This is a genomic window from Pseudomonas sp. FSL L8-0168 (assembly GCF_037976155.1).
Taxonomy (GTDB): Bacteria; Pseudomonadota; Gammaproteobacteria; order Pseudomonadales; family Pseudomonadaceae; genus Aquipseudomonas; species Aquipseudomonas paracarnis.
On the sequence record NZ_CP150262.1, the window covers coordinates 3,976,035 to 4,091,377 of the forward strand.

Sequence of the window (115,343 nt, forward strand, 5' to 3'; positions counted from 1 at the left end):
ATAACGCGGTGTGGGCCTTGAGCCTGTTCGGTGCCAGTTTTATCGGCGCGCGCTTGCTGTTTGGCAATTTGATCAACCGCATTGGTGGTTTTCGCGTCGCAATCGCCTGCCTGTCGGTGGAAGTACTGGGCCTGCTGTTGCTGTGGCTGGCGCCGGATGCCCAACTGGCGTTGGCGGGTGCGGCGTTGAGCGGTTTCGGTTTTTCCCTGGTGTTCCCGGCGTTGGGAGTGGAGGCCGTCAACCTGGTGCCGGCCTCCAGCCGTGGCTCGGCGGTGGGCGCCTATTCGCTGTTTATCGACTTGTCCCTGGGCATCACCGGGCCGCTGGCGGGCGCCGTGGCGGCCGGGTTTGGCTTTGCCTCGATCTTCCTGTTCGCCGCCCTCGCCGCTTTCGCCGGTTTGCTGCTGAGCGTCTACCTGTACCGCCAGGCGCCCAAGGCCCGCGAAACACGCGACGCCTAGAAGTCGACCTTGCCGCGCCCGGCCTTGATGCTGCCGCGCTTGGTCTTGGACTCCAGGCGGCGTTTCTTCGAGCCCAGGGTAGGCTTGGTCGGACGGCGTTTTTTCTCGACCTTGGTGGCGCTCTGGATCAACTCCACCAGGCGCTCCAGCGCATCGGCGCGGTTCTGCTCCTGGGTGCGATATTGCTGGGCCTTGAGCACCAGCACGCCTTCGCTGGTGATCCGGCTGTCACGCAGTGCCAGCAAGCGTTCCTTGTAGAACTCCGGCAACGAAGACGCCGGAATATCAAACCGCAGGTGCACCGCACTCGACACTTTATTGACGTTCTGCCCACCGGCACCCTGGGCGCGAATGGCGGTCAGCTCAATCTCGGCATCGGGCAGCTGTACGTTGTTGGAAATCACCAGCATGTAACACGGTCCTCCGGAAGAAGCCCTAGGATACGCGAATGCACCTTGGCCATCCCCTCAAACAACAAACCCGGCACAAGGCCGGGTCTGCTTAACAACATTGACGCTTACTTCACCGCGGGGACCGCCATATCCATGGACTGCTGCGCCCGCTTGTTCTTGACCCAGTAACAAACACCCATGAACGCCACCCACACCGGGATCGCGTACACCGAGCGGTCAATGCCCGGAATCATCAGCATGGTGCCCAGAATAAACACCACAAAGGCCACGCAGATGATGTTGCCATACGGGTACCACAACGCCTTGAACAGCGGCACCTGGCCAATGCGGTTCATGTGCTGGCGGAACTTGAAGTGGGAGAAGCTGATCATCGCCCAGTTGATCACCAACGTGGCCACCACCAGCGACATCAGCAGTTCCAGCGCGTCATGGGGCATCAGGTAGTTCATCAGCACCGCCACCAGAGTGATCGCCGCCGAGGCCAGGATCGAACGCACCGGCACGCCGCGCTTGTCGATTTTTGCCAGGGCCTTGGGCGCGTCGCCCTGCTCGGCCATGCCCAAGAGCATGCGACTGTTGCAGTAGGTGCCGCTGTTGTACACCGACAGCGCGGCCGTCAGCACCACAAAGTTGAGGATATGCGCGGCGGTGTTACTGCCCAGCATCGAGAACACCTGCACGAACGGGCTGCCGCTGTAGGCATCGCCGGAGGCGTTGAGGGTCGCCAGCAGGCTGTCCCACGGGGTGAGCGACAGCAGCACCACCAGGGCACCGATGTAGAAAATCAGGATGCGGTAGATCACCTGATTGATCGCCTTGGGGATCACGGTGCGTGGTTGATCGGCTTCAGCGGCGGTAAAACCGAGCATTTCCAAGCCGCCGAAGGAGAACATGATGATCGCCATGGCCATCACCAAACCGCCGACGCCATGGGGGAAGAAACCACCATGCTCCCACAGGTTGCTGACCGAGGCTTGCGGGCCGCCGCTGCCGCTGACCAGCAGGTAGCTGCCCAGGGCAATCATGCCGACGATCGCCACCACCTTGATGATGGCGAACCAGAACTCGGCTTCACCGAAGACTTTGACGTTGGCCAGGTTAATCGCGTTGATCAGCACGAAAAACGCCGCAGCAGAGACCCAGGTCGGGATCTCCGGCCACCAGTAGTGCACGTACTTGCCGACGGCCGTCAACTCCGACATACCCACCAGAATGTACAGAATCCAGCAGTTCCAGCCCGAGAGGAAGCCGGCGAAACCGCCCCAGTACTTGTGGGCAAAGTGGCTGAAGGAGCCGGCGACCGGCTCCTCGACAATCATTTCGCCAAGCTGGCGCATGATCATGAAGGCGATAAAGCCGCAGATGGCATAGCCCAGGATCATCGAAGGGCCGGCGGATTTGAGCACCCCGGCCGAGCCCAGGAACAGGCCGGTGCCGATGGCGCCACCGAGGGCGATCAACTGGATATGCCGGTTTTTCAGGCCGCGTTTCAGCTCGCCTGAAGAAGAATGGGGTCCACTCATGAAAAGGGTCTCACGCAAGGTTTGAAGAGTTGAATGCAGGTTGCTGCCTTGAATTACCGACTCAAGCAGCGCCGCTCAAACCCCAGCGCAGGCACCAGGAGTACAGCGTCTTTCTAATGGTCATGCGTCACCTGTTTGTTTTTATCTGTGACGAAATCGAACCCGTCCGGCTCGTGGCCAGGCGGAGTGATCAGGGGGATCAAACCCTGAGGTCTTGGCCTTTTGCGTGGGTACGCAAGGGGGGGTCACAGTAAAACGCGGCGCATTGTACACCGCTCGACAGCTTCGGCACGCACCGGGAAAGTGCACGGGCGATTCTGTCAGCTAATGCTTACATCGGCGCGCCCCCCAACAAAGCCAGGGCAGTTGCGTAAATCTATCGTTACACCCCGGAAAATCCGCGTTACAGCCAGACTTTGGCAACCCTCAACGGAATTCTGTCGGTAAGCAATGCCTGAAGAATCGCTTCAGCCAATTCACTGTTTTGCCTGAATAAAAAAATCTGCCGAAAAACAGAAGAAAAAATCCAAATGAAACCGTGTCAATAAATTTTTTGCATTTCGAAACACTCTCTTCTAGGTTCTTTGCACTTGCCCGCGAAGCCCGTGGGTGAGCCGTTCTCAATCAACGTCCTCTAGGAGATACACCATGCAAGCACTGGAAAACGACCTGGAAACCGAACTGCAACTCGACGATTGGTTTGAAGCGCCGACCCATGAGGCCGCCGTTGAAATGATGCAAGCCGATGCCGTTGTGCCTTTTGGCACCGCGATGTGGCCTTTCTAATACCCGGCAGGCATCCGGCAGGCGCTGTGCACGGCGCCTGCCCCCTTACCCAAGGCACAGAAGGACACCCGTCATGGACAAGGCCCGCGCCGTCGAACATTTTCTCTACTACCTGGCACACCACCCCGCCCTCAACGGCCTGAACCGCCCCACCGTGTTGCTGGGCCACACCGAGCGCTATGACGCCATCGCCCAGGCGATTACCCACGGCAGCGCCGCCCGCTTCAACTTTCAACTGCAACGCCTGGACCTGGCGCCCAGCGACACCCTGTCCCAGGCCATTCAAAGCTGCGACCTGTACCTGTTTCTCTATGATTCCTCCACGCTGCCCAACCCACGCGCCGAAGGCCCGGACTTTATCCGTGCCCTGCAAGGCGTGATGGCCGAGCACTGGAAAAAATCCCTGCTGTTCAAGGATTACGGCGACTATTTCTACGACACCTTCAGCGTCGAGCCCCAACGCATCGCCGACCTCAACGCCACACTGATCCGGCGCATGGCCCAGGCCAACGTGCTGAGCTTTACCGACAAACACGGTTCGCGCCTGGAAGCGCCGATGAGCAGCATCAAGAAGTGGACCAATATCAACGGCGTCGGCAACCACGACCTGGCGCCCGGCGAAATCGCCACCCACAGCGAAGCCATCAACGGCCAGGTGCGGTTTGTCGGCACCTTCCTCAGTACCATCCCCTTTGCACGCAAATACGGCGTGCTGCAATTGCCGCTGGAGCTATGGATCGAGAACTCCACCGTTTGCAGCGTGGCCAGCGAAGTGCCAGGGCTGGCAGATGACTTCAACAAGTACCTGAATGCCAACCCGTCCAACCGTCGTGTGGAGGAGTTGGGGATTGGCACCAATGAAGGGGTCAAGGACCTGTATGCGCGCAATGCCGGGTTTGAAGAGCGTCACTGCGGGTTGCACTTGGGCTTGGGTGGCGGGCAGAAAGGCAGTCATCACCTGGACCTGATCTTTGCCAGTGGGGTGCTGGCGCTGGATGACAAGCCGGTGTTTGATGGCGCCTTTGCCTTTTAAAAAATCATAGACGTGTAGAGATCCCGGTGGGAGCTGGCTTGCCTGCGATAGCGGTGTGTCAGTCACCTTTTTACTCACTGACCCACCGCTATCGCGGGCAAGCCCGGCTCCCACAGTTGATTGCATTTCAAATGTAGATCGCAAAAAAAAAACGCCAACCCTAGGGTTGGCGTTTTTATGCGGCGCTTAACGTATCACTGCGGCTTCTTGCGACCAAAACCAGGACGCTGGCCGGAACCGGCCGGTGCGCCACGGCGCTTGCCCGAAGGCTCGTCCGCGACCAGTTTCGGGCCAGGGCGCTTGTTCGCCGCTGGCTTGGCTGGACGCTTGGTGCTGGCGTTGTCGGCCGGGCGATCCGCTTCACCACGGTTGCTACGACCACCCGCCGGAGCAGGACGCGGCGTACGTGGCGCACGCTCGCCTTCCTGACGCGATGGCGTGGTGGGGCGGCGTTCACCTTCAATGTGCGGCTGACGCGAGATACGACCGCCGGTGGCCGGTGCATCCAGCGCAGGGCGCAGGGTGCGGGCAACACGTTCGGTACGTGGCACTGGGCGCGACGATTTGCGCTGCATACGCTCAAGCTTGTCTTTGCTCTTGGCGTTCATCTGCGGCATGGCAACCGGCGTCAGGCCCACTTCGGCGCTGAGGATATCGACCTCGTACTGGCTCATTTCGCGCCAGCGGCCCATCGGCAGGTCGGAGTTCAGGAACACCGGACCGAAACGCACGCGCTTGAGGCGGCTGACCACCAGGCCCTGGGACTCCCACAGGCGACGCACTTCACGGTTACGGCCTTCCATCACCACGCAGTGGTACCAGTGGTTGAAACCTTCGCCACCCGGCGCCTGCTTGATGTCGGTGAACTTGGCCGGGCCGTCTTCAAGCACCACGCCCGCCTTGAGGCGTTCGATCATCTCGTCATCGACTTCACCACGTACACGCACGGCGTATTCACGGTCCATCTCGTAGGACGGGTGCATCAGGCGGTTGGCCAACTCACCGTCAGTGGTGAACATCAGCAAGCCGGTGGTGTTGATGTCCAGGCGGCCGATGTTGATCCAGCGGCCTTCTTTAGGCTTGGGCATCTTGTCGAACACGGTCGGACGGCCTTCCGGGTCGTCACGGGTGCAGATCTCGCCGTCGGGCTTGTTGTACATGATCACGCGGCGCACCGATTCGGCGGCCTCTTCACGCTTGATGACCTTGCCATCAATGGTGATTGCATCGTGCAGGTCGACGCGCTGGCCGAGGGTAGCCTCGACGCCGTTGACCTTGATGCGCTTCTGGGTGATCCAGGCTTCGACGTCGCGGCGAGAGCCCACGCCGATACGCGCCAGCACTTTTTGCAGCTTTTCGCCTGCTGGGCCGATTTCCTGGTCTTTCTGGTCTTGGTCATTCATCGTAAGCACCTCCCGGTGGGTCGATTCAGGCGTGGCCTGAGGGGTATTGAAAGCGGGGCCTAGGCCGAATAGGTCGGCAAGGGGTCGCGAATCATACGCGCATGGCGCGTGTTGCGCATCACAGACTAGCCGATAACGCCCAAGTCATTTGCTTTTCCGCCGACCGGTGGCGCCCAGAGCCAGCAAACGCAGCTGGGCTTCGGCCAATACCGTGCGCTTGTCGGCTTTATCGAGTTTCTTCCAGGCACGGATTTCACGCTTGCTGCGGCCACAGCCGACGCAGATGTCGTCGCTGAATTTGCAGATGCTGATGCACGGGTCTTTCAGGGCACTCATGGTCGATCCTCTGTGGGAGCTGGCTTGCCTGCGATGGCATCACCTCCTTGCATCTGAGAGACCGAGGCGTCTGCATCGCAGGCAAGCCAGCTCCCACATGGGTTGCACGGTGAGAGTCAGAACGGGTCAGTCTTCGAGTTGGCGGCGTTCGTTTTCGATGGCCTCGGCCAGCGCCCGGGCTTCGTCTTCTTCGTCACTCAGGGGCGGCTGTTCGAGGGCGGCGACGGCGGCCAGGAGCTTTTCCCGGGCCTGGGCCACGCCAAGCACATCGTCTTGGGCTTCGACCTCAGGCTCGGATTCAACGTTCACCTGGGTTTCTGGCTCCGCCGCACCATCACGCAGCAAATCGTCGAAGTCGGTCTTGATCCCCTGCTCCATGTCGTCCAGCTCCAGCAACAACGTATGGAAACTGGTTTCGTCCTTGGGCTCCTCCGGCTCGGCGCTGGCATCGGCCAGTTCCTGCAGGCTTTGCGGCACCGGCGCGTCGTCGAAATCGAGCACTGGCTCGGCCTCCATTTCGCGCAGTTCGGCCAGCGGCGGCAGGTCGTCGAGGTTCTTCAGGTTGAAATGATCGAGGAACACCTTGGTGGTGGCGAACATCGCCGGTTTGCCGGGCACGTCACGGTAGCCAACGATGCGAATCCACTCGCGCTCCAGCAGGGTCTTGACGATATGGCTGTTGACCGCCACACCACGCACGTCTTCGATCTCGCCCCGAGTGATGGGCTGGCGATAGGCGATCAGCGCCATGGTCTCCAGCATCGCCCTCGAGTAGCGCTGCGGGCGCTCTTCCCACAAACGCCCGACCCACGGTGAAAACTTCTCACGGATCTGCAGGCGATAACCCGACGCCACTTCGCGCAACTCAAAGGCACGGCCCTCACAGGACTTGCGCAGGATCTCCAAGGCTTTCTTGAACACCGGCGGCTCCGGGCGTTCGGCTTCTTCAAAGAGTTCGAACAGGCGCTCCAAAGATTGCGGTTTGCCCGAGGCCAGGAGAAAGGCCTCCAGCAAAGGGGCCAGTTCGCGGGGTTCAGTCAGATTCATCGATTCAGCTCGTTATTCGGCTCGCGCCCGCACGTGGATAGCCGCAAAAGGCTCATTCTGCACCAGCTCGACCAAGGATTCCTTGACCAGCTCAAGGATCGCCATAAAGGTCACCACCACGCCCAGGCGCCCTTCCTCGGCGGTGAACAACTCGACAAAGGGCACAAAACCACCGCCCTTGAGACGTTCCAGCACATCGCTCATGCGCTCGCGGGTGGACAGCGCTTCACGGCTGACCTGGTGGCTCTCGAACATATCGCCACGGCGCAGTACTTCGGCCATGGACATCAGCAATTCTTCCAGACTCACGTCCGGCAGCAACTTGCGCGCGCGCGCCTCGGGAGCGTCGAGCTTGGGCACCACCACATCACGGCCCACACGGCTCAGACCGTCGATGCCTTCGGCGGCGGCCTTGAAGCGTTCGTACTCCTGCAGGCGGCGGATCAGCTCGGCGCGCGGGTCATCCTCTTCGGCTTCTACCGTCTCCGAGCGCGGCAACAGCATGCGCGACTTGATCTCGGCGAGCATGGCGGCCATCACCAGGTACTCGGCGGCCAATTCCAGGCGCACCGACTGCATCAGCTCGACATAGCCCATGTACTGGCGGGTGATTTCTGCCACCGGAATATCGAGGATATTGATGTTCTGCTTGCGGATCAGGTACAGCAGCAAGTCCAGGGGGCCTTCGAAGGCTTCAAGGAACACCTCCAGGGCGTCCGGCGGGATGTACAGGTCCAGGGGCATTTCCATGACCGCCTGGCCATACACCATGGCAAACGGCAGTTCTTGCTGGGCGCCAGCCTGGGGATCAGCGGCTTCCACGGCTGACATTCAGGCCTCGACCATGAACGGAGCCGGGTCGCCACAACCCACACGCACCACTTCTGGTTCGCCATCGGCCAGGTTGATCACCGTGGAGGCCTTGTTGCCGCCGTAGCCGCCGTCGATGATCAGGTCGACGTGCTTTTCCAGCAAACGGCGCATTTCGTAAGGGTCGTACAACGGCTCGGTTTCGCCGGGCAGGATCAACGACACGCTCATCAGCGGTTCGCCCAACTCGGCCAGCAGCGCCAGGGCAATCGGGTGTTCCGGCACGCGCAGGCCGATGGTGCGTTTTTTCGGGTGCAATAACAGGCGCGGCACTTCGCGAGTGGCGTTGAGAATGAACGTGTAAGGCCCCGGCGTGTGGGCCTTGAGCAGGCGGAAGGTACCGGTGTCGACCTTGGCGAACAGGCCGAGCTGGGACAAGTCGCTGCAGATCAGCGCAAAGTTGTGCTTGTCGTCCAGCTGACGCAAGCGTCTTACCCGCTCGACCGCGCCCTTGTCGCCGATCTGGCAGCCAATGGCGTAGGACGAATCAGTCGGGTAGATCACCACGCCACCGGCGCGGATGATCTCTACGGCCTGCTTGATCAGGCGCGCCTGAGGGTTTTCCGGATGAATCTGGAAGAATTGACTCACGTGCTCTACCTGTTCAGACGGTGGCAATAATGGGGTCATGCTTGAATCGCCCCCACAACAGCGGCAGATCTTCCGGGACCTGACGATACTCGCCAATCTCGGACCAGCCGCCTGGGCCATGAAAATCACTGCCGGCACTGACCAGCAGACCAAATTCGCGGGCAAGGATCGCCAGGCTGCCGACCTGTTCTGCCGGTTGATGCCCGTTGACCACCTCGATGGCGTGGCCACCCGCACCAATATAGTCGCTGATCAGCTTGCGGCGCTTGCTGCGGGTGAAATCGTAATGCCAGGGATGCGCCAAGCTGACCCAGGCCCCGGAGGCCCGCAGGGTCTGGACGGTGTCTTCCAGGGTCGGCCAATGCAGCTTCACATCGCCCAACTTGCCGGCGCCCAGCCATTTGCGAAAGGCCTCGGCGCGATCCTTGACATAGCCTTCGCGCACCATCCAGTCGGCAAAATGCGGACGGGCCGGTGCGTTGCCGCTGTCGCCCAGCTCTTGCTGGATGGCGCGGGCGCCGTCGAGGGCGCCAGGCATACCTTTAAGGCTCAGTTTGCGGCTTATTTCTTCGGACCGCAGCCAGCGGCCATCGTGCAATTGGGCAATCGCCGCCACCAAGGGCGGGGCCTTTTGATCAAAACCGTAGCCCAGCACATGGATGGTGGCGCCGCCCCAGGTGCAGGACAATTCCACGCCGTTGACCAGCTGCATGCCCAGGGAATGCGCGGCCTGGCGGGCTTCATCGAGGCCTTCGAGGGTGTCGTGGTCGGTCAATGCCAAAACTCGCACGCCTTTTTCAAACGCACGCGCAACCAATACCGCGGGCGCCAGGGCGCCGTCGGAGGCCGTGCTGTGGCAGTGCAAATCAACATTCACGGGAGTGTGTAACCTCAAGTCAGCTGGCGCTATCGCAACCAAGGATGTTTGTTATTATGCCGTCACATCCAGCTTCTGGCTCTTACTGTGAAACAATTCATCGACTTCATCCCGCTGTTGCTGTTTTTCATCGTTACCAAACTCGACCCCAGGGTCATCGAAGTCGCCGGCCACGAGCTATCGTTCGGAGGCATCTACAGTGCCACTGCCGTACTGATCATCAGCTCCATCGTAGTGTACGGCGCCATCTTCATCTCCCAGCGCAAGTTGGAAAAAAGCCAATGGCTGACCCTTATCGCCTGCCTGGTATTCGGTGGCCTGACCCTGGCCTTCCACAGCGAAACCTTCCTTAAATGGAAAGCCCCGGTGGTGAACTGGCTGTTCGCCCTGGTGTTCATCGGCAGCCACTTCATTGGTGACCGCCTGCTGATCAAGCGAATCATGGGCCATGCGCTGACCTTGCCGGAGCCGGTGTGGGTGCGCCTGAACGTGGCCTGGATCGTGTTTTTCCTGTTCTGCGGTGCCGCCAACCTGTTCGTGGCCTTCACGTTCCAGGACTACTGGGTCGACTTCAAAGTGTTCGGCAGCCTGGGCATGACCGTATTGTTCCTGATCGGCCAGGGCATCTACCTGTCGCGCCACCTGCATGACACCGCGTCTACCACGCCGAAAACCGAGGACTGACATGCTCTACGCCATCATTGCCACCGATATTGCCAACTCGCTGGAAAAACGCTTGAGCGTACGCCCGGCCCACGTCGAGCGCCTTAAACAGCTGCAAGCTGAAGGCCGCATCGTACTGGCCGGCCCGCACCCGGCGGTCGACAGCAATGACCCGGGCGACGCCGGCTTCACCGGCAGCCTGATCGTGGCCGAGTTTGCCTCCCTGGCCGACGCCGAGGCCTGGGCCAAGGCAGACCCTTACGTTGCAGCTGGCGTTTATGCCGATGTGGTGATCAAGCCGTTCAAGCAAGTCCTGCCTTGAACCCGGCTGCGTCGAACCTAATCGTTTCGGCGCACTCCTAATGGCTCACGGCGTCACCGGTGGGGTCGTCGCCGTCGACAATGGCTAAATCGAGTGAGTCATGAGCGAGCTGTTACTGATAGATGATGACCAGGAGCTCTGTGAGCTGCTGACCAGTTGGTTGAGCCAGGAAGGCTTCCAGGTGCGCGCCTGCCACGACGGCCTGAGCGCCCGCAAAGCCTTGGCCGAAGCCGCCCCGGCGGCGGTGGTGCTCGATGTGATGCTGCCCGACGGCAGCGGCCTGGAGTTGCTCAAGCAACTGCGCAACGACCACCCGGAGTTGCCGGTGCTGATGCTCTCGGCGCGGGGCGAGCCTCTGGACCGCATCCTCGGCCTGGAACTGGGCGCCGACGACTACCTGGCCAAACCTTGCGATCCGCGCGAACTGACGGCGCGCCTGCGCGCCGTGTTACGCCGCAGCCACCCGGCCGCGGTATCGACCCAGCTGGAACTGGGCGACTTGTGCTTCAGCCCGGTGCGCGGGGTGGTCAGCATTGATGAGCAGGAATTCACCCTGACCGTCTCCGAAAGCCGCCTGCTTGAAGCCTTGCTGCGTCAACCCGGCGAGCCCCTGGACAAACAGGAACTGGCGCAGATCGCCCTGGGCCGCAAGTTGACCCTCTACGATCGCAGCCTGGACATGCACGTCAGCAACCTGCGCAAGAAGATCGGCCCACACCCGGATGGCCGGCCACGCATCGTGGCGCTGCGTAGTCGTGGCTACTACTACAGCCTCTAAACATCCCGCTTAACCCTGTGGGAGCTGGCTTGCCTGCGATAGCGGTGTGTCAGTCCACCGTTATGCTAACTGGCCCACCGCTATCGCAGGCAAGCCAGCTCCCACCATTGATTTCATCACCTTCAAGGGTTTTGTCAGCTCCTGTCAAACCTGTCTTTACCGAAGCTTTACCCTCCCCTGACCGCCGCTGACCTTGCGCTGCGTAACCTACTCACATCCGGACTCACCGGAATAGAGACAGGAGAATCACCATGCGCAAGACCCTTATCGCTTTGATGCTCGCCGCTGCACTGCCTACCGTCGCCATGGCCATGCCTGAAGGCCCGGGCCCGATGGGCGGCCACGAAGGCCACATGATGGGTGGCCCAGGCCACGGTGAACACGGTCCGCGTGGTAAAGGTGGCCCGTTCAGCCAGTTGGACTTGAGCAAGGAACAGCGTGAGCAGATCCGCAAGCTGATGGGTGAGCAATGGCACGCTCGCAAAGACCTGACCCAAAAGTACCTGGACAAACTGCCGGCCGCTGACCAGAAGGCGATGCAGGACGAAATCGCCGCCGGCAAGCAGAAAACCCAGGCCGATATCCGCGCCGTGCTCAAGCCCGACCAACAGAAGAAGTACGACGAGATCGTCAAGAAGCAAGCCGAGCGCCGCGCCGAATGGAAAGAGTTCCAGGCCTGGAAAGCCCAGCAAGCGCAAAAAGCGCAATAATGGCCTAGCTTCACCCCAGCCCAGTGGTTCGCGCCGCTGGGCTTTTCCTGTTTGAGGGTTTCCTGTGCGTTCATTGTTCTGGCGTATCCTGGCGAGTTTCTGGCTGGCCATCGCCCTGGTAGGCGGGTTGTCGATTTTGCTTGGGCATATGCTCAACCAGGACGCCTGGATTCTGAGCCGCCACCCTGGCCTCAACAACCTGGCCCAAGAGTGGACGCAACTCTATGAAGCCCAGGGCGAAGACGCCGCCCAGGACTTGCTGCAACAGCGCAAACGCCAGTACCACATTGATGTGCAAGTGCTGAACGAGAGTGGCGAGCCGGTGGTGCGGGGCACCTTCCCGCGCCGCGCCGCCGCCTTCGAAGCCCGGCAGAACGACAGCCAGGACGGCCACCTGCCGTGGCGACGCCTGACCGCCGAGTACACCAGCGACAAAACCGGCGACACCTACCTGCTGATCTACCGCATCCCCCACCCGGAGCTGGAGGCCTGGCACCGCAGCAGCCTGCTGTGGCCGCTCAGTGCCCTGGCGATTACCCTGGTGGTGCTGACCCTGTTCAGCCTTCTGGTGACGTTGTCCATTACTCGCCCGCTCAGTCGTTTGCGCGGCGCGGTGCATGATCTGGGGCAAACCACCTATCAACAAAACAGCCTGGCGCAACTGGCCAACCGGCGCGACGAATTCGGTGTCTTGGCTAACGACTTCAACCGCATGGGCGCGCGCCTGCAAAGCCTGATCGGCAGCCAGCGCCAGTTGCTGCGCGACGTCTCCCACGAACTGCGCTCGCCGTTGGCGCGCTTGCGTATCGCCCTGGCCCTGGCCGAACGCGCCAGCCCCGAAGAGCGGGAAAAACTCTGGCCGCGCCTGACCCGCGAATGCGATCGCCTGGAAGCCTTGATCAGCGAGATCCTGGTGTTGGCACGGGTTGACGCCGACAACGCCAGCGCCGAAGACATCGACCTCACCCCGTTGCTTAAAACCCTGCAAAAGGACGCCCAACTCAGTGCCCCCGAGCAAGTGGTGCAACTGACGACTGCCAATGATTTGCAGCTTAAAGGCTGGCCGACCATGATCGAACGCGCCGTGGACAACCTGCTGCGCAATGCCCAGCGCTTCAACCCGGTGGGCGAACCGATTGAATTGCAGGCCCAGCATCAAGGCGGGCGCATTCTGATCAGCGTACGCGACCACGGCCCCGGCGTTGAAGCCGAGCACCTGAGCCAATTGGGCGAGCCGTTCTATCGGGCGCCGGGCCAGACCGCCCAAGGTCATGGCCTGGGCCTGGCCATCGCCCGTCGCGCCGCCGAGCGCCATGGCGGCAACCTGATCCTGGCCAACCATCCCGATGGCGGCTTTATCGCCAGCATCGAACTGCCCTTGATCCCTGGGGTTGCCACACCAGTGGGATGATCTTCTATAGTGGCCCTTCTCTTACGGAGGGCCTTTGATGACTGACCTGCTGACTCCCATCCAAGCCGCACTCGCGTTACCGCACGCCCCACTGCCCCAGACCCAGGCCGGTGCCTTGCCCTCGACCTTTGCCGTGACTGACCTGGCGGCCGCCAGCATCGGCGCCGCGGGCCAGGCTATCGCCCAGTTGATTGAGCAACAAACCGGGCGTCTGCCCAGCGTCAGCGTGGATCGGCGCCTGGCCTCGTTGTGGTTCTCTTCGTCGATTCGCCCCGTGGGGTGGCAAGTGCCGCCTTTGTGGGACCCGGTAGCGGGTGATTACGCCAGCGTCGATGGCTGGATCCGCCTGCACACCAACGCGCCCCATCATCGTGCGGCGGCCGAGCGGGTATTGGGGCCTGCCGCTGATTGCGCCGCCATGGCGAGTAGAGTCGCGACCTGGAAAGCCGCCGAACTGGAACAGGCGGTTGTCGATGCGGGCGGTTGTGCCGCGCAAATGCGTAGCTGGCAAGCCTGGCAGCAGCATCCCCAAGGCTTGGCGGTAAACGCCGAAGCGTTGATCCAGCGCCAGGTCTTCGAACCCGGCATCGACAAACCCTGGCTAGGCTCAGCCGCTCGCCCACTGGCCGGCATCAAGGTGCTGGATTTGACCCGGGTGCTGGCCGGCCCGGTGGCCAGTCGTTTCCTCGCAGGCTTAGGCGCCGACGTACTGCGCATCGACTCGCCCACCTGGAACGAACCTGGCGTCGTCCCGGAAATGACCCTGGGTAAACGCTGCGCCCGCCTTGATCTAAAGCGCCACGACGACCGGCAGGTGTTTGAAGCGTTGCTCAAGGACGCCGACATTCTGTTCCACGGTTACCGCGCCGATGCCCTGGAGCAACTGGGTTATACCCTTGGCGAACGTCAGCACATCGCCCCCGGCCTGATCGACGTCAGCCTCAACGCCTACGGCTGGAGCGGCCCATGGCGTAATCGGCGTGGCTTTGACAGCCTGGTGCAGATGAGCAGCGGGATTGCCGAGGCCGGCATGGCCTGGAAACAGACGGATAAACCGCTGCCGCTACCGGTGCAGGCGCTGGATCACGCCACCGGCTATTTGATGGCCGCCAGCGCGATCCGGGCTTTGGCCGAGCGCCTGGACTCCGGACGCGGCGGTTCGGCGCGCTTGTCGTTGGCGCGCACGGCGAAGTTGCTGGTGGCGGCCGGGCAAGTGTCACAGCAAGCGGCATTGCGTGAGGAAGACATCAATGACCAGGGCCTGGTCGTGGAGCAGACAGCCTGGGGCCAGGCCCACCGGCTACTGGCGCCGCTGAGCATCAGTGGCACGCCGTTGCAGTGGGATTTGCCGGCGGTGGAGTTAGGGTCACACCGACCTCAGTGGTGACCTGGGCACCGCTATCGCAGGCAAGCCAGCTCCCACAGGATCAGTGTGGGAGCCGGGCTTGCCCGCGATGGGGCCATCACCGTCGCTATCAATCCCCGCGGTTCAACGACGTCCACAAATGCTGCGCCGCATACGCCCTCAACGGCCGCCACGCCTCGGCCCGCGCCAATAACTGCCGCGCCGACACCGGCCCACCTTCCAAGGCTGCCAAAGCATTGATCAGCCCGATATCCCCCGACGCAAATGCATCCACCTCGCGCAACTGGCGCATGGCGATGTACTGCGCGGTCCACTCTCCAATCCCCGGCAACGCAACCAGCCGTGCAACGCCGTCCTGGAGGCTGGCCTTGGGTTCGAAAAGCTGAGGATCATCCAACAGCGCCTGGGCCACACCGGACAACGTACGACCCCGCGCCTTGGGCATGCCCAGGGTGGCCAGGTCTGCCGCCGCCAGCACTTCTGGTGTCGGGAACAGGTGGGTGATACCGGCGTGCGGGGATGCCAGCGCCAGGCCATACTGGGCCACCAGCTTGCTCGCCAGGCGAATCGCCGCCGCCACGGTTATCTGCTGGCCCAGCACTGCACGAATCGCCAGTTCCAACCCGTCCCAGGTGCCTGGCAACCGCAGGCCAGGGCGGGCCGCAGCCAGTTGCGCCATCAGGGGATCTTGCGACAATTGCGCGTTGATCACCTCAGGCACCGCATCCAGATCAAACATCCTGCGCAAGCGCCGCTCGATCTCAGGCATCGCTGCAGGCTCGGGAAAGTCGACCGTCACCTCCAGCCAATCCCCCACGCCCGGTTCGACGCTGACCCAGCCATGTCGGCCCGCCACACTGATACTGCGCCGATATACGCCGGCGACCACGGTTTCCAACCCGGTAATCGCCCGCGCCGATAGGAACCCCAGCATCGCCGCCCAGTCGTAGGGCGGTTGATACGCCAATCTCACAGTGACAATACCCCGCTATACAGCCCATACGCGGCTAACCCGGCGCCCGCGATCACGCCGCTGAAAATGCCTTTTTCCACGGCGGTAAACAAGGGTAGGCCCTGCTCGCGCTTGGCCAGGGCAAACAGGATCACACCCGGGGCGTACAGCAACGCCGACAGCAGCAAATACTTCAAGCCCCCCGCATACAGCAGCCAAATCGCGTAGCCGAGGGCAACCAGCCCCACCAGCAGATCTTTCATGCGCCGGCGCTGCCAGCCTGCATAGGTTTCGCCGCGCGCGCTCAACAGCACCGCATAGGCCGCCGACCACAAATAAGGCACCAGGATCATCGAGGACGCCAGGTAGATCAGGGTGGTGTAGGTGCTGGCGGAAAACAGCGTGATCACCAGGAATGCCTGGATCATCACGTTGGTCAGCCATAAGGCATTGACCGGCACCTGATTGGCGTTTTCCTTCTTCAGGAACGCCGGCATGGTCTTGTCCTGGGCGGTGGCATAGAGGATTTCCGCGCACAGCAGCGCCCAGGAGAGCAACGCGCCGAGCAGCGAAACCGCCAGGCCGATACTGATCAATACCGCGCCCCAAGGCCCGACGACATGCTCCAACACACCGGCCAGGGACGGGTTCTGCAATTGCGCCAGCTCCGGCTGGCTCATGATGCCCAGGGACAACACATTCACCAGCACCAGCAAGGCCAGCACGCCCACGAAACCAATCACCGTGGCGCGCCCCACGTCCGAGCGTTTCTGCGCCCGCGCCGAATACACACTGGCGCCTTCGATCCCGATAAATACAAACACCGTGACCAGCATCATGTGGCGCACCTGCTCGACCACGCTGCCCATCTGCGGGTTACCCATTCCCCAGATATCGCGGGTGAAAATATCCGCCTTGAATGCAACGGCGGCGATCACGATAAACATCAGCAGCGGCACGATCTTCGCCACCGTCGTCACCTGATTGATGAACGCTGCCTCTTTGATCCCGCGCATCACCAGAAAATGTACGGCCCACAGCAACAGCGACGCGCAGCCGATGGCAAGCGGCGTATTGCCCTGGCCGAACGCCGGAAAAAAGTAGCCGAGGGTGCTGAATAGCAAGACGAAATAACCGACATTGCCCATCCACGCACTGATCCAGTAACCCCAGGCGGATGAAAAGCCCATGTAGTCGCCAAAACCCGCCTTGGCGTAGGCATACACCCCGGAGTCCAGTTCGGGCTTACGGTTCGCCAACGTCTGGAACACAAAGGCCAGGGTCAGCATGCCGATGGCGGTGATCGCCCAGCCGATCAATATGGCGCCCACTTCGGCACGGGCGGCCATGTTCTGCGGCAATGAAAAGATGCCGCCGCCAATCATCGAGCCCACCACCAGGGCGATCAGGGCACTGAGCCGGAGTTTCTGGGCGGGTTGGGTCATGCAGCTTCCTCGAAATAAACGGTTGGGCGACAACTGCGCACACAAGTAATTCAGATTAATGACGTTGTCATAACATAAGGATATGTAAAGGTAGGAAGTTTAGGCTTATTTAGAATTTAAATACGTCAATTATGAAGCGATAGTCAAACAACGTACAAAAAATTTGCACATTCGCAAATACGAACTAGCGTCAACACCCATGCCCTCGACCAAATGATTAACCACAAAGCAAAGAGCGCTCTATCAAGCGCCTTTGCGGGACTTGTTCGCCCGCAAAAACCTCACCCTAAGTCGTTAATTCACAATGGAATGTGCCAATGAAGTGATCTGAGTCAGCTGTTTGATTAGCGCACGGAATTATTCTGTGGTCTCTCTTCTCCTGCATTGGAGTCATGCAATGTCTGAAACTCCCGGAAAACTTCGACTAGGCGCCCTGGTCGCACTTGTCGTCGGCTCGATGATTGGCGGCGGTATCTTTTCATTGCCACAAAACATGGCCGCCAGCGCCGATGTCGGTGCGGTGTTGATCGGCTGGGTGATTACCGCCATCGGTATGTTGACCCTCGCCTTCGTGTTCCAGACCCTCGCCAACCGCAAGCCTGACCTTGACGGCGGGGTCTACGCCTACGCCAAGGCCGGTTTCGGCGACTACATGGGCTTTTCATCCGCCTGGGGCTACTGGATCAGCGCATGGCTGGGCAACGTCGGCTACTTCGTGTTGCTGTTCAGCACCTTGGGCTATTTCTTCCCGGTCTTTGGCGAGGGCAATACCCCGACGGCGGTGATCGCTGCGTCAGGGCTGTTATGGGCCGTGCATTTCCTGGTGCTGCGCGGGATCAAGGAAGCGGCGTTCATCAACCTGGTGACCACCGTCGCCAAGGTGGTGCCGCTGCTGCTGTTCGTGCTCATCGCCCTGTTCGCGTTCAAGCTGGACATCTTCACCGCTGACATCTGGGGCGTGAAAAACCCGGACCTGGGCAGTGTGATGAACCAGGTGCGCAACATGATGCTGGTCACCGTGTGGGTGTTTATCGGCATCGAAGGCGCGAGCATCTTCTCGTCCCGTGCCGAGAAACGCAGTGACGTGGGCAAGGCCACCGTGATCGGCTTTATCACTGTGCTGCTGTTCCTGATGCTGGTGAACGTGCTGTCCCTGGGGATCATGACCCAGCCGGAACTGGCCAAACTGCAAAACCCGTCGATGGCCGCCGTGCTGGAGCATGTGGTGGGCCACTGGGGCGCGGTGCTGATCAGCGTGGGCTTGATCATCTCCCTGCTCGGCGCGCTGCTGTCCTGGGTGCTGCTGTGTGCGGAGATCATGTTCGCCGCCGCCAAGGACCACACCATGCCGGAGTTCCTGCGCAAGGAAAACGCCAACCATGTGCCGGTCAACGCCCTGTGGCTGACCAACGCAATGGTGCAGATATTCCTGGTGATCACGCTGTTTTCCGCCAGCACCTACCTGTCACTGATCTACCTCGCCACCTCGATGATCCTGGTGCCTTACCTGTGGTCGGCGGCCTACGCCCTGCTGCTGGCGGTACGCGGCGAGACCTACGAGAACGCCCTCAAAGAGCGCAGAAAGGACCTGTTCATCGGCGCTATCGCCCTGATCTATGCGATCTGGCTGCTCTACGCCGGCGGCACCAAATACCTGCTGCTCTCCGCCCTGCTCTATGCCCCTGGCGCGATCCTGTTCGCCAAAGCCAAGCGTGAACTGGGCAAACCGATTTTCACCCCCGTCGAGAAGCTGATTTTCGCCGCAGTGGTCATTGGCGCCCTGGTGGCGGCCTATGGGCTCTACGACGGCTTCCTGACCCTGTAATTGTTGTTCACTGGAGGATCTGTAATGACCACGGAAAAAGTGAAGTACGGCGTACATTCCGAAGCCGGCAAACTGCGCAAAGTCATGGTGTGCTCCCCAGGTTTGGCCCACCAGCGGCTGACCCCAAACAACTGCGACGAGCTGCTGTTCGATGACGTGCTGTGGGTGGCCCAGGCCAAGCGCGACCACTTCGACTTCGTGACCAAGATGCGCGAGCGGGACATTGATGTGCTGGAAATGCACAACCTGCTCACCGACATCGTCGCCAACCCCGAAGCGCTGGACTGGATTCTGGAACGCAAGATCACCGCCAACACCGTAGGCCTGGGCCTGGTCGATGAAGTCGGTTCGTGGCTGCGCAGCCTGGAGCCGCGCAAAATCAGCGAGTACCTGATTGGCGGCGTATCGGCCGACGACCTGCCGAGCAGCTTCGGTGGCAAGACCATCGAGATGTTCCGCGATTTTCTCGGCCATGCCAGTTTCATCTTGCCGCCGCTGCCCAATACCCAGTTCACCCGCGACACCACTTGCTGGATCTACGGCGGCGTGACGCTCAACCCGATGTACTGGCCGGCGCGCCGCCAGGAAACCCTGCTGACCAGCGCCATCTATAAATTCCACCCTGAGTTCACCAACGCGGACTTCCAGATCTGGTACGGCGACCCCGACCAGGAACATGGCGCCGCGACGCTGGAAGGCGGCGACGTGATGCCGATTGGCAACGGCGTGGTGTTGATCGGCATGGGTGAGCGTTCGTCCCACCAGGCCATTGGCCAACTGGCGCGCAACCTGTTCCAGAACAAAGCCGTGGAGCGCGTCATCGTGGCCGGCCTGCCCAAATCCCGCGCCGCGATGCACCTGGACACCGTGTTCAGCTTCTGCGACCGCGACCTGGTCACCGTCTTCCCCGAAGTGGTCAACCAGATCGTGCCTTTCACCCTGCGTCCTGACGAGAGCAAGCCCCACGGCATCGACATTCAGCGCGAGAAAACCAACTTCCTCGAAACCGTGGCCGCAGCGCTCAACCTCAAGGCCCTGCGCGTGGTCGAGACCGGCGGCAACAGCTTCGCCGCCGAACGCGAGCAATGGGATGACGGCAACAACGTGGTGGCCGTGGAACCGGGCGTGGTGATTGGCTACGACCGCAACACCTACACCAACACCCTGCTGCGCAAGGCCGGTGTGGAAGTGATCACCATCAGCGCCGGTGAACTCGGCCGAGGCCGTGGCGGCGGCCACTGCATGACCTGCCCGATCATCCGCGACCCTATCGACTATTAAGGAGATTTCATCATGGCTTTCAATATGCGCAACCGCAGCCTGCTGTCGCTGATGCACCACACCACTCGCGAGCTGCATTACCTGCTGGACCTGTCCCGCGACCTCAAACGCGCCAAATACACCGGCACCGAGCGCCCGCACTTGCAGGGCAAGAACATCGCACTGATCTTCGAAAAAACCTCCACCCGCACTCGCTGTGCCTTCGAAGTCGCGGCCCATGACCAGGGCGCCCAAGTCACCTATATCGACCCGGTGTCGTCGCAGATCGGCCACAAAGAAAGCATGAAAGACACCGCCCGCGTACTGGGCCGGATGTTCGATGCCATTGAATACCGTGGCTTTGAGCAGGAAATCGTCGAAGAGCTGGCCAAGTTCGCCGGTGTGCCGGTGTTCAACGGCCTCACCGCCGAATTCCACCCGACCCAGATGATCGCCGACACCCTGACCATGCGCGAACACAGCGACAAGCCGCTGCATGACATCAGCTACGCCTACCTCGGGGACGCCCGCTACAACATGGGCAACTCGCTGCTGATGATCGGCGCCAAGCTGGGCATGGACGTGCGCATCGGCGCGCCCAAAGCGCTGTGGCCCCATGAAGATTTCATCAAGCAATGCCAGGCCTTTGCCGAGGAAAGCGGCGCACGCATCACCATCACCGAAGACCCGAAAGAAGCCGTGAAAGGTGTGGATTTCATCCACACCGATATCTGGGTGTCCATGGGCGAACCAGTGGAAGCGTGGGACGAGCGCATCGAGCAACTGCTGCCGTACCAGGTCAACGCCAAGATGATGAAAGCCTCGGGCAACCCTCGGGTGAAATTCATGCATTGCCTGCCGGCGTTCCACAACAGTGAAACCAAGGTCGGCAAGGACATCGCGGCGCGCTATCCGCACCTGGCCAATGGCGTGGAAGTGACCGAAGAGGTGTTCGAGTCGCCGGCCAATATCGCCTTCGAGCAGGCGGAAAACCGCATGCATACCATCAAGGCGATTCTGGTGTCGGCGTTGGCGGATATCTAACCCCACTCTGATCGTTCCCACGCTCCGCGTGGGAATGCAGCCAGTGGCGCTCTGCGCCACAAGAGCGGACGCAGAGCGTCCGGTGAGGCATTCCCACGCAGAGCGTGGGAACGATCATTCTAGAAGGACATTCTGTATGCGCATCGTCGTAGCCCTGGGCGGCAACGCCCTCCTGCGTCGTGGTGAACCCATGACCGCAGACAATCAACGGGCCAACATCCGTATCGCCACCGAACAGATCGCCAAAATCCACGCCGGCAACGAACTGGTGATCGCCCACGGCAACGGCCCGCAGGTCGGTCTGCTGTCGTTGCAGGCGGCGGCCTACACCAGCGTCTCGCCCTACCCGCTGGACGTGTTGGGTGCCGAAACCGAAGGCATGATCGGCTACATCATCGAACAGGAACTGGGCAACCTGCTGGACTTTGAAGTGCCGTTCGCCACCCTGCTCACCCAGGTCGAAGTGGACGCCAAGGACCCGGCCTTCCAGAACCCTACCAAGCCCATCGGCCCGGTGTATGCCAAAGCCGAAGCCGAGAAACTCGCCGCCGAGAAAGGTTGGGCCATCGCGCCCGATGGCGACAAATACCGCCGCGTGGTCGCCAGCCCGCGCCCCAAACGCATCTTTGAAATTCGCCCGATCAAATGGCTGCTGGAGAAAAAAGCCATCGTGATCTGCGCCGGTGGCGGCGGCATCCCGACGATGTATGGCGAAGACGGCAAGCTGCGCGGCATTGAAGCCGTGATCGACAAAGACCTGTGTTCCTCCTTGCTGGCCACGCAACTGGAGGCCGATTTGCTGGTGATCGCCACCGACGTCAACGCCGCGTTTATCGACTTCGGCAAGCCCACCCAGAAGGCCATCGGCCAGGCCCACCCCGACGACATGGAAAAACTCGGCTTCGCCGCCGGCTCCATGGGTCCCAAGGTCCAGGCCGCCTGCGAGTTCGCCCGCCAGACTGGCAAAACTGCGGTGATCGGTTCACTCTCGGACATCGAAGCCATCGTCCAGGGCAGCGCCGGCACGCGCATCAGCACGGCCAAACCTGGCATCACCTACCTGTGAAGTTGAGGAGAAACGCCTATGGCTATCTTTGAACCCGGCCACCTGCATATCGAGCGACACGCGCTGAACAAGGACGATGTCAGCTACGACCTGTGCCTGGACTACGAAGTCTTCACGGATGAGCGCGAAGGCAAAGGCATGCAGTTCACCCTGCACGGCAGCATCCAGGGCAAGGGCATGAAAGAGACCTTTTTCCTGCCCAAGGACCAGGCCTACAACTTCGCCAGCAATGTGACCAAGATTGTCGAAAAATACGGCATTCCCAAGACCCATAGCAGCGTCGGTTCACAGCACAAGCATTACGATCTGATGTTTGAGGATGTGCGCCACCAGTTGGATATGAAATCCGGCGACCCGGTCAAACCCGAACACCTGGAATAACCTGCCCCCCAATCGAATGTGGGCGCTGGCTTGCCTGCGATAGCGACCTGTCAGACGATATTTTCGGTAACTGACCCACCGCCATCGCAGGCAAGCCAGCTCCCACATTTTGATCTCCACCGGCTCCAAGGCATACTGGCCACCCTCAGCACTCCAGAATCAAGATCCGCCCCATGCGTATCCACGTCAGCTTCATCGACCGCGTCGGCATCACCCAGGAAGTCCTGGCCTTGCTCGGTGGGCGCAATCTCAATCTGGATGCGGTGGAAATGGTGCCGCCCAATGTCTATATCGATGCGCCGACCCTCAGCGCCGAGGTGCTTGAAGAGCTGCGCGATGCGTTGTTCAGCGTGCACGGCGTGCAGGCGGTAAAGGTCGTCGACATCCTTCCGGGCCAGCGTCGCCACTTGCAACTCGACGCCCTGCTGGCGGCCATGACCGACCCGGTGCTGGCCCTGGACAGTGCAGGCAAGATCCTGCTGGCCAATCCGGCGCTGATCGCCTTGTACGGGCGTGAACCGGCCGGTGAGAGCATCGCCGAGCTGTTCGATGATCCGGCCTTGCTGGAAACCTTGCTGGACCAGGGCTTTCGCTTGCCGTTGCGCGAGATCAGCGTCAACGGCCAGACCTTGCTGCTGGGCGCCACGCCGATCACCGACGCTGGCGCCCTGCTTACCCTCTACCAGCCCAACCGCATCGGCGAACAACTGTCGGCGCTGCACCATGACCATGCCGAAGGGTTTGATGCGCTGCTGGGCGAGTCCCCGGCGATCCGCACGCTCAAGGCTCGGGCGCAACGGGTGGCGGCGCTGGATGCACCGCTGCTGATCCAGGGCGAAACCGGCACCGGCAAAGAGCTGGTGGCCCGCGCCTGCCACGCCATCAGCGCGCGTCACAGTGCGCCGTTTCTGGCACTGAACTGCGCGGCGTTGCCGGAAAACCTCGCCGAAAGTGAATTGTTCGGCTATGCGCCGGGCGCCTTTACCGGCGCGCAACGCGGTGGTAAACCGGGGCTGATGGAGTTGGCCAACCAGGGCACGGTGTTTCTCGATGAGATCGGTGAAATGTCGCCGTACCTGCAAGCCAAACTGCTGCGCTTTCTCAACGACGGCAGCTTTCGCCGCGTGGGTGGCGACCGCGAAGTAAAGGTCAATGTGCGCATCCTCAGCGCCACCCACCGCGACCTGGAAAAGATGGTCAGCGAAGGCACCTTTCGCGAAGATCTGTTTTACCGCCTCAACGTGCTCAACGTCGCCGTGCCGCCTTTGCGTGAACGCGGCCAGGACATCCTGCTGCTGGCGCGCTACTTCATGCAGCAAGCCTGCGCGCAGATCCAGCGCCCGGTCTGCCGCCTGGCCCCGGGTACCTATCCAGCCCTGCTGGGTAACCACTGGCCGGGCAACGTGCGGCAGTTGCAAAACGTGATCTTCCGCGCTGCCGCCATCTGCGAAAGCAGCCTGGTGGACATCGGCGACCTGGACATCGCCGGCACCTCTGTGGCGCGCCAGAGCGATGGTGAAGTCGACAGCCTGGAACAGGCCGTGGAAGATTTCGAGCGCGGCCTGCTGGAAAGCCTCTACAGCCGCTACCCCTCGACCCGCCAACTGGCCAGCCGGCTGCAAACCTCCCACACGGCTATCGCCCATCGCCTGCGCAAATACGGCATTCCCAACAAACCCTGACGGAATAAACGCGGTTCAACTGTAGGAGCTGGCTTGCCTGCGATAGCGTTGGGTCATCCAACGCCTTAGTGACGGGTAGACCGCTATCGCAGGCAAGCCAGCTCCCATAGAGACCGCATTACAGATTTGGTCTGAGAACGACACTCCGTGTACTGAAAGCGCTACAGCGTAACGATATCGCTACAACCCTGTTTTTTGCGCGCCATGCAAGGCTTTGATCCACATAGGCTTTTTTTCACGCACTCGACTGTAGCGAAAACGCTACAGCACATTCGATTAAGCCTCTGGCGGAATTTATTAACTCTTTGATCTATAACGACTTAATAACGTTGGCCGCGATATTGCTAAGCAACTCCTCATTATTCCAATCCCGTCCACCAGACGATTCTGGCCCTGAGGAGTTTCCATGAGCGAGTTGCGTTTCACTGAAGATCACGAATGGCTGCGCGCCGAAGCCGATGGCAGCGTCACCGTGGGTATCACCGCTTTTGCGCAGAACGCGCTGGGTGATGTGGTTTTCGTGCAACTGCCAGAGTTGCAGGCTTATACCAAGGGCGCCGAAGCCTCCACCGTGGAGTCGGTCAAGGCCGCCAGTGGTGTGTACATGCCGTTGGACGGTGAAGTCCTCGAAGTCAACGACAAGCTCGATGGCAGCCCGGAACTGGTCAACGAAGACCCGATGGGCGAAGGCTGGTTCTTCCGCTTTAAACCCGCCGATGCCGATGCAGTGGCTAAGCTGTTGGATCAGGATGCGTACGACCGTCTGATCAAAGCCAACGCTGAAGCTTGAGGAGCGCGCCATGACCGTTAATCTGACCACCGCCAACGAATTCATCGCCCGCCACATCGGCCCGCGCCAGGAAGATGAGCAGCAAATGCTCGCCAGCCTGGGGTTTGATTCCCTCGAAGCCCTGAGCGCCAGCGTGATCCCGGAAAGCATCAAGGGCACCAGCGTGCTCGGCCTGGAAGACGGCTTGAGCGAAGCCCAGGCCCTGGCCAAGATCAAGGCCATCGCCAGCCAGAACCAACTGTTCAAGACCTACATCGGCCAGGGCTATTACAACTGCCACACGCCGTCGCCGATCCTGCGCAACCTGCTGGAAAACCCGGCCTGGTACACCGCCTACACGCCGTATCAACCCGAGATTTCCCAAGGCCGCCTGGAAGCCCTGCTGAATTTCCAGACCCTGATCAGCGACCTCACCGGCCTGCCGATTGCCAACGCCTCCCTGCTTGACGAAGCCACCGCCGCTGCTGAAGCCATGACCTTCTGCAAGCGCCTGAGCAAGAACAAAGGCAGCCACGCGTTCTTCGCGTCGGTGCACAGCCACCCGCAAACCCTCGACGTATTGCGCACCCGTGCTGAACCTTTGGGCATCGATGTGGTGGTCGGCGATGAGCGTGAACTGACCGACGTCAGCGCTTTCTTCGGTGCCCTGCTGCAATACCCGGCCAGTAACGGCGATGTATTCGATTACCGCGAGCTGACCGAGCGCTTCCACGCCGCCAACGCCCTGGTCGCCGTAGCCGCCGACCTGATGGCCCTGACCCTGCTGACGCCGCCGGGTGAATTCGGCGCCGACGTCGCCATTGGCAGCGCACAGCGCTTTGGCGTGCCACTGGGCTTCGGTGGCCCGCACGCGGCGTACTTCTCCACCAAGGATGCGTTCAAGCGCGACATGCCAGGCCGTCTGGTCGGTGTTTCCGTCGACCGCTTCGGCAAGCCGGCCCTGCGCCTGGCCATGCAGACCCGCGAGCAACATATCCGCCGCGAGAAAGCCACCAGCAACATCTGCACTGCCCAAGTGCTGCTGGCCAACATCGCCAGCATGTACGCCGTGTACCACGGCCCCAAAGGCCTGACCCAGATCGCCCAGCGCATTCACCAGCTGACCGCGATCCTGGCCAAGGGCTTGACGGCCCTGGGCCAGAACGTCGAGCAGGCACACTTCTTCGACACCCTGACCCTCAATACCGGCGCCCACACCGCCGCCCTGCACGACAAGGCCCGCGCCCAGCGCATCAACCTGCGCGTGGTGGATGGCGAGCGCGTTGGCCTGTCGGTCGACGAAACCACCACCCAGGCCGATATCGAGGCCTTGTGGGCCCTCTTCGCGGACGGCAAAACCCTGCCGGCCTTTGCTGCCACCGACAGCACCCTGCCGAGCGCGTTGCTGCGCCAGTCGCCGATCCTCAGCCACCCGGTCTTCAACCGTTACCACTCGGAAACCGAGCTGATGCGCTACCTGCGCAAGCTGGCCGACAAAGACCTGGCCCTGGACCGCACCATGATCCCGCTGGGTTCGTGCACCATGAAGCTCAACGCCGCCAGCGAAATGATCCCGGTGACCTGGGCCGAATTCGGTGCCCTGCACCCGTTCGCCCCCGCCGCGCAAAGCGCCGGCTACCAGCAACTGACCAGCGAACTGGAAGCCATGCTCTGCGCGGCCACCGGTTACGACGCGATCTCCCTGCAACCCAACGCCGGTTCCCAGGGTGAGTACGCCGGCCTCTTGGCCATCCGTGCCTATCACCAGAGCCGTGGCGAAGCACGTCGCGACATCTGCCTGATCCCGTCGTCAGCCCACGGCACCAACCCTGCCACCGCCAACATGGCCGGCATGCGCGTGGTGGTCACCGCTTGCGACGCGCGCGGCAACGTCGACATCGAAGACCTGCGCGCCAAGGCCATCGAGCACCGCGAGCACCTCGCTGCGCTGATGATCACCTACCCGTCCACCCACGGCGTGTTCGAGGAAGGTATCCGCGAAATCTGCGGGATCATTCATGACAACGGCGGCCAGGTGTACATCGACGGCGCCAACATGAACGCGATGGTTGGCCTGTGCGCACCGGGCAAGTTCGGCGGCGACGTGTCCCACCTGAACCTGCACAAGACCTTCTGCATTCCCCACGGCGGTGGCGGCCCGGGCGTTGGCCCGATTGGCGTCAAGTCGCACCTCACGCCATTCCTGCCCGGCCACGCAGCCATGGAACGCAAGGAAGGCGCGGTGTGCGCTGCGCCGTTCGGCAGCGCGAGCATTCTGCCGATCACCTGGATGTACATCAGCATGATGGGCGGCGCCGGCCTCAAGCGTGCGTCGCAGTTGGCGATCCTGAATGCCAACTACATTTCCCGTCGCCTGGAAGAGCACTACCCGGTGCTGTACACCGGCAGCAATGGCCTGGTGGCCCACGAATGCATCCTGGACCTGCGCCCGTTGAAAGACAGCAGCGGCATCAGCGTGGACGACGTGGCCAAGCGCCTGATCGATTTTGGTTTCCATGCGCCGACCATGTCGTTCCCAGTGGCCGGCACCTTGATGATCGAGCCGACCGAAAGTGAATCCAAGGAAGAGCTGGACCGCTTCTGCGACGCCATGATCGCCATCCGCGAAGAAATTCGCGCGGTGGAAAACGGCACATTGGACAAAGACGACAACCCACTCAAAAACGCGCCGCACACCGCCGCTGAACTGGTGGGCGAATGGAGCCACCCATACAGCCGTGAACAAGCGGTGTACCCGGTGGCTTCATTGATCGAAGGCAAGTACTGGCCGCCGGTTGGCCGGGTTGACAACGTGTTTGGCGATCGCAACCTGGTGTGTGCGTGCCCTTCTATCGAGAGCTACGCCTGATCTGACGGGAGATACGCGGCCAGTGTGGGAGCTGGCTTGCCTGCGATAGCGGTGTATCAGCCGACAGTGATGTTGTCTGACCCACCGCTATCGCGGGCAAGCCCGGCTCCCACATTGATCGAGTCCAGCCCAGAAAATAATAAGAAACCGGAGAACAACCATGTCCCTTAGCGTGTTCGACCTGTTCAAGATTGGCATCGGCCCCTCCAGTTCCCACACCGTCGGCCCGATGCGTGCCGCCGCTCGATTCGTCGAGGGGCTCAAGCGTGACAACCTGCTCAACGCCACCTGCGGCATCAAGGTGGAACTCTATGGATCGCTGGGCGCCACCGGCAAAGGCCACGGCAGCGACAAGGCTGTGTTGCTGGGCCTGGAAGGCGAACATCCGGACACCGTGAATACCGAAACCGTGGCTGCACGCCTGGCGCAGATGCGCAGTGACGGGCGCCTCAACCTGCTCGGCGAACACAGCATTGCGTTCAACGAGAAAGAACACCTGGCGATGATTCGCAAGCCCCTTGCCTATCACCCCAACGGCATGATCTTTCGTGCCTTTGACGCCGCCGGCATTCAGACCCGTAGCCGCGAGTACTACTCGGTCGGTGGCGGTTTCGTGGTGGATGAAGACGCGGCGGGCGCCGACCGTATCGTCGAAGACGCCACACCCCTGACCTTCCCGTTCAAACACGCCAAGGACTTGCTCGGCCATTGCGCCACCTATGGCCTGTCTATCAGCCAGGTGATGCTGACCAATGAAAGTGCCTGGCGCCCGGAAGCCGAAACCCGCAGCGGGTTGTTGAAGATCTGGCAAGTCATGCAGGACTGCGTCGATGCCGGCTGTCGCAACGAAGGTATCTTGCCCGGAGGCTTGAAGGTCAAGCGCCGGGCGGCGGCCTTGCATCGGCAGTTGTGCAAGAACCCGGAGTCGGCGCTGCGCGACCCGCTGTCGGTGCTCGATTGGGTCAACCTGTATGCGCTGGCAGTCAACGAAGAAAACGCCAATGGCGGGCGCGTGGTCACTGCGCCCACCAATGGCGCGGCTGGGATCATTCCCGCCGTGCTGCACTACTACATGCGCTTCATCCCCGGCGCGAACGAAGACGGTGTGGTGCGCTTTTTGCTCACCGCGGCCGCCATCGGCATTTTGTACAAGGAAAATGCTTCGATCTCAGGCGCCGAAGTCGGTTGCCAGGGCGAAGTCGGCGTGGCCTGTTCCATGGCCGCAGGCGCACTCTGTGAAGTGCTGGGCGGCAGCGTGTCCCAAGTGGAAAACGCCGCCGAGATCGGCATGGAACACAACCTCGGCCTGACCTGCGACCCCATTGGCGGGCTGGTGCAGGTGCCGTGCATCGAGCGCAATGCCATGGGCTCGGTGAAGGCGATCAATGCGGTGCGCATGGCCCTGCGTGGCGACGGCCAGCAGTTTGTGTCCCTCGACAAGGTCATCCGCACCATGCGCCAGACCGGCGCCGACATGAAAAGCAAATACAAGGAAACCGCCCGTGGCGGTTTGGCGGTCAACATTATCGAGTGCTGACGCCCACAAGCGCGTCGGCACGTTTTTCAGGAGCTGAATATGTCCACCGAAACCCTGTTGAAAACTCCTCTGCACGCCTTGCACCTCGAACTCGGCGCGCGCATGGTGCCCTTCGCCGGCTACGACATGCCGGTGCAGTATCCATTGGGCGTGATGAAGGAACACCTGCATACCCGTGAACAGGCCGGGTTGTTCGATGTTTCCCACATGGGCCAGATTCGTCTCACTGGCGCGAATGCCGCCAAGGCCCTGGAAACCCTGGTGCCCGTCGATATCATCGACCTGCCGGTGGGCATGCAGCGCTATGCGATGTTTACCAACGAGCAAGGCGGCATTCTCGACGACCTGATGGTCGCCAACCTGGGCAACGATGAACTGTTCCTGGTGGTCAACGCCGCCTGCAAGGACCAGGACCTGGCGCACCTGCGCACACATATCGGCGACCAATGCACCATCGAACCGCTGTTCGAAGAACGGGCCCTGCTGGCCCTGCAAGGCCCGGCGGCAGTGAAAGTATTGGCGCGCCTGGCCCCTGAAGTCACCCAGATGACCTTCATGCAATTTGCCACCCTGCGTTTGCTGGGCGTGGAGTGCTACGTCAGCCGCTCCGGCTACACCGGTGAAGACGGCTTTGAAATCTCCGTGCCGGCGGCCAATGCCGAGAGCCTGGCCCGCAGCCTGCTGGCCGAAACCGAAGTGCAGGCCATCGGCCTGGGCGCCCGCGATTCGCTACGCCTGGAAGCCGGCCTGTGCCTGTACGGCCACGACATGAACACCGACACCACGCCAATCGAAGCCAGCCTGTTGTGGGCGATTTCCAAGGCTCGGCGTGCCGATGGCGCACGGGCCGGCGGCTTCCCTGGCGCCGACCGCATCTTCACCCAACAGCAAACCGGGGTGGCGCGCAAACGCGTAGGCCTGCTGCCGCAGGAGCGTACCCCGGTGCGTGAAGGCGCTGAAATTGTCGATGCACAGGGTACGGTTATCGGCAGCGTGTGCAGCGGAGGCTTTGGCCCAACCTTGGGCGGCCCGCTGGCGATGGGTTACCTGGACAGCGCATTTGTCGCATTGGATACCGAAGTTAGCGCAATGGTACGTGGGAAAAAGGTGCCACTGCGTGTAAGTAAAATGCCATTCGTTCCGCAACGTTACTACCGTGGCTGATTGACTGTTTCTATAAGTAACGCGGTTGCGTTAATGCGCACTGAACTGTAACGCAACCGCCATAAAACAGTGCATTCACGATAGGCTTTTTATAGCTGACGCCCTATAACAAGTGAATAACTCTATCGAATAAGCCGGTATCAGAACATTCAACAAAGTGTCATGAGACCCAATAAAACAAGGGCCTGCACAAGGGCTTGTTTTTTTCATATTAGTTGGCGTAGAGTTTGCCCACTGTGTTTGCATGGGTCGCTTGGAACCTGGACCTGGGCAGTAGCTCAAGTAGTTTGCTACAACCCGTTCGACGTCTCTTACTTTCCTGCAACCCAGCCCAGTACTCTTTCGTGTGAAAGGGGCTGTCATTAATTTTTAGCGTCAAAGGAAAGAAGAAAATGTCGGATAAAGGTGGACGTCAGAGCGGTACCGTCAAGTGGTTCAACGACGAGAAAGGGTTTGGTTTTATCACTCCTGAAAGCGGCCCGGATCTGTTCGTGCATTTCCGCGCTATCCAGGGCAACGGTTTCAAGAGCCTGAAGGAAGGCCAGAAGGTCACCTTCGTTTCAGTACAAGGCCAAAAAGGCCTGCAGGCTGACGAAGTACAAGCAGAAGGCTGATCCTTGCTGCGACAAAAAGCCCCTGATATGACATCAGGGGCTTTTTTATGGGCGCCATTGCGTAAACTGCGTGCTTTCTCCAGAGAGCCCTGCCATGTCCAAACCCCTGTTGAGCCCCCAGGGCGAATTCCCCGCCGTTGGCCTGGGCCGTCGCCTGGCAGCGATGTTCTACGATTTCCTGCTGTGCACCGCCCTGCTGATCGTCACCGCGTTTATCTACAAGTTGGTGTGGATCGCCTTCGTGGGCGAAGCGAAGATGCGCACGCTCACCGAGTCCGGCGCGCTGGACGGTGACCCGTTGCTGTCGACTCTGCTGCTGTTCGTGCTGTTCGGGTTCTTCGCCAAGTTCTGGACCCATTCGGGGCAAACCCTGGGCATGCAGGTGTGGGGCGTGCGCGTGCAGAACGCTGACGGGTCGCGGATCAGCCTGTGGCAGGCACTGTTGCGTTTTGTGGTGTCGATTGCGTCATGGCTGTGCGTGGGGTTGGGGTTTATCTGGTCGTTGTTCGATAAACACAAACGCAGCTGGCATGACATCTATTCGGATACGCAGTTGGTGCGAATCCCGAAGCAAAAGAAGTAACTCAAGCGCATCACAGATCAACTGTGGGAGCTGGCTTGCCTGCGATAGCGGTCTTGCAGTCAAAACACCTGTGACTGTTACACCGCTATCGCAGGCAAGCCAGCTCCCACATTTTGATTTGTCTCAGCCTGAGGATCAGGCGTTGCCGGCCAGTTTCAACCGTGCTGCCTGGGTAAAGTCGAGCATGCGCTTGAGCGGCCGTACGGCCTGCGGAATCACCGCCGGTTCCACGAAGATCTCATTACTGCCCTCGCGCAGGCATTGCAACGTGCGCTCCAGCGTATTCATCGCCATCCACGGGCAGTGCGCGCAACTGCGGCAGGCTGCACCGTTACCGGCGGTAGGCGCTTCGACGAAGACTTTGTCCGGGCACAGCTGCTGCATCTTGTAGAAGATGCCGCGGTCGGTGGCGACGATAAAGGTTTTGTTCGGCAAGCGTTGCGCTGCGGCGATCAGCTGGCTGGTGGAACCCACCGCGTCCGCCAGTTCGATCACCGAAGTCGGTGACTCCGGGTGCACCAGGATCGCCGCATCCGGGTAGAGCGCCTTCATGTCTTCGAGCTGCTTGGACTTGAACTCTTCGTGGACGATGCAGGCACCGTCCCACAGCAGCATGTCGGCACCGGTCTGGCGCTGGATGTAGGTGCCCAGGTGTTTGTCCGGGCCCCAGATAATGGTCTCGCCGTTGTCCATCAGGCTTTCGACGATTTCCAGCGCGCAGCTGGAGGTCACCACCCAATCCGCCCGGGCTTTGACCGCCGCCGAGGTGTTGGCGTACACCACCACGGTGCGCTCGGGGTGTTGATCGCAGAACGCGGAAAACTCATCCACCGGGCAACCCAGGTCCAGGGAGCAGGTGGCTTCCAGGGTCGGCATCAGGATGCGTTTTTCAGGCGTGAGGATCTTGGCGGTCTCCCCCATGAAACGCACGCCAGCCACCAGTACGGTCTTGGCAGGGTGGGCGGCACCGAAGCGCGCCATCTCCAGGGAGTCGGAAACACAGCCACCGGTTTCTTCGGCCAGGGCCTGAATCACCGGGTCGCAATAAAAGTGGGCAACCAACACCGCGTCCTGAGCCTTGAGCTCGGCGGCAATGGCGGTTCGCAGGCTCGCCTCTTCGGCAGCGCTGAGCACCTTGGGCTGCTTGGCGTCGAGGTGAGCTTGAACCAGTAGGCGTTCGGAAATGTGCGTCATGTTCGCAAGACCTGCAGGCGCAGTAGCGCGAAAGTCGAGTGTACCACCGGCTCAGGAGCCCTTCGGGCGCCGCCGGACGAAGTGTTTTTGTTCATCAAGCACGGGTAAAGCTTAAAGCTGCGCAAGGCTACAGAATATCCAATGGATTCAAAAGCCTAATCTGGTGACCCGGCCAAGTGCCCGATCCCTGGCCGCGACACGCCGATTAGGCGATGCCTGCACAACAATCAAAACCGCCCCTTTCCCTCCCACACGCCTGAAAAATCAGGAATATCAGGCCCCCACACCCTGGCGCGTCCTAATTTTGTGCATTTAAGCACTGAATTACGCGATTTTTCTTACGTCTTGTGTAATAAATCCTACAGCGATGTAACAAACCGTCGACCACTCACTCAAGTAGGGCAACTACCGCTGAGTTCAACGCTGGCTCAAACGGTATGGATCGTGTGTATTTCTACGTTAAGGATGTCGAGTGCCAAATCAGCTCTCAACCGGACACTTGTGTTGTATCCGTAATCTGGGTATCGCCCTGCTCTGCCTGTGGGCGCTGCCCGTGGCTGGCGCCGAGGTGCCGCAGCCAGGCCAGGAAGCCCTGCGCTTGCAGCAACAACAGCAACGCGACCTGCAGCAATTACACCTGGAGCAGCGCCAACGCCAGATGCAACGCGGCAGCTTCGGTACACCAGCGGCCATACCCGCCTTGCCCACGGACATCGCCAGGGATGAACACTGCTGGCCCTTGAGCGGTACGCGCCTGGCCGGGGTCACGCTGTTCAGCCGTGCCGAGTTGGACAAACACATCGAGCCCTACGTGGCGCCTTGCATGGGCGTCACCCAGATCAACCGCCTGCTGGCCGAGATCACCCGGCTGTATGTCGAGGCCGGTTATATCGCCAGCCGCCCCTACCTGATCAGTGCACCCACCGCCGGGCAGCCGCTGGATATTCGCGTCGAAGAAGGCTACCTGGAGACCATCGAGCTGGCCGACCAGAGCCTGCCGGTGTCATTGGGCGGGGCATTCCCCGGCATGCTCGGCAAACCACTGAACCTGCGAGACCTGGAACAGGGCCTGGACCAGCTCAACCGCCTACGCTCGGTCGACCTCACCGCCGACATCGCCCCAGGCAGCACAGCGGGCGCCTCGCGCATCATCCTGCGCACGCGCAGCAGCGCCTCGCGCTGGGCCCTGGGCCTGGGGGTGGATAACCTCGGCAGCGCCGGCACCGGGCGGGATCGCAATGCAATCAACTTGAGCCTGGACAGCCCGCTGCAAATCAACGACTCGCTCAACCTGAGCTTCAGCGACACGCTCAACCATGGGCCGCGCTACAGCCGCAGCCACAGCCTGTTCTACTCGATCCCCTACGGTTACTGGACCTACAGCCTGTTCGCCAGCCATGCCGAATACCGCTCGCCGTTCAAGCTCAGCCGCGCCACGTTCTACAACAGTGGCCGCACCGATCAAGTCAGCCTGCGCAGCGACCGTGTGCTGTGGCGCGACCAGGGCCACCAACTGAGCGCCAACCTGCAACTGGCCTACAAAGACGTCGACAGCTACCTGCAAAAGGTACACCTGGACATCCAGAGCCCGACGCTGACCGTGGCCGAAGCGGGCCTGAACCTGTTCTGGCTCAACAGTGCGGTGTGGAACCTGGACGTCAACTACGCCCAGGGCCTGACCTGGTTCGGCGCCGATCGCGATGCCAGCCAAGTGCAGAAAAACCAGCCCAAGGCGCAGTTTCAAAAGTACCGCGCCAACCTCACCCAATGGCGCAACGGCCAATGGGCAGCGCAGCCGTGGCAGTGGCAAAGCCAGTTATCGGTGCAGTACAGCCCGGATGCATTGCCCGCCATCGAACAACTGCTGATCACCGACGACTCGGCCGTGCGCGGCTACCGCGAAAACAGTACTTCCGGTGCCATTGGCACGGTATGGCGCAACACTTTGCGCCTGCCGCTCAATACTGACTTGCCGGTGAAGCTCACCCCGCGCCTGGGCCTGGACAACGGCTGGGTCAAGCACGAACACGGTGCCCGGAGCCAACGCCTGAGCGGCGCCAGCGCGGGGCTCAACCTGAGCTGGAAGAACGTGCAGCTCGACGTCGACTACCAACGCAACCTCAACACCCCTACAGGTTTTCGCCAGGAGCCGGAGGTCTGGCTGACGCGCCTTAGCGTGCAGATATGAGCTCACACCCGTTTTTTGCCTGAGTCACCGCCGTACCTGGCCACTCCAGCAGCGTTGCAACGAACAACGCGCGTCGTGGATCAGCCAACACAGAGCGAGATTATTTATGCCGACTACTCCACACAGCTTCCACCTTTCACCCCAGGGCAAACTGCGCTGGGCCATCGCCAGCCTGTTCCTGCTGCCGCAACTCGCGCTCGCCGCAGGCTTGACCGTCGTCGAAGGCCCTGGCGGCACGCCGCAACTGCAAAACCAGGGCGGTGTACCCATCGTCAACATCGTCGCGCCGAACGCCGGTGGCCTGTCCCATAACCAGTTTTTGGACTACAACGTCGACCGCCAGGGCCTGGTGCTGAACAACGCCTTGCAGGCTGGCCAGTCCCAACTCGCCGGGCAGTTGGCAGCCAACCCGCAGTTCCAGGGCCAGGCGGCGAGCGTGATCCTCAATGAAGTGATCAGCCGCAACGCCTCGACCCTCAACGGCGCCCAGGAGATTTTTGGCCAGGCAGCCGATTACGTGCTGGCCAACCCTAACGGCATTTCGGTGAATGGCGGCAGTTTCATCAACACGCCCAATGCCAACCTGGTGGTCGGCCGCCCTGAACTCAACGACGGCAAGCTGCAAGCCTTGAGCACCCGCGATGCCAACGGCCAACTGACAGTGCAAGGCCAGGGCCTGCACAACCGCGAGGGCTCTATCAACCTGATCGCGCCGCGCATCGACAGCGAAGGTCGCCTCAGCGCCCGCGATCAATTGAACCTCACGGTGGGCCGTAATCAGGTCGATTTCGCCAGCGGGCAAGTGCGCCAGATCGACCCGGCCAGCAAGACCCAGGACCAACGCATCGACGCACGCCTGTTCGGCGCCATGCAGGCCGGGCGCATCAACATCATCAGCACCGCCGAGGGCGCCGGTGTGCGTGTGGGCGGTGTGCAGGCGCAAGGCACTGACGGGGTGAAGATCAGTTCGGCCGGCGACCTCGACATCAGCGGCCAGGTGCATGCCGACAGCCTCGACGCCACCCGCGCCAGCGTGCACAGCCGCCAGGGCGATGTCGACTTGCACAGCGCCAAGGACCTGAACCTGGCCGCCACCGACGTCAGCGGGCGCAACGTCAAACTCGACGCCAGCCGCAACCTGACCCTCAGCAGCCTGGAAAGCCGCAAGCTCCAGGAAAAGCGTGAACAGTGGAACAACAGCAACTTCCTGTTCACCTACGAAACCTACGACCGCACCACCACCGACAAAGACTCGCGCCAGCACGGCAACAAGGTTGTGGCGCAACAGGATGCGGCGCTGTCTTCCGGTGCCAACACCGAGATCAAAGCCAGCCATGTGGAAGCGGGCAACACTCTGCGCGTCGACAGCGGTGCCAACCTGCACGTTAACGCCGCCACCGAAACCCATGAAACCCGCGACCAAGGCAACCATCGCAAGCACCTGTGGAAAGCCAACTGGGATAAATCCAGCAGCGAACAACGCAGCATCACCAGCAGCCTCAAGGCCGGAAAGACACTGGAGCTGACCAGCCAACAGAAGCTGCAAGTGCAAGGCGCCGAGCTGAAAACCCCCGGCGATATCCAACTGGCCGCCCGGCACGTGGAAATCGCCAGCGCCAGCCGTACCCAGAGCAGCAGCGACAATGCCTACTCCGGCGACCTCACCGGTGGCAGCTTCTTCGGCAAGCAAGGCGACGGTAACCAGGGCAAGACGTCGAACACTGGTAGCAAGGTCAACGCCGACGGCAAGCTGATCGTCAAGGCCGACGACGTGCGCATCAGCGGCAGCCAGGCCCGAGGCGGCAAACAGGCCAGCGTCATCAGTGACAAAGGCTCGCTGGTGATCGACGGCGTCCAGGACAGCTCCCACGACAACCGCTACAGCAATGACAGCAAGTTCTTCGGTATCTCCAAGGATGAAAGCCGCAAGAACCTCAAGGACAGCACCGTGGTTGCCAGCAACCTGCGCTCGGACAGCAACCTCAAGCTGCAAAGTGCCAAGGACATCACCGTCAGTGGCTCCCAGGTATCCGCCGCGGGTGAACTGCAAGCGGATGCCAAGGGCGATATCAAGGTCGTTGCCGCCGAGAACACCACCCACGACACCACTCGCACCCATAGCCGTGGCTTCGATGGCTACGCCAAGGAAACCGAGAGCGTCAGCCGCCAGTACCGTGCGGGGTTGAGCTATGAAGACCAGCAGCAAACCCGCAAGACCGACACCACCCAGCAGCAGGGTTCCAGCCTCAAGGGCGGCAGTGTCGTAGTAAAGGCCGGTGGCGATGTGAGCATCCAGGGTTCGGACCTCAAGGCAACCGCAGGCGATGCCACCCTGAGCGGCAACAACGTCGAGCTGTTGGCCGCCCACGACAAGCGCACCGAAGCCGTCGACACCACCACCACCGGCGGCAGTTTCTACTACACCGGCGGCATTGATCGGGCAGGCAGTGGCGCTCAGTTCAGCCACCAAAGCAGCCAAGACACCACTGAAAAAACCACCGCGCAAACCAGCACCGTGGCCGCGACCGGCAAGCTGACCATCAACGCTGGCAACACCTTCACCAGCGAGGGTGCACAGGCCAAGGCCGGCGCCGAACTGCAGGTCAACGCGGGTCAGATCGACAACCAGGCTGCCCATTCCACCGAGACCAGCACCCACAAGGAAAACGGCTGGACCGCCGATGTTGGCGCCAATGTGGAATACAAAGGCATTACCCGCCCGATCGAAAAAGCCGTCGAGGGCGTGGCCCAGGCCAAGTTCCATCAGCCCGGTTTGCTGGACGCGTTCGAGCAACCCAATGTCGGCCTGGATGTGGAAGTCGGGCACACGAACAAAACCGGCACAACGCAAGACAGCACCGCCGTGGTCAGCCAGTTCAGTGGCGCCGCGGTGCAGGTCAATGCAGCCGGCACGTTGCAGGACGAGGGCACCCAGTACCGCGCCACCGAGGGCGGGCTGAACATCAAGGCCGGCGAGCACCTGGCCACGGCAGCGGCCAACACCCACAGCAGCAGCGGGCAAAGCGTGGACGCCAAGGCTGGCGTGCGGGTCTATACAACCACCGGTGAAGACCTGAATGTGCGCGGCAGTGGCCTGGGCGGCAGCAGCGATGTGCGCGAGTCCAGCAGCACGGCGGTGGTCGGCAGCTATGTGGCCAGCCAAGGCGTGAGCATCGAAGCCAAGGGCGATGCCCGTTATGAAGGCAGCCAGTTCGACGGCGGCCAGGCAGGGGTCAACCTCAAGACCGGCGGTGAGCTGGCGCTCAACCAGGCCACCAACACCCAGAGCAAAAACAGCAGCACGCTGCGCGGCAACGGCTCACTGACGGTGGGCACCGCGCCCGGTGCGAATGGCAGCAACATCAACCTCGGTGCCGGCGTGCAGTTGGATAACAAGCGCCTGGACACCCAGAACAGCCAGGCACAGGTCGCGACCATTCAAGGCAGCGGCCCCGTTCAGTTCAGCAGCGGCGCAGACATGACCCTGCAAGGCACGCAGATCGGCAGCACGGGCGCAAAGGCTGGCGATATCAGCCTCAATGCCGGCGGCAAGCTGGACCTGCAAGCCGCCACCGACAGCCACGTCAGCAACGGCAGCAACCTGGGCGGCGGTCTGACCCTCGGTGCCGGCAAGACCAGCAGCGCCGAAAGCAGCAGCAAGACCGGCAGCCTCAGCGCCAATTTCAATATTGGTAAAGTGGCGGAGAACGACAAGAGCGCGGTCGTCGGGCAATTGCACAGCAGCGGCAAGGTCAGCCTCGCCAGTGGCGCTGAGGCAACCGATGCCATCCACTTGCAGGGCACTCAGGTCAGCGCAGCCAGCGTTAGCCTGGATGCGCAAAACGGCGGCATCCTGCAAGAGTCCTCACAATCGACCCAGGCCCATAACAGCTGGGGCGTGACCCTGGGCGCAGGCGCCAGCATCGGCAAAACCACCTTGGCCGACGCCGGTGAACATGAGACACCCAAGACCCAGCGCGGCATCAATGCGCGGGCCAAGGTCGATGTGGATCACTTGCAAGGCATCACGCAGCACAACAGCGTGATCACGGCGGGTGACGTCACCCTCAACAGTGCCGGCGATACCCATCTGGCCGGAGCGCGTATCGACGCCGACAAGGTGCACGGCACGGTGGGCGGCGACCTCGTCGTCGAAAGCCGCAAGGACCACGTCAACAGCACCCAGGTGAATGTTGACGCCAGGCTGGATGTCGAGAAGAACCAGCCGGGGGTGGTGGATAAGCTGGCCAAAACCAGCGGCCCCCTGAAGGACAAGGTACAAGCCAAGGCTGAAGGTGCGTTCGACAAGCATCGCGACAAGCTGGAGAACGTCGTAGACAAAGGCACCGGGCACCTGGCTTCGGCCAAGGACAGCGTGGTCAACAGCGTGGTCAATGCCAAGGAACGCCTGGGCGAAAAACTTACCCGCAGTGGCAGCTACGACGTGAACCCGCAACCCCGTGGCGCCTTCGGTACTCGCGTGGACAAGGCCAAGGCTTACCTTGCAGACAAGACCGACGCCCTGGGCACACGCCTGTCTGGCTTCAAGGATAAGGTCTGGCCAAAAACCAGCGACAGCTACACCGTCAGTGGCAAAGACACCACCGGCAGCAAGGTGGCCAACACCGCCGAAAGCGTGTTGTTCGGCGACAAGAGCGGCAACACCAGCTACACCCCGACCCTGTATCTGGATGTCAGCCATGTGGTCAAGGACAGCGTCACCCAGGCGTCAGGCATTCGCGCAGGCCACGGCGTCAACCTGCTGGTGAAGGGTGATACCCAGCTCACGGGCGCGCGGATCAGTGCGCCCAATGGCAAGGTTGAGCTGGGTGGCTCCAAGGTGACTGCAACCACACTGGCCGGCAGCGACTACCGTGCCGATGTCGGGCTGAACGTTTCGAAGTCACCGGTCAACCTGGCCCTGGGCGCCAAGGACGAACTGACCCAGAAACACGACGACGCCACGCGCAAGGACCAAGCTTTAAATCTGGGCCCGCTGCGAGCGGGTGGGCACAGTGAGAGCCAGGCCTTGCAGGCGGGGATTGATCAGGCCATCAACTAAAGGGTAAAGCCACCCCACTGTAGGAGCGAGCTTGCTCGCGAAGAACGTTAACGATGACGCTGGCATGCTTGGAGTACACGGCGCCCTCAGGTTTTTCGCGAGCAAGCTCGCTCCACAGGCACATTCTCAGCGTGCCAGCCGGCGCGCTCAGTTGTACGCTTTTTCTCGGGTCGCTGTAGGTTGGTCCTTATGATCGCGTTCTTACAAACAAAGCACACCCAGAAAGTGGAACCTTTCACAGACCTCAACCACCCAACAAAAAACTAACCTCATGCGGATATTTTCAAACAAGAGAAAATAAGCTCGACAGACGGACGCACCAGAAAATTCAGCGCTTCCCTTTGGCGTCTATAACCATAAACAGAGGTTAAACAGTGAGCCCGTTAAAAGGGTATGGCATGTTAGTGCAGTGCACACACGCCCGCCGAACGACTGCGTTTAAAGCTATATCGTTGATCTCATATAAATAAAGTGACCCAGCAATGAATATATTCTCGCCCGTGCCACAGCCACTCAGCAACTATCCCCATACAACAAATGCTGAACACCGTCGCTCCACTCGGGCAATTGACGATGCACCGCCAGTCGAAAATACACTTGCGGGCGCGCCGAGCGCCTCGGAAGATAAAAAGCTGGGGCTGGGACAAAAAACGATCCCTGCGCCCGCCCCCGACCATGAGTTAGATTTCGCCAAGGGAGTCATTTATGGCTCTGTCAGCGTTTCCCCTCCCACAGCAAGTTATACGCACCAGGAACAGCTACAGAGGATTGACGCTTACGCCGACCGTGTTGTCACGCAAATCAAGAAAATAGAAGAAAGCGGTGAAGAAAACGAAAGTAATATCAGGTTCCAGAAAACTCGCCCGTTCCTGGAGCCTGCCGGTTATTTCAGCGGCGGGTTATTGGCTGCCGGGTTCGACCCGCATGAAAAAATCACTGTAACCTTCAAAAGTTACGTTGGAAAATGGAAGCCGGAAGTCGAGACCAACACCGATACACGCACCTATTTTGCATGGGAAATTGCAGCCGGTGCTCTTAAGCACGATAAACCACCGGGAGGTGGCCTGCTCAACTTCCAGACCATGGAAATCAAGCCGCAAGACCGGAGCAAGATCAACGATCTGGAAGCGCTGGGTGCGAAGCTACAAAATCATTGGCAAGATGATGTCGCCTCCACCATGAGCGACGAGACGGGCGAATTGGCGAAGCACTCGGGAAAAGCCGATGCTTATGTTGTGCTGGGAACTTTGCAAGGCCTGCGTAACGACAAAGATGCGTATAAAATGCTATCGCCTGAAGGCCGATCAGCCGTTGAACGCACGCTAGACAATAAGGGAAATGTCGTCATACCCAACATATACGGTTATCCACTGGCCGGGTATGCGTTTATTCCTTATGTCAACTATCACGGCAATTATGACACCCGCCCCAATCAAGGCCTGATGCTCGACTTGAAGAACGGCACAGTCAGCGAAATACGCGGAGACGATGATTTTGCTCGTTGGGCCAAAGACAACCGTGATGCCTTAAAAGCCAGCTTTAACGCCGAAGACAGACAAGGCGGAAAGGATGCTCATTGGCCATCAGCGAGCAGTGTGCTCGAAAATTTGATTGAGGGTAATCATGCGCACTATCCGGGACGCAAAAATCTACTCAGCGACAAACAGATTCCGGTTAGAGAGTTATTTAATTACACTCAATCGCGAAAGAAAACCTACCATTTAAAATTTGGAGATCTGAACTCTGGTATTGCCAGCAATTATCAAAAGATCAACGCCAACAATGCCGTGTGGGCCGATCAAACAGAGGTATTTGGTTCCTCGAAGCAAACGTGGAAGGAAGCCAAAGAATTATGGGGGCGCACCTTCGGCTATGTGCCCATCCTTGGAAACGCGGGCAATATTGTCTTCGGTACCCATGATTCCATTTATGGTATGACCGCCGACGATCGTGTTGGCGGCACAGCGGCTGCAGTGATATCGGGCTTGCAGCTGGCGCACGAACTCACACCATTTGGAGCTGAGGCTGGGTTGGGCGAAGCACCCTCCGCATCGACTATCGCTGGCAGCGAACATTACGGCTGGAAATACAATGAGCAAAGCAACCGTTTTGATTTCGTGAGGAAAGTAAACGCCGCGAATGACAGCGACGTGTCCTCCGTCGCCAATACCGCACCAAGCGAACCGGATACACCACACGTCAGTGAAGGTGTCCCTCCGACAATCGAAATACCAAACAGTAAGCGCTCACTTCTGACATCCGTAGAGAACTTACCGACCGGCGAAGCGCTTTTTTCCACTGTGGATAAAAACGTAGTACTAAGTGGAGAGCTTAACGAGCTAAATTCCCTTGACGAAAAACTTTATACATTTACCGACTTCAACAAAAACGGCCGTCAAGAACGACTCAACATCCTGGTGCACGGAAGCGTCGACCCGGCTACTGGCATCTCGAAAGTTTCATACAACGGAAAACTCAATACGCCACAAGAGTTACTTCAGACACTTCATGACTCGGGCATTTACCCGGAAACGTTTGACAACGTAAGACTACTGTCATGTGACTCTGCAAGTGGTGGAGATGCGTCCTTCGCGGCGGAGTTTCAGAAGCTCATAGGGCGCCCTGTCAAGGGCTATAGCGGCACCCTCACCGCCAACCTAGTACCGGAAGATATAAATGCTGCGATTGTAAAAGTAGAAAATATCTATCTGGACACCCTGAAAAAAAATCAGAACACTCCACTGACTGACGCTGATAAGGCATTGGCCAGATCCGAAGCGGAAAAATACGTCTCCCGAGAAATGGCAAAAAACAGAAACTTCAAACCGGCAAAGAAAAACCCCCATTGGAATCCGTTTAAATGGTGGGCTTTTACTTATAAACCCGAGACCTTTCCAAAACCATAAACGGTGGGCACTGTCGGGGAAGGCCCACCCCACTGTAGGAGCGAGCTTGCTCGCGAAAGACGTTAACGATGACGCTGGCATGTTGAGAGTACGCGGCGCCCTCAGGTTTTTCGCGAGCAAGCTCGCTCCTACCTAGGCACATTCTCAGCGTGCCACCCTGCGCGTCATGTCAGTTGAAGAGTGCCTGTACGTTCTTCATCGCGTCATCGGCAAAGCCTTGCAGGAAGGCTTCGAACGCCGGTACGTCTTCCTTGCCGCCCGTGTAGGGCTGACCAATGATGGTCCAGGTCGCCAGGCTCTGGTTCGGGCCTTGTGGCACCACCTCCATCAGCGCCCACAGGTTGCCGATGTTCAGCGAGGTGTAGATCAGTGACCAGGTCATGGTCATGGCTTGGTCGTCATGGCTGTTGAGTTGCTCGATCACCACATTGCCGTCCTTGAACAGCTTTTTGCGTACCGAACGCACGCCCTCGCCCGTCATCTCGATATGGGACAAGGCCGGAATAAACTTCGCGAAACCGGCGAAATCTCCGACGACATTCCACACACTGCGAGCATCGCCCTTCACGCTGACGCTGGCGACGACAGGGTTGCCCACCGGGTTGCGAACCAGGGTATCGGGTTGTTGCATGAGAGAGCTCCTTTTTTCCGAAGGGCGGATAGTGGGCGCCTACCAAATGCAGTGGGCTGTACAAGTTCAACACCTGCTTGACGTGGTTATCCGCTCTTGGCTGACTGCCGTAATGCCAAGGCTGCTACCCCGCACACGATCAACGCAATACAGGACACATAAAACGCATCGCTGTAGGCCATCAGGTACGCCTCACGACGCACGGTGTGGATCAAGCCCTCAAGGACCTGCTGTTGAGCGGGTAATAGCTGGTTGAAGATAAAAGCCTCGCTGTCAGCCATGCTGGCGCGCAGGCGCTCCTGAAAGGACGGGGAAAACAGCGTGATCGACTCCCCTACCCGCTCAGAGTGAAAGCGCTCGCGCATGGCCACGATCTGCGTCAGGCCCGCGGTACCCACGGCACCACCCAGGTTGCGCAGCATGGAGAACAAGGCCGAGGCGGAGCCGGCTTCATCTTTGGCCAGGCCAGACACCGCGAGCACGGAAAGCGCCACCATGATCAGCGGCTGCCCGATGCCCCGTACCACGGTGGACGGAATAATCACGTTGGCGGCGCTGTCCACGTCCAGGTGCGCGCCGAGGTAGCACCCCAGGGCCATGATGAAAAAGCCACTGGCGACCATCAGTTTCGGGTTGAGCCACTGCATCAGGCGTGGCATGAACGGCGCCAGTACCAGTTGCACCATGCCGTAGGCGATCAGGCTGATGCCAATCTCCCGGGCGTTGTAGCCCTGTAGTTGGGACAGGTAATTGGGCACCAGGAACACCAGGCCGAAAGTCGCCCCGCCAAAGATGAACATCGCTGCGCTGGCCACGCCGAAGTTGTAGCTCTTGAGCAGGCGCAGGTTGATGAAGGAGCGACTGCCATACAACTGCGACAGCACGAAGTACACCAGGGCCACGCCGGCCACCAGTGACATCCACACAATGAAATCGGAGCCAAACCAGTCCTTGCGGCCACCTTCTTCCAGCACGATCTGCAAGCCACCCAGGCCGACGATCATGGCGATGATCCCGCCCCAATCGCCGCGTTTGAGCAGGCTCAACTGCATGGGCTTGGCATCGATCGACCATGCCACCGCCAACAGCAAGAGAATGCCGGGGGCCAGTTGCAGGTAAAAGATCCAGCGCCAGGAATAGGCATCGGTCAGCCAGCCACCAATGGACGGCCCGGCGGCCTGGGCGACGCTGTTGGACAGCGCGAACAAGGCCATGCCCATCGCGATCTTGCTGGGCGGCAGTTCAGTGATGATCAGCTGGAATGACAAGGGAATCAGCACTGCGCCGGCGGCGCCCTGGATCACCCGAATGATGATCATCACTTGCAGGTTGGGCGCCCAGGAGCAGGCAATGGACGCCACCAAAAACACAAACGAGCCCACGAGCATCACACGCCGCAGAGAGAACACCTGCACCAACCAGGCGGTCAGCGGGATCATGACGATTTCCGCGACCAGGTAGGCGGTGGAAATCCACGAGCCTTCTTCGAACGTCGCCCCCAGGGAGCCTTCGATCTCCGGCAGCGCGGCGCTGGTCACGTGCACGTTCATGCCGGCCATGAAACAACCGAACAGCCCACCGATCACGGCCACCCAGGCGCGAAAGGAGACGCTCTTTTCAGCCGATTCAGTCATGTGCAGCGCCCTGCTTATCTGGGCGGGTGTCCACCGTGGTGATGACCGACATGCCCGGCAGGATAGGTCCGCCTTCGTCATGCTCATCAATGACGATTTTCACTGGAAAGCGTTGCACGATCTTGGTGAAGTTGCCGGTGGCGTTATCCGACGGCAACAGTGCGAACACCGCTCCAGAGCCTGGCGAGAAGCTCACCACATGGCCTTTGAGCTTGCGTCCCGAATAACTGTCGGCGCTGATATCCACCGGTTGGCCGGCACGCATATCGCGCAATTGGGTTTCTTTGTAGTTGGCCACGACGTAAGCCTGCTGCAAGGGCACCACCGCCAGCAGCGGCAACCCTGGCGCGACGTATTGGCGGGTACGCACTTTGCGCTGCCCCACCACACCGTCAATGGGTGAGCGGATCAAGGTGTCTTCCAGGGCATGCGTCGCCAGGTTCAACTGCGCCTCAGCCTGGCTGCGCCGGGCTATCTGTTGCTGGAGCGAGGCCTGGGCCAGTTGGCGGCGGGTGACGGCCACGGTCAAGCGGGTTTCCTGTTGCAGCTGCATCGCTTTGGCAATTTCCACCGCAGCGTTGGCCTGGGTGTAACTGGCGGCGGCCGTTTCCAGACGCTGTGCGCTGGCGGCGTGTTCGCGCACCAAACCTTCGTAGCGACGCTGGTCGAGACTTGCGCGGCGCAATTCAGCGGCCACACTGCGGGCGTGAGCCTCAGCCTGGGCAACGCCGGCCTTTTGCTGGGCGATCAGGCTGTCAGTGACTTTCAAGTTGGCCTCTTGCGCCGCCACCGAGGCCTGGGTCTCGGCCAGTTCTGCGCGGGCTTGTGCCAAACGGGCCTGGTAGTCACGGTCCTCGATGCGCACCAGCACATCCCCCGCCTTGACCGGCTGATCGTCCTCTACCATCACCTCGGCCACGTAGCCTGAGACCTTCGGGCTGATGGGAATCCAGTCGGCCCGCACATACGCATCATCGGTCTGCTCCAGGTAGCGGCCGACGGTCATCCAATACACGCCGAACACCACCGCCGCGATCAACAGCGCGGCGCCGCCCAGCAGGATCAGGTTCCTTTTTCGCCGTTGCTTACGCGCATGCATGAGTTGCTCGAGCACATTCTCCTGCTCGTCCTGGACTGCAGTTTTTTCATCAACGGCGATATTCATGGCTGGGTACCGGAAGAAGGGATGGACGCATGGGTGGGCGCAGCGGCCGGGGTTTCGACGGCGCCGGACTGCCAACCGCCGCCAAGGGCACGGAACAGGCCGATCTGGCGTTGCAGTAACTGGCCATCGGCGTCGGCGCGCGTGGCCTGCAAGCGGATCAGTTCTCGCTCACTGTCCAGCACGTCGAGAAAGTCGATAGAACCTGCGTCATAGTTGAATTGGGCCAACTTGTAGGCTTGGCGGCTGCTGTCCAGCGCCCGGCTCAAGGCCGCGTGGCGCTGCCGCTCGCCGTCGTACAACGCCAGGGCCTGGCGCACCTCCTTGAGGGCCTTGAGGACGCTGGCCTCGAACTGTGCGACCTCCACCTGCTCGAGTGCCCGTGCCTGCTTGACTCGCGCGCGGTTGGCCTGCCAATTAGGGAACTGCCAGGTAATCAGGGGGCCGATGCCGAACATCACCGCACGGTTGTCCCCCAGCTCATGGGGTTTGTTGGCCGAGGAGGACACTGAAGCACCGAACGTCACCTTGGGGTACAGGTCGGCCTGGACGATATCCACTTGCAGCGTGGCCGCCTGCAACGCGCGCTCGGCCTGCCGGACGTCAGGGCGGCGTGCCAATAATTGCCAGCCATCGCCCACCGGTAACTCGGCATTGAGTTGTGGCACCACTTCACACGTTGCGGCGCCAGAGCCTTGTTCAAGATCAGCGACGCCCGTCAGCATGGCCAATTCGTAGAGCGCGGCTTGTCGACGCGCCTCCAACATCGGCAGCAGCGCCTGGGTTTCGCCTTGCAGGGCTTGCATGCGGCTGTATTCAAGGTCTGTCACCACACCGGCCTGGCGCTGGCGATCGGTCAACGCAAGGCTATGCGCGACCACGTCCAACGAATGGCGCTGGACCTTGGCACGCGCGCCCAGGGCGCAGGCATTCACATAGGCGCGAGTGGTTTGCGCCACGACTGTGATGCGCAGCAAGTCTTCGGCATCCTGCGCCGCTGCGGTTTGCACGTGGGCACGTTCAATGGTGCGCTGAACCTGGCCCCAGACATCCACTTGATAAGCCAGCTCGAAGCCTGGGTTGAATGCCCACTCTGACGGCGCATGGCTATCGGTGGCCTTGGCCAGCGTCTGGTCATCGGCCGTCTTTCCGTAAGCGGCACCCAGTGACGCCTGGGTGGACGGCCAGCGCTCGGCATCGGCCTGCTGGATCCCGGCCAGCATCGCCTGCACATGGGCCTGGGCCGCCGCCAGGTCGCGGTTGTGCAGCAACGCCTTTTGCACCAACGCATCAAGGTTCGGATCGTTATACAACTGCCACCAGCGTTCAGGTAACGCTTGGGCTGAGACACCTTGGGGGAGGTGGCTGAGGGCATTGATGCGTTCCGGATGGGGCTGTGCCGGTGTATGGGCGACCCAGGACGAACATCCCGCCAACAACGCCACCGCAACACCGAGCAGCGAGAGACGGCCATGTCGTGGGAAAAAAGAAGGCGAACCCATCAAAGAAATCCAGAAAGCCAAGTAGAGACGCAGGTTAAAAGCGCAACGGGGTGCGCATCTCCCGAGTTCTGGACAACCATCGTTTCGATTGGGACAAGGTGGGGCGGCGCTTCCGAATCGCGCGTCGAACTCGTTCAGAAATGTGGGAGCGGGCTTGCCCGCGAAGGGGGTGTGTCAGTCGATGCATCTGTTACTGCACTAAAGCTTTCGCAGGCAAGCCAGCTCCCACATTGGATCTTCATCGCTCCCTCGCCAAAGTGCCAGTCACGGCTACCGCTGTGAATTCAGACCAGGCGACAGTGACTCGGGGTGTATCCCAGGGTGCGCTTGAACATCGCGGTAAATGCACTCGGGCTTTGGTAACCGTGCTCCAAGGCCACCTCCAAAATGGAGGCCCCACTGGCCAGCCGCTGCATGCTGAGCAGCAACCGCGTGCGCTTGCGCCACTCGCCGTAACTCATGCCCAGTTCTTTCTGGAACAGCCGAGCCAGAGTGCGTGAACTCATATTGAGCTGCACCGCCCAACTCTCCAGTTTCGACTCCTGAGAAGGGTTGTCGATAAAGTCCGCACACAGTGACTTGAGCCTCGGCTCGTCCGGTATCGGCACGTGAGCCAGCACCCTTTGCGCACGGTCAAGTTCCGAGAAAATCAGCTCCACAATCTGCACATGACGCAACGACGCCGCCTGGCTGTCAGGCTCATCGCCCGCAGCCACAATCAGCTCGCGCAACAAGGGTGAAACCCTGATGACCTCGCATTCCTCCGTCAAACGACGGTGCGCTCCCGGCGAGATCAACAAAGTGCGCATGCGCACTTCGCCGGTCATGCGGATCTGATGCTCCAAACCTGAAGGCACCCACAGCGCATGCCCGGAAGGTACCACCCAGGTGGTCTCCTCCACCGACACAAGCATCACACCGTTGATGGCGTAGACCAGTTGGCCTTCGTCATGTCGATGCGAGGCCACGATGTCACCGTGGCCATAATTACCGGCAAGTGCCGCCAATGCGGTATGCGCGTTCATCTCAGGACGGCACCGCAGCATTCACCAGGCTGAGCAAGCCCAGGCGCGATGCACGATTGACCGCACTGGTGACCGCTTTGAGGGAAGCGAGCAGGCTACTGCCATCACGAGCGGCGCCGAACAGCAACTGGTTGCCCACGCGAATTTCCACATAGGCCAACGCCTCAGCCTGGGCACCGTCACGGGTGGCATGTTCGTGGTAATCGGCGATATCAAAATGAATGCCACGTTGGGCAAACGCATCGACCAGCGCCGCAAGCGGGCCGTTGCCCTCGCCACTCAAGTCGATGCGCTGTGTGCCTTGTTCAAGGGTGGCCTCCAGGTAAGTCACATCGCCCTCGCTCACCAGTTTGGGGGCTCGTAACGCGTAAGGCTTGCCCTGCTCCAGGTAATGCCGGGTGAAGCAGGCAAGGATCATCTCGCCACTGATTTCCTGGCCGGAGCCATCCGCTTCCTGTTGTACCAGGCTGCTGAACTCCATCTGCAAGCGACGCGGCATCACAATGCCGTGCTGCTCCAACAGATAGGCCACGCCCCCCTTGCCCGACTGGCTGTTTACGCGAATTACCGCTTCATAGCTACGGCCCATATCGGCAGGATCGATAGGCAGGTACGGTACTTCCCACATGCCCTGTGGATTGGCTTGGCGCGCCGCAAAGCCTTTCTTGATCGCGTCCTGGTGCGAGCCGGAGAATGCGGTAAACACCAACTCACCGGCGTAAGGGTGACGAGGATGGGTCGGCAACTGATTGCAGAATTCCACCTCACGCTGGACGTGCAGGATGTCGGAGAAATCCAACTGCGGATCGATGCCGCTGGTGTAGAGGTTCATCGCCAACGTGAGGATATCTACGTTGCCAGTGCGCTCACCGTTACCGAACAACGTGCCCTCGACACGCTCGGCACCAGCCAGGCACGCCTGCTCCGCGGTGGAGACCCCAGTGCCCCGATCATTGTGCGGATGCACGCTGATGACCACACTGTCCCGGCGACTGAAGTGCCGGCAGAACCATTCGATCTGGTCGGCGAAGACATTGGCGGTAGACACCTCCACAGTGGTAGGCAGATTCAGGATCATCTTGTTACTCGGGGTCGGGCCGAACGTATCTGTCACCGCTTCACACACCTGCAGTGCAAAATCCAGCTCGGTGAAGCAAAAGGTTTCCGGGGAATACTGGAACGTCCACTGCGTATCAGGGTTTGCGTCCATGTGCTGCTTGATCTCCCGAGTTGCCTGGGTAGCAATCTCGATGCAGCCCGCCTTGTCCACATTGAAGACAACGTCCCGGAACACCGGCGCCGTCGCATTGTAAACATGCACGATGGCGCGAGGCGCGCCCTTCAACGCCTCAAACGTGCGCTCGATGAGGTGGCTGCGCGCCTGGGTCATGACCTGAATCGTCACATCATCAGGAATCGCACCGCTTTCAATCAGCTCACGGACATAGTCAAAGTCGGTCTGCGAAGCGGCAGGAAAGCCCACCTCGATCTGCTTGAAACCGACCTTCACCAGCAAATCGAAGAAACGCCGCTTGCGCTCGGCATTCATCGGCTCGATCAACGCCTGGTTGCCATCGCGCATATCCACACTGCACCAGGTAGGAGCGGCAACCTGGACAGTACTGGGCCATGTGCGATCCGGCAGGTTGACCGTGGTGAAGTGGCGATATTTGCGGGAAGGGTCCTTGAGCATCATGGCGTTTCTCCTTTTTCAGCAGTTTGTTTGTGTCAGACACACCGTCGGCGATGCCGACTGATTGGATCCAATACTAAACGAACATAGTTTGATACAAATTGCGTTGTTGAGTTTGTGGAATAAGAAAAACCAAAAAAAACCCAAGCAGACTGAAAAAACCAAAAAAAATTGCGCAAAGGCATGAAAGTCAACAATCGAAGACTTAAAAGCACGAGTTACCGGCAAGGAGCCAGGGAAAACATTTCTGACGGCAAAAAAAAACCGAGAGCCTTACTGGTGTGAGGCTCTCGGGATTTCTAAACACACGTGATTTGATACCTGTGGGTTACGCACAGGACGGGACAGGTCACCGTGAATCAAGGTCGGTCCTTTTTATTTTTCTTTATTCATATCAGCCGATTAGCTGAGCCCTTTTCTATAGTTCGCTCTTTCAAAGTACTGACAGGACTTTTTTTTTGGACGAGAGCGGGAATCTGAGCAAGGGACGGCTCACCGTCCAGTCGGTGATGCCAAATAACAGGCAAAAAAAAACCCGGAAATCCTCACTTGCGTGGGCCTTCCGGATTTTCTAAACCGCCAAAAATGGTGGGTCGTGTGGGATTCGAACCTACGACCAATTGGTTAAAAGCCAACTGCTCTACCAACTGAGCTAACGACCCGCTGTGTGGTGGCGCGTATAATACTGATTTCTAAGGATTATTCAACACCTTATTTGAAATAAATCAGAAAAAACGCATTTGAACGGTAATTCGGTGGGTAGAACGCCTCTCGCAGCCGCCTGATCAGCGCCCTGGCTCGTCGTTCCACAGGTACTTGTGCAGCTGCAATTGCAGGCGCACCGGCAGGTTGTCCGCCACTACCCAGTCGGCCAGCTCCCGGGCGTTCAGGTCGTGATGGCTGGGCGAGAACAGCACCTCGCCCGCACGACGCTCCAGGCCATACTGGATCAGCTTGGAAGTCGCCCAGTCATAGTCGTCGCGGGAACAGATGACGAACTTGACCTGATCGTTGGCCGTCAGCAAGTCGATGTTCTCGTAGCGGTTGCGGTGGGCTTCCTTGGAGTCCGGGGTCTTGAGGTCGACTACTCGGCTGACACGCGGGTCGACCGCAGAGATGTCCAGGGCGCCGCTGGTTTCCAGTGAGACCTCGTAACCCGCGTCACACAGCCGCTTGAGCAATGGGATGGCATTGGGTTGCGCCAATGGCTCACCGCCCGTCACGCAGACGTAGCGCGGCCGGTAGCCGGCAACCTGTTCCAGGATGTCGTCGAGGGTGCGCACGGTACCGCCGCTGAAGGCGTAGGCGCTGTCGCAGTATTGGCAACGCAATGGGCAGCCGGTGAGCCGTACGAATACGGTGGGCAGGCCAGCAGTGCGCGTTTCACCCTGCAACGAGTAAAAGACTTCGGTAATACGTAATGTGTCTTGCATAGTCGCCACGGGCGTAACAGCTAAACAGGCTGTCCGCCTCCGTCAGGCACTTCAAGGGATTGCGCCAACGCGTCAACCCCAGGAAGCGTGTTTCATAAAAGGGCGTGGATTCTAACGAAAAAACCCGCGACAAGCGCGGGTTTCTTCTGAACGGGCTGCATTGCTTACAAGCGTTGCAGGTCCCGCTGGGCCAACTGCGCCGCGGAGGTACCCGGATACTGGGCAACCACCTGCTGCAGAATGCCTTTGACCTTGTCGGTGTGACCCAGGCGGCGTTCTACGTCAGCGAGTTTGTACAGCGAATCCGGCACCTTGGCGTGCTTGGGGTACAGCTGGCTGACCTTGGCAAAAGCCTGGCCCGCGCCCTGCAAATCACCCTTTGCCAGGTTGACCTCACCCAACCAGTACTGGGCATTGCCCGCGTACTGGCTGTTGGGGTACTTGCGCAGGAAAGCGGTGAAGGCCTGACTGGCCTTATCGAAATCCTTGGCCTTGATCAGGTCGAAGGCTGCATCGTAATACAGTTTTTCCTTCGCCGGATCACCCGGTTCACTGCTGGCGGCAGGGGCAGCCGCGGCGGCCCCTGCTGCTGCGCCACCGGCAGCGGCGCTTGGCGCGCCACCGGCAGCAGAATTATCAGGAGTAGCGGCAGGTGCAACACCGGCTCCAATACGACGATCAAGATCCTGGTAACGCTCCAGGCCTTCTTGCTTGAGCTGGTTCACCTGGTTCTGCAGCACTTCAATGGCGCCTTGTTGCTGGGCCAATTGATCCTGCATGCGTTGCAGCTGGTTGAACAGCTCGCCCTGTGCCGAGGGAGCGGACGTAGCCGCTCCCCCCGCATAGGCGCCGTTCGTGCCATAACCTGCTGGCGGATAACTGCTCCCGCTATTGTTATAGCCTGAGTTGCTATCCGTTACAGGAACCGCAGCCCACACCGCAAGCGGTGCGAAGCTGAGAGCCAATACAGTCAGAGCACGACGGCACGTTCGCATGACGAATTACTTACGCAGTTCGACGCGACGGTTCTGAGCCCACGACTGTTCGTCGTTGCCAGTTGCAACTGGACGCTCTTTACCGTAGGAAACCAGTTCCAGTTGGCCTGGAGCAACACCTTGCAGTACCAGGTAGCGCTGAACGGCTTTCGCACGACGCTCGCCCAGTGCCATGTTGTACTCACGAGTACCACGGGCGTCAGTGTTACCTTCCAGAACAACGCGAGCGCCGTTAGCTTTCAGGTCCTTGGCGTGAACGTCCAGAGCGCGCATGGCTTCTGGCTTCAGGTCCGAACTGTCGTATTCGAAGTAGAAAGTGGTGATAGCGCGCAGAGCAGCTTCTTCGCTCAGGGAGCCGTCGACCGCACCAGTGTTGGCGCCGTAACCAGCGTTTGGATCAACAGCTGCGCCTTCACCGGCATTGTCGCCGCCTTTAGAGGAGCAACCAACGGCTACGGACAGAGCCAGAGCCAGAGCAGCAAACTTACCAAACTTCAGCATTTCCATCGTGAAACTCCTAATGAACCCCAGTGTGTTAAGTACTTCTTTTTGTAGCGCCGCGTCAGTTCAGGTAAGGGGACCAGGATGGTTCTCTGACTTCGCCTTGTGCGGTAGGAAGTGGGAGCCTTACGCGTCCATTGATGGACACGAGCATCAAGACTCCCCGGCCCTGCTGGCGGGTGGCGTAGATTACCATGGTGCCGTTGGGCGCAACAGTGGCTGACTCATCAAGGTTGGTATCTGTAAGGATTTTTACGGTTCCGCGCTGCAAATCCTGGGCCGCAACCCGGAAATTAGTGAAACCATCCTGACGGTGAATCATCACCAACGTCTTTTCATCGGCCGAAAGCTTGGGGTTGGCGTTGTAGTTACCAATAAAGGTCACACGTTCCGCACCGCCGCCGTTCACATTTGCCTTGTAGACCTGAGGCTTGCCGCCACGGTCGGAGGTGAAGTAGATGGTCGAGCCATCCTTGCCCCAGAACGGTTCGGTGTTGATGCCCGGGCCGCTGGTCACACGCGAGAGTTGACGCGAGGCCATGTTCATCACGTAGATATCCGGGTTGCCGTCCTTGGACAGCACGAAAGCCAGGCGCGAACCATCCGGCGACCAGGCTGGCGCACCATTGAGGCCTTCGAAGTTGGTGATCTGCTCACGACGGCCAGTATCGATGTGCTGCACAAAGATGCGCGGACGACGCTGTTCGAACGATACGTAGGCAATACGCTTGCCATCCGGCGCGAAGCGCGGCGACAGGATTGGCTCACGGGACTGCAGCAAGGTCACTGCACGTGCACCGTCGTAGTCCGAGCGCTGCAGGGTGTAGCGGGTGTTGTCTACCGAGAAGCGCTCAGCGGTGACGTACAACAGGCGCGTCGAGAACGCCCCTTTGATACCGGTGAGTTTCTCAAACGACTGGTCCGAGATGTAGTGGGCCATGTCGCGCAGTTGCTCGGCGGTACCCGATACGCTGCCGGTCAACACCTGCTGCTCGGTGGCCACGTTGAACAACGTGTACTGGATCTGCAGGCGACCGCCGGCCGGCGTGATGCTGCCGACCATCAGGTACTGGGCACCGACGGCCTTCCAGTCACGGAAGATGACTTCGCTGGCCTGGGTTGGCTGGCTGATCATGTTGCCTTTTGGAATCGGCGCGTAGTAACCGGAGTTACGCAGGTCGTCGCTGACGATCTGGGCCATGTCGTCCGGCAGCACGCTGCCGCCCTGCCAACCGAACGGCACGACTGCAATCGGGGTGGCCCGATCACTGCCGCTGGTTACCAGGATGTTCTTTTCATCCGCCGCCGCTATCCCTGCCATACAGCAAATAACGACAAGCATTCCTCGAAGAAGGTTTCTCACAAGGCTAGATCCTCAGGTGTGAATGTCATCTTGAATGAACGATAGGGAGCGAAGTCACTTGGTTTCATTCCCTGCATCTCGGTCAACCGGCCAATATTCTTGACCGCGGCAACCGCCGAACTGTCGAACGAACCGTCACCACTGGACTTGGCCACGCTGACCGAAGTCACCGTACCGTCCGGCAACATGCCGATCTGCAGCACTACTGTCATGCCTTTACGTGCCGAAGGTGGACGTGTCCAACCTTCCGCTGCCCGCGCCCGAATCAGGTCGTCGAAACTGCCCGCGACTTCATCGCCACGCTCATCGGCTAAGGCTTGCTGACGCTGCGGCGTGTCGGAAAGCAAATCTGCCAGGGCCTGGGCCTTTTTCTCTTCGGCGGATTTGCGTGCTGCTTCCTGGGCCTTTTTCTTGGAGGCGTCGGCGGCAGCTTTCTTCTTCGCTTCGTCGGCGACTTTCTTCTTCGCCTCGTCTGCTTCAGCTTTTTTCTTGGCGTCTTCGGCGGCTTTCTTCTTCGCGTCTTCGACTATCTTTTTCTTGGCTTCTTCAGCGGCCTTTTTCTTGGCCTCTTCTTCGGCAGCCTTCTTGGCTTCTTCTTCCGATTTCTTCTTGGCTATATCAGCCAATTGTTTCTCTTCGGCCTTTTTCGCTTCGGCAGCTTTCTCGGCTTTCTTGGCTTCATCAGCCTTTTTAGCCTCGTCGGCCTTCTTGGCTTCATCAGCCTTTTTAGCCTCGTCGGCCTTCTTGGCTTCGTCAGCCTTTTTCGATTCCTCGGCCTTTTGAGCCGCCTCTTCTTTCTTTTGTTCCGCAGCAGCCTTCACCGCTTCCTGCTCGACCTTCTTCTGTTCCATCTGCTCGACTTCAGTCTGGCGCGCGGCCGACTTCTGGGCCTCACCCGCAATCTTCTGATTGGTCTGGGTGGTGGCCTGACTTTTCGATTTCAGCTGATACAGGGTCGCCTGCACGATCGGCTTGGCTGGCGGCAGGTCCGGGGTCATGGCAAAGCTGACGAACAGCATGCCGAACACCAGGACGTGCAGGGCAATTGCCCACACGCCAGGCCAGAAGTAGCTTTCCGAGGCGGACGGCTCTCGCTGTTGCTGCATCAGGGCGCCTCGGTAATCAAGCCAACGTTACCGACGCCGGCCTTCTGCAGCCCGCCCATGGCGCCCATGACGGAGCCGTAGTCGACCGATTTGTCACCCCGGATAAACACCTGGGTGTGCTTGCCGCCTTCGTTGCCGGAGCGAATGATCTTGGTCACCGCATCGGTCATGGCCGGCAGGGTCAGGGCCTTGTCCTGCTGCTTTTGCGTGTCGACTTCGCTGCCAAGGTTCCAGTAATAGGTCTTGTCAGCCTTGATCGAAATGGTCAGGACCTGAGTGTTGTTGTCCTGCGGCAAGGCTTCACTGGAAACCTTGGGCAGATCAACCTTCACGCCCTGGTTGAGCATCGGCGCGGTCACCATGAAGATCACCAGCAGCACCAGCATCACGTCGATGTAAGGCACTACGTTCATCTCGGCGACCGGCTTGCGCTTTTTGCGAGCTCGAGCGATTAAAGCCATTGGGAATTACCTGCTTATTCTTCGCTGGTGTGCACTTTACGGTGCAGGATCGCCTGGAATTCATCGGCGAAGGTGTAGTAACGGCTGATCAAGGTTTCGCTGGTTGCGGCGAAACGGTTGTAGGCGATTACTGCGGGGATAGCGGCGAACAGGCCGATCGCGGTGGCGATCAGGGCTTCGGCAATACCCGGGGCCACGGTGGCCAGTGTGGCTTGCTGCGCCTGGGCCAGGCCGCGGAAGGAGTTCATGATCCCCCATACGGTACCGAACAGGCCGATATACGGGCTGACGGAACCCACGGTGGCGAGGAACGGCAGGCCCTGCTCAAGTTTCTCTTCTTCGCGGGAGATGGCCACGCGCATGGCACGGGCCACACCTTCCATCACCGCTTCAGGATCGACACCCGGCTGCTGGCGCAGGCGCGAGAACTCCTTGAAGCCGGCACGGAAGATCTGCTCGACGCCCGAATCCGGGTCCGGGTTGCTGCCGGCCTGGCGGTACAGTTTGGACAGGTCGATACCCGACCAGAAGCGCTCTTCAAAGCTCTCCAGGGCACGTCGACCGGCGCGCAACATGTTGCTGCGCTGAAAAATCATGACCCAAGAGGTAACCGATGCGGCTACCAGTGTCAGCATGACCAGTTGAACCACGACACTGGCATTGCTGACCAGGCTCCACATGGAGGAATGGTCGACGACGGTAGGTTCCACGCTAAATCTCCTGCTTTGATTGTTGACCCGCGCCGCTCACGGCGGCAAAGGCCGCGCGTAGAGTTTCGGGAATGGCCCGAGGTTTCAAGCTGTTGGTGCGCACACACGCCACCAGGAACTGCCCCTCACAGAGCAGCGTTGCATCCGTGGCCCGCCTGACCTGCTGTTTGAAACGCAGGCTGGCACGGTTCAATTCGATGACTTCAGCGCTGACCAGCAACTCATCGTCCAGTCGCGCCGGCGCGTAATACCGCGCCTCGCTGGAATGCACGACGAATAACAGGTCCTCGCCTACAAGCTCGGACTGGGCAAAACCCAACTCCCGCAGCCGCTCGGTTCGAGCCCGTTCCATGAATTTCAGGTAATTGACGTAATAAACGATGCCGCCGGCATCGGTGTCCTCGTAATAAACGCGACAGCGATGTGCGAACGACTGATCCCCGTTTTGCGCGCGCATACTCTAGTGCTTACTCCTCAGGTTGCCAATTGGCTGGGCAACTGTTTTTTCATTCCTGAACGCTTTTGCAGTGATTCAAATGACGACGCCAGACACTGGGACAGCACAAAGCTCAGATAAATCGTCCGGCGTAAGCTTTTTAATCGTCTACCGCATCGAGGAATTCGTCTACCACGGGCATCTCTCCCAATCGTGACGGAATGTTTAGCCCAAAGTGCAGGTAAGCATGACGCGTCACCACCCTGCCCCGCGGGGTTCGCATGATGTAGCCCTGCTGAATCAGGTACGGTTCCAGCACATCCTCAATGGTATGGCGCTCTTCGCTGATGGCTGCGGCCAGGCTGTCCACGCCCACCGGGCCACCGTCGAATTTCTCGATCATGGTCAAAAGTAGGCGTCGATCCTGGTGATCAAAACCATGTTCGTCCACATCCAGCAGGTTCAAGGCAAGGTCCGCCACGGCCTTGGTGATGTGGCCCTTGGCACGCACCTCGGCAAAGTCTCGCACGCGGCGCAGCAAACGGTTGGCAATTCGTGGCGTACCGCGAGCGCGTCGAGCGATTTCAAAGGCGCCTTCCGGGTCCAGGGGCAAGCCGAGGATACTCGCCGACCGGCTGACAATGGTCGCCAGATCGGCGGTGCTATAGAACTCTAGACGTTGAACAATGCCGAAACGGTCTCGCAGCGGGTTGGTCAGCATGCCCGCACGGGTGGTCGCGCCCACCAGGGTAAAGGGCGGCAGGTCGAGCTTGATCGAACGGGCCGCCGGGCCTTCACCGATCATGATGTCAAGCTGGAAGTCTTCCATCGCCGGGTACAGCACTTCCTCGACAATCGGTGATAACCGATGGATCTCGTCGATAAACAGTACGTCATGGGGTTCAAGATTGGTCAGCAGCGCCGCCAGGTCTCCAGGACGCTCCAGCACGGGGCCGGAGGTGGACTTGATCGACACGCCCATTTCCTGGGCGATGATATTGGCCAGGGTGGTCTTGCCCAACCCGGGCGGGCCGAAGATCAAGGTGTGGTCCAGGGACTCACTGCGCCCGCGCGCGGCCTGGATAAACAACTCCATCTGTTCGCGCACGGTGGGCTGGCCGATGTATTCGGCCAGGCTCAGCGGGCGGATGGCCCGGTCCTGGACTTCTTCACGGTCACGCGGGCCGGTGGCCGCGATCAGACGATCGGCTTCAATCACTTAAATCATTCCCTTCAGGGCACGGCGAATCATGTCTTCAGCGCTCAGGTTCTTGTCCTTGATGGCCGATACGGCCTTGCTGGCTTCCTGAGGCTTGTAGCCCAGGGAGATCAGCGCATTGACCGCATCGCTTTCGGCGCTGGCGACCTGGGCCGCCGGCATATCCGGCTGGTTCGGTACCAGGGCGAACATGCTCGGTACCACCTCCCAGGCTTTGAAGCGGTCCTTGAGCTCGACCAGCAAGCGCTCGGCAGTTTTCTTGCCGACGCCCGGCACCTTGGTCAGGGCCGAGGTATCCTGGGCCGATACAGCACGCACCAACTCATCCACTTCCAGGCTCGACATCAAGGCCAGGGCCAATTTGGGCCCCACGCCATTGAGACGAATCAGCTCGCGGAAGAAATCGCGGTCGCGCTTGCCGATGAAACCATAGAGTAGTTGCGCGTCTTCGCGCACCACTAAATGCGTGTGCAAGGTTATCGGCTCGCCGACCGACGGCAGGCGATACAAGGTGGTCATGGGCACTTCCAGCTCATAACCCAACCCATTCACATCCAGAATCAGGTGCGGCGGCTGTTTCTCAGCCAGGGTGCCGCGCAAGCGTCCAATCACGGTTCAGATCCTTAAAGCTGGGGGTCAGATCGGAGCCTGACCGCAAAAATAACGATTGCGCTGATGCTATCAGAGACGCAGGCGCCCGCCACGACTACGTGCTGCGCCCAAGCCGTGAGGCAACAGGCTGGAGCGGGTATGGGCATGGCAAATGGCGATGGCCAGGGCATCCGAGGCGTCGATCTGTGGCTTTGAAGTGAGCTTGAGCATGTGCATGACCATCATCTGCACCTGCTCCTTGTTGGCACCACCGGTACCGACCACGGCCTGCTTGACCTGGGTCGCGGTGTATTCAGCGATCTCCATGCCCTCCTCGGCACCCGCCACGATGGCGGCGCCACGGGCCTGGCCGAGCTTCAACGCCGAGTCGGCATTCTTGGCCATGAACACTTTTTCGATGCCCATGGTGACCGGGCCGTAGGTCTGGATGACTTCACGAACGCCGCGATAGACGATCTGCAGCCGCTCGGCCAATTCCCCTGCGCCAGTGCGGATGCAGCCCGAGGCGACGTACACACAGCCACGTGGGGTCTGCTGCACCACGCCAAATCCGGTGATGCGCGAACCGGGGTCGATACCTAGGATTAAAGTCATAACGCCTGCGGGTTGGATTTACAACGGCATGTGCCAGGCACACATTTGTGTAACAGCATAGAACCCCTGTGGGAGCTGGCTTGCCTGCGATGCGGGCACCTCGGTGCTTCTGTCAAGTCGAGGTGATGCTATCGCAGGCAAGCCAGCTCCCACAGTGGATATTCATCGTTCTTAAGTGAGCTGCTCGGCCACAGACTCAGGGATGTCGGCATTCGAATACACGTTCTGCACGTCATCCAGGTCTTCAAGCATGTCCAGCAGCTTCAGCACCTTCTGCGCACCGTCCAGGTCCAGTTCGGCACTGGTGGTCGGCAGCATCACGATTTCTGCGTCGGTGCCGTTGAAACCAGCGGCTTCCAGGGCGTTGCGCACGGCGTAGAAGCTGGCGAACGAGGTAAACACGTCGATGGAGCCGTCTTCGTTGGTCACGACGTCATCGGCATCCGCTTCCATTGCGGCTTCCATCAGCGCGTCTTCATCGGTGCCCGGTGCGAAGGTGATCTGCCCCTTGCGCTCGAACAGGTAGGCCACCGAACCATCCGTGCCGAGGTTGCCGCCGCACTTGCTGAACGCATGACGTACGGCTGCCGCGGTACGGTTGCGGTTGTCGGTCATGCATTCGACCATCACCGCCACGCCGCCCGGGCCGTAGCCTTCATAGGTCAGCTCGACCATATCGTCGGTGTCGGCCGCACCAGCACCACGGGCCACGGCGCGGTCGATGATGTCGCGGCTCATGTTGGCGCCCAGCGCCTTGTCCAGCGCCAGGCGCAGACGCGGGTTAGAGCCCGGGTCACCGCCACCCTGGCGGGCCGCGACGGTCAGTTCGCGAATCCACTTGGTGAAGATCTTGCCCTTCTTGGCATCCTGACGCTCTTTGCGGTGCTTGATGTTCGCCCACTTGGAATGGCCAGCCATAACACAACTCCGAATTCTCTAGAAACCTTATCAATCCCGCCCCAGGCGAGATTTCCCTCTTTTAAACGCAAAGGCGCATCCGAAGATGCGCCTTTTTGACTGCGTACAACCTTATCGCGCTTTCACGCTGCAGCCTTACTCAGCCTTCGGCGTCTCGCGCAGGCGGATGTGCAGCTCGCGCAAGGCCTTGGCATCCACCACACCCGGCGCCTGGGTCATGACGTCCGCAGCGCTCTGGGTTTTCGGGAAGGCGATCACTTCACGGATCGACTGGGCGCCGGTCATCAGCATCACCAGACGGTCCAGGCCGAACGCCAGGCCACCGTGCGGCGGCGCGCCGTATTTCAGGGCGTCGAGCAGGAAGCCGAATTTCTCTTCCTGTTCCGCTTCGTTGATGCCCAGCAGGCGGAAGACCGCTTGTTGCATCTCTTTGCGGTGGATACGGATCGAACCGCCACCCAGTTCAGTACCGTTCAACACCATGTCGTAGGCACGGGACAGCGCGCCTGCAGGGTTGGCTTCCAGCTCTTGCGGGGAGCACTTCGGTGCGGTGAACGGGTGGTGCAAGGCGCTGAAGCTGCCGTCGTCGTTCTCTTCGAACATCGGGAAGTCCACAACCCACATCGGCGCCCACTCGCAGGTCAGCAGGTTCAGGTCGTGACCGAGTTTGATACGCAGCGCGCCCAGGGCTTCGCTGACGATCTTGGCCTTGTCGGCGCCGAAGAACACGATGTCGCCATCAACCGCACCGACGCGATCAAGGATCGTGTTCAGGTTGGCTTCAGGGATGTTTTTCACGATCGGCGATTGCAGGCCGTCGACGCCGTTGGCGCGCTCGTTGACCTTGATGTACGCCAGGCCCTTGGCACCGTAGATGCCGACGAACTTGGTGTAGTCGTCGATCTGCTTGCGCGGCATGCTCGCGCCGCCAGGCACACGCAGGGCGGCGATGCGGCATTTAGGGTCGTTGGCCGGGCCGCTGAACACCTTGAAGTCGACGTCCTTGAGCTGGTCGGCCACGTCCACCAGTTCCAGCGGGTTACGCAGGTCTGGCTTGTCGGAACCGTAGCGGCGCATGGCTTCTTCGAAAGTCATGTGCGGGAATTCGCCGAACTCCAGGCCCAGCACTTCCTTGAACAGGTTGCGGATCATCTGCTCGGTCAGGCCCATGATCTCTGTTTCATCGAGGAAGCTGGTCTCGATGTCGATCTGGGTGAATTCCGGCTGGCGGTCAGCGCGCAGGTCTTCGTCACGGAAGCACTTGGCGATCTGGTAATAGCGGTCGAAACCGGCCACCATCAGCAGTTGCTTGAACAGCTGCGGCGATTGCGGCAAGGCGAAGAAGCTGCCGGCATGGGTACGGCTCGGTACCAGGTAGTCACGCGCGCCTTCCGGGGTGGCCCGGGTGAGGATCGGCGTTTCGACGTCCAGGAAGCCGTTTTCATCCAAGAAGCGGCGGATGCTGGTGGTCATGCGCGAACGCAGGCGCAGCTTCTCGGCCATTTCCGGACGACGCAAGTCCAGGAAGCGGTAGCGCAGGCGGGTTTCTTCGCCCACATCGGAGTATTCGTTGAGTGGGAACGGTGGGGTTTCCGACTCGTTCAGCACTTCCAGCTCATAGCCCAGTACTTCGATGCCGCCGGACGCCATGTTCTTGTTCACGGCACCGGCCGGACGCAGGCGTACCTTGCCGGTGATCTTGACGACGTATTCGCTGCGCACGCGGTCGGCGGCTGCAAAACTCTCGGCGCGGTCCGGGTCGAACACCACCTGGGCCAGACCATCACGGTCACGGATATCGAGGAAGATCACCCCGCCGTGGTCGCGGCGACGGTGAACCCATCCGCAAAGGGTGATTTCCTGACCTTCCAGGGTCTCGTTCAGTTGGCCGCAATAGTGGCTGCGCATCATGGTCGTGGTTTCACTTCTCGTAATTCGAAATTCGGTGGCAGGCCCGCCTCGTCACCGTACATTAAAGCAGGGGACGGATAATGCAGGAGCCTGCGCGTAGAGTTCAACTCAGTCTGCTTTGTCGCCGCCCGCCAGGTTCTTCTTGGCGCCGGTCTTGAAATCGGTCTCGTACCAGCCACTGCCGCTCAGACGGAAGCCCGGCATGGACAACATCTTCTTCAACTCAGGTGCCTGGCAGGCAGGGCAATCGACCAGCGGCGCGGCGCTGATCTTCTGAATGGCTTCCAACTGATGACCACAGGAAGCGCATTGATAGTCGTACATGGGCATGGAGATGTCTCGGCGATCAGATCGTTACAGCGCCACGCCCTGCCCTGTGCTTAAAGCCCGGCATGCGCAGCAAAGCGCGGGATTATATCTGGTAAATCAACACAGCGCAGCCGGCTTTGTGCCCAGGGCCCGGCCCGCCGGGATGACGGACCGACCACCGGACTACTGCGCGAGCGTGTCCGCGGACGTGAGGGCGTCCCGGCCTTTGAGCACATGGACCACGCACACCACCCTCACCAGCCCACTGAAGTTCTTCACGCCTCCGTAACGCAAATGCACTTCCCGATCGACGTAGGACAACAATGCACTGACCGAACAGGTATTGAGCCTGGCGATTTCCGTCAGGATGTTCCAATAGATCTGTTCAAGCCGCAGGCAGGTAGAAAACCCATTGAGCCTGACCGACCGGGACAGCGGCTTGGCCAGCCCCATATCAAAACCCTTGGCAAAAGGGTCGACCTTTATCTTGTGAAAACCACAGGTTTCCATCACTCCCTTACCCACTCCACGTGACATACAGCTGACACTCCATTGCCAAACAACAGCCAACAGGTTTCTCCCATTGGACGATGGGCCTATAAAACAGCAGCCAGCACAGAGCAGCCAGAAGACGGGGAGTTGTTAGTCGTAGGACAACGCCAGGAAGCGCAGGGAAACCAGCAGGCGGCGCCCAAAAGGCGCCGCCAGGGTTCGACGATTACTGGTTTTCAAGCAGGGAGCGCAGCATCCACGCGGTTTTCTCGTGAACCTGCATACGCTGGGTCAAGAGGTCCGCCGTCGGCTCATCACTGACTTTGTCGAGCAATGGGAAGATGCCCCGCGCGGTACGCGTGACTGCTTCCTGGCCGGCGACCAACTGCTTGATCATCTCTTCGGCTCTCGGCACACCCTCTTCTTCCTTGATGGAAGACAGGCGGGCGTAAATCGAATAGGCACCCGGCGCCGGGAAGCCCAGGGCACGGATACGCTCAGCAATGGAGTCCACTGCCAGCGCCAGCTCGTTGTACTGCTCTTCGAACATCAGGTGCAGTGTACGAAACATGGGGCCTGTGACGTTCCAATGGAAATTGTGGGTCTTCAGATACAGAACATAGGTATCGGAGAGCAGGCGGGAAAGTCCGTCGACGATGGATTTACGGTCTTCTTCACTGATACCAATATCGATTGCCATGTGTTTCCCCTTCAATTGACGAGCATTCATTGATCAGGTGCAGCTCCACTCTAGCAAGAGAGTGCGCCACGTGCAGCCCGACACACTCGGACGGCATGCGGCAAATCGCCCCGCACCGCCTGCGAGATCTGAGTTGGCAAGCCTGTTTACCTGTAGGAAGGGTCTTGGCTGCCACTGAAAAAATCCCGCACCTGTCTAGGACAAGCGTTTGACGCAGAAATGCCGTGACCGTGGCAACACCCCGAAATGCTTGATTTGAGTAGGCACAGCCTTTGCTGTTAAATAGACGCGGTGTGGCTGCCGTTTATTCCTGCGGCACGTCACATAGGCTGATACCCGCGCACGTGCTCAACGCCTCCCATTGTTCAGAAGCGAACCGTGCCAGTCAGCTCTTCCTTGTGATCCGTCTTAACGTGAGTTAACCAAAATGTTGAAAATCGTCCACCTGCTAACGGGCGTTGCAGCGTTGCTGCTGTCCTTTATTCCGAGCCTGCAGCCTGAAAGCCTGCCCTACCTGGAACAACACGACGCCCTGTACCTGGCCTTGTTCGGCCTTCTTAACCTGACGCTCGCACCGGTAATCCCTTACTGGAACAAAGGCACGCGTCATCAACTGCAAAACCTGGTCAGTGCGCTGCTGGTGCTGACTGTTGTCGTACAAACCCTTACCCTCCTGGCGCCCATGCCTGAAGTCGGGGGCCATCCGGCCATCCTGCTCAGCCTGGTGATTGCTGTGGTCGCCATCGTTCTTCACCTGGCCATCAGCTTCTACCGCTCGTCTCCAGCGGCCGCGTCGCAAAACTATGACATGACCAACCGGGATACCGGGACCGTCAAGTGGTTCAACACCTCCAAGGGCTTCGGCTTCATTTCCCGCGATTCGGGCGACGATATCTTCGTCCACTTCCGAGCCATTCGTGGCGAAGGCCATCGCGTCCTGGTCGAAGGCCAGCGCGTGGAGTTCTCGGTGATGAACCGTGACAAGGGCCTGCAAGCCGAAGACGTCATCGCTGCCCTGCCGCGTCGCTGATTCCCCAGCTTTCGCAGCAAAAAAAACCGCGATCCAGCCTTGGCTGGGTCGCGGTTTTTTATTGCGTGCGCAGTCAATAGTGGGGCGGCGGCGCTTCTTCTTCGGATGACTCGAATTGCCCGCCCATTTCTTCCTGGCGCTTGAGCAGTGCAGTCATCTGCAATTGCAGGCGTTCGACGGCCCGCTGCTGGGTGACCAGGATGTCGTTGAGGGTTTCAATGGTGTCGTCCTGGAAGGCCAGGCGGCTTTCCAGGTCGGTGACGCGTTCTTGCAGGTCCATGGTTCAGTCCTGGGTAAAGATGAAGTCGGCAGGCAATAGCTCACGCAATCGGCTGCGAATCGCGGCCACCTGCTCTTCGGTATAGGGCTGGGCCGGGTGCTTGCCCCACACGGGGGCTGGCCAGGCGGCGTCGTCGCGCTTGCGCACAATCACATGCACATGCAACTGGCTGACCACGTTACCCAACGCGCCGATGTTCATTTTGTCGGCCGCCAAGCCCTCGTTGAGCAACTGCGCCAAGGCTGTCGTTTCTTGCCACAAGGTTTGTTGATCGGCGACATCCAGTTGAAACACTTCGCTGATACCGTCGATGCGTGGCACCAGAATGAACCAGGGGTAATTGGCGTCATTGGACAGCAGCAGGCGACAGAGCGGGAAGTCCCCAATGGCCAAGGTATCTTGTTGCAGGCGTTGATCTAAGGCGAACACGTGGCACTCCGTTCGGCAGGTCGGTAACAGGTGCCCAGCATACCTTCGAATGCCCAAGGCTTCACGGGCAATGCTGGCGGCCTTGAGGCAGCCGGGCAAAAAAATGCACCCTTTAGAGGCAGTAACTCAAGAGAGCAACGCTAGGCCGGGCCTCAACGGGATGCACCAAAATGACCCACCTGTGCCTCAAAGGGATCCGCCGATTACCCACTGATAAGGGTCAACCGGTAACGTTTTACCCAGGTACAGCATTCAGGTACCACCGAACCGGGGTAACACCCTGGCGTCAAGCCCAACCCAAATGGCGTAAACCCCCCGTGCTTATGCGGTTTTTACAGGTTCATCACACTTTTCACGAAAAAATGACATTCGGTCAGCGGTTTGAGCACGCTTGTTGCATTCACCTCCATATCGTCGGCAACGGCACCCGTCTGGACACAGGTGTTTCGCGATAAAAACAGTGGCGTTTCAATGTGTATCAGGGAAGTGTTCAAACTTTGAACGAAGTCTGAAAACAGCATTGAAGTTGTCAGCCTGGATACATTTTGGGCTGTGAATTTGCGACATGGATCTAGCGATTTACGACAGCCTCGTAAAGAAGCTGAAAGGATAGTTGAGTAAGTATCGTCAATAGGGTCTGCGTGAGCTAACTTTGCGCCGACACAAAAAGAAAGAGCCGCCCAGATAAAAATACAGGTGGGACGGCAGTACTCTTCCTAAAACCAAAGGAGCAAATCACGATGCGCGTGATGAAGTGGAGCATGATCGCCCTGGCTGTTTCAGCAGGCACCTCGCAGTTCGCAATGGCGTCCGCCCAGGACGATTCCAAGGGCTTTGTTGAAGACAGCACGTTCAGCATCAATACTCGCGCGCTGTACTTCAGCCGTGACTTTCGAAATGAGCCAGGGGGCGGTTACAGCACCGTCAACGGCAAGCGTAAAAGCCGTGCTGAAGAAACCGGCCTGGGCTTCAATGCCCTCTACGAATCTGGCTTCACCCAGGGCACCATTGGTGTCGGTGTCGACGTGATCGGCCTGATGGGCGTCAAGCTCGACAGCGGCAAGGGCCGCGCCGGCACCGGCCTGTTCCCAACCGGTTCCGATGGTCGCTCGCAAGACGACTACTCCAAAGGCGGCGGCGCGGTGAAGTTCCGCATCTCCAACACAGTGCTGAAAATCGGTGACCAATACACCACAGCCCCAGTGTTTGCCTCCGACGACAGCCGCCTGCTGCCAGAGCTGCCGCAAGGTATCTCCATCACCAGCAACGAAATCAAGGGCCTGAAGCTTGAAGGCGGTCACTTCACTTCCAGCGTCGCGCAGAACCAGACCTACCACGACAGCCTGGGCCTGACCAAAACCGACTTTGTCGGCGGTGTGTATGCCTTCACTCCAGAAGTCACCGGCAGCCTGTACTACGCGAAAACCGAAGATTACTTCCGCAAGTACTACAGCAACCTGAACTGGACCCACGCCCTGAGCGATGATCAGTCGTTCGCCCTGGACTTCAACATCTACGACACCAAGAGCGACGGCGCCGGCCTGCAACGCGCAGAGAAAGATGGCGTGACCAAGCTCGACAACCGCGCCTTCAGCTTGCAGGGTGCGTACACCATCGGTGCTCACACCTTCACCCTGGCAGCCCAGAAAGTCACCGGTGACGGCGACTACGGTTACGGCGTAGACGGCGGCGGCACTGTGTTCCTGGCCAACTCCATCGCCCGTTCCGACTTCAACGCCGAAGGCGAAAAGTCCTACCAGGCGCGTTATGACATCAACATGGCGACCTTTGGCATTCCGGGCCTGAGCTTCATGACCCGTTACGTCACCGGTAGCGGCGCCAACACCGGCACCACCTCGAACGGCAAAGAGTGGGAACGCGACATCGAAGCCAAGTACGTGATCCAGAGCGGCCCGGCGAAAAACCTGAGCCTGCGCCTGCGTCAAGCGACTTACCGTTCCGGTGATGGCGTGTACTACGGTTCGCCGTCGATCGACGAGCTGCGTCTGATCGCCAACTACCCGCTGAACATCTTGTAATTGCCGGTTCAATTACAACGATGACTTGAGGCCTCGGCCTTAAACAAAAAGCCGCTCCTCTGTTTAAACAGGGAGCGGCTTTTTTATTGCAGTTTTACTTCAACCAACAAAACAACTAGCAAGCTAAGTAACTAGTTTTTTCAAAGCTGACCTTTCGGCCAACTTCGATAGCATCGCGCCAAGTTACTTCGGCGCACTTTCCTGCATCACCCGAATAACCCGTTGCGGAAACGGAATATCAATCCCGGCCGCTTTCAAACGGTCACGCGCCAGTTCATTGAGCATAAACATCACGTCCCAATAATCCGGAGTGTTGGTCCAGCAACGCAGGGAGACGGTGATGGAACTGTCGCCCAAGGTCGACACCACCGCCACGGCGGCAGGGTCCTTCAGTACACGCGGGTCTTCGGCCAGAGCCAGCAATACTTCACGGGCCTTTTGCAGGTCCGCCTCATAGTCCACACCCACGTCAAACACGACCTTGCGGGTCGGCTGGCGGTTGGTGTTGGTGATAAGGCCGTTGGACAGGCTGCCGTTGGGAATGATCACCGTCTTGTTGTCGCCGGTACGCAGCACCGTGTGGAAGATCTGGATGCTGTCGACGGTACCCGAGGTACCCTGGGCTTCGATCCAGTCACCGATACGGAACGGGCGGAACAACAGAATCAACACGCCGCCGGCAAAGTTCGCCAGGCTGCCTTGCAAGGCCAGGCCGATAGCCAGGGTAGCGGCACCGATCGCCGCAACGAACGAGGTGGTTGCCACACCGATCATCGAGGCCACGTTGACCACCAGCATGACTTTGAGCGCGATGTTCGCAAGGCTGGTGATGAAGTGTTGCAGTGCCAAGTCTGCGTTACGCATGGCCAGCAGACGGCCCACGCGGTGAGTCAAGACGTTGACCAGCCACCAGCCGATGGCCAGGGTGACCAACGCCAGCAATACGCGGCTGCCGTATTCCATGATCATGGGGAGCCAAGACTGGGAGGTCTTGATCAGGTGATCCATTTCAGCGTTCAAATCCATCTACTTTCTCCTGTTGTGCGGCGATAAGGCTGTATTGACTGCCTGAAAACGCAATTGAGCCCCGAAGGGCTCAATTGTAGGCACTGATGCTGGGGCGTGGGACGTCAAAAGTGCCCACAGGTTCCCCAAAGTGCCATCAGTCGCGGAAGTTATTGAACTGCAGCGGCATGTCGAAAGTCTTGGCGCGCAGAGCTGCGATAGCCTCTTGCAGGTCATCACGCTTCTTGCCGGTGACGCGAACCTGCTCGCCCTGGATGGCGGCCTGGACTTTGAGCTTGGCGTCCTTGATATGCGCCACGATCTTCTTGGCCAGCTCTTTGTCGATGCCTTCCTTGAGCACGGCTTCCTGCTTCATCAGCTTGCCGGAGGCGTAGGCATCTTTGACTTCCAGACATTGCACGTCGATCTTGCGCTTGACCAGGGCCAGCTTGAGGATCTCGATCATCGCTTCCAGCTGGAAATCGGCTTCAGCGGTCAGGTTGACGGTCAGTTCCTTTTCCTTGAATTCGAAGCTGCCCTTGCCTTTCAAGTCATAGCGACGGTCCAGTTCCTTGACGGCGTTCTCGACGGCGTTGGTGACTTCGTGTTTGTCCAGTTCAGATACCACGTCGAACGAAGGCATGTGATTTCTCCAATATAAGGGGCGGGCTCAGTAGAGATGGAGCGCGCCCGAGCTAAAATGCCGGGGCATTATAGCGGTTCTTTCGCGCCGTTCACCGCTGGCGAGCTTATGGAGTACACACTGATGTCGACCCCCTGGCATATTCTTGGCGCTGGCAGCCTGGGCACCCTCTGGGCCACGCGGCTGGCACGCGCGGGGGTGCCCGTCAGGCTGATCCTGCGTAACCAGGCGCGCCTGGCCAGCTATCGCGCAGGCAAAGGGCTGACCCTGGTGGAGCACGGCGTGGAACAGACTTATCCGGTCATCGGCGAAACGCCTGATAGCTCGGAGCCGATTCGGCGTCTGCTGGTAGCGTGCAAAGCCTACGACGCTCAAAGCGCCATCGCACAGTTGCAGCATCGACTGGCGCCGGACGCCGAATTGATCCTGCTGCAAAACGGCCTCGGCAGCCAGGACGCCGTGGCTGCGCAATGGCCGTCGGCGCGCTGCATCTTTGCCTCCAGCACCGAGGGCGCATTTCGCGATGGCGATTGGCGGGTGGTATTTGCCGGCCATGGCTACACCTGGCTGGGGGACGCGAGCCATCCCACCCCGCCGCTGTGGCTGGATGATTTGCAAGCGGCAGGCATCCCCCATGAATGGGCCACCGATATCCTGACGCGCCTGTGGCGCAAGCTCGCGCTCAATTGCGCCATCAACCCACTGACCGTGTTGTACCACTGCCGCAACGGCGGTTTGAGCGCCCACCACTGCGAGGTCGCCACGCTCTGCGCCGAACTGGCCGAACTGCTGGAGCGCTGTGGCCAGCCTGCGGCTGCACAGGACTTGCACAGCGAAGTCGAGCGGGTGATCCAGGCCACCGCCGCCAATTATTCCTCCATGTACCAGGACGTCGCCAACGCCCGACGCACCGAGATCAGTTACCTGCTGGGCTACGCTTGCCAGGCCGCGGCCCGCCATCAGTTGGCAGCGCCGCACCTGCAACAGGTACACACGCGGTTGGTGGCGCATCTGCTTGCACGCGGATTGGCCAGCGACTGAGGCACGCGCTACCCTGCCTACCTGTCTATCACCTGGGAAAACTCTGATGCCACTGCGCCAGCGTCTTGAAAATCTACCAGTAGGACAAAAACTGCTGGCGGCCCTGCTGGTGCTTCTCACCACCGTATTGCTGGTGGCCAACCTGACGTTTATCAGCGCCGCCTACTGGATCTCCCAGGAAAGCATGGCCCCCCAGGCCTTGCAGGCTATTGGTCGACTGGTGTCCAACCCCTCGCTCGCCGCCGAGGCGCTTGAGTCCCCGACCAAGGCCGAGGCGCTGCTCAATGAATTGACCAGCTATTCACCGTTGCGCGCCGCCGCGCTGTACGACGGCGAAGGCAACCGCCTGGCGCAGATGCAGCACGGCGACCGCCTGCACCTGCCGGACCACTACCGGCATATCGAAGCGTGGCGCCTCACCGAATTTCGCAGCAACCAGATCATCACCCTGCCCCGTGGCACTCAGCCTTCGGGGCATTTGTTGCTGGTGGCCAGCAGTGAGCTGCCGGTGGCGTTCTATACCGGCACGCTGACCGCGAGCCTGGGCATCCTGATTTTCAGTGTGTTGCTGTGGCTGGTCATCGCCCGGCAGATCAAACGCCTGATCACACGACCGATTCATGAACTTGAAGAACTGTCCCGCCAGGTGACCCGCGAGGAGAACTACGCTTTACGCGCCGGGCGTGGCAACCGTGATGAAATCGGCAGCCTGGCCGAAGCGTTCAACACCATGTTGTCGCGCATCGAAGCCCGCGAGCAGCAGCTCAAACGCGCGCGCGACGACTCCCAGGCCGCGTATGACCAGGCCCAGGGTTTGGCCGAAGAAACCCGGCATACCAACCGCAAGCTGGAACTGGAAGTCCAGGTACGCAGCAAGATCGAGAAAAAGCTCACGGGCTTCCAGAACTACCTGAACAGCATCATTGACTCGATGCCCTCGGCGCTGATCGCCCTGGACGAACAACTCTATGTCACCCAGTGGAACCAGGAAGCTACCGCCCTCTCCGGTACGCGTCTGGACGAAGCCCTGAACCAGCCGGTGTTCCTGGCCTTCCAGCCGCTCAAGCCGTACCTGCCACAGATCAAGGCCACCGTGGAGCAGCACACAGTGGAGCGGATAGAACGGGTCACCTGGATCAAGGACGACGAGCCCAAGCATTATGCGCTGACGTTCTACCCGTTGATGGGCGGCGCCGGGCGCGGTGTGGTGATCCGAATCGACGACATCACCCAGCGCCTGTCCCTGGAAGAAATGATGGTGCAATCGGAAAAAATGCTCTCCGTGGGCGGCCTGGCCGCAGGTATGGCCCATGAGATCAACAACCCGTTGGGCGCGATCCTGCATAACGTGCAGAACATTCGGCGGCGCCTGTCCCCCGAGCTGCCCAAGAACCTTGAACTTGCCGAACAGGTGGGCATCGAGCTGGAGACGGTCAACCGATACCTGCAAGGCCGCGAAGTCCCGCAACTGCTCGACGGCATTCAGCAGGCCGGGGCGCGTGCCGCGAAAATCGTTACCCACATGCTCAGCTTCAGCCGCCGCAGCAATCGCCAGATGGCGCCCTGCGATTTGCCGGCGCTGATCGACCAGGCCGTGGAAATCGCCGGTAACGACTTTGACCTGACCATCGGTTTCGATTTCAAGGGCCAGGCGATCATCCGCCAGTTCGATCCGCAACTGGGCCCGGTGCCCGGCACCGCCAACGAGCTGGAGCAAGTGCTGCTCAACTTGCTGAAAAACGCTGCCCAGGCCATTCACCTGCGCGAGGACGACAGCGAGCCGGGGCGCATCATCCTGCGCACCCGCCTCAACCCGCCGTGGGCGGAAATCCAGGTGGAAGACAACGGCATCGGCATGAGCGAAAACGTGCGCAAACGCACGTTCGAACCGTTCTTTACCACCAAGGAAATCGGCCAAGGTACCGGGCTTGGGCTGTCAGTGTCGTATTTCATCATCACCAACAACCACAAGGGCCAGATGGAAGTGCATTCCACCCTGGGCCAGGGCACCTGCTTTACCTTGCGCCTGCCTTTGGCCGGCAGCCAATTGCCCCCCACTGAACTTACCCAACTGGAGCACTGACCATGGGCTTTCGCCTGTCGAAGATCTACACCCGTACCGGCGACAAAGGCGAGACCGGCCTCGGCGACGGCCGCCGCGTGCCCAAGGACCATCCACGCGTGGAAGCGATTGGCGAGGTGGATACGCTGAACAGCCAACTCGGCCTGCTGTTGGCTAACCTTGAAGAACAAAGCGGCAAGCATCCGGGGTTGAAGGATGTGATTGAAGTGCTCACGCCTTGCCAGCACCGTCTGTTTGACTTGGGCGGTGAGCTGGCCATGCCTGTGTACAAGGCGTTGAATGCGGCGGAAGTGGATCGGCTGGAGGCTGCGATTGATCGCTGGAACGAGCAAGTCGGGCCGCTGGAGAATTTCATCCTGCCTGGCGGTTCAGCGTTGATCGCTCAAGCCCATGTGTGCCGCAGCCTGGCGCGCAGCGCCGAACGCCGTTGTCAGCACCTGAATGCGGTGGAACCGTTGGAGGGTGTGGGGTTGGCGTACATCAATCGGTTGTCGGATTTGCTGTTTGTGGCGGCCAGGGTGATTGCCAAACGCCAAGGTGTTGCGGAAGTGTTGTGGCAGGCGGCGGCCAAGCCACACTGAGCAGATCGTTCCCACGCTTTGCGTGGGAATGCATCAACGGACGCTCCGCGTCCCAAAGCGTGACGCAGAGCGTCGCAGGAGGCATTCCCACGCAGAGCGTGGGAACGATCAGCACGATCAGCAGAGCGTGGGAACGCTCATCACACCTGCGGCCAGAACGCCCGAATACCTGCCACACCTTGCGCACCAGCCTCCCAAGCTTGCTCCCGCTGCGCCGGCCCAACCCCGCCCAACAGAAACACCGGCTTGCTGAACCCGGCGATCAACTCAGCCGCCTGTTCCCAACCCAACGGCTGCGCATCCGGATGGGTCTGAGTCGGCTGCACCGGCGACAGCGTGACAAAATCCACGTCCATCAACTCTGCCAGCGCCAGTTCTTCCGCGTTGTGGCAAGACGCCGCCAACCAGCGGTCTTTGGGCAGCGGCCGGCCCTTGCTCGCGTATTTGCGCAACTGCGCCGAGGTCATATGCCACCCCGCAGCAGGGAAATCCCCCAGCCACTCGAACGGCCCCTTGAGCATCAGTTGCGCCTTGCCGGCGCACAGGCCCACCGCATCTACCGCCAGGTCGCGGTATTTGGGGTCGTAACCGTTAGGGGCACGCAGTTGAACCAGCTTGATGCCACCGGCAATAGCCTTCTGGATACCGCGCAACAGCGTCGGGGTCTCCAGCTCGCCAGGGGTGATCAGGTACTCGGCGGGCAAGCGTGCCGCGGCGACAATCGGCGCATTCGCCGCCGGGAATTCATAGTTGACCAGGTCCCGCGGTGCCACCCACGCCAAAGGCTGCCCTTCAGCGCCATGGGGCTCGCCGGTAAAAGCCGAGACTTCCCAGACATCCAGCAATACCTGCTTGTCCGGATAGTCATGTTGCACCTTGATCAGCGGCCGCGCCGTGGTGACCTGGATGCCCAGCTCTTCCTGCAATTCACGGGACAAGGCCGTGGCAACCGACTCATCAGCCTCCACCTTGCCGCCGGGAAATTCCCAGAGGCCGCCTTGATGCTGAGTATCGGCACGGCGCGCCAGCAGGATCCTGCCATCGACACCGCGGATCACCGCTGCAGCTACATGTACTCGTTTCACCGCCAGTTTCCTCTTGGTATCAGGTACGGTATTCCGCGTTGATCTTCACGTACTCGTGGGACAGGTCGGTGGTCCAGATGGTTTCGCTGCAGTCACCACGACCCAGTTCGATACGGATGGTGATTTCTTCCTGCTGCATCACCGCCGAGCCCTGGGCTTCGGTGTAGGTTTCGGCGCGGGCGCCACGGCTGGCGATGCACACGTCACCCAGGAACACGTCGATTTTGCTCACGTCCAGGTCCGGCACGCCGGCACGGCCGACAGCCGCGAGGATACGGCCCCAGTTCGGGTCCGAAGCAAACAGCGCGGTCTTGATCAGCGGCGAGTGCGCCACGGTGTAGCCCACATCCAGGCATTCCTGATGGTTGCCGCCGCCGTTGACTTCAACCGTGACGAACTTGGTCGCGCCCTCGCCGTCACGCACGATGGCCTGGGCCACGTCCATGCACACTTCGAACACCGCCTGTTTCAACGCCGCAAACAACGGGCCTTCGGTGGAGGTGATTTCCGGCAGGTTGGCCTGGCCGGTGGCGATCAGCATGCAGCAGTCGTTGGTGGAGGTGTCACCGTCGATGGTGATGCGATTGAACGACTTGTTGGCGCCGTCCAGCATCAGGCGTTGCAGCACATCACGGGAAACTTTGGCGTCGGTGGCGATATAGCCGAGCATGGTGGCCATGTTCGGGCGGATCATGCCTGCGCCTTTGCTGATACCGGTGACGGTGATGGTCACGCCCTCATACACGAACTGGCGGCTCGCGCCTTTGGGCAAGGTGTCGGTGGTCATGATGCCAGTGGCCGCAGCCGCCCAGTTATCCACAGACAGATCATCGAGCGCGGCTTGCAGGGCGCCTTCGATTTTTTCCACCGGCAGCGGCTCACCGATCACACCGGTGGAGTACGGCAACACCTGGCTGGCATCGACGCCGGTCAACTGGGCCAGCTTGGCGCAGGTGCGCGCCGCCGCCGCCAGGCCGGGCTCGCCGGTGCCCGCGTTGGCGTTGCCGGTATTGGTCAGCAGGTAGCGAATCGACCCGGCCACGCGCTGCTTGGCCAGAATCACCGGCGCGGCGCAGAAGGCGTTGAGGGTGAACACGCCCGCTACGGTCGAGCCTTCAGCACAGCGCATCACCACCACATCCTTGCGCCCCGGGCGCTTGATGCCCGCCGAAGCGATACCGAGTTCAAAACCGGCAACCGGGTGCAACGTGGGCAAAGGACCAAGACCAACAGCCATGAATGCGCTCCTTAAAAATAGGTGATGTCTGTGCCGTCGCTATCGACGGTGGGAATTAATGGCAAAACGCCGCGACGGCAAAGGCCGGTCGCGGCGCGGGGTGTTGCAGCGTCAGGCGAAAATCTTATTCGATCTGGCCGTGGCAGTGTTTGAATTTCTTGCCCGAACCGCAGTAGCACAGCTCGTTGCGGCCCAGCTTCTGGTCATTGCGAACCGGGGTCTGGGCCAGGGCCACATCGACCTCTTCACCCAATGCTTCAGGCTCATCCAGGCCCGGCGCTTCGTCGTGCTGGAACTGCATGCGCGCCGCCAGTGCTTCGGCTTCCTGACGCAGGCGTGCTTCTTCCTCGATCGGGTCTTCGCGACGCACTTGAACGTGGGACAGCACGCGGATCGAATCGCGCTTGATCGAATCCAGCAATTCGGAGAACAGCGTGAACGACTCGCGCTTGTACTCCTGCTTCGGGTTCTTCTGGGCGTAGCCACGCAGGTGGATACCGTGACGCAGGTGGTCCATGGTCGACAGGTGGTCTTTCCACAGGTCATCCAGCACGCGCAATACGATCTGTTTTTCGAAGGTGCGCAGTGCTTCGGCACTCGCTTGCTCTTCTTTCTCGTTGTACGCCGCCAGCAGCTCGGCCATCAGTTTTTCGCGCAGGGTTTCTTCGTACAGGTGGTCGTCTTCGTCCAGCCATTGCTGAACCGGCAAGTCCACACCGAAGTCGCTCTTCAATGCCGCTTCTAGGCCGGCAACATCCCACTGCTCAGGCAGGGACTGTGGCGGGATGTGGGCGCTGACAGTGGCGTTGAGCACGTCCTGACGGAAATCAGCGATGGTCTCGCCAATGTTGTCGGCGGCCAGCAACGTGTTACGCATGTGATAAATCACTTTACGCTGTTCGTTGTTGACGTCGTCGAACTCAAGCAGTTGCTTACGAATGTCGAAGTTACGGCCTTCTACTTTGCGCTGGGCCTTCTCGATGGCGTTGGTCACCATGCGGTGCTCGATCGCCTCACCGGACTGCATGCCCAGGGCTTTCATGAAGTTCTTCACCCGGTCCGACGCGAAGATACGCATCAGGCTGTCTTCCAGCGACAGGTAGAAACGGCTGGAACCGGCGTCACCCTGGCGACCGGCACGGCCACGCAGCTGGTTGTCGATACGGCGCGATTCGTGACGCTCGGACGCGATCACCTGCAAGCCACCGGATTCCAGCACAGCCTGGTGACGCTTCTGCCAGTCGGCCTTGATCTGGGCGATCTGCTCAGGCGTCGGGTTGTCGAGCGAGGCCACTTCCACTTCCCAGTTGCCGCCCAGCAGGATGTCGGTACCACGACCGGCCATGTTGGTGGCGATGGTCAATGCGCCTGGGCGACCGGCCTGGGCGATGATCTCGGCTTCTTTTTCGTGGAACTTGGCGTTCAGTACCTTGTGCTCGATACCTTCCTTGTTGAGCAGGTTGGACACGTGCTCGGAGGTCTCGATGGTGGCGGTACCCACCAGGATCGGACGGCCCTTGGCCATGCCATCCTTGATGTCATTGATGATCGCCGCGTATTTCTCTTCGGCGGTCAGGAACACCAGGTCGTTGTAGTCTTTACGCGCCAACGGCTTGTTCGGCGGGATGACCATCACGGCCAGGTTGTAGATCTGGTGGAATTCGAACGCTTCGGTGTCGGCCGTACCGGTCATGCCGGACAGCTTGTTGTACAGACGGAAGTAGTTCTGGAAAGTGGTGGACGCCAACGTCTGGCTTTCGGCCTGGATGTTGAGGTGTTCCTTGGCTTCGATGGCCTGGTGCAGGCCTTCGGACAGACGACGACCGGGCATGGTACGACCGGTGTGCTCGTCAACCAGTACCACCTGGCCGTCCTGCACGATGTACTCGACGTTGCGGTGGAACAGCTTGTGGGCGCGCAGGCCAGCGTACACGTGGGTCAACAGGCCCAGGTTGTGCGCCGAGTACAGGCTTTCACCTTCGGCCAATTCGCCGATCTGGGTCAGCATCTCTTCGACAAACTGGTGACCGGCTTCGTTGAGTTCGACCTGGCGGGTCTTCTCGTCGATGGTGAAGTGACCTTCTTTGGTCACCACGCCTTCCACCTCCTCGATGTGCTGCTCAAGACGCGGGATCAACTTGTTGATCTCGGTGTACAGGCGCGAGCTGTCTTCGGCCTGGCCGGAGATGATCAGCGGGGTACGGGCTTCGTCGATGAGGATGGAGTCGACTTCGTCGATCACGGCAAAGTTGAGTTCACGCTGGAATTTTTCATCCATGCTGAACGCCATGTTGTCGCGCAGGTAGTCGAAACCGAATTCGTTGTTGGTACCGTAGGTGATGTCGCAGGCGTACGCGGCGCGCTTCTCTTCCGGCGGCTGGAACGGCGTTACCACGCCGACGGTCAGGCCGAGGAATTCATACAGCGGGCGCATCCAGTTGGCGTCCCGGCGAGCCAGGTAGTCGTTCACCGTCACAACGTGCACGCCCTTGCCGGACAGTGCGTTGAGGTAAACGCCCAGGGTTGCCACCAGGGTCTTGCCTTCACCGGTGCGCATTTCGGCAATCATGCCTTCATGCAAGGTCATGCCGCCGATCAACTGGACGTCGAAGTGGCGCATGCCCATGACGCGCTTACCGGCTTCACGGGCGACCGCAAAGGCTTCGGGCAGCAGCTTGTCGAGGGTTTCACCTTTGGCTATGCGGGCCTTGAACTCTTGGGTCTTGGCGCGCAATTGCTCGTCCGACAGAGCAACCATCTGCTCTTCGAAGGCATTGACCAGCTGCACCGTCTTGAGCATGCGTTTGACTTCGCGCTCATTCTTGCTTCCAAAAAGTTTCTTTAACAAAGGCGCAAACATATCGGCAGGTTCTTCCACACATAGGGATGGAGGGCGCACCGTGAGTGGCCCGAGCAGCCCTCACGGCCGCATTGCGAACGCGCATTCTACCCGGAATCGTGGGTGAGGAAAGTGGCGTTGTTCCCCGAGGCAGGCACGGCGCTGTGAGAGGGCCTGTTTAAAATAAGGGCTTTTGCGCGAACTTCAACCCATGGAGCGCAGAAGTTACTTATTGATTTCATGGGCAAAGCCCAGCCGAGGCACGGCCGCGGGGTGTACCGGCGCTTTCTGTTAAGATAACCGCTCTGTTACCTAAGGTGTCTAAACATGGCATTTCGCCCTCTTACAGCCCGCGCGCCCGGCGTGTTGCTTCGCGAAGCCAAGCCGTTGAAAGCCATCTTTGGCCATGCCAAACGCCTGGGCCATTTGCAACGCCTGCTGGAAAGCCAGCTGCAACCTGCCGCACGTGAGCACTGTCATGTGGCGTCCTGGCGAGAAGGCAATCTGCTATTAATTGTCACCGATGGTCATTGGGCCACGCGCTTGCGTTATCAGCAAAAACGCTTGCAGCGCCAGTTGATGGCGTTTGAAGAATTCGCCGGCTTGACGCGCATTCAGTTCAAGGTACAGCCACCCACCGTGCCGCAAGGCGCAGTGGGGCATACCCTGGACCTGTCGGAAACGGCCGCCGAAACCCTTCAGGCCACCGCCGAAGGGATCAACGACCCGGGCTTGCGCGCCGCCCTGGAACGGCTGGCCGCCCATGCCCGGCCCAAAGCCTGAAACGTTATTTGCGTTTGCTGCCGCCCAATAACGAACCCAGCAGACCACGTACCAATTGGCGCCCCATCTGATTGGCGGCCTGCTGCATGGCTGACTTCAACGCCTTGCCCGCCGTGGTCCCCAGGAAGGCACCGGCCCTGTCGGTAAAGCTCGGCTCTTCGGCGGCCGGAGCAGCCTGCTCGGCAGGCCCAAGCTCCTTGCGGGCCATCAGCACTTCATAGGCAGACTCACGATCCACCGGCTTGTCATAGCGCCCCAACAGCGGCGAGCTGGCAACCAACGCTTTACGTTCGGCTTCGGTGAGCGGCCCGATCCGCGATTGCGGAGGAGCAACCAGTACGCGCTGGACGACTTCCGGCGTGCCCTTTTCCTGCAAGGTTCCCACCAAGGCCTCACCAGTGCCCAACTCTGTAAGCACCGACAAGGTATCGAATGTCGGGTTGGGACGAAAACCGTCCGCCACCGCTCGCAGGGACTTCTGTTCTTTGGCAGTGAACGCGCGCAAACCGTGCTGGATGCGCAGGCCCAGTTGCGCCAGCACCGTATCCGGCAAGTCGCCCGGCGATTGCGTGACGAAATACACGCCGACGCCTTTGGACCGGATCAGGCGCACTACCTGCTCCAGGCGCTCCTGCAAGGCTTTTGGCGTATCGGCGAACAACAAGTGCGCTTCATCGAAAAACAACGCCAGCAACGGTTTGTCGGCATCGCCGCGTTCCGGCAATTGTTCGAACAACTCTGCCAGCAGCCACAACAGGAAGGTCGCGTAGACCTTCGGCGCTTCATGCACCAAGCGGCTGGCGTCCAGCAGGTGGATGCGCCCACGCCCATCACTGGCGGGCTGCAAAATATCCTCCAATTGCAGGGCCGGCTCGCCAAACAGGGCTTCGGCGCCCTGCTGCTCCAGCACTGCCAGACGCCGCAACAAGGCCTGGCTGGAACCGGTGGTCATCAAGGCGGCGTCTTCGCCCAGTAGTTCCGGGTGATAGCGCAGGTGATTGAGCAGTGCCTTGAGGTCCTTGAGGTCCAGCAGCAACAGGCCTTCGCGGTCGGCCACTTTGAACGCCGCATAGAGCGCCGATTGCTGGCTGTCGGTGAGCTCCAACAGGCTGCCGAGCAAGAGCGGGCCCATTTCACTGATGGTGGTGCGCAACGGATGACCGGATTGGCCGTGGATATCCCACAGGGTTACCGGGTACGCCTGGGCCGTGTAATTAAGGAAGGGCATACCGGCGATGCGCTCGGCCACTTTGCCCTGGGGGTTGGCGGCGGCGCCCAGGCCGCAGAGGTCGCCTTTGATGTCGGCAGCGAACACCGCCACACCCGCATCACTGAAGGCTTCCGCCAGGCGCTGCAAGGTGACGGTCTTGCCGGTGCCCGTGGCGCCAGCGATCAACCCATGACGGTTGGCCAGGCGCATGGACTGGGCGATGGGCAGGCCGTCAAGGCCAGCACCGATAAGCAGTTGTGTGGAGTCAGGCATTTCGTCACCTATGGTTAATCTTTAGTGCCGCGAGGTCGATATAGACGGATGTAAGCCCGACAAAGACTAAAAAACGGTCAGATAATTCCGATATGGACCAACGGAGCTATCACCAGAAATACCACACCTTTTTTGACGCTGCCATTTTGCGCCTCCCGCATAGGATGCGCCTCGGATATTAAGACCTTAGCGGACCCTTCAAGCCATGAACAAAAATCTGCGCTTCAGCCACAAGATCCTGCTTGCAGCCTCCCTTATCGTCATCGCCGCTTTCGCGTTGTTTACCCTCTACAACGACTACCTGCAGCGCAACGCGATTCGTGACGACCTCAATAACTACCTGCATGAGATGGGCGACGTCACCGCCAGCAACATCCAGACCTGGCTCACCGGGCGTATCGCCCTGGTGGAAAACGCCGCACAGAACATCGCCATCAACCCTGAACAAAGCGTGGTCGCCAGCCTGCTGGAACAGAAAGCGCTGACCTCGTCATTCATGGCCACCTACGTCGGTGACAGCCAGGGCACCTTCACCATTCGTCCTGACACCAAGATGCCCGACGGCTTCGATCCGCGTGTTCGCCCCTGGTACAAGGGCGCCCAGGCCAGCAACGGTTCAACCCTGACCGAACCCTATATCGACGCGGCGACCGGGCAACTGATCATTTCCGTCGCCACGCCCAGCGCCAAGGGTGGCCAGAGCATCGGCGTAGTCGGCGGCGACCTGAGCCTGCAGACCCTGGTGGACAACATCGGCGCGCTGGATTTTGGCGGCATGGGTTATGCGTTCCTGGTCAGCGCCGACGGCAAAGTGCTGGTGCACCCGGATAAAGCCCTGGTGATGAAGACCCTGGCGGACGTTTATCCAAAAGACACGCCGAAGATCAGCGGCGATTTCAGCGAAGTGCAAGCCAACGGCAAGACCAATATCGTGACGTTTACACCGATCAAGGGCCTGCCCTCGGTAAACTGGTACCTGGGCGTTTCGGTGGATAAAGACAAGTCTTTCGCCATGCTCAGTGAGTTTCGCACCTCGGCGGTGATCGCAACGATCATCGCGGTGGTGATCATCATCGCCCTGCTCGGCATGCTCATCCGCGTCTTGCTGCAACCTTTGCACCTGATGACCCGAGCCATGCAGGACATTGCCGACGGTGAAGGCGACCTGACCCGCCGCCTGACCATCCAGAACAATGATGAATTCGGCACCCTGGGCAATGCCTTCAACCGCTTCGTCGAGCGCATTCATACCTCGATTCGCGAAGTGTCTTCAGCCACCGAGCACGTCAATGAAGTGGCCCTGCGGGTGGTCAGCGCCTCCAACTCGTCGATGGTCAACTCCGACGAACAGGCCAACCGCACCAACAGCGTCGCTGCGGCCATCAATCAACTGGGGGCCGCAGCTCAGGAGATCGCACGCAACGCCGCCCAAGCCTCCAGTCAGGCCAGCGATGCCAGGCACTTGGCCGAAGACGGCCAGCAGGTGGTTGAACGCAATATCAAGGCGATGACGCAGTTATCCAGCATGATCAGCACCTCAAGCACCAATATCGAAGCACTTAACAGCAAAACGGTGAATATCGGCCAGATTCTTGAGGTGATCACCAGCATTTCCCAGCAAACCAATCTGCTGGCGCTCAATGCGGCGATCGAAGCGGCGCGCGCCGGGGAAGCCGGGCGTGGCTTTGCGGTCGTGGCCGATGAAGTGCGCAACCTCGCTCATCGCACTCAGGAATCGGCACAACAGGTGCAGACGATGATCGAAGAGCTACAGGTGGGCGCCCGGGACTCGGTGACTACCATGAGCGAAAGCCAACGCCACAGCCTGGACAGCGTGGAAATCGCCAACCTGGCCGGCGAGCGCCTGAACAGCGTGACCCAGCGCATTGGCGAGATCGACGGTATGAACCAGTCGGTCGCCACCGCCACTGAAGAACAGACCTCGGTGGTGGAGTCGATCAATATGGACATCACCGAGATCAACACCCTCAACCAGGAAGGGGTGGAAAACCTGCAATCGACCCTGCGCGCCTGCTCGGACCTGGAACAACAGGCCTCGCGTTTGAAGCAATTGGTGGGCAGCTTCCGGATCTGAGGGGCAATACCGACCATTACAGCGAACGCAATGCGAACTAATGTGGGAGCGGGCTTGCTCGCGAAAGCAGTCTATCAGTTGAAGATGTACTGACTGATTCACCGCTTTCGCGAGCAAGCCCGCTCCCACAGGGGACCTGCGTTTAACAGACCGGCATAACACACCAATCCCAATCGAACATCTATCCTTACCTCAGGTCCATCTAGGGAGAGCAATGGATCGGAGGGATGTTCATCGTGCATATCGCTGACATAACCATGTTCTACGCCCCGGCCAGCGGTGGCGTACGCACTTACCTTGACGCCAAGCACCGGCGTCTGGCGCTCAAGCCGGGCATTCGCCACAGCCTGTTGATACCCGGTGCACACTTGAGCGAGCAGGACGGCATCTTCAAAGTACCGGCGCCCGCCCTGCCCTTCGGCAAAGGCTATCGCTTCCCCCTTCGTTTGGCGCCTTGGCGAAATGTCCTGCACGATTTACAGCCTGACCTGATCGAAGTTGGCGACCCTTACCTGACCGCCTGGGCCGCACTGGATGCCCGACGCCAATTGGATGTGCCGGTCATCGGCTTTTACCACTCCGACCTGCCACTGCTGGTGAGCAATCGCATGGGGCCTTGGTTTACCCCCAATGTTGAAGCCTATGTGCGCAAACTCTATGGGAATTTCGACCGAGTGCTCGCCCCCAGCCAGGTAATGGCCGACAAGCTCACCGGGCTTGGCGTCAGAAATGTCTTCGTGCAACCCCTGGGTGTAGACCTGCAAACCTTCACCCCTGAGGTACGTGACCCCGGCCTGCGCGCCGAACTGGGGATTGGCGAAGACACTCGACTACTGATCTTCGCCGGGCGCGGCTCCAAGGAGAAAAACCTGCCGGTGCTGCTCAACTGCATGAAACGCCTGGGGGAAGGCTACCACTTGCTGTTGGTGGGCTCCGGCATGCCGGCCAGCGTGCCAGACAATGTCACCGTGATTGACGGATTCCGGCCCGCCCAACATGTCGCTCGGCTGATGGCCAGCGCCGACGCCCTACTGCATGGTGGCGACCAGGAGACCTTCGGCCTGGTGATCCTGGAAGCCATGGCTTGCGGTATTCCAGTGGTCGCCGTGGCGGCCGGGGCCTTTACCGAGATTATCGACGAGCGTTGTGGCGTGCTGTGTGCGCCAAACAACCCCAAGGCCATGGCCGATGCGGTGCGCGAGTTGTTCAGTACCGACAGCCGACGCCTGGGTGCTCAGGCTCGGCGCCATGTCGAGCAGCATTATGCGTGGGACACAGTAGTCGACAGCCTGCTGGGGCATTACTGCGCCGTGCTGGGCAGCCATGAACCGATGCTCGCCCATGGCTGAGCGCGCGCTGATGCTGGTACTGCACGACGTGGCACCGCACACCTGGGCCGACTACCGGCCCTTCGTCGAGGCCGTCGATGCACTGGGCGACGTGCCCATCACTTGGCTGGTGGTGCCGGACTTCCATCACCATGACGACCTAGCCGCCCACCGCGATTTTCGGCGCCTGCTCGATAGCCGTGTCGCCAAGGGCGATGAACTCACCTTGCATGGTTATTACCATTGCGACGACCAACCTCGGCCGCGTACGCCAAAAGAATGGTTTATGCGACGCATCTATACCCACGAAGGCGAGTTTTACCAGCTGTCCGAAGCCGAGGCGTTGCGGCGGTTGACCGCCGGCATTGAGGTATTCCAGCGCAATGGCTGGCCGCTGCATGGCTTTGTTGCGCCAGCCTGGTTGATGAGCGATGGCACCCGGCAGGCATTGCGCCAGTTGCCGCTGAGCTACACCAGCGACCCACAACATCTTTATCGCCTACCGGACTTCACGCCTATCAACGCCCCTGGCCTGGTGTGGAGCGCCCGCAGTGCATGGCGCCGGGGATTGTCCAAAATCCTCACTGATCGCCGTGAACAGCGATGGCAGGCCGCCCCGCTGATCCGACTGGGTTTGCATCCGGTGGACATGCGCCACAGGTTTTCCCGCGATTATTGGCTAGACACCCTGCAACGCCTGCTCAACGCGGGGCGCGTCCCCCAAACCAAGGCCGCCTGGCTGGCGACGCAGCCATGGGCCGACTGATCTGGTTAGTGTTGGCGCTCTTGGTGGCGCTGGTGATTCCATTGTGGCTGGGCGGCGGCGAAAGCATTGCGCGCCTGCGCCAGTTTCCGTTGCCCCAGTTACTGGGGATGTTCGCCATGATCATCGGCTGCTGGCTGATCAACAGCCTGCGCATCCGCCTGTTGCTTGGCGAGCATCGCGGCCAGTTAGGGCCGCTCAAAAGCCTTGGCGTGGTGATATCCACTGAATTCGCCATGTGTGCAACTCCCGGCGGCAGCGGCGGGCCGTTGACCCTGATGGCCCTGCTGGCGCGCAATGGTATCCGCCCCGCCCATGGCAGCGCAGTGTTCGCCATGGACCAATTGAGCGACCTGGTGTTTTTTCTCTGCGCACTGGTGGGGATCTTGCTGTATGCGCTGTTCCATAGCCTCAGCCCGCGTCTGGAGTGGTTGCTGGGGCTTAGCGCCGTGTCGATGGTGGGTGGGGTAATCAGTGGCTGGGCCGTGGTGCATGTTCACCGGCGGCTGATTCGCCTGGCGGGTTTGGCACTCAAGGCCATGAAGGTCGGCGCTACCACCCGCCGACGCTGGGCACGCCGGTTGCTGCGTTTTCTTGCGGCGTTCAGCGCCACCCTGAAACTACCCCGGAGCACCTTGCTTGGGGTCTTTGCGCTGACCAGCCTGCATTGGCTGCTGCGTTACAGCGTGCTGTACCTGGCGCTGCGCGGGTTGGGGGGCGAGGTACAGTGGGCCTGGAGCTTTCTGATCCAGATGTTATCCCTGACTGCGGGGCAGTTCAGCCTGGCGCCAGGCGGGGCCGGCGCTGCGGAATTGACGTCAGCGGCACTGCTGGCGCCCATGGTGGGCACATCCACAGCGGCTGCGGCAATTCTGATCTGGCGCGCGGTGACCTACTACTTCTATTTGCTGGCCGGTGCGCCAGTGTTTCTATTGATGGTCGGCAAACCGCTGCTCAAGCGTCTTTTTCAGGGGCGGCAGGCGGCTGGTCCTGCGCCTGTGTCTGCTCCCATAAACGCGCCGCGCCTGGAAAATCAGTACCATCCTCGGCATCCAGCGCGTCCGGGTCGTAACGGCTCAAACAGCCCTCGCCCAAGGTAGCAGGCGCCCGTGAGGTGGCTTTATCGAGCGGATCGCTCATGGGAATCTCCAGAAGCAGAAATAAAAAAGGGCCTGGAGAGTTTTACCTCCAGGCCCCGGTGTCTTTCAATCACAATCGCCGGGTCAGAAGACCACGGTCTTGTTGCCGTGCACCAACACGCGATCTTCCAAGTGATAGCGCAGGCCACGGGCCAGCACCATCTTCTCGACGTCACGGCCGAAGCGCACCATGTCTTCAATGCTGTCGCTGTGGCTGACGCGCACCACGTCCTGCTCGATGATCGGGCCGGCGTCCAGCTCTTCGGTCACGTAGTGGCAGGTTGCACCAATCAGCTTCACGCCACGCAGGGAAGCCTGGTGATACGGCTTGGCACCGACAAAGGACGGCAAGAAGCTGTGGTGAATGTTGATCACCTTGCCAGCGTATTCGCGGCACAGTTCCGGTGGCAGGATTTGCATGTAGCGCGCCAGCACCACCACATCCGCGTCATGCTGCTTGACCAGTCGCGATACCTCGGCAAATGCCGGTTCCTTGTCCTGTGGGTTGACCGGCACATGGTAATAAGGGATGCCATGCCATTCGACCATGCTGCGCAGGTCGTCGTGGTTGGAGATCACGCAAGCAATCTCGCAATCGAGTTCGTCGCTGTGCCAGCGGTGCAGCAGGTCTGCCAGGCAGTGGGATTCGCGGCTGGCCATCAGCACCACGCGTTTCTTCTGCTCTGTATCGGTGATGTGCCAGGTCATCGAAAACTCTTCGGCAATCGGCGCAAACGCCTCGCGGAATGCTTCCAGGCCAAAGGGCAGCGTATCGGCACGGATTTCGTGACGCATGAAAAACCAACCACTGAGATCGTCCGAGTGATGGCTCGCCTCGGTGATCCAGCCATTATGGGAAGCCAGAAAGTTACTGACCTTGGCAACGATGCCAACCCGGTCCGGGCAAGCAATCACCAGCCGAAAAGTGCGCATTAGGGGGAAACTCCAGAACTTCACAAAGGCCGCTATTCTAGCGATTACGCAGAAAAACTGCAGTATTCCCTTGCACCTTATCTTGAGGCATGGCCGTGGTAACACCCCTTAATCGTGTAAGGTTTTACCACCGCTATATGACGGTACAACGGCATGCTGAGGTCAGTAGCAAAAAATTAACGCGATTATCTTTGCGCTTAACGCTGACTAATTAACTCATCGGCCAGGTTTTCTCACACACATTCAATGTCATTCACCTGAATAACGTCTTAAATGTTTACTTGATGAAATTGCCTGACTATTATTAGGCCACTCACCCTGTCAATCAGCGTTCTACATAAGGTAGTCCACATGTCACTGATCAACGAATACCGCGCCACCGAAGAAGCTATCAAAGAGCTGCAAGCCCGTTTGAAGAACCTGTCCGAAGACGACAAGCTGAAAACCGAGCTGGAATTCGAAGGCAAATTGCGCACCCTGATGGGTGAATACTCCAAATCCCTGCGTGACATCATCGCGCTGCTGGATCCAGAGTCGAAAGTTAAAGCACCGCGCGGCGCTGTGAAAACTACCGGCACCAAGCGTGCTCGCAAGGTCAAGCAATACAAAAACCCACACAACGGCGAAGTGATTGAAACCAAAGGTGGCAACCACAAAACTCTGAAAGAGTGGAAAGCCAAGTGGGGCGGTGACGTAGTTGAAGGTTGGGCAACCCTGCTGGGCTAAGCCCGGTCGGACGTTCACCCGATACGTCACACATGAAAAACGCCAGCTTGCTGGCGTTTTTTATTGTCTGAATATTCTGTAGTTATGCGCTTACAGACTCAAGCGCGCCGCTAATGAATCCACATAGTCCTGCCATTGCGCCAGCACCTGGCACTGAAACGATGTAGCACTAACCGCCAACTCCTCACGCGCCTGCTTAAATGCCAACAGGGTATTCGGCGCCCCCCACTGCGCCTCCGACAAACGTTGCTGACAGAAAAGTTTCCAGCGTTGTTGCTCGTCATTGTTCAAGGTTTCAGGAAAGTTACGCGCCCGGTAGCGAAATAATAATTCCGGCAAACGATGATCATCGAACGGCCACTGCTGACGGGCTAATTGCGCGGGCTCTGCCATGCGAACTTGCTCACATAAACGGCGGTCACGATCACCAATAAAACCCTCGTAGAGCTGCTGCTCCGGGTCCGCGTTCGACGCAAAGTCTTCCTCGGCATAAATGGCCGCTAACTTGTCCCGCCAAACTTCCTGTGCGTCAGTTAGTCGCAGCGCCCGCGCGAGGCAAGCCTCCTTATCCAGTTGCAGGCGCTCAAGATCTTGCGGGCGCAGCACCTTCAACGGCGCAACCACCGGGCAGCGGTTGATATGCAGTAGCTTGAGCGGAACCGGCAGCTCACCTTCGGCCAGCTCATCGCGGCGCGTGTAAAGACGCTGGCGCAGGGTCGCCGCATCCAGGTCCAACAGCCCTTGCGGATCGAGCCCCAGGTCACAGACGATCAAGGCATTGCGATTGCGTGGGTGCCAGGCCAGGGGCAAGACCACGCCCAGGTAATGGCGTTCGGCGGAGAAACGCCCGGAGATATGCACCATCGGTTGCAGCAACCGCACCTGATCCATGACCCGTTGTTTACTGCGCAGTTGAAACAACCATTCATATAACTTCGGTTGTTTCTCCCGGACCAACCGCGCCAGGGCGATGGTTGCACGCACATCCGACAACGCGTCATGGGCCTGGCCGTGGTCTATGCCGTTGGCCTCTGTCAAGCGTTCGAGCTTGAGGGTCACACGCCCGTCCTGCTCGGGCCAGTTGATGCCCTCCGGCCGCAGGGCGTAGGCGGTGCGCATCACATCGATCAAGTCCCAGCGACTGTTGCCGCCCTGCCACTCGCGCGCATAGGGGTCGAAAAAATTGCGGTACAGACTGTAGCGCGTCATTTCATCGTCGAATCGCAGGGTGTTGTAGCCGGCGCCGCAGGTACCTGGCGCGGCCAATTCGGCGTGCACCCGAGTCATGAAATCGGCTTCGGCAAGGCCCTTCTCAGCGAGGATACTCGGCGTAATGCCCGTGATCGCACACGCTGCCGGATGAGGCAGGATATCGTCGCTGGGCTGGCAATAAAGGTTGATCGGCGCACCGACCTCATTGAGCTCAAGGTCGGTGCGGATACCGGCTACCTGGAGCGGGCGATCGTTGCGCGGGTTGATGCCGGTGGTTTCATAGTCGTACCAGAAAATCGAGGTCACGGGCTATTCCTGTGCTGAAGACCGACAAAGTCTAGGCGCTGCAAGGCGTCCGGGGCCAGCGATACCTTACTGTATAAATATCCAGAAAAACCTCGGGTGGTTGCTTCCATCCTCGACACTGCTAGCATCCGTGTCTCTCAAGTCGCCTCGCAGTGCCAAGGATCGCAATGCCATCAACCCCTCTGGATACCCACTATCAGATAGAAACGCCCGAGGGCATCGACCTGCCCCTGCGCCCTGCTGGCCTGCCCTCCCGGGCATTGGCGTTTGCATTCGACCTGGGCGTGCGCGGGATCATCATGGGTATCCTGCTGGTGCCGCTGGCGCTGCTCGGCAATGTGGGGATCGGGCTGGGTTCGCTGCTGCTGTTCCTGGTGAGCTGGTGGTACATGGTGTTGTTCGAAGTGCTCAACCAGGGCTGCTCGCCAGGCAAGCAGGTCATGGGGCTGCGCGTGGTACAAGATGACGGCACGCCCATTGGCTGGTCGGCATCGCTGATCCGCAACCTGCTGCGTTTTGTCGACATGCTGCCCTTCGGTTATTTCCTGGGCGCGATCAGTTGCCTGCAACATCCGCACTTCAAGCGGCTCGGCGACCTGGCCGCCGGTACGCTGGTGGTCTACCGGGAATTGCCGCTGGTACGCCCAAGCATCCCTCAAGCGCCCGCCCTGCGCCTACCCTTCGCACTGGAGTTGAGCGAACAGAGGGCCATCCTCGGTTTCGCCGAACGCCAGGCCGAACTCTCGGCCGAACGGGTGCATGAACTGGCCGCCATCCTCGCAGAGCCCCTGCAGGTGTCTGCGCCGCGCGCCGTGGAGCAACTCAACGGGGTAGCCCGTGGTTTGTTGGGGCCGACATGAAGCAGAGCCTTTTTGAAAGCCGCCACCAGCGCCAATGGCATACCTTCGCCGAGCAGTTGACACAACTGGAGCAAGGTAAAGCCAAGGCCGCCGATGTTGCCGACTTCCCGCATCAATATCGACGCCTGTGCCAACATCTGGCCCTGGCTCAGCAACGCGGCTATAGCAGTTACCTGGTCGACACGTTGCAACAACTGGCACTGCGCGGCCATCAACAACTGTATCGCCATCGCAGCCAACTGACGGCAAACATACTGGCGTTTCTTCTCGCCGACTTCCCGCGCCTGGTACGCGAACAATGGCGCTTCGTGCTGATCGCTGGCCTGCTGTTCTTTGGCAGCCTGGTGGGGATAGCCCTGCTGGTGTACCTGTTCCCCGATCTTATCTACAGCATCATCAGCCCCCAGCAGGTGGCCGACATGCAGGGCATGTACAACCCCGACGCCAGCCGTCTGGGCCGTGCTGCCGAACGGGCCGCCAGCGAAGACTGGATGATGTTTGGCTATTACGTGATGCACAACATCGGCATCGCCTTCCAGACCTTTGCCGCCGGCCTGTTGTTCGGCCTGGGCAGTGTGTTCTTCCTGATTTTCAACGGCCTGGTCATAGGTGCAGTCTCCGGGCACCTTACCGACATTGGCTATGGCCAGACCTTCTGGTCGTTTGTCATTGGTCACGGCGCATTCGAGTTGAGCGCCATCACGCTGGCCGGTGCCGCAGGTTTGCAACTGGGCTGGTCACTGGTTGCCCCCGGGCGCTTGGCACGCAGCGAGGCCCTGCGCCTGGCCGCCCGCAAAAGCGTACGGATGCTTTGCGGTGTCATGGTGTTCCTGTTGATCGCAGCCTTTATCGAAGCCTACTGGTCCTCAACCACTCGCATTGAGCCCTGGATCAAATACGCAGTAGGCGCCGCGCTCTGGCTGCTGGTGGCCGCTTACCTGTCCCTGGCCGGGCGGAGTCGCCATGCGCCTGACTGACGCCAGCGTGGTGATTCGCCCGCGTACTTCCTGGGAAGCCATGGACCTGGGCGTACTGATGGCCAGGGAACACCGTGTCCTGCTGATGGGCAGTTGGGCGCTGGTAAGCTTGCCGGTATTCAGCCTGTTGACGGTGCTGCTCTGGAATTACCCGTCTTTGGTCATGTTCCTGTTCTGGTGGCTCAAGCCGGCCTTCGACCGCTTGCCGCTGTACATTCTGTCCAAGGCCCTGTTTGGTGAGCCCCCCAGCCTCAAACAGGCCGTTCGCCAGTGGCCGCAATTGCTCAAGGGGCAACTGTTCGCAAGCCTGACGTGGCGGCGGCTGAGCATGAGCCGCAGCTTCACCCTGCCCGTCAGCCAACTGGAAGGCCTGGACGGTGACGCACGTCAACGACGCCTTGGAGTGTTGCTGCAACGTAACGCTGGCGCCGCACGCTGGCTGACGACCATCGGTGTGCACATGGAAATCGGCCTCTGGTTTGGCGGCATGATCCTGTTCTATCTCTTCATCCCGCAACAGGTTGAACTGGACTGGGACTGGCAACGGCTAATATTCGCGTCAGCCTCGGACGTGCTTTGGCTTGAGCACCTGAGCAATGCCTTCTATGCCCTGGTCCTGGTGTTCTGGGAACCCATCTACGTCGCCTGTGGCTTCAGCCTGTACCTCAACCGCCGCACAGTGCTGGAGGCCTGGGACCTGGAACTGGTATTCCGTCGGCTGCGCCAGCGCCTGAGCAATGTCGCACCGCTGCTGTTGCTGGTGGTTGGCCTGGCGTTGCTACACATCAGCCCACCGACCATGGCAGATGAAACCACAGCCCATAAGCCACTTAGCACCCAGGCCGCCAGCCAATCCATCCAGGCGTTGCTGGAAAAGCCACCTTTCAAGAACCCGGAAACCGTCACACGCTATCGGTTTGGCGAAGAAAAAGCGCCGGTTAAAAACAAGGCCACGGGCGACGGCAAATTACCTGGCTGGCTCCAGGCACTGCTCGACAACCTTAACAGCGACACCTTCAAATACGTCGCCAAAACTTTGGAAATACTGCTCTGGAGCCTTGTGATTGGCGGCCTGGCCCTGGTGTGCTGGCGTTACCGTGAATGGTTGCGCACGTTCGTCAGCCGCCTTGGGCCTACTCGCACGGCCGCTCCCTCGCCCGTTCCCGCTCAGTTGTTCGGGCTGGAACTGGGCACCGAGACATTGCCCGAAGACATCGCCAGTACCGCCGAACAACTATGGCCCACCCATCCACGGGAAGCCCTAGGCCTGCTGTATCGCGGGTTGCTCAGCCGGCTGTTGCACGAGTTCGACCTGCCACTGACAAGCGCCGATACCGAGGGGCAGGTACTGGAGCGTGTTCATCATTTGCAACAACCGCAGTTACTGGCGTTCAGCGACGAACTGACACGCCACTGGCAAAACCTGGCCTATGGTCACCGTCTGCCGCCTTCTTCAGCCCAACAAAAACTGTGCAGCGACTGGCGTGCTCTTTTCAGTGACGGAGCGGGCCAATGAATCGCGCGCTATTGTGGACAGCGCTGTTGTTGGCGTGCCTGGTGGGTGCGGGCGGCTTATATGCCTGGCACAAGGCAATTCCCTACGAGGAAGTGGTTGACCGGGGCCCGTCGCCAGAGGCTCGCGCCAATCCCTATCTGGCCGCCGAGCACTTTCTACGCCAGCACGGCTTGGTCGTGGCACACGCCAAGGGCCTTGAACGACTCGCCGAACTGCCCGCCAAAGGCCATAGCCTGTTGTTGCTGGGAGAGCGCAGCAACATGACCCCACGCCAGGTCGACCAACTGCTGGGCTGGGCAAAAGCCGGTGGCCACCTGCTCTTGGTCGCCGAGGCATTATGGGATGAAGAAGCCGGCACAAGCGGTGACCTGCTGCTTGATCGCCTCACTATCCGCCAAACCTTGAGCGACACCTTCGACGAACCCGTGCCACCGCGTAAAAAAACCAAACCGGATCTGACCAAGCTCTATGTCGACAACGAAACCGCACCGGCGTACTTTAGTTTTGACACTTACTTCAACCTCACCGACCCCAAGCACCTGGCGCAGTTTTCCGCCAACAGCGCCCAGTCCAGCCACCTGATGCAACTCGACCTGGGGCAAGGTCGCGTCACGGTGATCACCGACAGCGACCTATGGAAAACCACAGATATCGGCAACCATGATAACGCCTGGTTGCTGTGGTACCTGAACCAGGGCACTGACGTCACCCTGCTGTTCAACAGCGACACAGACGATCTGTTTACTCTGTTGCTCCGTTATTTCCCCCAGGCCCTCGTCGCCCTGGTTGCGCTGCTTGCTTTGGGGCTGTGGCAGGCAGGCATGCGCCAGGGCCCGATCCAGACACCGGCGCCCAAGGCACGTCGCCAGCTGCAGGAACACTTGCAGGCCAGCGCGGACTTCCTATTGCGCCGCAGCGGCCAGGGCACGTTGTTGCAAGCCTTGCGACACGACATCCTGCGCGCAGCCCGGCGACGCCATCCAGGGTTCGAACACCTCGATGCGTCAGAGCAACGCCAAGTGCTGGAACACCTTACGCGACAACCCCCTCACATCATCAGCCAGGCGCTTGAGCCCGTTGCGCTGAAGCGGCTTTCCAGCGCCGACTTCAGCCGTCAGGTGGCGCACCTGCAAACCCTCAGGAATGCCTTATGAGCGACTCTCCACTGGCCACCGCCCTGACCGCCGAAAACCTTCAGCAGGCCAGCCAGCAGGCCCAGGCGCTGCGCGTGGAATTGCGCAAGGCCGTGATTGGCCAGGACCTTGTGATTGACGACGTGCTCACCGCCCTGATCGCAGGCGGCCACGTCCTGCTTGAAGGCGTGCCTGGCCTGGGCAAGACCTTGCTGGTACGGGCCCTGGCCCGCTGCTTTGGCGGTGATTTCGCCCGCATCCAGTTCACCCCGGACCTAATGCCCAGCGATGTCACCGGCCACGCCGTTTACGACCTGCAGACCGAACAGTTCAAACTGCGCAAGGGGCCGTTGTTCACCCACCTGTTGCTGGCCGACGAGATCAACCGTGCACCCGCCAAGACCCAGGCAGCGCTGCTGGAGGCCATGCAGGAACGCCAAGTGACCCTGGAGGGCGAGGCGTTGCCCATCGGCCAGCCCTTCATGGTCCTGGCGACCCAGAACCCTATCGAACAGGAAGGCACCTACCCACTGCCCGAGGCCGAACTGGACCGCTTCATGCTCAAGGTGCGAATGGACTACCCGGATGCTCTACAAGAGCTGGATATGGTCCGCGAAGTGACGCGCTCGTCCAAGGCAGACATGTTGGAGGTGCAGCCGTTGCGTACCGTGCTGCAAGCCGAGGACGTGGTACGGATGCAGCAAATTGCCAGTGACTTGCCGTTGGATGAGCAGGTGCTCGACTACGCCGTGCGCCTGGCCCGTGCCACGCGCAGTTGGCCGGGGCTGGCCATCGGTGCCGGCCCCAGGGCCTCCATCGCTCTGGTACGCGGTGCCCGTGCCCGTGCGCTGTTGCGCGGTGGCGAATTCGTCACCCCCGATGACATCAAGGGCTGCGCCCTGGCGGTACTGCGTCACCGGGTACGCATCGCACCAGAGCTGGACATCGACGGCTTGGAGGTCGACCAGGTGCTCCAGCAGTTACTCGACCAGATTGCGGCACCAAGGCAATGACGCGGCCATGAAACCGACTCGTCTGCTGCTGACCTGGCTGGGCGTTCTGCTCGGTTTGAACATCTTGTTGGGCGCTTCGGCAGCGTTGCAGTTCAAAGCGCCCGCCACCTTGCATTCGGTAGCCTGGGGCCTGCTGCTGGCCCTGTTGCTGCTGGCGATGCTGGATGCCGCACGCTTGCGCCGCCGCCCCTCGGTCCGCGTATACAGGACACTGCCCGGCAGCCTGGCGCTGGGGCGCTGGGAAGAAATACGCCTGTGCCTGGAGCACGACTACCCGCAACCACTGACCGTGCAGGTGTTCGATCACGTGCCCGATGGCCTGGGTGTGGAGAACCTGCGTCAATTCATTCAACTACGCCCCGGTGAACGTGCTGAGCTGGGCTATCGCGTGCGCCCCTTGCGGCGCGGGCACTTCCATTTCAGTCGCTGCGAGCTGCTGCTGCCCAGCCCATTGGGGCTGTGGTCGGCACGACGATGGGTCGACACCCGCGATTCCACCCGTGTTTACCCGGATTTCGCGCGCTTATACGGTGCGCAGTTACGGGGTGTGGATAACTGGCTGAGCCAACTGGGCGTGCGCCAACATCAGCGGCGAGGGTTGGGCCTGGAATTTCACCAACTGCGCGAGTTTCGTGAAGGTGACAGCCTGCGTCAGATCGACTGGAAAGCCACCGCCCGTCAACGAACGCCCATTGCCCGGGAATACCAGGACGAACGCGACCAGCAAATCGTGTTCATGCTCGATTGCGGCCAGCACATGCGCAGCCAGGATGACGAACTGTCCCATTTTGATCACGCGCTCAATGCCTGCCTGCTGCTGAGCTATGTCGCCTTGCGACAGGGCGATGCGGTAGGGCTGTGCACGTTCGCCAGCGACCAGCCGCGCTACCTGAAGCCGGTCAAGGGCAGTGGCCAATTGAACCTGTTGCTCAATGCGGTCTATGACCTACAGACCACGCGAAAAACCGCCGACTACCAGGCGGCCGCCAGCCAGTTGTTGGCACGTCAAAAACGCCGGGCGCTGGTGATCATCGTCACCAACCTGCGGGATGAGGAGGATGAAGCGCTGATGGCTGCCGTCCAGCGTATCGGCAGGCATCACCGGGTACTGGTGGCCAGCCTGAGGGAAGAGGTCCTCGACCAGCTACGTCAGACGCCTGTGCAGACATTGCCCGAAGCCCTGGCTTACAGCGGCACGATCGATTACCTCAACACCCGCAACCAACGCCATGATCGTTTGAGTGCCCATGGGCTGTCGGTGCTCGATACCTTGCCATCGGCGCTGGGTGCCGGGCTGGTCACACGCTATCTGGAGTGGAAAAAGGCCGGGGTATTCTGAGGATGACTGCGCAGGGGTATGGCCAGGAAACGGCCAAGACCCCACGCATAATTCAGACAGAGGCCTGCAAAGGATAAAAGCTGAAGTACTGCAACAGCGCGTTGATCAGGTGCCGGTATTCCTCGGGCGCCTCAAGCACGCTGAACCCCGAGTCGTAATGCTGCGGGGTGACATCCTCGTGGCTCCACAAGCAGGTTGCCGTGAGGTCAATCGCCTTGAACTCGCCTTGCGCCACCGGCACTTTCAAGCGCAGCTCGAAATCCACCTCGGTCATCATGGGTAACGAGCTGATCAGCATCAGACCGTTTTCAGACACATTTCCAAGATAGCCGATTGGCTTGTCGGTAATACAATTGAACACCTGCAGAAAATACGGCAGTTGATGCCGCTCGATCCGTCGTTCGGTAAACATGGTGAAGTCGCCATCCAATAGCCAAAAATCTGGCCGTGCCAGTGATTCGGAACAAGCAATCGCTCGCTCTCCCTGGATCTCGGTGTGACAAAACCTACCGCTTGTCACCAAACAAATGCCGAATCCGGGCCTTGCATCCGTTCGAATGGGAAACTGCACAAACAGACATTCAAAGATTAGCCCAAGACTGGCGACAGGCCAGCTATAAAATGACAAATACCATTACAACGACGCAGGCCTTGGTTTTGCCAGGCCTGCAGCCGGCAGATGCCCCAGTTGCTGCAAGGTATCGAGCCGCGCGCGGGCTCGATAGGCGTACTCGCTAGACGGGTAGTGGCCGATGATGAACTGATAGGTCTGTGCGGCATCGACAAACAGTTTCTGGCGTTCCAGGCACTGCCCGCGCAACATCGAAACCTCCGGTTGCACGTAGCGGCGGGTACGGCTCTCGCGATCGACCTGGGACAACTCCAGGGTGACACGCTGGCAATCACCAACCCCATAGGCACGGTAAGCGTTGTTCAAATGGTGGTCCATCGACCAGCGGGTACAGCCGACAACACTGACGGCCAGGGCAGCAACGAGCAAAATTCGCATGGGGTTCTCCTGTCTTGTGCAGTGTATCGACCCCTGGTCGAAAATCTTCAAGGCGTTTACCCATTCAACCGCAGCCAAAACAAGCCAATCGTCGATAAGTAGTGCAAACGAACAATGACTACAACGAAAGAGCATAGTAGCCTTCCCCAGCGCTTGAACTCAGGAGTCCGTGCATGTCCGTCCGTCGTACCAAAATCGTCGCCACCCTTGGCCCGGCCAGTAACTCGCCGGAAGTCCTCGAACAGCTGATTCTGGCTGGTTTGGACGTCGCCCGTCTGAACTTCTCCCACGGCACCCCGGACGAGCACAAGGCTCGTGCCAAGCTGGTGCGTGACCTGGCCGCCAAGCATGGCCGCTTCGTTGCACTCTTGGGCGACCTGCAAGGCCCGAAAATCCGTATCGCCAAATTTACCAACAAGCGGATCGAGCTGAAGATCGGTGACAAATTCACCTTCTCCACCAGCCACCCGCTGACCGAAGGCACCCAGGACGTGGTGGGCATCGACTACCCGGACCTGGTCAAGGACTGCGGCGTCGGTGACGAGCTGCTGCTGGACGACGGCCGTGTGGTCATGCGCGTCGACACCGCCACGCCGACCGAACTCAATTGCACCGTGATCATCGGCGGCCCGCTGTCCGACCACAAAGGCATCAACCGTCGCGGTGGTGGCCTGACGGCGCCGGCCCTGACTGAAAAAGACAAGGCTGACATCAAGCTCGCCGCCGAAATGGAAGTGGACTACCTCGCCGTGTCCTTCCCGCGCGACGCCGCCGACATGGAATACGCCCGTAAGCTGCGCGACGAAGCCGGCGGTACCGCCTGGCTGGTAGCGAAGATCGAGCGTGCTGAAGCCGTGGCCGATGATGAAACCCTCGACGGCCTGATCAAGGCTTCCGATGCCGTGATGGTTGCCCGTGGCGACCTGGGCGTGGAAATCGGTGACGCCGAGCTGATCGGTATCCAGAAGAAGATCATCCTGCACGCACGCCGTCATAACAAAGCGGTGATCGTTGCGACCCAGATGATGGAGTCGATGATCCAGAACCCGATGCCGACCCGTGCCGAAGTGTCCGACGTGGCCAACGCCGTGCTCGACTACACCGACGCCGTGATGCTCTCGGCTGAAAGTGCCGCCGGCCCGTACCCGCTGGAAGCCGTGCAGGCCATGGCGCGTATCTGCGTCGGTGCCGAAAAGCACCCGACCAGCAAGACCTCCAGCCACCGCATCGGCAAGGTTTTCGAAAGCTGTGACCAGAGCATCGCCCTGGCTGCCATGTACACCGCCAACCACTTCCCGGGTGTCAAGGCCATCATCGCCCTGACCGAAAGTGGCTACACGCCGTTGATCATGTCGCGCATCCGTTCCTCGGTGCCTATCTACGCGTTCACCCCACACCGCGAAGCCCAGGCCCGCGCGGCCATGTTCCGCGGCGTGTACACCATCCCGTTCGACCCGGCGTCGCTGGCACCGAACGAAGTCAGCCAGAAGGCGATCGACGAGTTGGTCAAACGCGGCGTCGTGGAGAAAGGCGACTGGGTCATCCTGACCAAGGGCGACAGCTACCACACCACCGGTGGCACCAATGGCATGAAGATCCTGCATGTGGGCGACCCGCAGGTCTGAGTGACAAGCTGAAAAACAAAAGCCCCGCCCTGTGAATGGCGGGGCTTTTTGCATTTCAGTGCAGGCCACTGTGTTGAATTTCAGCGCCTCATCGCAGGCAAGCCAGCTCCCACAATAGTCAGACAACTCGGTCTACTGTGGGAGCTGGCTTGCCTGCGATGGCGTCATCGGCTCCGGACGATAAGCTCCGATACCGACTTGACCAGGCTTTTCATAACGTAAAAGGGCGAGCCAGGAACACATCCGCCAGCAATTGATTACGCGGCAGTCCCGCCAGGAACAAGCGCTTGGAAAAGGCCTCGACGCTGGCAGGGTGCCCGCAAAGCAAGGCCAGGGTGTGCCGGGAAACCAGCCGCAGTTGCGCCAATGCCGGCTGCAACTGCGCCGCGGTCCATAGCTCCACGGTGAGGTGCCCATGTTGCGCGGCAAGCGCTGCCAGGGGTTCAGCCAGATAATGAGCCTCGGCCTCATGGGCCAGGTGAATCAAGCGAATCTCGCCTTGATGATCCTGGCGCAGTGCCTCGCGCAACACGCCCCACAAGGGGCCCAGGCCAGTACCGGAGGCCAGCAGCCACAAGGGTCGTGATTGCCAGTCAGGATCATAGTGCAGCGCTCCACCCCGCAGTTCGCCCAGGCATACAGGATCACCGACCTTCAACTGTCGCGCGGCATCGCTGAAGGCACCGGGTTGACGGCAGTCGATATGGAACTCCAGATACGGCTCCTCCTGGGGCAAACTCGCCAGGGAATAAGGGCGTGCCACCTGCCCTGCCCACAGCACCAAATGCTGCCCGGCCCTGTACCGCAGGGCACGTTCTGGTTGCAGGCGCAGGCGCAGTACCGTCGAACTCAGCCAATCGGCGCCCACCACCTGGGCGGGCAAGCCATCGCGCAGGGGATCAAACGCGTCGACCTTCAGGTCCGCAATGACCCGGCACTGGCACGCCAGGCGCCAACCTTGCTGGCGCTGCGTCGGGCTCAGGGCTTCGGGCTGCTGGTCGTCAACCTCACCCTCGCAACGCACCAGGCACGCATGGCAACTGCCGGCCCGGCAACTGAAGGGCACGGCCACACCGGCCTGATTCAAGGCATCCAGCAGGTTGCTGCCGGGGGTGACCGACCAGTGGCGTTCGCCGACATACAGTTCAGGCATATAAAGACTCGATCATAAGGAGCGCGCACAGGGAATCATGCCTGCGACAGTTTGACCATAGTCGGGTGTATCGGCCACCGTGCCGGGTTATACTGCCGCGCCTTTTTAGCGTCGCGCCTGCACCATTCTGGCGTGCCTTGGAAAGATGGCTTCAGCCGACCGATGCAACACTGAGGCCATCTTTATTGAATGTTCCCTTATAGAGGAGCGCGACTCATGACCGTGATCAAGCAAGACGACCTGATTCAGAGCGTTGCCGACGCCCTGCAATTCATTTCCTACTACCACCCCGTTGATTTCATCCAGGCCATGCACGAAGCCTACCTGCGCGAAGAATCGCCGGCAGCCCGTGACTCCATCGCCCAGATCCTGATCAACTCGCGCATGTGCGCCACCGGCCATCGCCCGATCTGCCAGGACACCGGTATTGTCACCGTGTTCGTGCGCGTGGGTATGGACGTGCGCTGGGACGGCGCAACCATGGGCCTGGACGACATGATCAACGAAGGCGTGCGTCGCGCCTACAACCTGCCAGAAAACGTCCTGCGCGCCTCGATCCTCGCCGACCCGGCCGGCGCCCGCAAGAACACCAAGGATAACACCCCTGCGGTCATCCACTATTCCATCGTCCCGGGTAACACCGTGGAAGTGGACGTGGCGGCCAAGGGTGGCGGCTCCGAGAACAAGTCGAAAATGGCCATGCTCAACCCGTCCGACTCGATCGTCGACTGGGTGCTCAAGACTGTTCCGACCATGGGCGCCGGCTGGTGCCCACCGGGCATGCTCGGCATTGGCATCGGCGGTACCGCCGAGAAAGCCGCGGTAATGGCCAAGGAAGTGTTGATGGAGTCCATCGACATCCACGAGCTGAAAAAGCGCGGCCCGCAAAACCGTATCGAAGAAATGCGCCTGGAGCTGTTCGAGAAGGTCAACCAACTGGGCATCGGCGCCCAGGGCCTGGGTGGCCTGACCACCGTGCTCGACGTGAAGATCATGGACTACCCGACCCACGCCGCGTCCCTGCCGGTGTGCATGATCCCCAACTGCGCCGCCACCCGTCACGCGCACTTCGTGCTCGACGGCTCGGGCCCGGCGTCACTGGAAGCGCCACCGTTGGACGCCTACCCGGAAATCGTCTGGGAAGCCGGCCCATCGGCTCGCCGCGTCAACCTCGACACCCTGACCCCGGAAGAAGTGCAGAGCTGGAAGCCGGGCGAAACCGTCCTGCTCAACGGCAAGATGCTTACCGGTCGCGATGCGGCGCACAAGCGCATGGTCGAGATGCTGAACAAGGGCGAAACCTTGCCGGTGGACCTCAAGGGCCGCTTTATCTACTACGTCGGCCCGGTTGATCCGGTGCGCGAAGAAGTGGTTGGCCCAGCGGGCCCGACCACTGCAACGCGGATGGACAAGTTCACCCGCCAGATCCTGGAGCAAACCGGCCTGCTGGGCATGATCGGCAAATCCGAGCGCGGCCCTACCGCCATCGAAGCGATCAAGGATCACAAGGCCGTGTACCTGATGGCCGTGGGCGGCGCCGCTTATTTGGTGGCCCAAGCCATCAAGAAGTCGCGCGTGGTTGCCTTCGCCGAACTGGGTATGGAAGCCATCTACGAGTTCGACGTCAAAGACATGCCGGTCACCGTTGCAGTAGACAGCAAAGGTGAATCCGTCCACATCACCGGTCCTGCCATCTGGCAGAAAAAGATCAGTGACAGCCTGGCGGTAGAAGTGCAGTAAGCACCTCATCCAAAAGAATAAAGGCGACTGCGGCCCCACGGCCCAGTCGCCTTTTTTATGCCTGGAGCAAGGGACTGCTCCTGATCTTGCTCCTGATCTTGCTCTTGATCTGCTTTTGATCTTGATCTCAGGCGCCCCGTTAAACCACGCTGGCCGAACCTAGGCGAGGTGCCGAGTGGTGGGGCAAGAGCGTTTTGCTTACTTTGCCGCTTTTGCAAAGTGAGCCGCCGTCAGGGCGGAACCCTAAGTGGCCGTTACCTAACTAACGGATATGTACTCAATCTGATCCCACATCCCGGTCGGCTGTCAGGCCGCCTTCGCGAGCAAGCCCGCTCCCACATTGCGATCGTGGGGTGTCAGGTAGATAGCCGTCGGCTGGCAAGCCGTCATCGCAGGCAAGCCAGCTCCCACAGTTGGATCGTGGGGTGTCAGGTAGATAGATGTCGGCTGTCAGGCCGTCATCGCAGGCAAGCCAGCTCCCACAGTTGGATCGTGGGGTGTCAGGTAGATAGATGTCGGCTGTCAGGCCGTCATCGCAGGCAAGCCAGCTCCCCCACAAGCTCCTTGGTCACAAGATATGAGCTGCCCATGCTATGGTGCTCGCCCCTTACCGTGCCTGTTCATCATCGTATGATCGTGATCCCTCGCCCCCTGCGCCTGACCTTCTATTCTCTGTTGATCATCGCCGGTGCGGTGCTGGCTGCCGCCTTGGCCACGCGCCATGCCGAACGCCAGGCCTTGGTGGACGACGCCGCCCGTGCCAATCAGCAGCTGGCGCTGTATGCCAACTCGCTGCACACCCTGATCGAACGCTACCGTGCCCTGCCCGCCGTGCTGGCGCTGGATTCGGAGATGATCAGCGCCTTGAAGGGCCCGCTGGACGCCACCACGCAAGACCGGCTCAACCGCAAGCTGGAGCGCATCAACGGCGCTGCGCAGTCTTCGACCCTGGAACTGATGGACCGCACCGGCCTGGCCGTGGCCGCCAGCAACTGGAACCTGCCCAGCAGTTATGTCGGCCACAACTACGCGTTCAGGCCGTATTTCAGCCAGACCTTGAGCCACGGCACCGGGCGCTTTTATGCAGTGGGCGTGACCACGGGTATTCCGGGCTACTTTCTTTCCAGTGCGGTCGTGGATGAGCACGAGCAGTTCCTCGGCGCCATGGTGGTCAAGCTGGAGTTCCCCGAGCTGGAGCGCGAGTGGGCCCAGGGCAATGACCTGCTGTTGGTCAGCGATGCGCGGGGCATCGTGTTTATCGCCAACCAGCCGGGCTGGCGTTATCGCAACCTGCGGCCGTTGTCCGAAAATGACCTGGCTGAACTCAAGACCACCCGCCAATACGACAAGAAGCAACTGCAGCCACTGGACACCCAGCCCCTGCAACGCTTTGACGAAAACAGCCACTTGATTCGCGTCGGCGGCCCCGACGGCAACGCCAATTACATCTGGGAGTCGCTGCCGCTCAAGCGCGAAGGTTGGACCCTGCACCTGTTGCGCAAACCCCAGTTTGCCTTTGAAGACCAACGTAACGCGGGCCTTGCCGCTGCGGGTTCGTGGCTGGCATTGGTGTTCCTGGTGCTGTTCCTCAGCCAGCGCTGGCGCCTGGCCCGCTTGCGCCAGCGCAGCCGTGAAGAACTGGAGCAATTGGTCGAAGAACGCACCCAGGCGCTGCGCACCGCCCAGGATGGCCTGGTGCAGTCGGCCAAGCTGGCGGCATTGGGGCAAATGTCGGCCGCCCTCGCCCATGAAATCAACCAGCCGCTGACCGCCCAGCGCATGCAACTGGCGACGCTGCGGCTGCTGCTCGACCATGGTCGCGTGGACGATGCCTACAAGGCGCTCACGCCATTGGATGACATGCTCACGCGCATGGCCGCGCTCACCGGCCACCTCAAGACGTTCGCGCGCAAGAGCCCCAGTGGCCTGCGCGAAAAGCTGGACCTGGCGACGGTGGTCGACCAATCCTTGCACCTGCTCGACGCGCGCCTGCGTGACGAAGCCATCGGTGTGGTGCTGGACCTCACCCGCCCGGCCTGGGTACGTGGCGACGCGATCCGCCTGGAACAGGTGCTGATCAACCTGTTGCGCAACGCCCTCGACGCCATGGCCGACAAACCGCGCAAGCGCCTGGAAATCCGCCTGCACGCCGATCAGCAGCTGTGGCAGTTGAGCGTCTGCGACAGCGGCGGCGGGATTGCCGAAGAACATTTGAGCAGCGTGTTCGACCCGTTTTTCACCACCAAACCGGTGGGCGACGGGCTCGGTTTGGGACTCGCGGTGTCCTACGCTATCGTGCATGAACTGGGCGGACGCCTGAGTGCCGCCAACCGTGGCGATGGCGCGACTTTCACCTTGACCCTGCCTATCGCCCTGGAGACGCCAGACCTATGTTGAACGCGGTGATTGTGGTCGATGACGAAGCCAGTATTCGCACGGCCGTCGAGCAATGGCTGAGCCTGTCGGGGTTTGACGTGCAGCTGTTCAGCCGCGCCGAAGAGTGCCTGGCGCAACTGCCCAAGGACTTTGCCGGGGTGATTCTGAGCGACGTGCGCATGCCAGGGCTCAGCGGCCTTGAACTGTTGGCCGAGGTGCAGCGCCGCGATGCCGATTTGCCGGTGATTTTGCTCACCGGCCATGGCGACGTGCCAATGGCCGTCGAAGCCATGCGCGACGGCGCCTACGACTTCCTGGAAAAACCCTTCAGCCCCGACGCCTTGCTCAACAGCCTGCGCCGGGCGTTGGACAAGCGTGGCCTGATCCTGGAAAACCGCCGCCTGCATCAACAGGCCGATCATCGCGCGCAGTTGGAGTCCAGCCTGCTGGGTGTGTCCAAGGGCCTTCAAAGCTTGCGCCGCCAAGTGCTGGACCTGGCGAGTTTGCCGGTCAATGTGCTGATTCGCGGTGAAACCGGCAGCGGCAAGGAGTTGGTCGCCCGCTGCCTGCACGACTTCGGCCCACGCGCAAAGAAGCCGTTCGTGGCCCTCAATTGCGCGGCAATCCCCGAGCAGTTGTTCGAAGCCGAACTCTTCGGACATGAAAGCGGCGCCTTCACCGGCGCCCAGGGCAAACGCATCGGCAAACTGGAATATGCCCACGGCGGCACCTTGTTCCTGGATGAAATCGAAAGCATGCCCCTGGCCCAGCAAGTGAAATTGCTGCGCGTATTGCAGGAACAGAAGCTGGAGCGGCTGGGCTCCAACCAGAGTATCCAAGTGGACCTGCGCATCATCGCTGCCACCAAGCCCGACCTGCTGGAAGAAGCCCGTGCCGGGCGCTTTCGCGAAGACCTGGCCTATCGGCTCAACGTCGCGCAACTGCGCCTGCCGCCATTGCGTGAACGTCGCGAAGATATTCCGCTGCTGTACGAGCATTTTGCGCAAAGCGCCGCCGAGCGTCTGGGCCGCCAGGTCGAGCCCTTGAGTGGGCCACAGTTGGGGCGCCTGCTCAGCCATGACTGGCCGGGCAATGTGCGCGAACTGGCCAACGTCGCCGAGCGCCAGGTGTTGGGGCTGGACGAGCCGGAACCGCAAGGGATCGAGGCCGGGCAGTCGTTAGCAGCGCAGCAAGAAGCGTTCGAGGCACACTGCCTGAAGGCCGCGTTGACGCGTCACAAGGGCGATATCAAGGCGGTGCTGGCCGAGTTACAACTGCCGCGCCGTACCTTCAATGAGAAGATGCAGAGGCATGGGTTGGTAAGGGAGATGTTTGTGTAGCGATATTTGGATCACCATCGCGGGCAAGCCCGCTCCCACATTTTGGTCTGTGAACACAGCAGGTGTGGGAGCTGGCTTGCCTGCGATGGCGTCGGCAGCCATAAGCGGATTTCCGCTCATCACCCAAAAACCATCAGCGACTTTCCGCTCAATAAAATCCCGCAACCCTTCTATTGCGGGCCTTCCTCTACCTGGCACAGCTCCTGCTATAGCCCCAACAGGCTGCGCACGCGCCGCTCCATAAAAACAACTAGATGAAGGATCCTTCAATGGATAACTCCAACACCGTGCCTCTGGGATCGACGGCCGCAAAAGCGCAGGAGCGCACCACCTCCAGCCGCATCAAGTCGATCTTCAGCGGATCGGTCGGCAACATGGTCGAATGGTACGACTGGTACGTCTACGCCGCCTTCTCGCTGTACTTCGCCAAAGCCTTCTTCCCCAAAGGCGACACCACTGCCCAACTGCTCAACACCGCCGCGATCTTCGCCGTGGGCTTCCTGATGCGCCCGATCGGTGGCTGGCTGATGGGCCTCTACGCCGACAAAGTCGGGCGTAAAAAAGCCTTGATGGCCTCGGTGTACCTGATGTGCTTCGGCTCGCTGCTGATTGCCCTGAGCCCAGGCTATGAAATCATTGGTATCGGTGCGCCGATCCTGCTGGTGTTTGCCCGCCTGCTGCAGGGCCTGTCGGTCGGCGGCGAATACGGCACCTCTGCCACTTACCTGAGTGAGATGGCCACCAAGGAACGTCGCGGGTTCTACTCAAGCTTCCAGTACGTGACCCTGATCTCCGGCCAGCTCATCGCGCTGGCGGTGCTGATCGTGCTGCAACAGGTGCTCACCACCGAGCAGTTGTATGCCTGGGGCTGGCGTATCCCGTTCGCCATCGGCGCCCTGTGCGCAGTGGTCGCGCTGTACCTGCGTCGCGGCATGGAAGAAACCGAGTCGTTCACCAAGAAAGAAAAAGCCAAGGAAAGCGCAATGCGCACCTTGATGCGTCACCCCAAGGAACTGATGACCGTGGTCGGCTTGACCATGGGCGGCACCCTGGCGTTCTACACCTACACCACCTACATGCAGAAATACCTGGTGAACACGGTCGGCATGAGCATCTCCGACTCCACCACCATCTCGGCGGCGACGCTGTTTCTGTTCATGTGCCTGCAACCGATCATCGGCGGGCTGTCGGATAAAATCGGCCGCCGCCCGATCCTGATCGCCTTCGGCGTGCTTGGCACCCTGTTCACCGTGCCGATCCTCACCACCCTGCACACCATCCAGAGCTGGTGGGGCGCGTTCTTCCTGATCATGGCGGCGCTGATCATCGTCAGCGGCTACACCTCGATCAACGCCGTGGTGAAGGCCGAGCTGTTCCCGACCGAAATCCGCGCACTGGGCGTGGGCCTGCCGTATGCCCTGACCGTGTCGATCTTCGGCGGTACCGCTGAATACATCGCGCTGTGGTTCAAGAGCATCGGTATGGAAACGGGCTACTACTGGTACGTGACCGCGTGTATCGCCGTGTCGTTGATGGTCTACGTGACCATGAAAGACACGCGTAAACACTCACGCATCACCACCGACTAAAAAATGTGGGAGCGGGCTTGCTGTGGCGAGCAAGCTTGCTTGCGCTGGGGTGCGAAGCGCCCCCAAAAAGCTGGCTCCAGCTACGCTGTCGAACGGGAGCAAGCTCCCTCGCCACAGCAAGCCCGCTCCCTCATTTAGCCTTAGGACAACTCTGCGGCCTCATTGCGCCCATAGCGCCGCTGCGCATACGACGCGCCAGCAATCATCACCACCAGCACCGCAGCCAATACCGCGGATGAACCGATGGTGCCGAAATCCAAGCCGCCTTTTTCATGGGGTTTGGTCAGAAAATCCCCCAAGGTCGCGCCAAACGGCCGTGTCAGTACAAACGCCACCCAGAACAACAATACCGACGAGATGCGGGTGAAGTACTTGAGTACCACCACCGCGGCGATGGTTGAGCCGATCAACAATGCGCCACCGGCGAAGCCCAGCCCCGAATCGTCCGCGAGGAAATCGCCCAATGCGGTGCCCAAGGTGTTGGAGAACAGGATCGCCATCCAGTAAAACAGCTCCCCTCGGAAGGTCTGCACCTTGTTCACGTTCAGCGAGTCACCACTGAGGTGCCACAATGCAAAGATGATCATCAGGATCACGATCAGGATCATCGACCCGGTGGCGTAGCCCAGTCCCAGCGTGCGGTCCATGAAGTCGGACATCGTGGTACCCGCAGTACTGGTAGACAAAATCACGATCCAGTACAGCACCGGGTTGTAGGTTTTCGACCAGAGTTGCGTCACCAGGGTCACCAGGAACACGCTAATGAGGATCATGGAGCTGATGGCGTAGCCAACGTTCAAGGTCATCGACAGCAAGTCTCCGGCGGTTTCGCCCAAGGTGGTTGCGCAGATTTTCATGACCCAGAACGCCAGGGTGATCTGAGGAAGTTTATTCATGCAGTAGATAGCTCCAAGGCTCAGTCTTATAGGGGGTATTGACCTTGGGCGCAGACTGAAGGGGAAACTGTGAAAAATAGGTGGCAGATGTATGAAAAATCCATGGGCACGATGGAAATTCACCGCCATGAATTGCACTATGACCGCCTCCCAAACCGCGTAGCAGGAACCCCGGCCATGCCTGACGACATCCACTTTTACGAACCCGCCAACGGCCACGGCCTGCCCCATGACCCGTTCAATGCCATCGTCGGCCCACGCCCGATTGGCTGGATCTCCTCGCACGACCGCGAAGGCCGCCTGAACCTGGCGCCCTACAGTTTCTTCAACGCATTCAACTACATTCCGCCGATCATTGGGTTTTCCAGTGTCGGGCGTAAAGACAGCCTGAACAATATCGAACAGACCGGCGAATTCGTCTGGAACCTGGCCACCCGCCCGCTGGCCGAGCAGATGAACCAGAGTTGCGCGGCCGTATCGCCCGAGGTGAATGAATTCGAACTCTCCGGCTTGACGCCGGTGGCTTCGAAAATCGTTGGCGTACCACGGGTGGGCGAGAGCCCGGTGTCGTTCGAGTGCAAGGTGACGCAGATCATCCAGCTGCAACGTGCCGACCAACAGTTGGTGCCGAGCTGGCTGGTGCTGGGCGAGGTGGTTGCGGTGCACATCGCCAAATGGTTGCTCAAGGACGGGATCTACGACACCGCTGCCGCCGAGCCGATTTTACGCGGGGGTGGCCCGGCGGATTATTTCCAGCTGGGGCCAGAAGCGCTGTTCAAGATGTACCGCCCAGGCGCCACCAAACCCTGACTGCAATGCAATCAAAACTGTGGGAGCTGGCTTGCCTGCGATAGCGGTGGGTCAGTTAACCCAAGAGTGACTGATACACCGCTATCGCAGGCAAGCCAGCTCCCACATTGGTTAGGTGTGCTGCCTCAGCGTTCAGCAGTCGCCCAGGTCAGTTGGCCTTCTGCATCCACATCGACCAGATGCTCGAGTTGCAACGTCGCCGCATCATCGGCATCGGACGCTGCCTTGAACGTCTGCCCATCAAGGATCTTGTGAAACCTGGGTGCGCCCATGCCATCCAGTGCCTTGACGGCGACGGCGGCGCTGTAGCCACCTTCGCCCGGTACTACGGCGGAAACGGCTTCGTGGTGGGCAAATTGTTTACGTGCCATGTTGCAAGTCCTGGCCAATGGAAAGTCGGCCATTCTAACCGTTAACCGGCCAGTTGCAGGTACTCGCCGTAGGCCTGTGCCGCCGATGCGTCGGTGAAGGTCTGGAAGTCCATGCTGCGCACGACCATGTCGTTCAGAAGCTCAGTGAAGATCATCAGGGCCGGAGAGTTGAAGTAGGCGCTCATGGCCTGCTCGCTGCTCCAGAACCCGGATACCAGCCATACATCGGGGTCGACCTGGGAGTGCTGCAACGAGAATTGCAGGCAACCCTGGGCCTGGCGACCCGGTTCGATCAAACTGCTCAAGCGTGCACCGAGTTCGGTGCTGCACCCGCTACGGGCGCGGATAAAGGCCATATGGCTCGCGGGAATGGGGGTGGACATGTTCGACTCTCCCGTTGAGAAGTGATGCTCGGCAAGCACAATGAGGGCGTGTTGCCACAGGATCAAAGATAACGGCGCGGCGGTAAGCGCGGTTAGTCAATTCCTGCAGGCTTATTGCACAATCCTGCGAGAAGCGTAGGGAGGACGTTCGGTCTCAGAATTTATTCCAGGCCCAGGCCCCATGTTTCAGGCAGATGACAGGCTGCGTACTTGCCTGATTCACGCGATCTCGCAGGATCAGGCAAGGATGCTGCAGAATCGACGTAACACTTTTTGAAAAGCCGCCGCTAAGCTGAGCCCATCAAAGCCGCGTGTAGAGGACGCCCCATGCCGTCGCCCGAATCCAAGCCCGTTCCCCTCGATGCCGAGATGGAGAAACAACGCGCCGAGCTGGCCAGTATCGTGCACCGCCATACCTGGGAGGACGGCTCCTATGGCACGGCGATCACCTCGCTGTACCTGAACCGCCACAACGCGCCCCGGGATTTCATGCCGGTGCTGGTGGAACCCGCGCTGTGCATCCTAGCCAGTGGCAGTAAGGAAGTGCGCCTGGCCGACGAGATCTTTGCCTACGACCCGCTCAACTACCTGGTGTTCTCGGTGGCGATGCCGGTGGCCGGCCGCATTATTGACGCCACCGCCGAGGACCCGAACCTCTCGGTGCGTATCAATATCGACCCGGCGCAGCTCACCGCGCTGATCGCAGAGGCCGGGCCGATGGGCGTGCCCTCGCGCCCGACCTCACGAGGCATGTACGTCGACCGCATCGATCACGCACTGCTCGACGCGGTGCTGCGCCTGACCCGCTTGCTGGACACGCCTAAAGACATCGCGATGCTCGCGCCCTTGATCAACCGTGAAATTCTCTACCGCTTGCTGCGTGGCCCGCAGGGTTATCGCCTGTATGAAATCGCTGTGGCTAACAGCCAGAGTCATCGGGTGAGCCAGGCGATCACCTGGCTGAACGGCAACTATGAACAGCCGCTGCGCATCGACGACCTGGCCAAAGAAGTGAACCTGAGCGTCTCGACCCTGCACCATCGCTTCAAAGCGATCACGGCCATGAGCCCGCTGCAATACCAGAAGCAACTGCGCTTGCAGGAAGCCCGGCGGCTGATGATTGCCGAAGGGCTGGAGGCCTCGGCGGCGGGCTATCGGGTGGGGTATGAAAGCCCGTCCCAGTTCAGCCGGGAGTACAGCCGGTTGTTCGGTGCGCCGCCGCTGCGCGACCTGGCCCGGTTGCGTCAAAGCATCTGATGTACGCAGAGCAACATGTGGGAGCTGGCTTGCCTGCGATGGCGGTGTGTCAGTCACTAATGAGTCAACTGAACCACCGCTATCGCAGGCAAGCCAGCTCCCACATTTGATCTCAGGTATTTGTTAGTCCAAGGTTCTTGGTAGTTGCAGGGTGACGCGCAGGCCGCCTTCGCGCAGGTTCTGCAAACTCACTTCGCCCCCATGGCTATGGGCAATATTGCGCGCAATGCCCAACCCCAGCCCGTAACCCTGCTGCTGGCCGGCCAGTCGAAAGTGCGGTTCAAATACCTGTTCCAGCCGCTGCTGCGGCACACCAGGCCCCTCGTCATCCACATGCAGAATGAACTGCGCGCCATCGTCCTCGATATGCAAATGCGCGTTCTGCCCGTACTTCAGCGCGTTGTCGATCAGGTTGCCGATGCAACGCTTGAGCGCCAGCGGCTTGCCTGGGTAGGCTGACAGCGCCGCGCCATCGAGGGTCACTCGGCCATTGCCATGGGGGGCCAGGTATGGCTCCACCAGGCATTCGAGGACGTGGTTGAGGTCCACCGGCTGGATGTTTTCGTGGATGTCGGTGTCTTTCACGCATTGCAACGCGCCCTTGACCAGCAATTCCAGTTCATCCAGGTCACGGCCGAATTTGTTTTGCAGGTTCTCGTCCTCCAGCAATTCCACGCGCAGGCGCAGGCGGGTGATGGGTGTGCGCAGGTCATGGGAAATCGCGCTGAACAACTGGCTGCGCTCGGTCAGGTAACGGCTGATGCGTTCACGCATGGCATTGAACGCACGGCCCACTTCCACCACTTCACTGCCGCCGCCTTCAGCCACCGGCTCCACATCGGCGCCCAGGGACATGTCCCGCGCCGCTCGCGCCAGGCGCTTGAGCGGTCGGCTTTGCCAGTGCACCAGCAGGCCGATGAACAGCAGCAGAAAACCGCTGGTGAGCACGATGAACCACACCTGCTGGGACGGCAGGCCTTGCTCTTCCAGGCTGGTGTAGGGCTCGGGCAATAGCGAGGCGATGTACAGCCATTCACCGGGTGCCAGTTGGATCTGGGTGACCAGCACCGGCGGGTTCACCGGCTCCAGGGTCAACGCGTAATGGGCCCAGGAGCGTGGCAGTTCGTCGAGCTTCAGGCCGGCATTGAAGATGCGCAGGTCTTCGGCGCTGACGAACTCCACCGAGATATGCACGTCGGCACCCAGGGTCTGGCGCAGCACTTCATCCACTGCCACCAGCACCGCCTGCTTGCGTGGGGTTTCGGGCAATAGCTGCATGTCCAGCGGGCGATCATTGAGGGTCACCACAAAACGCGTGCCGCCCATGCTGCGCAATTGGTCCAGCACCAACGGGCGATAGGCCACCGGCAGCGACCGGAAGTAACTCACGCTGGCAGTCATTGAATGCGCTAGGCTGCGGGCGCTGGTGACCAAGCCCTCAAGCTGGGTGGCGCGCAATTGCGACACCCAGATCACGCTGGACAGCGCCTGGGCGAACAGCACCGCCAGCAAGGTCAACAGTAACATGCGCCCCAGCAGCGAGCGGGGTACCGGGAAGCGGCGGCGACGTTCGTTCAGCGCTTCAGTGGGCATTGCCGGCAACCACGCTGGCTGCCAGTTGATAGCCGCTGCCACGCACGGTGCGGATCAGCCGCGGAGGTTTCTCGGTGTCGCGCAGGCGCTGGCGCAAGCGGCTGACGGCCATGTCGACGATACGGTCCAAGGGCATGAGGTCGCGGCCACGGGTGGCGTTGCCGATGGTGTCGCGGTCGAGGATCTGTTGCGGGTGGTCGAGAAACAACTTGAGCAAGGCGAAGTCGGCACCGGAGAGGATCACCTCTTCACCATCCACATGAAACAAGCGGTGGCTGATCATATCCAGGCGCCATTCATCGAACACCCACACATCACCGCCGCTGCTGCGCTCCTGGCCGAATTGGCAGCGGCGCAGCAGTGCCTTGATACGCGCCTGCAACTCGCGGGGGCTGAATGGTTTGCCGATATAGTCATCGGCGCCCAGCTCCAGGCCGATCACGCGGTCGGCTTCGTCGGAACTGGCGGTGAGCATGATGATCGGCACCTGCGCCTGGCGCGGGTGCTGGCGAATCCAGCGGCACAGGCTGAAGCCGTCTTCGTCTGGCAACATGACATCGAGGATGACCAGGTCGCACGGCGCCTCGTTCATTGCCTGGCGGAACCCCGCACCGTCGGACACGCCACGGACCTGGAAGCCGGCGCGACTGAGGTAGGTTTGCAGCAATTCGCGGATTTCCTGGTCGTCGTCGACGAGGAGAATGGATTTACTGATTACGCTCACGGGGGCCTCCTTGTTGTTATGGCCTGGCTTAAATCATCGGGTGCGCTTTAGGCCGTCATCGCAGGCAAGCCAGCTCCCACACTTGGAATGCATTCCGGACTGTGGGAGCTGGCTTGCCTGCGATGGCGCCATTATGACCTATGCAAAAGCTTGCTCAAGCGCCACACCCGCCCCAGTCAGCCCGGAATACGGCGCCGTCACCAACCACACTGGAATACCTTTGAAGTAGTCGCTCATGCAGCCTTTATCCGCGAAGCTTTTGGCGAAACCACTGGCGATAAAGAAGTCGGCAAACCTCGGTATCACCCCACCCACGATGTACACGCCACCGCGTCCACCGGTGGTCAAGACGTTATTGCCCGCCACCCGGCCCAGCCAGATGCTGAACTGGTCCAATACTTCCATCGCCACCGGATCGCCGGCCAGGCCCGCCGCCGTGATGGCTTCGGGGGTGTCGAGCACCGGCTCATGCCCATCCACCGCACAAATCGCCCGGTACAGCCGCGGCAGGCCGCCGCCGCTTAACGCGGTTTCGGCGCTGACATGCCCGATCTCGCTGTAGATGTGTTGCCACAGCTGGGTTTCCCGTGGGCTGCTCAGGGGCAGGTCGACATGCCCACCCTCCCCCGGCAATGCTGCCCAACGGCCTGCGCCGAGGTCCAGCAAGGTGCCGACACCAAGACCCGTACCTGGGCCGATCACCACGGCCGGGCGCAAGGGCTCCGGCGTGCCTTCGCAGACCACGCGGAATTCGTCGGGCTTGAGCCGGGTCATGCCCAGGGCCATGGCCGAGAAGTCGTTGACCAGCAACAGTTCATCCACCTGCAGGGCCTGGCAAAACGCGGTTTTGCTCAGGCGCCAGTGGTTGTTGGTGAACTTGAATTCATCGCCACTCACCGGCCCGGCCACCGACAGGCACACCGCACCGATGTCCCCGATTTCCAGGCCTTCCTCTTTGAGATAGACCTTGATCGCCTCTTCAGGGCTGCCGTGATCCGCCGTGGCATGCACGCGGATCGAATGCAGTTCCTGATCCCGCCATAACGCAAAACGGGCGTTAGTCCCCCCGATGTCACCGACCAGCGCAAGCTTCACTTAAGCGTCTCCAAGGCAGAGGTAAAGGCGCTGGCGCCCTGCTCTGCGGAGCTTGCGGCCAAGCGCATGAATGCAAACAGCTCGCGACCGGCTCCCACGTTATTGCCCAACAGGCCCGTGGCAGGCGTGCGCGCTGCAAATACTTCGGCGTCCACCTTAAGCTCCAGGGTGCCGGTAACGCCATCCACACGGATGATATCGCCATCCTGGACCCGCGCCAGCGGCCCGCCGCTCTGGGCTTCGGGGTTGACGTGGATCGCGGCAGGGATCTTACCCGACGCGCCGGACATGCGCCCATCTGTCACCAGCGCCACCTTGAAACCACGGTCCTGCAACACGCCCAGGAACGGGGTCATCTTGTGCAGTTCCGGCATGCCGTTGGAGCGCGGCCCCTGGAAGCGCATCACCGCGACAAAGTCTTTTTCCAACAGGCCAGCCTTGAAGGCATCGGCCAGGTCCTGCTGGTCCTGGAACACCACCGCGGGCGCTTCGACAACCTGATGCTCCGGCGCTACCGCCGAAACCTTCATCACGCCACGGCCAAGGTTGCCTTCCATCACGCGCAAGCCGCCTTCCGGCGAGAACGCACGGGCCACCGGGCGCAGGATGGTTTCGTCGAGGCTTTCGATCGGGCCGTCGCGCCAGACCAGTTCGCCATCCACCAGGAAAGGTTCCTGGATATAGCGGCTCAGGCCCTTGCCGGCCACGGTGTTGACGTCTTCGTGAAGCAGGCCGGCTTCCAGCAGTTCGCGGATCAGGAACGACATACCGCCCGCCGCCTGGAAGTGGTTGATGTCAGCCTTGCCATTTGGATACACGTGGGACAGGGTCGGCACCACCTCGGAGAGGTCGGCCATGTCCTGCCAGGTCAGGATGATGCCTGCCGACATGGCAATGGCCGGCATGTGCAGGGTGTGGTTGGTGGAGCCGCCAGTGGCGTTGAGCG

At 60.3% G+C, this 115,343-nt stretch carries 101 protein-coding genes, 1 tRNA gene and 2 pseudogenes (2 of these 104 cut by a window edge); 50 read left to right on the plus strand and 54 right to left on the minus strand.

Annotated features, from left to right (window positions below; genetic code table 11):
* A protein-coding gene (locus MHH62_RS18205; protein ID WP_014719678.1) for an MFS transporter crosses the window boundary here: on the plus strand, positions 1-461 show its end. The gene continues 736 nt to the left of window position 1, outside the view; only the last 461 of its 1,197 coding nucleotides appear in the window; the start codon falls outside the window, past its left edge; it ends in the stop codon at positions 459-461.
* Here the strand turns inward: MHH62_RS18205 and arfB are convergent.
* Together arfB and MHH62_RS18215 are read right to left on the minus strand one after the other, a co-directional pair.
* The gene (gene arfB, locus MHH62_RS18210) at positions 458-871 is read right to left on the minus strand and encodes an alternative ribosome rescue aminoacyl-tRNA hydrolase ArfB (RefSeq protein WP_003193787.1); all 414 of its coding nucleotides are present in this window, start codon (positions 869-871) and stop codon (positions 458-460) included. The two genes, MHH62_RS18205 and arfB, sit on opposite strands and share 4 nt — an antisense overlap.
* Positions 872-978: 107 nt before the next feature.
* Entirely contained in the window at positions 979-2,397 is a 1,419-nt protein-coding gene (locus tag MHH62_RS18215; protein WP_014719679.1) for an amino acid permease, read from the minus strand.
* Positions 2,398-3,045: 648 nt separating this feature from the next.
* On the opposite strand from MHH62_RS18215, the gene MHH62_RS18220 reads away from it, so the two are divergent.
* The gene (locus MHH62_RS18220) at positions 3,046-3,183 is read left to right on the plus strand and encodes a hypothetical protein (RefSeq protein WP_003175756.1); all 138 of its coding nucleotides are present in this window, start codon (positions 3,046-3,048) and stop codon (positions 3,181-3,183) included.
* 73 nt (positions 3,184-3,256) lie between these two features.
* Positions 3,257-4,216 (plus strand): hypothetical protein, encoded by a 960-nt coding sequence (locus MHH62_RS18225; protein ID WP_014719680.1) that lies wholly within the window; start codon positions 3,257-3,259, stop codon positions 4,214-4,216.
* Positions 4,217-4,410: 194 nt separating this feature from the next.
* Here MHH62_RS18225 and rluB read toward each other — a convergent pair whose 3' ends face one another.
* The 6 genes from rluB to MHH62_RS18255 all read right to left on the minus strand — a co-directional run bounded on the left by rluB (position 4,411) and on the right by MHH62_RS18255 (position 9,340).
* Positions 4,411-5,619, minus strand: a complete 1,209-nt coding sequence (rluB, locus tag MHH62_RS18230; protein ID WP_014719681.1) for a 23S rRNA pseudouridine(2605) synthase RluB — start codon at positions 5,617-5,619, stop codon at positions 4,411-4,413.
* 144 nt (positions 5,620-5,763) lie between these two features.
* Complete coding sequence (locus MHH62_RS18235) at positions 5,764-5,955, minus strand: DUF1289 domain-containing protein (protein ID WP_014719682.1); 192 nt, start codon at positions 5,953-5,955, stop codon at positions 5,764-5,766.
* Between the two features lie 126 nt (positions 5,956-6,081).
* Positions 6,082-7,002, minus strand: a complete 921-nt coding sequence (gene scpB, locus MHH62_RS18240) for an SMC-Scp complex subunit ScpB (protein ID WP_014719683.1) — start codon at positions 7,000-7,002, stop codon at positions 6,082-6,084.
* A gap of 12 nt (positions 7,003-7,014) precedes the next feature.
* The gene (locus tag MHH62_RS18245; protein ID WP_164365898.1) at positions 7,015-7,713 is read right to left on the minus strand and encodes a ScpA family protein; all 699 of its coding nucleotides are present in this window, start codon (positions 7,711-7,713) and stop codon (positions 7,015-7,017) included.
* A gap of 120 nt (positions 7,714-7,833) precedes the next feature.
* The gene (locus MHH62_RS18250) at positions 7,834-8,463 is read right to left on the minus strand and encodes an L-threonylcarbamoyladenylate synthase (protein ID WP_003193796.1); all 630 of its coding nucleotides are present in this window, start codon (positions 8,461-8,463) and stop codon (positions 7,834-7,836) included.
* Between the two features lie 13 nt (positions 8,464-8,476).
* Complete coding sequence (locus tag MHH62_RS18255; RefSeq protein ID WP_003193798.1) at positions 8,477-9,340, minus strand: PHP domain-containing protein; 864 nt, start codon at positions 9,338-9,340, stop codon at positions 8,477-8,479.
* An 87-nt stretch (positions 9,341-9,427) separates the two neighbouring features.
* On the opposite strand from MHH62_RS18255, the gene MHH62_RS18260 reads away from it, so the two are divergent.
* From MHH62_RS18260 to MHH62_RS18285, 6 genes are all read left to right on the plus strand, one after another.
* Positions 9,428-10,024, plus strand: coding sequence for a septation protein A (locus tag MHH62_RS18260; protein ID WP_339231577.1), 597 nt, complete (start codon positions 9,428-9,430; stop codon positions 10,022-10,024).
* 1 nt (position 10,025) lies between these two features.
* Complete coding sequence (locus MHH62_RS18265) at positions 10,026-10,325, plus strand: YciI family protein (protein ID WP_014719686.1); 300 nt, start codon at positions 10,026-10,028, stop codon at positions 10,323-10,325.
* Between the two features lie 100 nt (positions 10,326-10,425).
* Complete coding sequence (locus MHH62_RS18270) at positions 10,426-11,103, plus strand: response regulator transcription factor (protein WP_057013691.1); 678 nt, start codon at positions 10,426-10,428, stop codon at positions 11,101-11,103.
* A gap of 251 nt (positions 11,104-11,354) precedes the next feature.
* Positions 11,355-11,813 (plus strand): LTXXQ domain protein, encoded by a 459-nt coding sequence (locus MHH62_RS18275; protein ID WP_014719688.1) that lies wholly within the window; start codon positions 11,355-11,357, stop codon positions 11,811-11,813.
* 64 nt (positions 11,814-11,877) lie between these two features.
* Positions 11,878-13,224, plus strand: coding sequence for a HAMP domain-containing sensor histidine kinase (locus MHH62_RS18280; protein WP_014719689.1), 1,347 nt, complete (start codon positions 11,878-11,880; stop codon positions 13,222-13,224).
* Between the two features lie 37 nt (positions 13,225-13,261).
* Positions 13,262-14,611 (plus strand): CoA transferase, encoded by a 1,350-nt coding sequence (locus tag MHH62_RS18285; protein ID WP_032902760.1) that lies wholly within the window; start codon positions 13,262-13,264, stop codon positions 14,609-14,611.
* 88 nt (positions 14,612-14,699) lie between these two features.
* On the opposite strand, the gene MHH62_RS18290 is transcribed toward MHH62_RS18285, so the two are convergent.
* Positions 14,700-15,563, minus strand: coding sequence for an AlkA N-terminal domain-containing protein (locus tag MHH62_RS18290; RefSeq protein WP_339231580.1), 864 nt, complete (start codon positions 15,561-15,563; stop codon positions 14,700-14,702).
* Positions 15,560-16,987, minus strand: coding sequence for an arginine-ornithine antiporter (gene arcD / locus MHH62_RS18295; protein WP_014719692.1), 1,428 nt, complete (start codon positions 16,985-16,987; stop codon positions 15,560-15,562). Before arcD (MHH62_RS18295) ends, MHH62_RS18290 begins: the two co-directional genes overlap by 4 nt.
* A gap of 397 nt (positions 16,988-17,384) precedes the next feature.
* Here arcD (MHH62_RS18295) and arcD (MHH62_RS18300) point away from each other — a divergent pair, with 397 nt between their 5' ends.
* The 12 genes from arcD (MHH62_RS18300) (at position 17,385) to MHH62_RS18355 (ending at position 31,781) form a co-directional block, all read left to right on the plus strand.
* The gene (gene arcD, locus MHH62_RS18300; protein WP_020303144.1) at positions 17,385-18,812 is read left to right on the plus strand and encodes an arginine-ornithine antiporter; all 1,428 of its coding nucleotides are present in this window, start codon (positions 17,385-17,387) and stop codon (positions 18,810-18,812) included.
* Between the two features lie 24 nt (positions 18,813-18,836).
* A complete protein-coding gene (gene arcA, locus MHH62_RS18305) occupies positions 18,837-20,093 on the plus strand; it encodes an arginine deiminase (RefSeq protein WP_014719694.1) in 1,257 nt (418 codons plus the stop codon).
* 12 nt (positions 20,094-20,105) lie between these two features.
* A complete protein-coding gene (locus MHH62_RS18310) occupies positions 20,106-21,116 on the plus strand; it encodes an ornithine carbamoyltransferase (protein ID WP_339231582.1) in 1,011 nt (336 codons plus the stop codon).
* A gap of 136 nt (positions 21,117-21,252) precedes the next feature.
* On the plus strand, positions 21,253-22,182 hold the full coding sequence (gene arcC, locus MHH62_RS18315; protein ID WP_019819394.1) for a carbamate kinase: 930 nt from the start codon (positions 21,253-21,255) through the stop codon (positions 22,180-22,182).
* An 18-nt stretch (positions 22,183-22,200) separates the two neighbouring features.
* A complete protein-coding gene (locus MHH62_RS18320) occupies positions 22,201-22,563 on the plus strand; it encodes a DUF5064 family protein (protein ID WP_020303145.1) in 363 nt (120 codons plus the stop codon).
* Between the two features lie 173 nt (positions 22,564-22,736).
* Positions 22,737-24,245, plus strand: coding sequence for a sigma-54-dependent transcriptional regulator (locus tag MHH62_RS18325; protein WP_073452660.1), 1,509 nt, complete (start codon positions 22,737-22,739; stop codon positions 24,243-24,245).
* A 406-nt stretch (positions 24,246-24,651) separates the two neighbouring features.
* Entirely contained in the window at positions 24,652-25,035 is a 384-nt protein-coding gene (gcvH, locus tag MHH62_RS18330) for a glycine cleavage system protein GcvH (RefSeq protein ID WP_014719698.1), read from the plus strand.
* A 10-nt stretch (positions 25,036-25,045) separates the two neighbouring features.
* A complete protein-coding gene (gene gcvP, locus MHH62_RS18335) occupies positions 25,046-27,883 on the plus strand; it encodes an aminomethyl-transferring glycine dehydrogenase (RefSeq protein WP_060766531.1) in 2,838 nt (945 codons plus the stop codon).
* A gap of 160 nt (positions 27,884-28,043) precedes the next feature.
* Positions 28,044-29,420, plus strand: coding sequence for an L-serine ammonia-lyase (locus tag MHH62_RS18340; protein WP_339231586.1), 1,377 nt, complete (start codon positions 28,044-28,046; stop codon positions 29,418-29,420).
* Between the two features lie 39 nt (positions 29,421-29,459).
* The gene (gene gcvT / locus MHH62_RS18345) at positions 29,460-30,584 is read left to right on the plus strand and encodes a glycine cleavage system aminomethyltransferase GcvT (protein ID WP_038451322.1); all 1,125 of its coding nucleotides are present in this window, start codon (positions 29,460-29,462) and stop codon (positions 30,582-30,584) included.
* Between the two features lie 392 nt (positions 30,585-30,976).
* Entirely contained in the window at positions 30,977-31,198 is a 222-nt protein-coding gene (locus MHH62_RS18350; protein WP_014719702.1) for a cold-shock protein, read from the plus strand.
* A 94-nt stretch (positions 31,199-31,292) separates the two neighbouring features.
* The gene (locus MHH62_RS18355; protein WP_032902749.1) at positions 31,293-31,781 is read left to right on the plus strand and encodes an RDD family protein; all 489 of its coding nucleotides are present in this window, start codon (positions 31,293-31,295) and stop codon (positions 31,779-31,781) included.
* A 135-nt stretch (positions 31,782-31,916) separates the two neighbouring features.
* Here MHH62_RS18355 and nadA read toward each other — a convergent pair whose 3' ends face one another.
* Positions 31,917-32,975 carry a quinolinate synthase NadA gene (gene nadA / locus MHH62_RS18360; protein WP_003193840.1) on the minus strand — a complete coding sequence of 353 codons (1,059 nt, stop codon included), beginning with the start codon at positions 32,973-32,975 and terminating at the stop codon, positions 31,917-31,919.
* A gap of 517 nt (positions 32,976-33,492) precedes the next feature.
* Between nadA and MHH62_RS18365 the strand changes: the two genes are divergently transcribed.
* The 5 genes and pseudogenes from MHH62_RS18365 to MHH62_RS18385 form a co-directional block, all read left to right on the plus strand.
* Positions 33,493-35,163 carry a ShlB/FhaC/HecB family hemolysin secretion/activation protein gene (locus MHH62_RS18365; protein WP_339233037.1) on the plus strand — a complete coding sequence of 557 codons (1,671 nt, stop codon included), beginning with the start codon at positions 33,493-33,495 and terminating at the stop codon, positions 35,161-35,163.
* A 106-nt stretch (positions 35,164-35,269) separates the two neighbouring features.
* The gene (locus tag MHH62_RS18370) at positions 35,270-40,225 is read left to right on the plus strand and encodes a hemagglutinin repeat-containing protein (RefSeq protein WP_339231588.1); all 4,956 of its coding nucleotides are present in this window, start codon (positions 35,270-35,272) and stop codon (positions 40,223-40,225) included.
* A 31-nt stretch (positions 40,226-40,256) separates the two neighbouring features.
* A pseudogene (locus MHH62_RS18375) lies at positions 40,257-40,340 on the plus strand (outer membrane lipoprotein carrier protein LolA); the annotation flags it as partial.
* A 367-nt stretch (positions 40,341-40,707) separates the two neighbouring features.
* On the plus strand, positions 40,708-43,131 hold the full coding sequence (locus MHH62_RS18380) for a hypothetical protein (protein ID WP_073452656.1): 2,424 nt from the start codon (positions 40,708-40,710) through the stop codon (positions 43,129-43,131).
* A 46-nt stretch (positions 43,132-43,177) separates the two neighbouring features.
* Positions 43,178-43,264 (plus strand): annotated as a pseudogene (locus MHH62_RS18385) (outer membrane lipoprotein carrier protein LolA); the annotation flags it as partial.
* 36 nt (positions 43,265-43,300) lie between these two features.
* Here the strand turns inward: MHH62_RS18385 and MHH62_RS18390 are convergent.
* The 23 genes from MHH62_RS18390 to MHH62_RS18500 all read right to left on the minus strand — a co-directional run bounded on the left by MHH62_RS18390 (position 43,301) and on the right by MHH62_RS18500 (position 64,538).
* Entirely contained in the window at positions 43,301-43,762 is a 462-nt protein-coding gene (locus MHH62_RS18390; protein ID WP_038451330.1) for an SRPBCC family protein, read from the minus strand.
* An 86-nt stretch (positions 43,763-43,848) separates the two neighbouring features.
* Positions 43,849-45,396: an MDR family MFS transporter gene (locus MHH62_RS18395; RefSeq protein WP_339231590.1), complete on the minus strand. Its 1,548-nt coding sequence runs from the start codon at positions 45,394-45,396 to the stop codon at positions 43,849-43,851.
* Positions 45,389-46,561 (minus strand): HlyD family secretion protein, encoded by a 1,173-nt coding sequence (locus MHH62_RS18400; protein ID WP_201914381.1) that lies wholly within the window; start codon positions 46,559-46,561, stop codon positions 45,389-45,391. The genes MHH62_RS18395 and MHH62_RS18400 overlap by 8 nt, the downstream gene beginning before the upstream one ends.
* A complete protein-coding gene (locus tag MHH62_RS18405; protein WP_201914378.1) occupies positions 46,558-48,060 on the minus strand; it encodes a TolC family protein in 1,503 nt (500 codons plus the stop codon). Before MHH62_RS18405 ends, MHH62_RS18400 begins: the two co-directional genes overlap by 4 nt.
* Before the next feature lie 284 nt (positions 48,061-48,344).
* Complete coding sequence (locus MHH62_RS18410) at positions 48,345-49,085, minus strand: helix-turn-helix transcriptional regulator (protein ID WP_103451956.1); 741 nt, start codon at positions 49,083-49,085, stop codon at positions 48,345-48,347.
* Between the two features lies 1 nt (position 49,086).
* Complete coding sequence (leuA, locus tag MHH62_RS18415) at positions 49,087-50,781, minus strand: 2-isopropylmalate synthase (RefSeq protein ID WP_038451337.1); 1,695 nt, start codon at positions 50,779-50,781, stop codon at positions 49,087-49,089.
* A gap of 583 nt (positions 50,782-51,364) precedes the next feature.
* Positions 51,365-51,440: transfer RNA gene (locus MHH62_RS18420), tRNA-Lys, on the minus strand.
* Between the two features lie 123 nt (positions 51,441-51,563).
* The gene (gene queE, locus MHH62_RS18425) at positions 51,564-52,211 is read right to left on the minus strand and encodes a 7-carboxy-7-deazaguanine synthase QueE (protein ID WP_020302705.1); all 648 of its coding nucleotides are present in this window, start codon (positions 52,209-52,211) and stop codon (positions 51,564-51,566) included.
* 164 nt (positions 52,212-52,375) lie between these two features.
* On the minus strand, positions 52,376-53,206 hold the full coding sequence (gene ybgF, locus MHH62_RS18430; protein ID WP_014719713.1) for a tol-pal system protein YbgF: 831 nt from the start codon (positions 53,204-53,206) through the stop codon (positions 52,376-52,378).
* A gap of 6 nt (positions 53,207-53,212) precedes the next feature.
* Positions 53,213-53,713, minus strand: coding sequence for a peptidoglycan-associated lipoprotein Pal (gene pal / locus MHH62_RS18435; RefSeq protein WP_003193861.1), 501 nt, complete (start codon positions 53,711-53,713; stop codon positions 53,213-53,215).
* Positions 53,714-53,768: 55 nt separating this feature from the next.
* Positions 53,769-55,049, minus strand: coding sequence for a Tol-Pal system beta propeller repeat protein TolB (tolB, locus tag MHH62_RS18440; RefSeq protein WP_032874245.1), 1,281 nt, complete (start codon positions 55,047-55,049; stop codon positions 53,769-53,771).
* Between the two features lie 17 nt (positions 55,050-55,066).
* Positions 55,067-56,176 carry a cell envelope integrity protein TolA gene (tolA, locus tag MHH62_RS18445; protein ID WP_339231593.1) on the minus strand — a complete coding sequence of 370 codons (1,110 nt, stop codon included), beginning with the start codon at positions 56,174-56,176 and terminating at the stop codon, positions 55,067-55,069.
* A complete protein-coding gene (gene tolR / locus MHH62_RS18450; RefSeq protein WP_161793227.1) occupies positions 56,176-56,628 on the minus strand; it encodes a protein TolR in 453 nt (150 codons plus the stop codon). The genes tolA and tolR overlap by 1 nt, the downstream gene beginning before the upstream one ends.
* Before the next feature lie 23 nt (positions 56,629-56,651).
* Positions 56,652-57,347, minus strand: coding sequence for a protein TolQ (gene tolQ / locus MHH62_RS18455; RefSeq protein WP_339231595.1), 696 nt, complete (start codon positions 57,345-57,347; stop codon positions 56,652-56,654).
* Between the two features lies 1 nt (position 57,348).
* The gene (gene ybgC / locus MHH62_RS18460) at positions 57,349-57,804 is read right to left on the minus strand and encodes a tol-pal system-associated acyl-CoA thioesterase (RefSeq protein ID WP_014719714.1); all 456 of its coding nucleotides are present in this window, start codon (positions 57,802-57,804) and stop codon (positions 57,349-57,351) included.
* 139 nt (positions 57,805-57,943) lie between these two features.
* Positions 57,944-59,002 carry a Holliday junction branch migration DNA helicase RuvB gene (gene ruvB / locus MHH62_RS18465; RefSeq protein WP_003193867.1) on the minus strand — a complete coding sequence of 353 codons (1,059 nt, stop codon included), beginning with the start codon at positions 59,000-59,002 and terminating at the stop codon, positions 57,944-57,946.
* Positions 59,003-59,614: a Holliday junction branch migration protein RuvA gene (ruvA, locus tag MHH62_RS18470; protein WP_003193868.1), complete on the minus strand. Its 612-nt coding sequence runs from the start codon at positions 59,612-59,614 to the stop codon at positions 59,003-59,005.
* Positions 59,615-59,683: 69 nt separating this feature from the next.
* The gene (ruvC, locus tag MHH62_RS18475) at positions 59,684-60,208 is read right to left on the minus strand and encodes a crossover junction endodeoxyribonuclease RuvC (protein ID WP_019821257.1); all 525 of its coding nucleotides are present in this window, start codon (positions 60,206-60,208) and stop codon (positions 59,684-59,686) included.
* A 171-nt stretch (positions 60,209-60,379) separates the two neighbouring features.
* A complete protein-coding gene (locus tag MHH62_RS18480) occupies positions 60,380-61,126 on the minus strand; it encodes a YebC/PmpR family DNA-binding transcriptional regulator (protein WP_003193870.1) in 747 nt (248 codons plus the stop codon).
* Between the two features lie 135 nt (positions 61,127-61,261).
* Positions 61,262-63,037, minus strand: coding sequence for an aspartate--tRNA ligase (gene aspS / locus MHH62_RS18485; RefSeq protein WP_032895509.1), 1,776 nt, complete (start codon positions 63,035-63,037; stop codon positions 61,262-61,264).
* Between the two features lie 108 nt (positions 63,038-63,145).
* On the minus strand, positions 63,146-63,367 hold the full coding sequence (locus tag MHH62_RS18490; protein ID WP_003193872.1) for a zinc ribbon domain-containing protein: 222 nt from the start codon (positions 63,365-63,367) through the stop codon (positions 63,146-63,148).
* A gap of 162 nt (positions 63,368-63,529) precedes the next feature.
* Positions 63,530-63,883, minus strand: coding sequence for a ribbon-helix-helix domain-containing protein (locus tag MHH62_RS18495; RefSeq protein WP_019821251.1), 354 nt, complete (start codon positions 63,881-63,883; stop codon positions 63,530-63,532).
* Between the two features lie 181 nt (positions 63,884-64,064).
* Positions 64,065-64,538 carry a Dps family protein gene (locus tag MHH62_RS18500; protein ID WP_339231598.1) on the minus strand — a complete coding sequence of 158 codons (474 nt, stop codon included), beginning with the start codon at positions 64,536-64,538 and terminating at the stop codon, positions 64,065-64,067.
* A 427-nt stretch (positions 64,539-64,965) separates the two neighbouring features.
* Between MHH62_RS18500 and MHH62_RS18505 the strand changes: the two genes are divergently transcribed.
* Positions 64,966-65,568 carry a cold-shock protein gene (locus MHH62_RS18505; protein WP_003193875.1) on the plus strand — a complete coding sequence of 201 codons (603 nt, stop codon included), beginning with the start codon at positions 64,966-64,968 and terminating at the stop codon, positions 65,566-65,568.
* 73 nt (positions 65,569-65,641) lie between these two features.
* Here the strand turns inward: MHH62_RS18505 and MHH62_RS18510 are convergent, their stop codons facing one another.
* Entirely contained in the window at positions 65,642-65,848 is a 207-nt protein-coding gene (locus tag MHH62_RS18510) for a SlyX family protein (protein WP_005790924.1), read from the minus strand.
* 3 nt (positions 65,849-65,851) lie between these two features.
* Entirely contained in the window at positions 65,852-66,277 is a 426-nt protein-coding gene (locus MHH62_RS18515) for an HIT domain-containing protein (protein ID WP_020302709.1), read from the minus strand.
* Between the two features lie 740 nt (positions 66,278-67,017).
* Between MHH62_RS18515 and MHH62_RS18520 the strand changes: the two genes are divergently transcribed.
* Positions 67,018-68,316: an OprD family porin gene (locus tag MHH62_RS18520; protein WP_014719719.1), complete on the plus strand. Its 1,299-nt coding sequence runs from the start codon at positions 67,018-67,020 to the stop codon at positions 68,314-68,316.
* 183 nt (positions 68,317-68,499) lie between these two features.
* Here MHH62_RS18520 and MHH62_RS18525 read toward each other — a convergent pair whose 3' ends face one another.
* A complete protein-coding gene (locus MHH62_RS18525; protein ID WP_339231600.1) occupies positions 68,500-69,342 on the minus strand; it encodes a mechanosensitive ion channel domain-containing protein in 843 nt (280 codons plus the stop codon).
* Positions 69,343-69,478: 136 nt separating this feature from the next.
* On the minus strand, positions 69,479-69,964 hold the full coding sequence (locus tag MHH62_RS18530) for a YajQ family cyclic di-GMP-binding protein (protein ID WP_003193880.1): 486 nt from the start codon (positions 69,962-69,964) through the stop codon (positions 69,479-69,481).
* 123 nt (positions 69,965-70,087) lie between these two features.
* Between MHH62_RS18530 and MHH62_RS18535 the strand changes: the two genes are divergently transcribed.
* From MHH62_RS18535 to MHH62_RS18545, 3 genes are read left to right on the plus strand one after another with little or no spacing between them, the layout of a single operon-like run.
* Complete coding sequence (locus tag MHH62_RS18535; RefSeq protein ID WP_014719721.1) at positions 70,088-71,005, plus strand: putative 2-dehydropantoate 2-reductase; 918 nt, start codon at positions 70,088-70,090, stop codon at positions 71,003-71,005.
* A 46-nt stretch (positions 71,006-71,051) separates the two neighbouring features.
* Positions 71,052-73,088, plus strand: a complete 2,037-nt coding sequence (locus MHH62_RS18540; protein ID WP_014719722.1) for a HAMP domain-containing sensor histidine kinase — start codon at positions 71,052-71,054, stop codon at positions 73,086-73,088.
* 2 nt (positions 73,089-73,090) lie between these two features.
* Positions 73,091-73,669, plus strand: a complete 579-nt coding sequence (locus MHH62_RS18545; protein ID WP_339231602.1) for a cob(I)yrinic acid a,c-diamide adenosyltransferase — start codon at positions 73,091-73,093, stop codon at positions 73,667-73,669.
* 140 nt (positions 73,670-73,809) lie between these two features.
* Here MHH62_RS18545 and MHH62_RS18550 read toward each other — a convergent pair whose 3' ends face one another.
* The 3 genes from MHH62_RS18550 to secA form a co-directional block, all read right to left on the minus strand.
* On the minus strand, positions 73,810-74,754 hold the full coding sequence (locus tag MHH62_RS18550; protein ID WP_014719724.1) for a Nudix family hydrolase: 945 nt from the start codon (positions 74,752-74,754) through the stop codon (positions 73,810-73,812).
* A 19-nt stretch (positions 74,755-74,773) separates the two neighbouring features.
* On the minus strand, positions 74,774-75,991 hold the full coding sequence (gene argJ, locus MHH62_RS18555) for a bifunctional glutamate N-acetyltransferase/amino-acid acetyltransferase ArgJ (RefSeq protein WP_339231604.1): 1,218 nt from the start codon (positions 75,989-75,991) through the stop codon (positions 74,774-74,776).
* Between the two features lie 124 nt (positions 75,992-76,115).
* On the minus strand, positions 76,116-78,851 hold the full coding sequence (gene secA, locus MHH62_RS18560) for a preprotein translocase subunit SecA (RefSeq protein WP_014719726.1): 2,736 nt from the start codon (positions 78,849-78,851) through the stop codon (positions 76,116-76,118).
* A 306-nt stretch (positions 78,852-79,157) separates the two neighbouring features.
* On the opposite strand from secA, the gene MHH62_RS18565 reads away from it, so the two are divergent.
* On the plus strand, positions 79,158-79,613 hold the full coding sequence (locus MHH62_RS18565) for a DciA family protein (protein ID WP_019821244.1): 456 nt from the start codon (positions 79,158-79,160) through the stop codon (positions 79,611-79,613).
* Positions 79,614-79,617: 4 nt separating this feature from the next.
* On the opposite strand, the gene MHH62_RS18570 is transcribed toward MHH62_RS18565, so the two are convergent.
* Positions 79,618-81,096 (minus strand): helicase HerA-like domain-containing protein, encoded by a 1,479-nt coding sequence (locus MHH62_RS18570; protein ID WP_014719728.1) that lies wholly within the window; start codon positions 81,094-81,096, stop codon positions 79,618-79,620.
* Positions 81,097-81,301: 205 nt separating this feature from the next.
* On the opposite strand from MHH62_RS18570, the gene MHH62_RS18575 reads away from it, so the two are divergent.
* The 4 genes from MHH62_RS18575 (at position 81,302) to MHH62_RS18590 (ending at position 86,382) form a co-directional block, all read left to right on the plus strand.
* Positions 81,302-83,191: a methyl-accepting chemotaxis protein gene (locus MHH62_RS18575; RefSeq protein ID WP_014719729.1), complete on the plus strand. Its 1,890-nt coding sequence runs from the start codon at positions 81,302-81,304 to the stop codon at positions 83,189-83,191.
* 227 nt (positions 83,192-83,418) lie between these two features.
* A complete protein-coding gene (locus tag MHH62_RS18580; protein WP_014719730.1) occupies positions 83,419-84,540 on the plus strand; it encodes a glycosyltransferase family 1 protein in 1,122 nt (373 codons plus the stop codon).
* Positions 84,533-85,285, plus strand: a complete 753-nt coding sequence (locus MHH62_RS18585) for a polysaccharide deacetylase family protein (protein WP_020302713.1) — start codon at positions 84,533-84,535, stop codon at positions 85,283-85,285. Before MHH62_RS18580 ends, MHH62_RS18585 begins: the two co-directional genes overlap by 8 nt.
* Positions 85,273-86,382: a lysylphosphatidylglycerol synthase transmembrane domain-containing protein gene (locus MHH62_RS18590; RefSeq protein WP_020302714.1), complete on the plus strand. Its 1,110-nt coding sequence runs from the start codon at positions 85,273-85,275 to the stop codon at positions 86,380-86,382. Before MHH62_RS18585 ends, MHH62_RS18590 begins: the two co-directional genes overlap by 13 nt.
* 123 nt (positions 86,383-86,505) lie before the next feature.
* On the opposite strand, the gene purU is transcribed toward MHH62_RS18590, so the two are convergent.
* A complete protein-coding gene (purU, locus tag MHH62_RS18595; protein WP_019821236.1) occupies positions 86,506-87,354 on the minus strand; it encodes a formyltetrahydrofolate deformylase in 849 nt (282 codons plus the stop codon).
* A gap of 351 nt (positions 87,355-87,705) precedes the next feature.
* On the opposite strand from purU, the gene mvaT reads away from it, so the two are divergent.
* Positions 87,706-88,080 carry a histone-like nucleoid-structuring protein MvaT gene (gene mvaT, locus MHH62_RS18600; RefSeq protein WP_019821235.1) on the plus strand — a complete coding sequence of 125 codons (375 nt, stop codon included), beginning with the start codon at positions 87,706-87,708 and terminating at the stop codon, positions 88,078-88,080.
* Positions 88,081-88,170: 90 nt separating this feature from the next.
* On the opposite strand, the gene sbcB is transcribed toward mvaT, so the two are convergent.
* Positions 88,171-89,598: an exodeoxyribonuclease I gene (sbcB, locus tag MHH62_RS18605; protein WP_014719735.1), complete on the minus strand. Its 1,428-nt coding sequence runs from the start codon at positions 89,596-89,598 to the stop codon at positions 88,171-88,173.
* Between the two features lie 167 nt (positions 89,599-89,765).
* Here sbcB and MHH62_RS18610 point away from each other — a divergent pair, with 167 nt between their 5' ends.
* Genes MHH62_RS18610 through MHH62_RS18635 form a run of 6 tightly spaced genes read left to right on the plus strand, consistent with a single transcriptional unit; the run spans position 89,766 to position 96,436 of the window.
* Entirely contained in the window at positions 89,766-90,458 is a 693-nt protein-coding gene (locus MHH62_RS18610; RefSeq protein ID WP_014719736.1) for an RDD family protein, read from the plus strand.
* On the plus strand, positions 90,455-91,435 hold the full coding sequence (locus MHH62_RS18615; protein ID WP_019821231.1) for a stage II sporulation protein M: 981 nt from the start codon (positions 90,455-90,457) through the stop codon (positions 91,433-91,435). The genes MHH62_RS18610 and MHH62_RS18615 overlap by 4 nt, the downstream gene beginning before the upstream one ends.
* A complete protein-coding gene (locus MHH62_RS18620; RefSeq protein WP_339231610.1) occupies positions 91,422-92,951 on the plus strand; it encodes a DUF4129 domain-containing protein in 1,530 nt (509 codons plus the stop codon). Before MHH62_RS18615 ends, MHH62_RS18620 begins: the two co-directional genes overlap by 14 nt.
* A complete protein-coding gene (locus MHH62_RS18625; protein ID WP_014719739.1) occupies positions 92,948-94,105 on the plus strand; it encodes a DUF4350 domain-containing protein in 1,158 nt (385 codons plus the stop codon). Before MHH62_RS18620 ends, MHH62_RS18625 begins: the two co-directional genes overlap by 4 nt.
* Positions 94,102-95,097, plus strand: a complete 996-nt coding sequence (locus tag MHH62_RS18630) for a MoxR family ATPase (protein ID WP_020302717.1) — start codon at positions 94,102-94,104, stop codon at positions 95,095-95,097. The genes MHH62_RS18625 and MHH62_RS18630 overlap by 4 nt, the downstream gene beginning before the upstream one ends.
* Before the next feature lie 7 nt (positions 95,098-95,104).
* Positions 95,105-96,436 (plus strand): DUF58 domain-containing protein, encoded by a 1,332-nt coding sequence (locus tag MHH62_RS18635; protein WP_339231613.1) that lies wholly within the window; start codon positions 95,105-95,107, stop codon positions 96,434-96,436.
* Positions 96,437-96,488: 52 nt separating this feature from the next.
* Here MHH62_RS18635 and MHH62_RS18640 read toward each other — a convergent pair whose 3' ends face one another.
* Both MHH62_RS18640 and MHH62_RS18645 read right to left on the minus strand, forming a co-directional pair.
* Entirely contained in the window at positions 96,489-96,848 is a 360-nt protein-coding gene (locus MHH62_RS18640) for a PilZ domain-containing protein (RefSeq protein WP_339231614.1), read from the minus strand.
* Positions 96,849-97,070: 222 nt separating this feature from the next.
* Complete coding sequence (locus MHH62_RS18645) at positions 97,071-97,445, minus strand: hypothetical protein (protein WP_003193903.1); 375 nt, start codon at positions 97,443-97,445, stop codon at positions 97,071-97,073.
* A 173-nt stretch (positions 97,446-97,618) separates the two neighbouring features.
* On the opposite strand from MHH62_RS18645, the gene pyk reads away from it, so the two are divergent.
* Complete coding sequence (gene pyk / locus MHH62_RS18650; RefSeq protein WP_003193904.1) at positions 97,619-99,070, plus strand: pyruvate kinase; 1,452 nt, start codon at positions 97,619-97,621, stop codon at positions 99,068-99,070.
* Between the two features lie 211 nt (positions 99,071-99,281).
* On the opposite strand, the gene MHH62_RS18655 is transcribed toward pyk, so the two are convergent.
* Positions 99,282-100,223, minus strand: coding sequence for an iron-sulfur-binding ferredoxin reductase (locus tag MHH62_RS18655; protein WP_103452038.1), 942 nt, complete (start codon positions 100,221-100,223; stop codon positions 99,282-99,284).
* A 216-nt stretch (positions 100,224-100,439) separates the two neighbouring features.
* Between MHH62_RS18655 and MHH62_RS18660 the strand changes: the two genes are divergently transcribed.
* From MHH62_RS18660 to MHH62_RS18675, 4 genes are all read left to right on the plus strand, one after another.
* The gene (locus MHH62_RS18660; RefSeq protein ID WP_003193907.1) at positions 100,440-101,963 is read left to right on the plus strand and encodes a fumarate hydratase; all 1,524 of its coding nucleotides are present in this window, start codon (positions 100,440-100,442) and stop codon (positions 101,961-101,963) included.
* A 630-nt stretch (positions 101,964-102,593) separates the two neighbouring features.
* Positions 102,594-104,360 carry an ATP-binding protein gene (locus MHH62_RS18665; protein ID WP_020301343.1) on the plus strand — a complete coding sequence of 589 codons (1,767 nt, stop codon included), beginning with the start codon at positions 102,594-102,596 and terminating at the stop codon, positions 104,358-104,360.
* Positions 104,354-105,679 (plus strand): sigma-54 dependent transcriptional regulator, encoded by a 1,326-nt coding sequence (locus MHH62_RS18670; RefSeq protein WP_003193910.1) that lies wholly within the window; start codon positions 104,354-104,356, stop codon positions 105,677-105,679. Before MHH62_RS18665 ends, MHH62_RS18670 begins: the two co-directional genes overlap by 7 nt.
* A gap of 269 nt (positions 105,680-105,948) precedes the next feature.
* Positions 105,949-107,268: an MFS transporter gene (locus MHH62_RS18675; protein WP_014719746.1), complete on the plus strand. Its 1,320-nt coding sequence runs from the start codon at positions 105,949-105,951 to the stop codon at positions 107,266-107,268.
* Between the two features lie 140 nt (positions 107,269-107,408).
* Here MHH62_RS18675 and MHH62_RS18680 read toward each other — a convergent pair whose 3' ends face one another.
* Positions 107,409-108,164: a hypothetical protein gene (locus tag MHH62_RS18680; protein ID WP_019817341.1), complete on the minus strand. Its 756-nt coding sequence runs from the start codon at positions 108,162-108,164 to the stop codon at positions 107,409-107,411.
* 177 nt (positions 108,165-108,341) lie between these two features.
* Between MHH62_RS18680 and MHH62_RS18685 the strand changes: the two genes are divergently transcribed.
* Positions 108,342-108,974, plus strand: a complete 633-nt coding sequence (locus MHH62_RS18685; RefSeq protein ID WP_014719748.1) for a flavin reductase family protein — start codon at positions 108,342-108,344, stop codon at positions 108,972-108,974.
* A 125-nt stretch (positions 108,975-109,099) separates the two neighbouring features.
* Here MHH62_RS18685 and MHH62_RS18690 read toward each other — a convergent pair whose 3' ends face one another.
* Positions 109,100-109,345: a hypothetical protein gene (locus MHH62_RS18690; RefSeq protein ID WP_339231617.1), complete on the minus strand. Its 246-nt coding sequence runs from the start codon at positions 109,343-109,345 to the stop codon at positions 109,100-109,102.
* Between the two features lie 41 nt (positions 109,346-109,386).
* Positions 109,387-109,728, minus strand: coding sequence for an antibiotic biosynthesis monooxygenase family protein (locus MHH62_RS18695; protein ID WP_003193915.1), 342 nt, complete (start codon positions 109,726-109,728; stop codon positions 109,387-109,389).
* 327 nt (positions 109,729-110,055) lie between these two features.
* On the opposite strand from MHH62_RS18695, the gene MHH62_RS18700 reads away from it, so the two are divergent.
* On the plus strand, positions 110,056-110,985 hold the full coding sequence (locus tag MHH62_RS18700) for an AraC family transcriptional regulator (RefSeq protein WP_003193916.1): 930 nt from the start codon (positions 110,056-110,058) through the stop codon (positions 110,983-110,985).
* Positions 110,986-111,108: 123 nt separating this feature from the next.
* Here the strand turns inward: MHH62_RS18700 and MHH62_RS18705 are convergent, their stop codons facing one another.
* The 4 genes from MHH62_RS18705 to edd all read right to left on the minus strand — a co-directional run.
* Complete coding sequence (locus tag MHH62_RS18705) at positions 111,109-112,578, minus strand: ATP-binding protein (RefSeq protein ID WP_014719750.1); 1,470 nt, start codon at positions 112,576-112,578, stop codon at positions 111,109-111,111.
* Positions 112,568-113,302, minus strand: coding sequence for a response regulator transcription factor (locus MHH62_RS18710; protein ID WP_003193918.1), 735 nt, complete (start codon positions 113,300-113,302; stop codon positions 112,568-112,570). Before MHH62_RS18710 ends, MHH62_RS18705 begins: the two co-directional genes overlap by 11 nt.
* A gap of 138 nt (positions 113,303-113,440) precedes the next feature.
* Positions 113,441-114,397, minus strand: a complete 957-nt coding sequence (locus MHH62_RS18715; protein ID WP_014719751.1) for a glucokinase — start codon at positions 114,395-114,397, stop codon at positions 113,441-113,443.
* Positions 114,394-115,343: the 3' portion of a phosphogluconate dehydratase gene (gene edd, locus MHH62_RS18720; protein ID WP_014719752.1), read on the minus strand. The gene runs 877 nt beyond the window's last position; only the last 950 of its 1,827 coding nucleotides appear in the window; its start codon lies beyond the right edge, outside the window — the gene reads right to left on this strand; its stop codon occupies positions 114,394-114,396. Before edd ends, MHH62_RS18715 begins: the two co-directional genes overlap by 4 nt.

Coding starts and splice junctions, on each gene's coding strand:
- leuA (WP_038451337.1), bottom strand. CDS start 50,781: ATGATGCTCAAGGACCCTTCCCGCAAATATCGCCACTTCACCACGGTC.
- MHH62_RS18530 (WP_003193880.1), bottom strand. CDS start 69,964: ATGCCTTCGTTCGACGTGGTATCTGAACTGGACAAACACGAAGTCACC.
- MHH62_RS18705 (WP_014719750.1), bottom strand. CDS start 112,578: ATGCCCACTGAAGCGCTGAACGAACGTCGCCGCCGCTTCCCGGTACCC.
- arcC (WP_019819394.1), top strand. CDS start 21,253: ATGCGCATCGTCGTAGCCCTGGGCGGCAACGCCCTCCTGCGTCGTGGT.
- MHH62_RS18590 (WP_020302714.1), top strand. CDS start 85,273: ATGGGCCGACTGATCTGGTTAGTGTTGGCGCTCTTGGTGGCGCTGGTG.
- MHH62_RS18340 (WP_339231586.1), top strand. CDS start 28,044: ATGTCCCTTAGCGTGTTCGACCTGTTCAAGATTGGCATCGGCCCCTCC.
- MHH62_RS18390 (WP_038451330.1), bottom strand. CDS start 43,762: ATGCAACAACCCGATACCCTGGTTCGCAACCCGGTGGGCAACCCTGTC.
- gcvP (WP_060766531.1), top strand. CDS start 25,046: ATGACCGTTAATCTGACCACCGCCAACGAATTCATCGCCCGCCACATC.
- MHH62_RS18570 (WP_014719728.1), bottom strand. CDS start 81,096: ATGCCTGACTCCACACAACTGCTTATCGGTGCTGGCCTTGACGGCCTG.
- arfB (WP_003193787.1), bottom strand. CDS start 871: ATGCTGGTGATTTCCAACAACGTACAGCTGCCCGATGCCGAGATTGAG.
- arcA (WP_014719694.1), top strand. CDS start 18,837: ATGACCACGGAAAAAGTGAAGTACGGCGTACATTCCGAAGCCGGCAAA.
- MHH62_RS18215 (WP_014719679.1), bottom strand. CDS start 2,397: ATGAGTGGACCCCATTCTTCTTCAGGCGAGCTGAAACGCGGCCTGAAA.
- pal (WP_003193861.1), bottom strand. CDS start 53,713: ATGGAAATGCTGAAGTTTGGTAAGTTTGCTGCTCTGGCTCTGGCTCTG.
- MHH62_RS18665 (WP_020301343.1), top strand. CDS start 102,594: ATGATCGTGATCCCTCGCCCCCTGCGCCTGACCTTCTATTCTCTGTTG.
- MHH62_RS18355 (WP_032902749.1), top strand. CDS start 31,293: ATGTCCAAACCCCTGTTGAGCCCCCAGGGCGAATTCCCCGCCGTTGGC.
- nadA (WP_003193840.1), bottom strand. CDS start 32,975: ATGACGCACATTTCCGAACGCCTACTGGTTCAAGCTCACCTCGACGCC.
- MHH62_RS18275 (WP_014719688.1), top strand. CDS start 11,355: ATGCGCAAGACCCTTATCGCTTTGATGCTCGCCGCTGCACTGCCTACC.
- MHH62_RS18620 (WP_339231610.1), top strand. CDS start 91,422: ATGCGCCTGACTGACGCCAGCGTGGTGATTCGCCCGCGTACTTCCTGG.
- MHH62_RS18310 (WP_339231582.1), top strand. CDS start 20,106: ATGGCTTTCAATATGCGCAACCGCAGCCTGCTGTCGCTGATGCACCAC.
- MHH62_RS18510 (WP_005790924.1), bottom strand. CDS start 65,848: ATGGACCTGCAAGAACGCGTCACCGACCTGGAAAGCCGCCTGGCCTTC.
- gcvH (WP_014719698.1), top strand. CDS start 24,652: ATGAGCGAGTTGCGTTTCACTGAAGATCACGAATGGCTGCGCGCCGAA.
- MHH62_RS18630 (WP_020302717.1), top strand. CDS start 94,102: ATGAGCGACTCTCCACTGGCCACCGCCCTGACCGCCGAAAACCTTCAG.
- tolB (WP_032874245.1), bottom strand. CDS start 55,049: ATGCTTGTCGTTATTTGCTGTATGGCAGGGATAGCGGCGGCGGATGAA.
- MHH62_RS18395 (WP_339231590.1), bottom strand. CDS start 45,396: ATGACTGAATCGGCTGAAAAGAGCGTCTCCTTTCGCGCCTGGGTGGCC.
- pyk (WP_003193904.1), top strand. CDS start 97,619: ATGTCCGTCCGTCGTACCAAAATCGTCGCCACCCTTGGCCCGGCCAGT.
- MHH62_RS18540 (WP_014719722.1), top strand. CDS start 71,052: ATGCCACTGCGCCAGCGTCTTGAAAATCTACCAGTAGGACAAAAACTG.
- aspS (WP_032895509.1), bottom strand. CDS start 63,037: ATGATGCGCAGCCACTATTGCGGCCAACTGAACGAGACCCTGGAAGGT.
- arcD (WP_014719692.1), bottom strand. CDS start 16,987: ATGACCCAACCCGCCCAGAAACTCCGGCTCAGTGCCCTGATCGCCCTG.
- MHH62_RS18610 (WP_014719736.1), top strand. CDS start 89,766: ATGCCATCAACCCCTCTGGATACCCACTATCAGATAGAAACGCCCGAG.
- MHH62_RS18325 (WP_073452660.1), top strand. CDS start 22,737: ATGCGTATCCACGTCAGCTTCATCGACCGCGTCGGCATCACCCAGGAA.
- MHH62_RS18265 (WP_014719686.1), top strand. CDS start 10,026: ATGCTCTACGCCATCATTGCCACCGATATTGCCAACTCGCTGGAAAAA.
- argJ (WP_339231604.1), bottom strand. CDS start 75,991: ATGGCTGTTGGTCTTGGTCCTTTGCCCACGTTGCACCCGGTTGCCGGT.
- ybgF (WP_014719713.1), bottom strand. CDS start 53,206: ATGCGAACGTGCCGTCGTGCTCTGACTGTATTGGCTCTCAGCTTCGCA.
- MHH62_RS18225 (WP_014719680.1), top strand. CDS start 3,257: ATGGACAAGGCCCGCGCCGTCGAACATTTTCTCTACTACCTGGCACAC.
- MHH62_RS18655 (WP_103452038.1), bottom strand. CDS start 100,223: ATGCCTGAACTGTATGTCGGCGAACGCCACTGGTCGGTCACCCCCGGC.
- MHH62_RS18640 (WP_339231614.1), bottom strand. CDS start 96,848: ATGTTTACCGAACGACGGATCGAGCGGCATCAACTGCCGTATTTTCTG.
- MHH62_RS18480 (WP_003193870.1), bottom strand. CDS start 61,126: ATGGCTGGCCATTCCAAGTGGGCGAACATCAAGCACCGCAAAGAGCGT.
- MHH62_RS18490 (WP_003193872.1), bottom strand. CDS start 63,367: ATGCCCATGTACGACTATCAATGCGCTTCCTGTGGTCATCAGTTGGAA.
- MHH62_RS18520 (WP_014719719.1), top strand. CDS start 67,018: ATGCGCGTGATGAAGTGGAGCATGATCGCCCTGGCTGTTTCAGCAGGC.
- ruvC (WP_019821257.1), bottom strand. CDS start 60,208: ATGACTTTAATCCTAGGTATCGACCCCGGTTCGCGCATCACCGGATTT.
- queE (WP_020302705.1), bottom strand. CDS start 52,211: ATGCAAGACACATTACGTATTACCGAAGTCTTTTACTCGTTGCAGGGT.
- MHH62_RS18500 (WP_339231598.1), bottom strand. CDS start 64,538: ATGGCAATCGATATTGGTATCAGTGAAGAAGACCGTAAATCCATCGTC.
- purU (WP_019821236.1), bottom strand. CDS start 87,354: ATGCGCACTTTTCGGCTGGTGATTGCTTGCCCGGACCGGGTTGGCATC.
- MHH62_RS18690 (WP_339231617.1), bottom strand. CDS start 109,345: ATGGCACGTAAACAATTTGCCCACCACGAAGCCGTTTCCGCCGTAGTA.
- MHH62_RS18380 (WP_073452656.1), top strand. CDS start 40,708: ATGAATATATTCTCGCCCGTGCCACAGCCACTCAGCAACTATCCCCAT.
- secA (WP_014719726.1), bottom strand. CDS start 78,851: ATGTTTGCGCCTTTGTTAAAGAAACTTTTTGGAAGCAAGAATGAGCGC.
- MHH62_RS18400 (WP_201914381.1), bottom strand. CDS start 46,561: ATGAATATCGCCGTTGATGAAAAAACTGCAGTCCAGGACGAGCAGGAG.
- MHH62_RS18545 (WP_339231602.1), top strand. CDS start 73,091: ATGGGCTTTCGCCTGTCGAAGATCTACACCCGTACCGGCGACAAAGGC.
- MHH62_RS18675 (WP_014719746.1), top strand. CDS start 105,949: ATGGATAACTCCAACACCGTGCCTCTGGGATCGACGGCCGCAAAAGCG.
- tolA (WP_339231593.1), bottom strand. CDS start 56,176: ATGCAGCAACAGCGAGAGCCGTCCGCCTCGGAAAGCTACTTCTGGCCT.
- MHH62_RS18320 (WP_020303145.1), top strand. CDS start 22,201: ATGGCTATCTTTGAACCCGGCCACCTGCATATCGAGCGACACGCGCTG.
- arcD (WP_020303144.1), top strand. CDS start 17,385: ATGTCTGAAACTCCCGGAAAACTTCGACTAGGCGCCCTGGTCGCACTT.
- MHH62_RS18410 (WP_103451956.1), bottom strand. CDS start 49,085: ATGAACGCGCATACCGCATTGGCGGCACTTGCCGGTAATTATGGCCAC.
- MHH62_RS18580 (WP_014719730.1), top strand. CDS start 83,419: ATGTTCATCGTGCATATCGCTGACATAACCATGTTCTACGCCCCGGCC.
- MHH62_RS18695 (WP_003193915.1), bottom strand. CDS start 109,728: ATGTCCACCCCCATTCCCGCGAGCCATATGGCCTTTATCCGCGCCCGT.
- rluB (WP_014719681.1), bottom strand. CDS start 5,619: ATGAATGACCAAGACCAGAAAGACCAGGAAATCGGCCCAGCAGGCGAA.
- MHH62_RS18535 (WP_014719721.1), top strand. CDS start 70,088: ATGTCGACCCCCTGGCATATTCTTGGCGCTGGCAGCCTGGGCACCCTC.
- MHH62_RS18495 (WP_019821251.1), bottom strand. CDS start 63,883: ATGTCACGTGGAGTGGGTAAGGGAGTGATGGAAACCTGTGGTTTTCAC.
- MHH62_RS18285 (WP_032902760.1), top strand. CDS start 13,262: ATGACTGACCTGCTGACTCCCATCCAAGCCGCACTCGCGTTACCGCAC.
- MHH62_RS18565 (WP_019821244.1), top strand. CDS start 79,158: ATGGCATTTCGCCCTCTTACAGCCCGCGCGCCCGGCGTGTTGCTTCGC.
- ybgC (WP_014719714.1), bottom strand. CDS start 57,804: ATGCGCGCGCAAAACGGGGATCAGTCGTTCGCACATCGCTGTCGCGTT.
- MHH62_RS18235 (WP_014719682.1), bottom strand. CDS start 5,955: ATGAGTGCCCTGAAAGACCCGTGCATCAGCATCTGCAAATTCAGCGAC.
- MHH62_RS18670 (WP_003193910.1), top strand. CDS start 104,354: ATGTTGAACGCGGTGATTGTGGTCGATGACGAAGCCAGTATTCGCACG.
- MHH62_RS18585 (WP_020302713.1), top strand. CDS start 84,533: ATGGCTGAGCGCGCGCTGATGCTGGTACTGCACGACGTGGCACCGCAC.
- MHH62_RS18575 (WP_014719729.1), top strand. CDS start 81,302: ATGAACAAAAATCTGCGCTTCAGCCACAAGATCCTGCTTGCAGCCTCC.
- MHH62_RS18270 (WP_057013691.1), top strand. CDS start 10,426: ATGAGCGAGCTGTTACTGATAGATGATGACCAGGAGCTCTGTGAGCTG.
- MHH62_RS18625 (WP_014719739.1), top strand. CDS start 92,948: ATGAATCGCGCGCTATTGTGGACAGCGCTGTTGTTGGCGTGCCTGGTG.
- MHH62_RS18645 (WP_003193903.1), bottom strand. CDS start 97,445: ATGCGAATTTTGCTCGTTGCTGCCCTGGCCGTCAGTGTTGTCGGCTGT.
- mvaT (WP_019821235.1), top strand. CDS start 87,706: ATGTCACTGATCAACGAATACCGCGCCACCGAAGAAGCTATCAAAGAG.
- MHH62_RS18700 (WP_003193916.1), top strand. CDS start 110,056: ATGCCGTCGCCCGAATCCAAGCCCGTTCCCCTCGATGCCGAGATGGAG.
- MHH62_RS18505 (WP_003193875.1), top strand. CDS start 64,966: ATGTTGAAAATCGTCCACCTGCTAACGGGCGTTGCAGCGTTGCTGCTG.
- MHH62_RS18635 (WP_339231613.1), top strand. CDS start 95,105: ATGAAACCGACTCGTCTGCTGCTGACCTGGCTGGGCGTTCTGCTCGGT.
- MHH62_RS18525 (WP_339231600.1), bottom strand. CDS start 69,342: ATGGATTTGAACGCTGAAATGGATCACCTGATCAAGACCTCCCAGTCT.
- scpB (WP_014719683.1), bottom strand. CDS start 7,002: ATGAATCTGACTGAACCCCGCGAACTGGCCCCTTTGCTGGAGGCCTTT.
- MHH62_RS18660 (WP_003193907.1), top strand. CDS start 100,440: ATGACCGTGATCAAGCAAGACGACCTGATTCAGAGCGTTGCCGACGCC.
- MHH62_RS18615 (WP_019821231.1), top strand. CDS start 90,455: ATGAAGCAGAGCCTTTTTGAAAGCCGCCACCAGCGCCAATGGCATACC.
- MHH62_RS18680 (WP_019817341.1), bottom strand. CDS start 108,164: ATGAATAAACTTCCTCAGATCACCCTGGCGTTCTGGGTCATGAAAATC.
- MHH62_RS18685 (WP_014719748.1), top strand. CDS start 108,342: ATGCCTGACGACATCCACTTTTACGAACCCGCCAACGGCCACGGCCTG.
- gcvT (WP_038451322.1), top strand. CDS start 29,460: ATGTCCACCGAAACCCTGTTGAAAACTCCTCTGCACGCCTTGCACCTC.
- MHH62_RS18220 (WP_003175756.1), top strand. CDS start 3,046: ATGCAAGCACTGGAAAACGACCTGGAAACCGAACTGCAACTCGACGAT.
- MHH62_RS18405 (WP_201914378.1), bottom strand. CDS start 48,060: ATGGGTTCGCCTTCTTTTTTCCCACGACATGGCCGTCTCTCGCTGCTC.
- MHH62_RS18370 (WP_339231588.1), top strand. CDS start 35,270: ATGCCGACTACTCCACACAGCTTCCACCTTTCACCCCAGGGCAAACTG.
- MHH62_RS18350 (WP_014719702.1), top strand. CDS start 30,977: ATGTCGGATAAAGGTGGACGTCAGAGCGGTACCGTCAAGTGGTTCAAC.